General features: G+C 62.5%; 105 protein-coding genes and 2 pseudogenes (1 of these 107 only partly in view). 54 read left to right on the forward strand and 53 right to left on the reverse strand.

Annotated elements, in window-relative coordinates; all coding sequences use genetic code 11:
- Positions 1-2,383 carry the 5' portion of an NAD(P)-dependent oxidoreductase gene (locus BA011_RS40115; protein WP_065284881.1) on the reverse strand. It extends 593 nt beyond the left edge of the window, so the window shows 2,383 of its 2,976 coding nt (coding positions 1-2,383); its start codon is at positions 2,381-2,383; its stop codon lies beyond the left edge, outside the window.
- Positions 2,384-2,749: 366 nt separating this feature from the next.
- Here BA011_RS40115 and BA011_RS40120 point away from each other — a divergent pair, with 366 nt between their 5' ends.
- On the forward strand, positions 2,750-3,661 hold the full coding sequence (locus tag BA011_RS40120; RefSeq protein WP_065284882.1) for an acetamidase/formamidase family protein: 912 nt from the start codon (positions 2,750-2,752) through the stop codon (positions 3,659-3,661).
- Between the two features lie 12 nt (positions 3,662-3,673).
- On the opposite strand, the gene BA011_RS40125 is transcribed toward BA011_RS40120, so the two are convergent.
- Entirely contained in the window at positions 3,674-4,576 is a 903-nt protein-coding gene (locus tag BA011_RS40125) for a proline iminopeptidase-family hydrolase (protein ID WP_065284883.1), read from the reverse strand.
- Between the two features lie 175 nt (positions 4,577-4,751).
- Positions 4,752-5,564 (reverse strand): helix-turn-helix transcriptional regulator, encoded by an 813-nt coding sequence (locus BA011_RS40130; RefSeq protein ID WP_186806660.1) that lies wholly within the window; start codon positions 5,562-5,564, stop codon positions 4,752-4,754.
- Between the two features lie 130 nt (positions 5,565-5,694).
- Here BA011_RS40130 and BA011_RS40135 point away from each other — a divergent pair, with 130 nt between their 5' ends.
- From BA011_RS40135 to BA011_RS40155, 5 genes are read left to right on the forward strand one after another with little or no spacing between them, the layout of a single operon-like run.
- Positions 5,695-6,585 carry a proline iminopeptidase-family hydrolase gene (locus BA011_RS40135; RefSeq protein WP_065284884.1) on the forward strand — a complete coding sequence of 297 codons (891 nt, stop codon included), beginning with the start codon at positions 5,695-5,697 and terminating at the stop codon, positions 6,583-6,585.
- Between the two features lie 51 nt (positions 6,586-6,636).
- Positions 6,637-7,575, forward strand: coding sequence for an ABC transporter permease (locus BA011_RS40140; RefSeq protein WP_003549356.1), 939 nt, complete (start codon positions 6,637-6,639; stop codon positions 7,573-7,575).
- On the forward strand, positions 7,572-8,423 hold the full coding sequence (locus BA011_RS40145) for an ABC transporter permease (protein ID WP_065284885.1): 852 nt from the start codon (positions 7,572-7,574) through the stop codon (positions 8,421-8,423). The genes BA011_RS40140 and BA011_RS40145 overlap by 4 nt, the downstream gene beginning before the upstream one ends.
- Positions 8,420-10,129 (forward strand): dipeptide ABC transporter ATP-binding protein, encoded by a 1,710-nt coding sequence (locus BA011_RS40150; protein ID WP_065284886.1) that lies wholly within the window; start codon positions 8,420-8,422, stop codon positions 10,127-10,129. The genes BA011_RS40145 and BA011_RS40150 overlap by 4 nt, the downstream gene beginning before the upstream one ends.
- Positions 10,130-10,148: 19 nt before the next feature.
- Positions 10,149-11,663: an ABC transporter substrate-binding protein gene (locus BA011_RS40155; RefSeq protein WP_065284887.1), complete on the forward strand. Its 1,515-nt coding sequence runs from the start codon at positions 10,149-10,151 to the stop codon at positions 11,661-11,663.
- 84 nt (positions 11,664-11,747) lie between these two features.
- Here the strand turns inward: BA011_RS40155 and yghU are convergent, their stop codons facing one another.
- From yghU to BA011_RS40195, 8 genes are all read right to left on the reverse strand, one after another.
- Positions 11,748-12,623, reverse strand: coding sequence for a glutathione-dependent disulfide-bond oxidoreductase (gene yghU / locus BA011_RS40160; protein WP_065284888.1), 876 nt, complete (start codon positions 12,621-12,623; stop codon positions 11,748-11,750).
- A 155-nt stretch (positions 12,624-12,778) separates the two neighbouring features.
- The gene (locus BA011_RS40165) at positions 12,779-13,861 is read right to left on the reverse strand and encodes an ABC transporter ATP-binding protein (protein WP_065285007.1); all 1,083 of its coding nucleotides are present in this window, start codon (positions 13,859-13,861) and stop codon (positions 12,779-12,781) included.
- A 28-nt stretch (positions 13,862-13,889) separates the two neighbouring features.
- On the reverse strand, positions 13,890-14,270 hold the full coding sequence (locus tag BA011_RS40170; protein ID WP_065284889.1) for a cupin domain-containing protein: 381 nt from the start codon (positions 14,268-14,270) through the stop codon (positions 13,890-13,892).
- Positions 14,271-14,286: 16 nt separating this feature from the next.
- Positions 14,287-15,378 carry a Gfo/Idh/MocA family protein gene (locus BA011_RS40175; RefSeq protein WP_065284890.1) on the reverse strand — a complete coding sequence of 364 codons (1,092 nt, stop codon included), beginning with the start codon at positions 15,376-15,378 and terminating at the stop codon, positions 14,287-14,289.
- 2 nt (positions 15,379-15,380) lie between these two features.
- On the reverse strand, positions 15,381-16,208 hold the full coding sequence (locus tag BA011_RS40180) for a carbohydrate ABC transporter permease (RefSeq protein WP_065284891.1): 828 nt from the start codon (positions 16,206-16,208) through the stop codon (positions 15,381-15,383).
- Positions 16,205-17,152 (reverse strand): carbohydrate ABC transporter permease, encoded by a 948-nt coding sequence (locus tag BA011_RS40185; protein WP_065285008.1) that lies wholly within the window; start codon positions 17,150-17,152, stop codon positions 16,205-16,207. Before BA011_RS40185 ends, BA011_RS40180 begins: the two co-directional genes overlap by 4 nt.
- A gap of 59 nt (positions 17,153-17,211) precedes the next feature.
- On the reverse strand, positions 17,212-18,465 hold the full coding sequence (locus tag BA011_RS40190; RefSeq protein ID WP_065284892.1) for an ABC transporter substrate-binding protein: 1,254 nt from the start codon (positions 18,463-18,465) through the stop codon (positions 17,212-17,214).
- 94 nt (positions 18,466-18,559) lie between these two features.
- Positions 18,560-19,225, reverse strand: coding sequence for a GntR family transcriptional regulator (locus BA011_RS40195; protein ID WP_065284893.1), 666 nt, complete (start codon positions 19,223-19,225; stop codon positions 18,560-18,562).
- Positions 19,226-19,356: 131 nt separating this feature from the next.
- Here BA011_RS40195 and BA011_RS40200 point away from each other — a divergent pair, with 131 nt between their 5' ends.
- Both BA011_RS40200 and BA011_RS40205 read left to right on the forward strand, forming a co-directional pair.
- Positions 19,357-20,553, forward strand: coding sequence for a Tm-1-like ATP-binding domain-containing protein (locus tag BA011_RS40200; RefSeq protein WP_065284894.1), 1,197 nt, complete (start codon positions 19,357-19,359; stop codon positions 20,551-20,553).
- Positions 20,546-21,388, forward strand: a complete 843-nt coding sequence (locus tag BA011_RS40205) for a phosphoenolpyruvate hydrolase family protein (RefSeq protein ID WP_065284895.1) — start codon at positions 20,546-20,548, stop codon at positions 21,386-21,388. The genes BA011_RS40200 and BA011_RS40205 overlap by 8 nt, the downstream gene beginning before the upstream one ends.
- 87 nt (positions 21,389-21,475) lie before the next feature.
- On the opposite strand, the gene BA011_RS40210 is transcribed toward BA011_RS40205, so the two are convergent.
- Positions 21,476-22,378 (reverse strand): NAD(P)-dependent oxidoreductase, encoded by a 903-nt coding sequence (locus BA011_RS40210; protein ID WP_065284896.1) that lies wholly within the window; start codon positions 22,376-22,378, stop codon positions 21,476-21,478.
- Positions 22,379-22,661: 283 nt separating this feature from the next.
- On the opposite strand from BA011_RS40210, the pseudogene BA011_RS40215 reads away from it, so the two are divergent.
- Together BA011_RS40215 and BA011_RS40220 are read left to right on the forward strand one after the other, a co-directional pair.
- Positions 22,662-23,575 (forward strand): annotated as a pseudogene (locus BA011_RS40215) (DnaJ C-terminal domain-containing protein).
- Between the two features lie 2 nt (positions 23,576-23,577).
- Positions 23,578-23,901, forward strand: coding sequence for a chaperone modulator CbpM (locus BA011_RS40220; RefSeq protein ID WP_065284897.1), 324 nt, complete (start codon positions 23,578-23,580; stop codon positions 23,899-23,901).
- A gap of 13 nt (positions 23,902-23,914) precedes the next feature.
- Here BA011_RS40220 and BA011_RS40225 read toward each other — a convergent pair whose 3' ends face one another.
- The 3 genes from BA011_RS40225 to BA011_RS40235 are packed head-to-tail and all read right to left on the reverse strand — an operon-like array spanning position 23,915 to position 26,087.
- Positions 23,915-24,844 (reverse strand): phosphatidate cytidylyltransferase, encoded by a 930-nt coding sequence (locus BA011_RS40225; protein WP_062943156.1) that lies wholly within the window; start codon positions 24,842-24,844, stop codon positions 23,915-23,917.
- Positions 24,841-25,461 (reverse strand): lysophospholipid acyltransferase family protein, encoded by a 621-nt coding sequence (locus tag BA011_RS40230; RefSeq protein WP_065284898.1) that lies wholly within the window; start codon positions 25,459-25,461, stop codon positions 24,841-24,843. Before BA011_RS40230 ends, BA011_RS40225 begins: the two co-directional genes overlap by 4 nt.
- On the reverse strand, positions 25,458-26,087 hold the full coding sequence (locus tag BA011_RS40235) for a CDP-alcohol phosphatidyltransferase family protein (RefSeq protein WP_065284899.1): 630 nt from the start codon (positions 26,085-26,087) through the stop codon (positions 25,458-25,460). Before BA011_RS40235 ends, BA011_RS40230 begins: the two co-directional genes overlap by 4 nt.
- A 210-nt stretch (positions 26,088-26,297) precedes the next feature.
- On the opposite strand from BA011_RS40235, the gene BA011_RS40240 reads away from it, so the two are divergent.
- From BA011_RS40240 to BA011_RS40265, 6 genes are read left to right on the forward strand one after another with little or no spacing between them, the layout of a single operon-like run.
- Positions 26,298-27,284, forward strand: a complete 987-nt coding sequence (locus BA011_RS40240; RefSeq protein ID WP_065284900.1) for a BMP family protein — start codon at positions 26,298-26,300, stop codon at positions 27,282-27,284.
- Between the two features lie 8 nt (positions 27,285-27,292).
- Positions 27,293-28,705 (forward strand): amidase, encoded by a 1,413-nt coding sequence (locus BA011_RS40245; protein ID WP_065284901.1) that lies wholly within the window; start codon positions 27,293-27,295, stop codon positions 28,703-28,705.
- Entirely contained in the window at positions 28,702-30,234 is a 1,533-nt protein-coding gene (locus BA011_RS40250; RefSeq protein ID WP_065284902.1) for an ABC transporter ATP-binding protein, read from the forward strand. Before BA011_RS40245 ends, BA011_RS40250 begins: the two co-directional genes overlap by 4 nt.
- Entirely contained in the window at positions 30,224-31,273 is a 1,050-nt protein-coding gene (locus BA011_RS40255) for an ABC transporter permease (RefSeq protein WP_065284903.1), read from the forward strand. The genes BA011_RS40250 and BA011_RS40255 overlap by 11 nt, the downstream gene beginning before the upstream one ends.
- Positions 31,270-32,214, forward strand: a complete 945-nt coding sequence (locus tag BA011_RS40260) for an ABC transporter permease (RefSeq protein WP_065284904.1) — start codon at positions 31,270-31,272, stop codon at positions 32,212-32,214. Before BA011_RS40255 ends, BA011_RS40260 begins: the two co-directional genes overlap by 4 nt.
- Positions 32,215-32,240: 26 nt before the next feature.
- Complete coding sequence (locus BA011_RS40265; RefSeq protein ID WP_065284905.1) at positions 32,241-33,530, forward strand: amidohydrolase family protein; 1,290 nt, start codon at positions 32,241-32,243, stop codon at positions 33,528-33,530.
- 61 nt (positions 33,531-33,591) lie between these two features.
- Here the strand turns inward: BA011_RS40265 and BA011_RS40270 are convergent, their stop codons facing one another.
- Both BA011_RS40270 and BA011_RS40275 read right to left on the reverse strand, forming a co-directional pair.
- Positions 33,592-34,290, reverse strand: a complete 699-nt coding sequence (locus BA011_RS40270) for a ribonuclease activity regulator RraA (protein ID WP_017957496.1) — start codon at positions 34,288-34,290, stop codon at positions 33,592-33,594.
- A gap of 27 nt (positions 34,291-34,317) precedes the next feature.
- Entirely contained in the window at positions 34,318-35,103 is a 786-nt protein-coding gene (locus BA011_RS40275; RefSeq protein ID WP_065284906.1) for an SDR family oxidoreductase, read from the reverse strand.
- 97 nt (positions 35,104-35,200) lie between these two features.
- On the opposite strand from BA011_RS40275, the gene BA011_RS40280 reads away from it, so the two are divergent.
- Positions 35,201-36,073, forward strand: a complete 873-nt coding sequence (locus tag BA011_RS40280) for a LysR family transcriptional regulator (protein ID WP_065284907.1) — start codon at positions 35,201-35,203, stop codon at positions 36,071-36,073.
- Between the two features lie 6 nt (positions 36,074-36,079).
- On the opposite strand, the gene msrA is transcribed toward BA011_RS40280, so the two are convergent.
- Positions 36,080-36,589 (reverse strand): peptide-methionine (S)-S-oxide reductase MsrA, encoded by a 510-nt coding sequence (msrA, locus tag BA011_RS40285; protein WP_012760071.1) that lies wholly within the window; start codon positions 36,587-36,589, stop codon positions 36,080-36,082.
- 186 nt (positions 36,590-36,775) lie between these two features.
- Here msrA and BA011_RS40290 point away from each other — a divergent pair, with 186 nt between their 5' ends.
- The 4 genes from BA011_RS40290 to BA011_RS40305 are packed head-to-tail and all read left to right on the forward strand — an operon-like array spanning position 36,776 to position 40,740.
- Positions 36,776-37,921, forward strand: a complete 1,146-nt coding sequence (locus BA011_RS40290; RefSeq protein ID WP_065284908.1) for an extracellular solute-binding protein — start codon at positions 36,776-36,778, stop codon at positions 37,919-37,921.
- Positions 37,921-38,811, forward strand: a complete 891-nt coding sequence (locus BA011_RS40295; protein WP_065284909.1) for an ABC transporter permease — start codon at positions 37,921-37,923, stop codon at positions 38,809-38,811. Before BA011_RS40290 ends, BA011_RS40295 begins: the two co-directional genes overlap by 1 nt.
- A complete protein-coding gene (locus tag BA011_RS40300) occupies positions 38,808-39,635 on the forward strand; it encodes an ABC transporter permease (protein ID WP_065284910.1) in 828 nt (275 codons plus the stop codon). The genes BA011_RS40295 and BA011_RS40300 overlap by 4 nt, the downstream gene beginning before the upstream one ends.
- Positions 39,636-39,660: 25 nt before the next feature.
- Positions 39,661-40,740 carry an ABC transporter ATP-binding protein gene (locus tag BA011_RS40305; RefSeq protein WP_065284911.1) on the forward strand — a complete coding sequence of 360 codons (1,080 nt, stop codon included), beginning with the start codon at positions 39,661-39,663 and terminating at the stop codon, positions 40,738-40,740.
- Positions 40,741-40,759: 19 nt separating this feature from the next.
- Here BA011_RS40305 and BA011_RS40310 read toward each other — a convergent pair whose 3' ends face one another.
- The 16 genes and pseudogenes from BA011_RS40310 to pehA form a co-directional block, all read right to left on the reverse strand.
- The gene (locus BA011_RS40310) at positions 40,760-41,593 is read right to left on the reverse strand and encodes an inositol monophosphatase family protein (RefSeq protein WP_065284912.1); all 834 of its coding nucleotides are present in this window, start codon (positions 41,591-41,593) and stop codon (positions 40,760-40,762) included.
- A gap of 102 nt (positions 41,594-41,695) precedes the next feature.
- Positions 41,696-42,589 carry a ribokinase gene (locus BA011_RS40315; RefSeq protein WP_065284913.1) on the reverse strand — a complete coding sequence of 298 codons (894 nt, stop codon included), beginning with the start codon at positions 42,587-42,589 and terminating at the stop codon, positions 41,696-41,698.
- A gap of 24 nt (positions 42,590-42,613) precedes the next feature.
- On the reverse strand, positions 42,614-43,261 hold the full coding sequence (locus BA011_RS40320; RefSeq protein WP_065284914.1) for a TenA family protein: 648 nt from the start codon (positions 43,259-43,261) through the stop codon (positions 42,614-42,616).
- Between the two features lie 2 nt (positions 43,262-43,263).
- Complete coding sequence (locus tag BA011_RS40325) at positions 43,264-44,106, reverse strand: BtpA/SgcQ family protein (protein ID WP_065285009.1); 843 nt, start codon at positions 44,104-44,106, stop codon at positions 43,264-43,266.
- Positions 44,107-44,141: 35 nt separating this feature from the next.
- On the reverse strand, positions 44,142-44,915 hold the full coding sequence (locus BA011_RS40330) for a glutamine amidotransferase (protein ID WP_065284915.1): 774 nt from the start codon (positions 44,913-44,915) through the stop codon (positions 44,142-44,144).
- 37 nt (positions 44,916-44,952) lie between these two features.
- Positions 44,953-46,032 carry a phosphotriesterase family protein gene (locus BA011_RS40335; protein WP_065284916.1) on the reverse strand — a complete coding sequence of 360 codons (1,080 nt, stop codon included), beginning with the start codon at positions 46,030-46,032 and terminating at the stop codon, positions 44,953-44,955.
- A 4-nt stretch (positions 46,033-46,036) separates the two neighbouring features.
- Positions 46,037-47,041 (reverse strand): ABC transporter permease, encoded by a 1,005-nt coding sequence (locus BA011_RS40340; protein ID WP_065284917.1) that lies wholly within the window; start codon positions 47,039-47,041, stop codon positions 46,037-46,039.
- On the reverse strand, positions 47,038-47,859 hold the full coding sequence (locus BA011_RS40345) for an ATP-binding cassette domain-containing protein (RefSeq protein WP_065284918.1): 822 nt from the start codon (positions 47,857-47,859) through the stop codon (positions 47,038-47,040). Before BA011_RS40345 ends, BA011_RS40340 begins: the two co-directional genes overlap by 4 nt.
- Entirely contained in the window at positions 47,856-48,809 is a 954-nt protein-coding gene (locus tag BA011_RS40350) for a substrate-binding domain-containing protein (protein ID WP_065284919.1), read from the reverse strand. The genes BA011_RS40345 and BA011_RS40350 overlap by 4 nt, the downstream gene beginning before the upstream one ends.
- Positions 48,810-48,846: 37 nt before the next feature.
- Entirely contained in the window at positions 48,847-49,869 is a 1,023-nt protein-coding gene (locus BA011_RS40355) for a LacI family DNA-binding transcriptional regulator (protein WP_065284920.1), read from the reverse strand.
- Positions 49,870-50,002: 133 nt separating this feature from the next.
- The gene (locus tag BA011_RS40360; protein ID WP_065284921.1) at positions 50,003-50,872 is read right to left on the reverse strand and encodes an ABC transporter permease; all 870 of its coding nucleotides are present in this window, start codon (positions 50,870-50,872) and stop codon (positions 50,003-50,005) included.
- 11 nt (positions 50,873-50,883) lie between these two features.
- Complete coding sequence (locus tag BA011_RS40365) at positions 50,884-51,813, reverse strand: ABC transporter permease (RefSeq protein ID WP_065284922.1); 930 nt, start codon at positions 51,811-51,813, stop codon at positions 50,884-50,886.
- 3 nt (positions 51,814-51,816) lie between these two features.
- Positions 51,817-52,818 carry an ABC transporter ATP-binding protein gene (locus BA011_RS40370; RefSeq protein ID WP_065284923.1) on the reverse strand — a complete coding sequence of 334 codons (1,002 nt, stop codon included), beginning with the start codon at positions 52,816-52,818 and terminating at the stop codon, positions 51,817-51,819.
- Positions 52,809-53,816, reverse strand: a complete 1,008-nt coding sequence (locus tag BA011_RS40375) for an ABC transporter ATP-binding protein (RefSeq protein ID WP_065284924.1) — start codon at positions 53,814-53,816, stop codon at positions 52,809-52,811. The genes BA011_RS40370 and BA011_RS40375 overlap by 10 nt, the downstream gene beginning before the upstream one ends.
- A 190-nt stretch (positions 53,817-54,006) precedes the next feature.
- Positions 54,007-55,641, reverse strand: a complete 1,635-nt coding sequence (locus BA011_RS40380; protein ID WP_065284925.1) for an ABC transporter substrate-binding protein — start codon at positions 55,639-55,641, stop codon at positions 54,007-54,009.
- Positions 55,642-55,675: 34 nt separating this feature from the next.
- A pseudogene (gene pehA / locus BA011_RS40385) lies at positions 55,676-57,219 on the reverse strand (phosphoric/sulfuric ester hydrolase PehA).
- Positions 57,220-57,508: 289 nt separating this feature from the next.
- Between pehA and BA011_RS40390 the strand changes: the two are divergent.
- From BA011_RS40390 to BA011_RS40405, 4 genes are all read left to right on the forward strand, one after another.
- Positions 57,509-58,294 (forward strand): AraC family transcriptional regulator, encoded by a 786-nt coding sequence (locus BA011_RS40390; RefSeq protein WP_237352889.1) that lies wholly within the window; start codon positions 57,509-57,511, stop codon positions 58,292-58,294.
- Positions 58,295-58,421: 127 nt separating this feature from the next.
- Positions 58,422-59,384, forward strand: a complete 963-nt coding sequence (locus BA011_RS40395) for an alpha/beta hydrolase (RefSeq protein ID WP_065284927.1) — start codon at positions 58,422-58,424, stop codon at positions 59,382-59,384.
- A gap of 20 nt (positions 59,385-59,404) precedes the next feature.
- Positions 59,405-59,929: a nuclear transport factor 2 family protein gene (locus BA011_RS40400; RefSeq protein WP_065284928.1), complete on the forward strand. Its 525-nt coding sequence runs from the start codon at positions 59,405-59,407 to the stop codon at positions 59,927-59,929.
- Between the two features lie 35 nt (positions 59,930-59,964).
- Entirely contained in the window at positions 59,965-60,465 is a 501-nt protein-coding gene (locus BA011_RS40405; RefSeq protein WP_065284929.1) for a nuclear transport factor 2 family protein, read from the forward strand.
- A 2-nt stretch (positions 60,466-60,467) separates the two neighbouring features.
- On the opposite strand, the gene BA011_RS40410 is transcribed toward BA011_RS40405, so the two are convergent.
- The 6 genes from BA011_RS40410 to BA011_RS40435 form a co-directional block, all read right to left on the reverse strand.
- Complete coding sequence (locus BA011_RS40410) at positions 60,468-61,538, reverse strand: ABC transporter ATP-binding protein (RefSeq protein ID WP_065284930.1); 1,071 nt, start codon at positions 61,536-61,538, stop codon at positions 60,468-60,470.
- On the reverse strand, positions 61,535-62,362 hold the full coding sequence (locus tag BA011_RS40415) for a carbohydrate ABC transporter permease (protein WP_017957468.1): 828 nt from the start codon (positions 62,360-62,362) through the stop codon (positions 61,535-61,537). Before BA011_RS40415 ends, BA011_RS40410 begins: the two co-directional genes overlap by 4 nt.
- Positions 62,359-63,261 carry a carbohydrate ABC transporter permease gene (locus BA011_RS40420; protein ID WP_028743425.1) on the reverse strand — a complete coding sequence of 301 codons (903 nt, stop codon included), beginning with the start codon at positions 63,259-63,261 and terminating at the stop codon, positions 62,359-62,361. The genes BA011_RS40415 and BA011_RS40420 overlap by 4 nt, the downstream gene beginning before the upstream one ends.
- A 280-nt stretch (positions 63,262-63,541) precedes the next feature.
- Positions 63,542-64,774: an ABC transporter substrate-binding protein gene (locus BA011_RS40425; RefSeq protein ID WP_065284931.1), complete on the reverse strand. Its 1,233-nt coding sequence runs from the start codon at positions 64,772-64,774 to the stop codon at positions 63,542-63,544.
- Between the two features lie 62 nt (positions 64,775-64,836).
- Positions 64,837-65,739 carry a sugar phosphate isomerase/epimerase family protein gene (locus BA011_RS40430; RefSeq protein ID WP_017957465.1) on the reverse strand — a complete coding sequence of 301 codons (903 nt, stop codon included), beginning with the start codon at positions 65,737-65,739 and terminating at the stop codon, positions 64,837-64,839.
- 11 nt (positions 65,740-65,750) lie between these two features.
- A complete protein-coding gene (locus BA011_RS40435; RefSeq protein WP_065284932.1) occupies positions 65,751-66,785 on the reverse strand; it encodes a Gfo/Idh/MocA family protein in 1,035 nt (344 codons plus the stop codon).
- A 216-nt stretch (positions 66,786-67,001) separates the two neighbouring features.
- On the opposite strand from BA011_RS40435, the gene BA011_RS40440 reads away from it, so the two are divergent.
- Both BA011_RS40440 and BA011_RS40445 read left to right on the forward strand, forming a co-directional pair.
- Entirely contained in the window at positions 67,002-68,045 is a 1,044-nt protein-coding gene (locus BA011_RS40440) for a substrate-binding domain-containing protein (protein ID WP_065285010.1), read from the forward strand.
- A 49-nt stretch (positions 68,046-68,094) separates the two neighbouring features.
- The gene (locus BA011_RS40445) at positions 68,095-68,343 is read left to right on the forward strand and encodes a type II toxin-antitoxin system Phd/YefM family antitoxin (protein ID WP_237352890.1); all 249 of its coding nucleotides are present in this window, start codon (positions 68,095-68,097) and stop codon (positions 68,341-68,343) included.
- Between the two features lie 44 nt (positions 68,344-68,387).
- On the opposite strand, the gene BA011_RS40450 is transcribed toward BA011_RS40445, so the two are convergent.
- Positions 68,388-69,722 carry an LLM class flavin-dependent oxidoreductase gene (locus tag BA011_RS40450; protein ID WP_065284934.1) on the reverse strand — a complete coding sequence of 445 codons (1,335 nt, stop codon included), beginning with the start codon at positions 69,720-69,722 and terminating at the stop codon, positions 68,388-68,390.
- Between the two features lie 321 nt (positions 69,723-70,043).
- On the opposite strand from BA011_RS40450, the gene BA011_RS40455 reads away from it, so the two are divergent.
- Positions 70,044-71,261 carry an SfnB family sulfur acquisition oxidoreductase gene (locus tag BA011_RS40455; protein WP_065284935.1) on the forward strand — a complete coding sequence of 406 codons (1,218 nt, stop codon included), beginning with the start codon at positions 70,044-70,046 and terminating at the stop codon, positions 71,259-71,261.
- 79 nt (positions 71,262-71,340) lie between these two features.
- Here BA011_RS40455 and BA011_RS40460 read toward each other — a convergent pair whose 3' ends face one another.
- Entirely contained in the window at positions 71,341-72,549 is a 1,209-nt protein-coding gene (locus tag BA011_RS40460) for an acyl-CoA dehydrogenase family protein (protein ID WP_065284936.1), read from the reverse strand.
- A 78-nt stretch (positions 72,550-72,627) separates the two neighbouring features.
- A complete protein-coding gene (locus BA011_RS40465) occupies positions 72,628-73,674 on the reverse strand; it encodes a substrate-binding domain-containing protein (RefSeq protein ID WP_065284937.1) in 1,047 nt (348 codons plus the stop codon).
- Between the two features lie 235 nt (positions 73,675-73,909).
- Here BA011_RS40465 and BA011_RS40470 point away from each other — a divergent pair, with 235 nt between their 5' ends.
- The 9 genes from BA011_RS40470 to BA011_RS40510 all read left to right on the forward strand — a co-directional run bounded on the left by BA011_RS40470 (position 73,910) and on the right by BA011_RS40510 (position 84,138).
- Positions 73,910-75,394, forward strand: coding sequence for a sugar ABC transporter ATP-binding protein (locus BA011_RS40470; RefSeq protein ID WP_065284938.1), 1,485 nt, complete (start codon positions 73,910-73,912; stop codon positions 75,392-75,394).
- Positions 75,391-76,452, forward strand: a complete 1,062-nt coding sequence (locus BA011_RS40475) for an ABC transporter permease (protein WP_065284939.1) — start codon at positions 75,391-75,393, stop codon at positions 76,450-76,452. The genes BA011_RS40470 and BA011_RS40475 overlap by 4 nt, the downstream gene beginning before the upstream one ends.
- A gap of 17 nt (positions 76,453-76,469) precedes the next feature.
- On the forward strand, positions 76,470-77,867 hold the full coding sequence (locus tag BA011_RS40480; protein WP_065284940.1) for an LLM class flavin-dependent oxidoreductase: 1,398 nt from the start codon (positions 76,470-76,472) through the stop codon (positions 77,865-77,867).
- Between the two features lie 124 nt (positions 77,868-77,991).
- Positions 77,992-79,602: an ABC transporter substrate-binding protein gene (locus tag BA011_RS40485; protein ID WP_065284941.1), complete on the forward strand. Its 1,611-nt coding sequence runs from the start codon at positions 77,992-77,994 to the stop codon at positions 79,600-79,602.
- 40 nt (positions 79,603-79,642) lie between these two features.
- Positions 79,643-80,632 carry an ABC transporter permease gene (locus tag BA011_RS40490; RefSeq protein WP_065284942.1) on the forward strand — a complete coding sequence of 330 codons (990 nt, stop codon included), beginning with the start codon at positions 79,643-79,645 and terminating at the stop codon, positions 80,630-80,632.
- The gene (locus BA011_RS40495) at positions 80,629-81,462 is read left to right on the forward strand and encodes an ABC transporter permease (protein ID WP_065284943.1); all 834 of its coding nucleotides are present in this window, start codon (positions 80,629-80,631) and stop codon (positions 81,460-81,462) included. Before BA011_RS40490 ends, BA011_RS40495 begins: the two co-directional genes overlap by 4 nt.
- Positions 81,459-82,253, forward strand: a complete 795-nt coding sequence (locus tag BA011_RS40500) for an ABC transporter ATP-binding protein (protein ID WP_065284944.1) — start codon at positions 81,459-81,461, stop codon at positions 82,251-82,253. Before BA011_RS40495 ends, BA011_RS40500 begins: the two co-directional genes overlap by 4 nt.
- Positions 82,250-83,032, forward strand: coding sequence for an ABC transporter ATP-binding protein (locus tag BA011_RS40505; protein WP_065284945.1), 783 nt, complete (start codon positions 82,250-82,252; stop codon positions 83,030-83,032). The genes BA011_RS40500 and BA011_RS40505 overlap by 4 nt, the downstream gene beginning before the upstream one ends.
- Before the next feature lie 11 nt (positions 83,033-83,043).
- The gene (locus BA011_RS40510) at positions 83,044-84,138 is read left to right on the forward strand and encodes a pyridoxal-phosphate-dependent aminotransferase family protein (protein WP_065284946.1); all 1,095 of its coding nucleotides are present in this window, start codon (positions 83,044-83,046) and stop codon (positions 84,136-84,138) included.
- 105 nt (positions 84,139-84,243) lie between these two features.
- Here the strand turns inward: BA011_RS40510 and ligM are convergent, their stop codons facing one another.
- Both ligM and BA011_RS40520 read right to left on the reverse strand, forming a co-directional pair.
- Positions 84,244-85,647, reverse strand: coding sequence for a vanillate/3-O-methylgallate O-demethylase (gene ligM / locus BA011_RS40515; protein WP_065284947.1), 1,404 nt, complete (start codon positions 85,645-85,647; stop codon positions 84,244-84,246).
- 52 nt (positions 85,648-85,699) lie between these two features.
- Positions 85,700-86,575 (reverse strand): methylenetetrahydrofolate reductase, encoded by an 876-nt coding sequence (locus tag BA011_RS40520; RefSeq protein WP_065284948.1) that lies wholly within the window; start codon positions 86,573-86,575, stop codon positions 85,700-85,702.
- Between the two features lie 300 nt (positions 86,576-86,875).
- On the opposite strand from BA011_RS40520, the gene BA011_RS40525 reads away from it, so the two are divergent.
- The 8 genes from BA011_RS40525 (at position 86,876) to BA011_RS40560 (ending at position 95,259) form a co-directional block, all read left to right on the forward strand.
- Entirely contained in the window at positions 86,876-87,628 is a 753-nt protein-coding gene (locus BA011_RS40525; protein WP_065284949.1) for a GntR family transcriptional regulator, read from the forward strand.
- Between the two features lie 112 nt (positions 87,629-87,740).
- Positions 87,741-88,919, forward strand: a complete 1,179-nt coding sequence (locus tag BA011_RS40530) for an ABC transporter substrate-binding protein (protein ID WP_003549244.1) — start codon at positions 87,741-87,743, stop codon at positions 88,917-88,919.
- Positions 88,920-88,983: 64 nt separating this feature from the next.
- Positions 88,984-89,844: a branched-chain amino acid ABC transporter permease gene (locus tag BA011_RS40535; RefSeq protein WP_065284950.1), complete on the forward strand. Its 861-nt coding sequence runs from the start codon at positions 88,984-88,986 to the stop codon at positions 89,842-89,844.
- On the forward strand, positions 89,841-90,887 hold the full coding sequence (locus BA011_RS40540) for a branched-chain amino acid ABC transporter permease (RefSeq protein WP_065284951.1): 1,047 nt from the start codon (positions 89,841-89,843) through the stop codon (positions 90,885-90,887). The genes BA011_RS40535 and BA011_RS40540 overlap by 4 nt, the downstream gene beginning before the upstream one ends.
- Positions 90,884-91,633, forward strand: coding sequence for an ABC transporter ATP-binding protein (locus tag BA011_RS40545; RefSeq protein WP_065284952.1), 750 nt, complete (start codon positions 90,884-90,886; stop codon positions 91,631-91,633). Before BA011_RS40540 ends, BA011_RS40545 begins: the two co-directional genes overlap by 4 nt.
- Positions 91,630-92,355, forward strand: coding sequence for an ABC transporter ATP-binding protein (locus BA011_RS40550; RefSeq protein WP_065284953.1), 726 nt, complete (start codon positions 91,630-91,632; stop codon positions 92,353-92,355). Before BA011_RS40545 ends, BA011_RS40550 begins: the two co-directional genes overlap by 4 nt.
- A gap of 202 nt (positions 92,356-92,557) precedes the next feature.
- Complete coding sequence (locus tag BA011_RS40555) at positions 92,558-93,421, forward strand: glycerophosphodiester phosphodiesterase (protein ID WP_186806657.1); 864 nt, start codon at positions 92,558-92,560, stop codon at positions 93,419-93,421.
- Between the two features lie 182 nt (positions 93,422-93,603).
- Positions 93,604-95,259, forward strand: a complete 1,656-nt coding sequence (locus BA011_RS40560) for a sensor domain-containing diguanylate cyclase (RefSeq protein WP_065284955.1) — start codon at positions 93,604-93,606, stop codon at positions 95,257-95,259.
- Positions 95,260-95,333: 74 nt separating this feature from the next.
- On the opposite strand, the gene BA011_RS40565 is transcribed toward BA011_RS40560, so the two are convergent.
- The 7 genes from BA011_RS40565 to BA011_RS40595 form a co-directional block, all read right to left on the reverse strand.
- On the reverse strand, positions 95,334-96,143 hold the full coding sequence (locus tag BA011_RS40565; protein ID WP_065284956.1) for an inositol monophosphatase family protein: 810 nt from the start codon (positions 96,141-96,143) through the stop codon (positions 95,334-95,336).
- A complete protein-coding gene (locus BA011_RS40570; protein WP_065284957.1) occupies positions 96,143-97,147 on the reverse strand; it encodes a LacI family DNA-binding transcriptional regulator in 1,005 nt (334 codons plus the stop codon). The genes BA011_RS40565 and BA011_RS40570 overlap by 1 nt, the downstream gene beginning before the upstream one ends.
- Positions 97,131-97,910, reverse strand: coding sequence for a glycerophosphodiester phosphodiesterase (locus BA011_RS40575; protein ID WP_065284958.1), 780 nt, complete (start codon positions 97,908-97,910; stop codon positions 97,131-97,133). Before BA011_RS40575 ends, BA011_RS40570 begins: the two co-directional genes overlap by 17 nt.
- Entirely contained in the window at positions 97,910-98,965 is a 1,056-nt protein-coding gene (locus BA011_RS40580) for an ABC transporter ATP-binding protein (RefSeq protein ID WP_065284959.1), read from the reverse strand. The genes BA011_RS40575 and BA011_RS40580 overlap by 1 nt, the downstream gene beginning before the upstream one ends.
- The gene (locus tag BA011_RS40585; RefSeq protein WP_027667108.1) at positions 98,965-99,807 is read right to left on the reverse strand and encodes a carbohydrate ABC transporter permease; all 843 of its coding nucleotides are present in this window, start codon (positions 99,805-99,807) and stop codon (positions 98,965-98,967) included. Before BA011_RS40585 ends, BA011_RS40580 begins: the two co-directional genes overlap by 1 nt.
- A 2-nt stretch (positions 99,808-99,809) precedes the next feature.
- Complete coding sequence (locus BA011_RS40590; protein WP_065284960.1) at positions 99,810-101,111, reverse strand: carbohydrate ABC transporter permease; 1,302 nt, start codon at positions 101,109-101,111, stop codon at positions 99,810-99,812.
- A 173-nt stretch (positions 101,112-101,284) separates the two neighbouring features.
- Positions 101,285-102,631 carry an extracellular solute-binding protein gene (locus BA011_RS40595; RefSeq protein ID WP_065284961.1) on the reverse strand — a complete coding sequence of 449 codons (1,347 nt, stop codon included), beginning with the start codon at positions 102,629-102,631 and terminating at the stop codon, positions 101,285-101,287.
- A gap of 247 nt (positions 102,632-102,878) precedes the next feature.
- Between BA011_RS40595 and BA011_RS40600 the strand changes: the two genes are divergently transcribed.
- Entirely contained in the window at positions 102,879-103,337 is a 459-nt protein-coding gene (locus BA011_RS40600; protein WP_065284962.1) for a YbaK/EbsC family protein, read from the forward strand.
- Between the two features lie 84 nt (positions 103,338-103,421).
- Complete coding sequence (locus tag BA011_RS40605) at positions 103,422-104,432, forward strand: Tim44 domain-containing protein (RefSeq protein ID WP_065284963.1); 1,011 nt, start codon at positions 103,422-103,424, stop codon at positions 104,430-104,432.
- 27 nt (positions 104,433-104,459) lie between these two features.
- Here BA011_RS40605 and BA011_RS40610 read toward each other — a convergent pair whose 3' ends face one another.
- Positions 104,460-105,491: a hydroxyacid dehydrogenase gene (locus BA011_RS40610; protein WP_065284964.1), complete on the reverse strand. Its 1,032-nt coding sequence runs from the start codon at positions 105,489-105,491 to the stop codon at positions 104,460-104,462.
- A 278-nt stretch (positions 105,492-105,769) separates the two neighbouring features.
- Between BA011_RS40610 and BA011_RS40615 the strand changes: the two genes are divergently transcribed.
- From BA011_RS40615 to cydX, 7 genes are all read left to right on the forward strand, one after another.
- On the forward strand, positions 105,770-106,369 hold the full coding sequence (locus BA011_RS40615; RefSeq protein ID WP_065284965.1) for a HupE/UreJ family protein: 600 nt from the start codon (positions 105,770-105,772) through the stop codon (positions 106,367-106,369).
- Positions 106,370-106,664: 295 nt separating this feature from the next.
- Positions 106,665-107,243 (forward strand): GbsR/MarR family transcriptional regulator, encoded by a 579-nt coding sequence (locus BA011_RS40620; protein WP_024320112.1) that lies wholly within the window; start codon positions 106,665-106,667, stop codon positions 107,241-107,243.
- A gap of 4 nt (positions 107,244-107,247) precedes the next feature.
- A complete protein-coding gene (gene cydD, locus BA011_RS40625) occupies positions 107,248-108,993 on the forward strand; it encodes a thiol reductant ABC exporter subunit CydD (RefSeq protein ID WP_065284966.1) in 1,746 nt (581 codons plus the stop codon).
- A complete protein-coding gene (locus BA011_RS40630) occupies positions 108,990-110,681 on the forward strand; it encodes an amino acid ABC transporter ATP-binding/permease protein (RefSeq protein WP_065284967.1) in 1,692 nt (563 codons plus the stop codon). Before cydD ends, BA011_RS40630 begins: the two co-directional genes overlap by 4 nt.
- 76 nt (positions 110,682-110,757) lie before the next feature.
- Complete coding sequence (locus tag BA011_RS40635; protein ID WP_065284968.1) at positions 110,758-112,338, forward strand: cytochrome ubiquinol oxidase subunit I; 1,581 nt, start codon at positions 110,758-110,760, stop codon at positions 112,336-112,338.
- 6 nt (positions 112,339-112,344) lie between these two features.
- Positions 112,345-113,499 carry a cytochrome d ubiquinol oxidase subunit II gene (cydB, locus tag BA011_RS40640; RefSeq protein WP_065284969.1) on the forward strand — a complete coding sequence of 385 codons (1,155 nt, stop codon included), beginning with the start codon at positions 112,345-112,347 and terminating at the stop codon, positions 113,497-113,499.
- Positions 113,500-113,619: 120 nt separating this feature from the next.
- Positions 113,620-113,742, forward strand: coding sequence for a cytochrome bd-I oxidase subunit CydX (gene cydX, locus BA011_RS40645; protein WP_017957645.1), 123 nt, complete (start codon positions 113,620-113,622; stop codon positions 113,740-113,742).
- The last annotated feature ends 7 nt before the right edge of the window (positions 113,743-113,749 follow it).

The raw sequence follows: 113,749 nt of genomic DNA on the forward strand, positions 1-113,749 counted from the left end.
CATCGTTCATCGCGCCGAGAACCCGCGTGTCGACCACCCCTGCGTTGGAGTAACCGCCCGTCGCAGCATCCAGCCGGCCGAGACCGATATGGACCGAGAGCACGTCGGCGCCGGTCGCCGCTTCAACCGGACTTGCGGCGTAATCGAAGCCTTCCGACTCGATCCAGCCTTGGTGATGTTGGCGTGCGTAGATCGCCACCTTCATGCCGAAAGCCTTGGCAAGCTTGGCGACTTCGCGGCCGATATTGCCGTAGCCGAGAATGGCGATTTTCCGACCCTCCAGCTTGGCGGTCGGGAAATCCTTGAGCTGGCGCCCGGTATCAAAGTCGCCGTTGGCGACCATCTGGTGCAGCCTGTCGACGGGCAGGTCGGGAACAACCTTGAGGATTGCCTTCATCGCCATCTGGGCAGTCGCCCGGCTGTTGATGCCGGGCGTGTTCATCAAAGGCGCCTCGCCGCCCTCGCCGTTGCCGCCGCCCCAGGAGGCCGAGCCCATATTGCCGGTCCCCGCGCCGATGCGCACGCCGCCGAACGGGAAGACGGAAGCCTTCGAGATGAAGGTCGCCGCCGCGATCAGCGCGTCATACTGGCCCTTGTCCGTCTGCGGCAGGATTTCGGCCTCGGTGCTGAGATTTGGCTGGTAGAAGAAATGGATGCGGCCCTTTTCCAGCGCCGCCCTGTCGCCGATCGGGCCGGCATGGAAGACGCCGCCCTTTTCCTCGACATAGGTCCTGATCTCGCTGTCGTCGGGCTCCCCATCGGCGCCGAGGCGCAGGCCGACCAGATCGGCGATCAGCACCGTATAGGCGTGTTCGGGATCGTCCTTGCGGACCATCGCGCCGGCTTTCACGGGTGCTGCGAACGTGACCCCCTGCTTTGCCAGTTCCTCCTCGAACACGACGACCTTGGCGCGCAGATAGGCATATTGCAGGTTCTCCAGCAGCGCAACGATATCGGCCGGCTCGCGGATGCCGCCGACCCAGGCGCGGTAGTCGCCGGGCGTTCCCGGGAATGCGTTGACGTAACGCGCCGCGTCGAGGCCGGGCTCAAACGCGCCGTTCGGATGGGTAAAGCCTTCATAGCCGAGCAGTTGCTTCGAACGAGCGATAATGCGGGCATGGATCGCAGGATCGGTGATGCCCGCATCCTCCACCTTTAGCAGCGTCACCGCCGCGCCGCGCCGCTCGGCATCGGTGACGGTCAGCGAAAAAAGCGGGTGCGAATCGACCCAGCCGTCGATCACCGCCCGATTGGCCGCAGACCGCTTGTTGAGCTCGACCAGCGAGCCGACCCGCGCCTCGGACTGCAGGAGGCCGAAGGTGGTTTCGGCAAAGGCAAGCGCGCTGTAGGTGTTGATGACGCCGCCGAGCATACGGTCTTCCGCGGCATCGTAAAACGGCCCGGCATCCACGGATCGCTTGGCGGAAAGCGGCCGCCGCGCATCGATCGGCGGCGCGATCTTGAGCTGGCGCGGGATCGCCCAGGACGGATCCTGCTGGTTCTTCTCCACGAGCGCCAGGGCATGCGGCGTGAAGGAGGCGACGAAATACCCCGATACCCCGCCGATCGCCTTTTGAAACGGCATGAACAAGCAGCATTTCGCCATCACGGCGTCGACCCACTCGGGCTCCCAAGGCATGGCACCCAGCATCGACGTCGCGTCGAACACTGCATGGCGGTTTGCCGGATCGCCATCGATCCAGTTCAGCAGCTCGTGGATCTCGCGGCTGGTATAAGCATTGGCGCCGGTCGTCTCGTGGCCGACGCCGACGAAGATCGACACACCAAGAGCGGACAGCTCGGCGGCCGTCGGGATCACACCCTCGGAGGCGGCAAAATGAATGCGGCTCTCGCAGCCTTTTTCGGCGAAGCGCTGCATCTCGATCAGCTGCGTGGCCCAGGACTGACGGAAGAAGCCTGCCGTGCGGGCCGGATCGCTTTCCGGGCGCGGCGTATCGACGTAGACGCGCTGCGAGGCGTCGTTGGCGTTCGTCAGGTGCTGGACGCAGACGGTATAGCCGCTGTGACCGCCGCCGAGTCCCACAGCCATCCGGTTCGTCTTCGGGAAGTGGAAATAGCGGTGGATCGCCCGCATCATGTCGGTCAGAATTTTATCCGCCGGGTAGCCGCGATGCATGCTGCGGGAAATTTCGGCGGTGGTGAAGCCGCCGATATCGTTGCCCCTGTCGTCGAACTTGCGATAGGTCTTCTCGATCCATCTATCGAAAGCGATGCGCCGCAGGCGGCTATCCACTTCGTCGGTGGTCGCATCGGTGATCGGACCGACGCCGAAAAACGGATTGGACGGCAGCTTCGGTGCTCCCGACTTCGTCAGTCGGAGCGCTTCAAGTCGCTGTTCCTGCATCTGCTCGATATTTTTCATGATCTGCCTATCGGTTTGAAAGGAAGGTGGTCGAGGCGGCCAAGGTCGTGGTTATGGTATCGCGTTTCGACCATTGCCTGAATGATCTTTCCTGTGCAAAACGCGTGGCCGAAACCCCTTCGAGGGCTGCGGCAAGAGTCGACTCCACCAGGGTGGATATGAGTGATGCATTCCCCTATGCGGTTGCCGCGATCACAAAGACGCCCCTCGTGCCACCCTTTCGACAACCCGCCATCGGCTGCCGGTTTCGCGTGGTGCCGCGCGGATATTGGCATTGCAGGCAATCTCTGATCTAGTCTGCAACTCTCTCGGCCCGGCGCTCCAGCCGCAGGCTCCTACATTCAAAACGAGCGAGAGCTGTATTTCATGACCACTCACCGCTTCATTCCGACGAGCTTTCACAATGTTATCGGCTCTCTTTCGCCGGCCCTGCATATCGCCGACGGCGATACCGTCGCCACCGAGACGCTCGACGCTGCCGGGCATGATAAAGACGGCGTCAAGCAGGCATCCGGCCCCAATCCGATGAACGGCCCGATCTTCGTGGAAGGTGCCGAGCCCGGGGATGCGCTGAAGGTCGAGATCATCAGCATGATCCCGACCAGGGACACGGGTTTTACCCGCAGCGTCGTCGCCGCCAATGTGGTCGATCCTGAAGCGGTTCGCGACCTGCCGCCGCGCGATATCGCCATCTGGGCGATCGACCGCGAATCCCTGACAGTCCGGCTTTCCGAAACGGTTGCAGGTCTTGAAAATTTCGTTCTGCCTCTCGCCCCGATGATCGGCTGTTTCGGCGTGGCGCCTAGCCTCGGCCAGGCGATATCGACCGCAACCAGTGGCGAATATGGCGGCAACATGGACTATCGGCTGTTCGGCCCCGGCACCACGGTCCGCTTGCCCGTAGCGGCCCCCGGCGCCTTGTTCTTTCTCGGCGACTGCCATGCCGTGCAAGGGGATGGCGAGATCGTCGGAACCGGCGTCGAGACGACGTTCGAGGTCACGGTGCGGCTGACGGTGGAAAAGAAGGCCGGACTGGTCTGGCCGCGCGGGGAAACGGCCGAAGACATCTTCACCATCGGCAACGCCCGGCCCCTCGATCAGGCGCTCCAGCACGCGACCAGCGAGATGCTGAACTGGCTGGCGTCGGATTACGGCCTGGACAGGACGGCGGCCAGCCATCTGCTCGGCCAGGTGGTGCGCTATGATGTCGGCAACGTCTTCGACCCGGCCTATACGATCGCCTGCCGTGTCGCCAAGAAATGGCTGCTTCGCCGGTAGGCGACCCCTTCCTCAATCGTGCCGGGACAGGAAACCGGAAACGGTCGCCAGGCAAAGCTGCTTTTCCTCGACATGCGGCATATGGCTGGAGTTTTCGAAGAGAACCCATTCGCAGCCGGGAACGCGTTCGAGATAAGGCCTTACCACCAGGGGCGTCGCCTCGTCGTATTTTCCCGAGATCAGCAGCGTCGGGGCTTCGATGCGGTCGAGCCTGTTCTCGATCGTCCAGTCCTTCATCGTACCGATGACGTGAAATTCGGTCGGGCCGTTCATGTTGCGGTAGACGGTGTTGTCTTCGTCCATGATCGCAAAGGTCCGCGCCACTTCAGGCGGCCACGGCACCACGCGGCAGACATGGCGGTCATAGAAGACGCGTGAGGCGGCGATATAGTCCGGATCGGTAAGGCGTCCCGCCAGCTCATGCTTCAGCAGCGTGTCCTGCACCTCTTTCGGCAGTTCCTGCCTCAGCCGGTTCGCCTCCGAAACCCAGGTATGCATGTTGGCCGGCGAGTTGGCGATGACAAGGGCTTTCAGGCCTTGCGGCCGGCGCACCGCATGTTCGGCGCCGAGCATGCCGCCCCAGGACTGGCCGAGGAAGGCATAGTGCTGCTGGATGCCGAGATGGGAAAGCAGTGCGTCCAACTCCTCGAGGAACAGGCCGACGGTCCAGAAATCCGGGCCCTTTTCCGGAAGTCGGGTGGAATTGCCATTGCCGAGCTGGTCGTAATGGATGACCGGTCGGCCGTCGAGGGCGGCGATATCCTTGAAGGAATCGACATAATCATGGGTGCAGCCAGGCCCGCCATGGGCGACGACGAGAGGCAGCTTGCTGCTCTCCAGCGAGCCGGTGACCCGATACCAGGTGCGATAATCGCGAAAAGGCAGGTAAGCTTCTTTGGTCGTGACTTCGCCCACCGGTGTCTCCATCTCCTAGAACAGGATGACTTTGGGCCCCTTCGGCCAAAATCTGAATCCTGTTCTAAATTAAATAGTTAGAGCACGATGTCGTCCGAAAACCGCTCACACTTTTCGGCATCATGCTCTGGCAATGATGAAAACCATAACGCGGCGGCGACGGTGAAGGCAGCTATCACAAGTTATAGGGCGGCCAATTATGGGTCGGCCGGTCTTCGAGCAGGCGGTAGTGGGTGGCGCGCACCACGGCCTGGGTTCGGTTACGGGCGCCGAGTTTCTTTGTCGCGGCGTTCAAATGCATCACGACAGTCGGTATGGAACGATCGATGATGCGGGAAATTTCCTTGGCGGAGTAGCCTTCCGCCGAATGGCGCAGGCATTCCCGTTCCCGCTCGGTCAGGCGGATGGTGCCGACGCTCTTTGCCCGCGTGTCGAACAGCGAATAGGCGGTCTCATGGAAAACATGGGCAAGCAGGTTGAAGTCGGCGATATAGCGCAGAGCGTGCCGTTCGAAATCTTTGTTCCGGCCGAAGCGGATACCGGTGACGGTTGCATAGTCGCCGCGTGGCATATGAACCGGAACGGTGACGCCGGTCGACATATCGCGTTCGCTCAAATAGCGCGTCACCGGCGCGGTGTCGTCGTTCATGAAACGGTTGATCAGCGTGTCAGCGTCCGGATCGTAGTTCCAGAAGAAAGGTGCGGAGGTGCGTAGCGCCACCTGCTGCACCGGATCGATACGGAAATAGCCGCGATTGAACCAGTAGTCGTGCATGTCGTCTGAGATATTCCGCAGCTTCAGCAGTGATGGTATCATGATCGCGCCGTCGAGATCGTAGGGAACGGGTGTATAGTCGTAGATCAACGCCTCGAAGCCGATCTGCTTCATCGCCTCGAAGGCCTGGTCGATCCGGCCGTCCAGAGTTTCGTGCGCTGTAAACTGCCGTCTGATCGTTCCGATGTCGTCAAGAATGGGGTCGTCAAGCATGGGCTGCTCCCGGGGTTCGGCATTGCGGCCCACCCTATCACTTCTTATAGCTGGCACTGAATGCGGATTAAGGTAAAAATTTAGCCGTGCCCAAATATTGAGCAAGCGAAATCTTCTGCCGGAGCGATCAATGTGGCGTGAAATACGGCCGGACGAGCGATTCGAGATCGATGTCGATGGCTATCGCGTCGTTGCCTATAGTTTCGGGACCGGCAGCGAGACGGTTTTTTGCCTGAACGGCGGGCCGGGCCTGCCCTGTGATTACTTGCGCGAGACGCATTCCTGTCTCGTCGACAAGGGCTATCGCGTCGTCGCCTTCGATCAACTCGGCACCGGCGCCTCCGACCGGCCGGACGATCTCACGCTCTGGACGATCGGCCGTTATGTCGAGGAGACGGAGACGGTGCGCAAGGCGCTGGGGCTCGGCAAGGTCCACATGCTCGGCCATTCCTGGGGCGGCTGGCTGGCGATCGAATATGCGCTGACCTATCCAGAAAACCTCAAGACGCTGATCCTCGAAGATACCGTCGCCGACATGCCGCATCTGATCTCGGAACTGGAACGGCTGCGCGCAGCGCTCGGTCCCGAAACCGTCTCGATGATGCAGAAGCACGAGGCGCAGGGCACTTATAATCATCCGGAGTATCTCGCTGCCGTCACCATCCTCAACTACCGCCATGTCTGCCGTCTGCCGGAATGGCCGGCACCGGTGCGCCGCTCGCTCGACGATTGGAACATGGCGCCCTACGAGACGATGCAGGGACCGAACGAGTTTCTCTATATCGGCAATCTCAAGGACTGGAACCGCATCCCCGACCTGCCGCGGCTGACGCTGCCGGTGCTCATCACGACGGGAGAGCATGACGAGTTGACGCCGGCCTGTGCGCTCAGGATGAAGCTTGCGCTGCCGGATGCCGAGCTGAAGGTATTTGCCAATGCCAGCCACATGCCGTTCTATGAGAACCCGCAGGATTATTATCCGGCGCTTCTCGATTTTCTCGCCCGGCACGAGGCAGGCTGATGCAACAGGAAGCGGACCGAACCAGACGAAGACAAAGGGGCGATCGCCGTCATGCATCGCTATAAATTCGTTCTGACGCGACCGCTGCAGTTCCTGCCCGTGATCTTCGGCATCAGCGTCATCACCTTCATTCTGGTCCGGTTGATCCCCGGTGATCCCGCACGCAACATCCTCGGCACGCGCGCGACGCCGGCGGCTCTCGCCAGCATCCGCGCCCAATACGGCCTCGATCAGCCGATGTGGCTGCAATATGTCTATTTCCTCAAGAACCTCGCCAATGGCGAGATGGGCAAGTCGATCCTCTACAAGATCGACGTGCTGAAGCTGATCGTCACCCGTATCGAGCCGACGCTTGCGCTCGTCGTCTCCAGCGTCGTGCTTTCGGTCCTGATCGCGGTGCCGATGTCGGCGATCGCCGCGCGCAATGCCGGCCGGGCGCCGGATCATGCGGTGCGCATCGTCTCGACCTTCGGCATCGGTTTTCCGCCCTTCTGGCTGGGGTTGATGCTGATCATCCTGTTCAGCGTTGAACTCGGTGTGCTGCCGGTTTCGGGCTATGGTGCAACGATCGGCGAAAAGCTGTCGCATCTCGTACTGCCGAGCCTGACGGTCGCGCTGTCACTCTCGACCGTGCTGACGCGCAGCCTGCGGGCAGCGATGATCGAGCAACTGAAATCGGATGTCGCGACGGCGGCGCGCGCCCGCGGCATGCCGGAGGGGATCGTCTTCTGGCGGCATGTCCTGCCGAATTCGCTGGTGCCGACCATCAACCTGCTTGCCGTCAATATTGGCTGGCTGATCGGCGGCACGGTGGTGGTCGAGAGCGTCTTTGCGCTGCCCGGCATGGGACAGCTGCTCGTCAGGGCGATCTTCTCACGCGACTATATGGTGGTTCAAGGCGTCGCCATGGTCTTTGCCTGCGCCACCGTGCTTATCAACTTCATTGCCGACATCGTCACTGTCGCCGTCGATCCGAGGGTGAAGCTATGAGCATCGAGGCGATCGCCCCCGCCTCCCCCGGCTGGCGCAGGTTCTTCGGCCGGCGGCCGATGCTTGTGCTCAGTGCCGGCCTGCTGCTGTTCTTCGTCCTGCTGGCAATCGGCGCGCCCATCGTCGCGCCTTACGACCCGATCATGCAGAATGCCGAGGTGCGCCTGCATGCGCCTTCGCTGTTGCATCCCTTCGGCACCGACAATTTCGGCCGCGATATCCTCTCCCGCGTCATCTGGGGCGCGCGCCTCGACCTGCAGATGGCACTGATCGGCGTCATCTTCCCCTTCCTGATCGGCACGACGGTCGGCACGATCGCCGGCTTCTTCGGCGGGATCGTCGATGCGCTGTTCATGCGTCTCGTCGATATCATCCTCGCCTTCCCCTTCCTGGTGCTGATGCTGTCGATCATCGCGATCCTCGGCCCCGGCCTCGGCAGCTTCTACATCGCCATGGCGCTGGTCGGCTGGGTCTCCTATGCGCGGCTGATCCGGGCGCAGATGCTGGTGCTGAAAGGCAGCGACTACGCCGTTGCCGCCGTCAGCCTCGGCTTCAGCCGCCCGCGCATCATGTTCCGCCACCTGCTTCCGAACGCGATTGCCGGCTCGATCGTCTTTTCGATGTCCGATGCGACGCTGGTGCTGCTCAGCGGCGCTGCCGTCAGCTATCTCGGCCTCGGCGTCCAGCCGCCGATTGCCGAATGGGGTGTCATGGTCGCGGAAGGCCAGAGCTTCATCACGACTGCATGGTGGATCACGCTGTTTCCCGGTCTCTCCATCGTCTGCCTCGCCTTCGGCTTCAGCATGCTGGGCGACGCGCTCGGCGAACTGCTGGGGGTGCACGAATGAGCGGCTCCGTGCTGTCCGTCCGTGATCTCACCGTCAGGGCGCATGTCGATTCCGGCCCGCGCACGCTGCTCGATGCGGTCTCGCTCGACCTCGGCAAGGGCGAGATTCTCGGTCTCGTCGGCGAGAGCGGCTCGGGCAAGAGCCTGTTCTGCCGTTCCCTGGTGCGCTTGCTGCCCTCCTCGCTGCTGAAGATCGAAAGCGGTAGCGTGCTGCTCGAAGGGCGGGACCTCATGCGGATCGACGACGCCGAGATGCTGAAAGTGCGCGGCGGCGAGATCGGCATGATCTTCCAGAACCCGACCAGCCATCTCGACCCGGTGATGCGGATCGGAGATCAGATCGCCGAGGGCATCCGCTATCACCAGGGCCTCGGCGCCCGCGAGGCCCGCGCCGCGGCGACGGAAATCCTGGCGCAGGTCGGCTTCCCCGATCCGAAGCGCCAGTACGATAGCTATCCGCACGAATTTTCCGGGGGCATGCGGCAGCGGGCGATGATCGGCGTGGCGTTGTCCTGCAATCCGAAGATCCTGATCGCCGACGAGCCGACGACGGCGCTCGACGTGACTATCCAGGCGCAAATCCTGCGGCTGTTGATTGACATTCGCGATCGGCGCGGCCTGTCGATCATTCTGATCACCCACGATCTCGGTATAGTCGCCCAGACTTGCGACCGCATCGCCGTGCTGCGCGGCGGCAAGCTCATCGAAGAGGGGCCGAAGCGGACGATCCTGGCGCGGCCGCAGCATCCCTATACGATCAATCTGATCAACAGCCACCCTTCCATACCGGGCGCGATATCAGCGCCGCTGCTCGAGATTGTCGAGGCCAGCCAACCGGCGAGGCCATTGCTCGAAATCGATGATCTCCATGTGCGCTTCAGAGCCGGCGGCGCCCTGTTCAGGGGCGGTGCCAAGACAGTCAGCGCCGTTGCCGGCGTCAGCCTGCAGATCATGCCGGGCGAGACGGTCGGCATCGTCGGCGAATCCGGCAGCGGCAAGAGCACGCTTGCCCGCGCCGTGCTCGGCCTCACACCGCTTTCCTCGGGTCACGTCACCTTCGACGGCGTCGATCTGGCGCTGCAGAAAAGCGCTGGTCTGGCAAAGCTCAGGCGCGAGACGGCGATGGTCTTCCAGGACCCCTACAACGCGCTCAATCCGCGGCTGACGATCGGGCAAATGCTGGCCGAGGTGCTGAAGGTGCAGGGCAAGGTCGCCAAGGCCGATATTCCGGCGCGGATCGACGCGCTGCTCGATCTCGTCGGCCTCGAACGCGAATTCGCCGGCCGCAAACCGCGCAGCATGAGCGGCGGCCAGTGCCAGCGCGCCGGCATTGCTCGAGCCCTCGCCGTCGATCCGAAGCTGATCATCGCCGACGAATGCGTGGCGGCCCTCGACGTCACCATCCAGGCGCAGATCATCGAGCTCTTCCGCGAGCTCACGGCGAAGATGAACCTCACGCTGATCTTCATCGCCCATGACCTCGCAATCGTCCGCAATCTCTGCGAACGCGTCGTCGTGATGTATCGCGGCGAGATCGTCGAGGAAGGTCGCTCCGAAGAAGTCTTCGCGCGGCCGAAACATCCCTATACGGCGGCGCTGATCGCCGCCATTCCCGACATCGATCCTGACAAGCGGCTGCTGCAAGGCGCCGACGGCAAGGACGATCCGCATTCGATGCCGATTCAATCAATCAAACGCATGCCATAACAACGAAGGGAACGAACACATGACAAACAGGTGGAAATCAATCGGGCTTGCAGCCTTGCTCGCCGGTCTGACGCTCAGCGCAAGCTATGCCGAGGCCGCCGGTGTACTCACCATCGGCCGCCGCGAGGATTCGACGACATTCGATCCGATCAAGACCGCGCAGAACATCGACAACTGGGTGTTCTCCAACGTCTACGACGTGCTGATCCGCGTCGACAAGACGGGCACGAAACTGGAGCCGGGTCTTGCCGAAAGCTGGACCACCTCGGATGACGGGCTGACCTACACGTTCAAGATCCGCGACGCAAAATTCTCGGACGGTTCGCCGCTGACGGCGGAAGACGCGGCCTACAGCCTGCTGCGCATTCGCGATGACGCAGCCTCGCTCTGGAGCGATTCCTACAAAGTGATCGACACGGCCCTGGCGGCCGACGCGCACACGCTGACGATCAAGCTCAAGAACCAGTCCGCGCCGTTCCTTTCGACGCTGGCGCTACCGAATGCCTCCGTTATCTCCAAAAAGGGCATGGAATCGCTGGGCGCCGATGCCTATGGAGAAAAGCCGATCGCATCCGGTGCCTTCGTGGTCGAGGAATGGCGTCGCGGCGACCGTGTCATTCTCAAGAAGAACCCGAATTTCTGGCAGGCCGACCGCGTCAAGCTCGACGGCGTCGAGTGGATCTCGGTGCCTGACGACAACACCCGCATGCTGAACGTTCAGGCCGGCGAGCTGGATACGGCGATCTTCGTGCCGTTCTCTCGCGTCGAGGAGTTGAAGAAGGACCCGAACCTCAATGTCGACATCGACGCCTCGACCCGCGAGGATCATCTCCTGATCAACCATGCGCATGGCGATCTCGGCAAGAAGGAAGTGCGCCAGGCGCTCGATATGGCGATCGACAAGAAGGCGATCGTCGATACCGTCACCTTTGGCCAGGGCACGGTCGCCAACTCTTATATTCCGAAGGGTGCGCTCTACCATTACGCCGAGAACCTGCAGCGCCCCTACGATCCTGAGAAGGCCAAGAAGATGCTGGCGGATGCCGGTGTCTCCAACTTGACGCTGAACTATCTCATCCGCGCCGGCGACGAAGTGGACGAGCAGACGGCAGTGCTTGTGCAGCAACAGCTTGCCAAGGCCGGCATCGTGGCGAACCTGCAGAAGGTCGATCCAAGCCAGGAATGGGATATGACGGTTGCCGGTGATTACGACATCTCGGTCAACTACTGGACGAACGACATTCTCGATCCGGACCAGAAGACAACCTTCGTTCTCGGCCACGATTCCAATAACAACTATCTGACCAACTACAAAAACGAGGCGGTGAAGGAACTGGTCGCCAAGGCCCGTCTCGAGCTCGACCCGAAGAAGCGCGAACAGATGTATGTCGATCTGCAGAAGATGGCAAAGGACGACGTCAACTGGATCGACCTCTATTACAGCCCCTATATCAACGTCTCGCGCAAGAATATCGAGAACTTCTATCAGAACCCGCTTGGCCGCTTCTTCCTGGAAGACACGGTCAAGAACTGAGTTTGGGCAGCATGCAGAAGCTCCGTCGCCGTAAAGGCGGCGGAGCTTCATTTATTGCTGCGACATTTGGCTGGGGCCGCTTGCTTACTCGGCGGCCGCGAGCTTGTCCTGCGTCCTGGTGTCGAAGTCGCTGGCGTCGTGGCGCTCGTGCAACTGGCTAGAGGGCTCGCCGGAGAGGCGGTTGACCATCCGGCCGCGTTGTACGGCCGGCCTGCTATGGATGGCGTCGGCCCAGCGCAGCACGTTCTTATAGTCCTCGACCTGCAGAAACTCGGCCGCGCCGTAGGTCCAGCCCTTCACCAACCCGCCATACCACGGCCAGACGGCAATATCGGCGATCGTATATTGGCTGCCTGCCAGATACTCGCTTTCGGCAAGGCGACGATCCAGCACGTCGAGCTGACGCTTCACTTCCATGGCGAAGCGGTCGATCGCATATTCGATCTTCGTCGGCGCATAGGCGTAGAAATGGCCGAAGCCGCCGCCAAGATAAGGCGCGCTTCCCATCTGCCAGAACAGCCATGACAGGCATTCGGCCCGCGCGCTCGGCTCGGTCGGCAGGAAGGCGCCGAATTTTTCGGCGAGGTAGGTCAGGATCGCACCGGATTCGAAGACACGAATCGGCTTTGGCCCGCTGCGGTCCATCAGCGCCGGTATCTTGGAATTGGGATTGACTGCGACGAAGCCGCTTCCGAACTGATCGCCATCGCCGATCTTGATCAGCCATGCATCATATTCGGCACCGCTATGGCCAAGCGCCAGCAGTTCCTCGAGCATGATTGTGACCTTCTGGCCGTTCGGCGTTCCGAGCGAATAGAGCTGCAACGGATGGCGGCCGATCGGAAGCTCCTTGTCATGCGTCGGTCCCGCGATCGGGCGATTGATGCTGGCGAACTGGCCGCCATTCGCCTTGTTCCAGGTCCAGACCTTCGGGGGTGTATAATCGGGAGAACCGCTCATCTTTCAAACTCCTGGCATTGATAGGACAGAGCGCGACGCCAGTTGGGCTGCCGCATTTTTCCTGACATAGCAGAGGCGACGAGGTTTTGTCACAGGTGTCGGCGCGGTTTCACGCAATCGTCAGAGCCTTGGCAAAGCTGAAGAAAACGGCCGCTTCAGACATCCGCCTCGGGAAGACGCCTGCCCGTCGCGGCTGAAAACAGATGTTCGCTGGCAGCCCGCAAGGCAAAGCGGATCGTGTCGCCGGGCTTTACGGCAATGCGCTCGCGAAACAGCATGTTGACGTTTTCGCCCTCGATCCGGGCGATGACCTGCGTCTCCGAGCCTGTTGGCTCGACGACGATGACCTTTGCCGGCGTTCCGCCTTCGTCGGCGATGACGAACTGTTCCGGTCTGATGCCGTAGATGAGTTCATCGCCGGGATCTGCGGACCCAGGACGCAGCGATAGCGGCATGGCGACGCCGCTGTCGGTGCGGAAGATCGAAGGGGCGTCGGCCTGGATGCGGCCCTTGAGCAGGTTCATCGCCGGCATGCCGATGAAACCGGCGACGAAGGTGGTTGAGGGCCGATCATAGATCTCCAACGGCGTTCCGATCTGCTCGACGATGCCGTCATGCATGACGACGATGCGGTCGGCCATGGTCATCGCCTCGGTCTGGTCATGGGTGACATAAACGGTGGTGATCTTTAGTCGCTGGTGAAGCTCCTTGATCTCGGCGCGCATCGCTACGCGCAGCTTGGCGTCGAGATTGGAAAGCGGTTCGTCGAAGAGGAACACCTTCGGATCGCGTACGATCGCGCGGCCCATGGCGACGCGCTGACGCTGGCCGCCTGAGAGATGGCGCGGGTGGCGGTCGAGATAAGGCTCCAGCGCCAGGATTTTTGCAGCTGACTGCACCCGGCGGCCGATCTCGTCTCTGGCCGTACCGCGCAGCTTCAGGGAAAAGCCCATATTCTCGGCCACCGTCAGATGCGGATAGAGCGCATAGCTCTGGAACACCATGGCAATGTCGCGCTCCTTCGACGCCAGGTCGTTGACCATGCGACCGCCAATCGAAAGCCGGCCGCCCGAGATCGTCTCCAGGCCGGCGATCATGCGCAACAGCGTGGACTTGCCGCAGCCGGACGGTCCGACGAGCACGATGAATTCGCCATCCTCGATATCGATATCGACGCCGTGGATGACCGGCAGGTTGCCGTAGGACTTGCCGATGTTGTGAAGCGCAATCGACGCCATGATATTCCCCCCCGAGAACAGGATGATTTCAGGCCGCGCCCTCGCCTTCATGATTGACCGCCGTCCTGGTGCCGGAGGAGAACATGATCAGCGCGAAGAGCGGTTCGGTGCCGAGCGCGCGCGCCCAGTGACGGACATTGCGGGGAATCCGGATCGCGTCGCCGGCTTCGAGCCGATAGAGCGCATCGCCGAGCTTGTGCTCGCAATTGCCGGAAACGACGTAGAGGATTTCCTCGCAATCGGGATGCGAATGCAGCTGGTTGCGCTCGCCGGGATTGATGCGGCAGGTGCCGAATGTCATCTCGGCGCCGGGCGTGCCGTCGCCGGTGATCTTCCAGTTGAGTTCGCCCCAGGTGGTCGGCATGAATTCGCCGTCGGCTTTCCTGAAAATGACATCGCTATCGCTCAAGGCTGTCCCTCCCCTGTCAGAGATTGGTGGTGACGCCGGCATCCGTGCGTCTGTAAAATTCGAAGAGTTTCATGATCTCGCGGGCGATTTCGAGCGTACCCCTTGATATCGGCGTGCCGGAGAGGATCGCATCCGTCAGATGCAGGATTTCGGGCACATAGCCGAGATAGAAGAGGTTGTTGTTGTAGAGCTGGCCGAGCGAATGCTCCGGCTCGTAGAACAGCGCCGCATTCTCGTCCGGCTGGATGAAGCTCGCGGCGCGGCCATAGGACGGCAGGTCGGCCTTGCGGAAGTAGGTAAGCCGGCTGCCGTTTTCGACGATGGCGTTGGCGCCTTCGCCGATGATTTCGACCCGCTCGAAGATGCTGCTGCCGGACTGTCCGGCGGCAAGGTGCAGCGTGCCGATCGCGCCGGAGCGGAAGCGCAGGCTGGTAACGGTCGCGCCCGTCAGCGCTTCCCATTCATAACCAGCGCGTTCGATCTCTCCGCCGAGGAAGTTCAGGATCGCTCCCGGATGGTAGATGTGGTCGAGGAAGCTCTGCATCTTGACGAGATCGGCGCGGTCTTCCTGGCCCGGCAGGCTTTGCGGATAGCGGACATTGATCGAGGTGAGCCGGCCGAAACCGGGCGAGCCGATCAGATCCCTCAGTTTCTCGATGGTCGGGAAGAAGGTCTTCTTGAGACCGGTCATCACCATGCGGCCGGCCGCTGCACTTGCCGCCTGCAGTCTTTCGATATCCTCAAGGCTTGCCGCCGTCGGCTTCTCCATCCAGACGTGCGCGCCCGATGCAAGTGCGTCGAGTGCCAGATCGGTCGCCTGCACCCGGCCGTCCGGATGATAGGCGGTGACGATAAAGATCAGTTCCGGCTTTTCCTGCTCCAGCATCTCGCGATGATCGGTATAGGCTTTGCCCGCGCCGAAGAGCTTGGCGAATTTTTCAGCACGGCCGATATCGAGATCGCAGATGCCGGCGAGTTCGACCGGTGCATAACGCAGCGCCGGATAGACATTCCGATAGGCATGGCCGCCGGCGCCGATGAAGCAGGCCTTGATGCGGTGGTCGAATTCGAAGTTGTAGCGGATTTCCCGCTGGACATGATGCGACATGGTCAGCCCTTGATTGCTCCCTGGGTCAGCCCCTCGGTGAAGCGGCGCTGCATCAGGATATAGAGAAGAATGATCGGCAGGAATGAAATGACGGTCCCGGAAAAGACCAGGCGGTAATCAGACGCATAGGTGCTGGCGAAACGAACGAGCCCGAGCGGCAGCGTCTGCACCTCTGGGCTGATCAACACGATCAGCGGCAGAAAGAAGTCGTTCCAGGTGGAGAGGGCGCTGATGATGACGAGCGCCTGCACCGCCGGCGTGGAGATCGGCAGGAAGACCTTGGTGAGGATCTGGAAATGCGAGGCGCCGTCGATCTTGGCGGCCTCGATCAGTTCATCAGGCACGCCGACGAAGAAACTCCGCATCAGGAATATGCCGAAGGGAATGCCGTTGCTCACCTGCACCAGCACGATGCCGGTCAGCGTGTTGACGAGATTGAGCCCGAAGAGCACCTGGTAGAGCGGAATGACGATCGCTTGGACCGGCACGGTCAAGCCGAGAATGAAGGCGTAGAACAGCCATTCCCGGCCGGGAAAACGGATCTTGGCGAGCGCATAGCCGGCCGGCGCACAGGTGATCAGCGAAAGAACGACGACGCCGATGAGATTGATGAGGCTGTTGCCGACAAGATCTCCGAACCCGCCGATCTGCCATGCGTCGAGATAGTTCCGCCACATCAGGTCGGCGGGCCAGGTGAAGGGGTCGGCCTGGCCAATCTCGGCCTCGGTCTTGAAACTCGAGATCACCAGCCAGACGAAGGGGGCAAGGATCAGGATCAGCGCCGGGGTCAGCGCCAGCGCCATCGGCCATTCGCGGTTGCGGACGCTCATTGGGAAATCCTCGCGCGCCAGCGGTTGAAGACGATGGTGATGGTGATCGCAAGCAGGCTGAGCAGGATGCAGAGCACTGCCGCAAGCCCGTGATCCTGGGACTGGAAGGCAAGTCGATAGATGTAGGTGGTGATCAGTTCGCTCTGGTAGAACGGCCCGCCATTGGTCATGACGTAGACCGTGGCGAAGCCCTTCAGCCCGTTGATCATCGCCAGCGAGACGACGAAGGTCGTGACCTCGCGAAGCCCCGGCAGCGTCACGTAGATCAGCTTCTGGAAGGCGTCGGCGCCGTCCACTTCCGCTGCGTCATAGAGCGAGCGGTCGATATTCTGCAGGCCGGCGATGAAGAGCAGCATGTAAAGGCCGAAACCCTGCCAAGAGCTTGCGACATTGACGGAAAGGAGCACCAAGGCGGGATCGGAAAGCCAGCCTTGCGTAAAGGCGCCGAGCCCGACCTGCGTCAGGGCGGTATTCAGCAGGCCGAAGAACGGATCGTAGATATTGGCCCAGATGACGCCCACCACTGCCAGCGACACCAGATGCGGCAGGAAGAAGGCGGTGCGGAAGAAGACCTGGGTGATCCGCAGCCTGCTGACGGCAAGCGCCAACAGCAGGCCGAGCCCGCCTGCCATCACCACATGATAGGCCAGCCAGAGGAAGGTATGGACGAGGCTCTTCCAGACGATCGGATCGTATACGGCCTTGGCATAGTTGTCGAAGCCGACGAAGCTAGCGGAAGTATTGAAGCCGGCGGAGCTGTTGAAGCTCAGCCAGAAGGTGGCGGCGATCGGCAGCAGGGTGAAGACGGCATAAAGGGCAAGCGCCGGCGCCATCAGCCACAATGCGGTGCCGGCATCGCCATCGGATGAGCCATCAGATGAGGCAGCCCTGGCCGTCCGGCGTTCGGACATACGGGCTGATAGGCCGCCCGTATGTCCCGCCACGGCAGACGCATCCCTGAGAGGAGCCACGACCTTGCTTCCGGGCGTTTCGCGAATAACCACTATTTCGCCTCTGCCATCTTCGCCTGGATCTGCTTCATGCCGTCCTCGCCGCCGATCTGGCCGGAGATCAGGCCCTGGATGACCTGGAAGTAGGTGTCGAGCACGGTGCCGGGCAGATAGACGCTCGGATTGTAGCCGACGCCGCCGGCGGCAGCGGCGAAGATATCCTTCAGCACAGGGGTTGGCGGCTCGACGCCCGGGATTTCGCGCGGATAGATCATCGTGCTTGCCGGATCCTGCGCGCGTTTCTTCATCACCGCATCCGACAGCATGAAGTCGATCCACTTCACTGCGAGTTCCGGCTGCCTGGAATTGACCGGCACCAGCCAGCTCCAGCCGACACCGCCGGTCGGCATCGCCGCACCCTTGATGTCGGAAGGCATGGGCGCGTAACCGGCGTTAGTGAGGTCATAGCCTGCCTTGCGGGCATTGGCGGTGAACCACGGGCCGGCAACGAACATGGCCGCGCGCTTGTTGAACCAGAGGCGCGAAGCGCCATCGAGATCGAGGCCCGCCATTTCCTTCTTGATGTAACCTGCCTCGACCAACTTCTGCAGCCGGATGGCGCCGGCGGCGACCGAGGGATCGTCCCAGGCGATCTCACGGCGCAGCGCCTTGCCGATCACCTCCTTGCCGCTCGCAGATTGCAGCAGATTGCCGAAGAGGTGGCCGGCGCTGCCCGTCGTGCGAGGACCGATGGCGATCGGCTGCAGGCCGGTCTCATGGATCGATTTCATCAGCGCTTCGAATTCGGTCCAGGTCGCTGGGATCGTCCAGCCGGCCTTTTCGAAAATATCCTTGTGATACCAGATGCCAAGCGCATCGAGACCGTCGGGAACTTCGTAGATCTCGCCGCCGAACTGGCCCTTCAGCTCGGTGTAGAGCCAGGGATAGATCTCATCCTTCCAGCCGCGCTTTTCATATTGCTCGGTGAGCGGCATGACCTGCTTGGCATTCCTGACGACGCTGATGCGGCCGATGCCGGAATTGGTGAGGATCACGTCAGGGCCGGCATCCGACTGGATTGCCGCCTGCACCGCGCCGTTGCTGATCGTCCCTGTCGGCGGCATGAACTCGACAGTCACGCCGGGGTTGGCCTTTTCGAAATCGGCCTTGATGCCGTTCCACAGCTGCGCGACCAGCGGTTCGGTGATCTGCTCGGGACCCCACATCTTCAGGGTTTCGGCATGCGCCGGCGAACTTATGGCGATCATCGCCACTAGCGCCGTGCTGCGGGCAAGAAATTTCAGCATTGCTCCCTCCTCCCGGGCCGCTCCGCGGCCACGTTTTTCCGTTGTTGAAAAAGGAGACCTCCCTCTCCTTCATTCTATCTGGCATTCTGGCCCGCTAGCGCGCCGGATTCTCCTTCTGAAACCGTGCCATGACGGCTTGCTGGACATCGCTGATATGCGCGTGCATCAGGGCCTTGGCGCGCGCGATGTCGCGCGCCCTGAAAGCCTGCAGGATCTGATCGCGCTCCTCGGCTGCCCTCTCGGCCAGATCGCGGCTCTCATTGGCGATCGAGCGGCAGATCTGGATCTGCAGCGCGAGCCGCGCCAGCGTTTCGATCAGCGGCGCGCTTCCCGAAAGCTCGGCGATGGTCTCGTGAAATTCCTTGTCGCGAATGCCGTATGTCTCCATGTCGCCGCGGCGGAGTGCTGCCACCGCCTCATCCAGGATGCGCTCGAAGCCGGCGATATGCCGATCGCTCATCTGCGGAACGGCGAGTTCGACGGCGAAGCATTCGAGCGTCTTGCGCAGATCGTAGAGGTCGTCGATCTCCTTCGGCGTGAAGCTGCGCACGAAGAAGCCGCGATAAGGCTTGATTTCGATCAGGCCCTCCTTGGCGAGCGTGCCGATCGCTTCGCGAAACGGCGTGCGGCTCACCTGCAGGCGTTCCGTCAGTTCTTTCTCGTCGATCGAGACGCCGCTCGGCAGCTCGCCGGAGACGATCAGGCGAACGATTTCCTCGTAGATCCGCTCGCGAAGGGTGAGGTGGCGCGGTGCGTTCATGATCTCCATTTCCGTCTGGCATTCGTGGACTAAGTATGCAATATACGAAAGAATATACAATATGGAAAATACAAAACTCGGGATTTTTTCGGAAGAGAATCGAAGATCGATCAGAAAGGGGAGGAAAACCAATGGGAAAGGTCTATATCGTCGGCACCTGCGACACCAAAGGCGCTGAACTGAACTATGCCAAACAGGTGGTTCTGTCGGCCGGAGCCGATGCCGTGCTGGTCGATGTCGGCACGGTTGGGGAAGGCGCCGGCGCCGATATCCAGGCGCGCGAAGTCGCCGAATTTCATCCCGAGGGTACTGCGGCCGTGCTCGGGCAGACCGATCGGGGAACGGCGGTTTCGGCCATGGCCAAGGCGCTGACGGCCTTCCTGAAATCGCGCAACGACATCGGTGCCGTCCTTGGCCTTGGCGGAACCGGCAATACCGCGCTGGTGACAGAGGCGATGCGGGCACTTCCCATCGGTGTGCCGAAACTGATGGTCTCAACGGTCGCCTCGGGCAATGTGGCGCCCTATGTCGGACCGAATGATCTCACCATGATGTATTCGGTCGTCGACGTCGCCGGCTTGAACGCGATCTCGCGCAGGGTGATCGGCAATGCCGGAAATGCGGCAGCCGGCATGGCCCGCAACACCATCCCCGCCTCTAGGGATGATCGCCCGGGCATCGGCATGACCATGTTCGGCGTCACCACCTCCTGCGTCACCCAGATCCGCGAGATGCTTGGCAAGACGCATGAAATCTACGTCTTCCATGCGACTGGGGTCGGTGGCCAGTCGATGGAGAAACTTGTCGATTCCGGCCTGCTGCAGGGTGTAATCGACGTGACGACGACTGAGGTTCCCGACCTTCTCATCGGCGGCGTCTTTCCGGCGACCGAAGATCGCTTCGGCGCCATCATCCGCACCGGTCTGCCCTATATCGGCTCGGTCGGCGCCGTGGATATGGTAAATTTCGGCGCGCACGAAACCGTGCCGGCGCCTTTCCGCGACCGTAAGCTTCACGTCCACAATGCGCAGGTGACCCTGATGCGCACCACCCCGAAGGAAAATCGCAGGATCGGTGCCTTCATCGTCGAACGGCTCAACCGGATGCAGGGTTCGGTTCGCTTCCTGCTGCCGCTTCAGGGCGTTTCGGCAATCGATGCTGCCGGTCAGCCATTCCATGACCCCGAAGCCGACGAGGCGCTGTTTTCCGCCATTCGCGCCGGCTGGCGCGATGCGCCAAACAGGCGCCTCGTCGAGATAGACGCCCATATCAACAGCGCGGAATTTGCCGCGGCACTCGTTGCCAGCTTCCATGAGATCCATGCCTGAGGAGAGAGTTTTGACCCGCATCAACCGAGACGACATTCTGAGCAAGCTTCGCCGCAAAATCGCCGATGGCCGGCCGATCATCGGCGGAGGCGCCGGCACCGGTCTTTCTGCCACGAGCGAGGAAGCCGGTGGCATCGACCTGATCGTCATCTACAATTCCGGCCGTTACCGCATGGCCGGGCGCGGCTCGCTTGCCGGCCTGCTCGCCTATGGCAATGCCAACGAGATCGTCAAAGAAATGGGCCGCGAGGTCCTGCCGGTCGTGCGCCACACGCCGGTGCTCGCCGGTGTCAACGGCACCGATCCCTTCATGCTGCCCGATCACTTCCTCGACGAGCTGAAGGCAATGGGTTTTGCCGGCATCCAGAACTTTCCGACCGTCGGGCTGATCGACGGAACGTTCCGCGCCAATCTCGAAGAGACCGGCATGGGCTTCGATCTGGAAATCGATATCATCGCCCGCGCCAACGCCAAGGATATGCTGACGACGCCCTATGTCTTCAGCAGCAAGGACGCCATTGCCATGACCAGAGCCGGCGCGGACATCGTGGTCTGCCATCTCGGTCTGACCACGGGCGGTGCGATCGGTGCCGAAACGGCGCTGACACTCGACGGATGCGTGGAGAAGATTAACGAATGGTCGGATGCCGCAAGGTCGGTACGCGGGGATGTCATCGTGCTCTGCCATGGCGGTCCGATCGCCATGCCTGCTGATGCGGCCTATGTGCTCGCCCGCTGCAAGGGTTCCCACGGCTTTTACGGCGCGAGTTCAATGGAGCGATTGCCGACCGAGGTTGCGATCCGGGCGCAGGTCGAACAATTCGCGACGATATAGGCATGGCCTGGATTGGGCACGAAGCCTGCTGGCGGCTCCACCGATGTGGCGCGCCGGTAGCAGCGAGCAAGGGCTCGACCATCGCGGTCAGTTGTCTATTCCGGAGTGCGCGATGATCTCATCCAGCTGCTCGACGAGCACGCGGCTGCCCTTCACGTCGGTCGCCATCCTGGAAAAGACGTCCGCCATGCCGCGGAAGATGGTCGCGGCCGGATCATCTTCGCCAAGGAAATCGGCAATCTCCTGCATTTCGGCAACCCACCGATAGGCTTTCGGATACATGTCGGGTATGGATCCCGACAGCCTGCGATCGATGTCGGGAAGGCTTTCGGAAAGCTCGGCTTTCAGGCTTTCGGCCGCACCGGAACGCGATGCGGCAAGCAGCATGGCGGTGCCAAGGCCGACAAATCCCTTGTTGATGCCGGCATAACACATCTTCAGTGCCGAGGCGGCGCCGAGCGGTCCGTCGAGCCGGCGGATCCGCAGGCCGCAATCCTCGAGCGGCCTGCTTCGCTCCGCGATATCGCCGCTGATATAGATGGTCGGACCTGATTTGCCGGGGACCGGCGGCCCGCCGATGATCGCACCGTCAAGCACCTCGACGCTGCTGCCTTCGAACCGTGCCGCCAAAGCCTGCATGGTTTTCGGCGCAATCGCGTTGAGGTCGATGAAGGGCGGCGGCGCCGGCATCCCAGACGATATGTCCGCGACGAGTTCGGCGACCTTGATCGCCTCCGCCGGTGGAACGATCGACAGGATCAGCTCGGCCTTCGTCAGCTCCTGGCGGCCGACCGGCACCATGCCGGCTGCCTTTGCCCGCGCTATCGTCTGCTCGCTCCTGCCCTCGAGGTCAGTCAGCACCGTGGCGCCGTGGTCGATCAGCCGTTTGGCGACGGCACTTCCCATCGCGCCCGATCCGATAATCGCAAAATTCGGCATGTGAACCTCAATCAATGACATCATCAGATTAGAACTGTTGCCGGGGGCCATATCGTCAACTGCGACGATTCAGCCGGAACCCCTTCCGAAGAGCCGGCCGCTTCATGCGCGCTGCCGTTGCGGCACTTTTTCTTGATATTCGTCCGGAAAGCTCGGCGTCCCCAGCGGAAGACGCGGCGTTGTTCTAAGTAAGTTCTGGCGAGCTTGCGCGACAGCGGGCGCTTTATCGGATTGACGTCGACCAGCGGCCGGCCTCCCCTCCCCGCCGGCGGCCCGACAACCTATATCATTGCCAAGCCAACCAGCAGTATTCGCTGCCCGACCGGAGACATGTATGAGCCAGGATCCCTACGAGCTTCTGGGCGTGAAACGCGATGCGACGCAAAAGGATATTCAAAGCGCGTTCCGCAAGCTCGCCAAGAAACTTCACCCCGACCTTAACCCCGGCGACAAAAAGCTGAGGAACGGTTCAAGCAAATTTCAACGGCCTACGAGATCTTGAGTGACGAGCAAAAACGCGGACGCTTTGACCGCGGCGAGATCGATATAACGGGCGCCGAGCGGGCGCAGCGCAATTATTACCGCGACTACGCGTCGAAGAGCGGGCCTGGCGATCCCTACCACAACAGCGCCGGCTTTGCCGATTTCAGCGATGCCGACGATATCTTCGCCAGCTTCTTTTCACGTCGTACCGGCGGCGGCCAGACCCGCGGTCGTGGCCGTGACCGGCAATTTTCCATGGAGGTCGACTTTCTCGAGGCCGTCAACGGCACCAGGACGGAGGTCAAGATGCCGAATGGTCCGGCGCTCGACGTGCAGATCCCGCCGGGGACGCGCGACGGCCAGACCTTGCGGTTGCGCGGCAAGGGCGAGCCGGGCATCGGCGGCGGGCCGGTGGGCGATGCCCTGATCGAAATCCGTGTGCGCCCGCACCGCTTCTTTACGCGAGACGGCGACGATATCCGCCTGGAACTGCCGATCTCCCTCAGTGAGGCTGTGCTTGGCGGCAAGGTTCGCGTGCCGACGCCGTCGGGACCGGTCAATCTGACGCTGCCGCCCCATTCGAACACGGGCAAGGTCCTGCGTCTCAAGAGCAAAGGTGTTTCAAAACGCGGCGGCGGACACGGCGACGTCTACATCTCGCTGAAGATCGTGCTACCCGACGCCCCGGATGAGCGGCTGACGGCCTTGATGAAGGAATGGGCGACGGCAAACTCCTACGATCCGAGAAAGAACATGGAGGCTTGATCATGGATGATCTCGAATTCCGTCTTTACTTGAAAATCGACATCGTCCAGCTCGACCTCTGGATCGAACAGGGTTGGCTGATCCCGGAGACATCAGGCGGCCAGAGGCAATTTCGCGACGCCGACGTCGCACGCGCCCGGCTGATCCTGGACCTCATGGGAAACATGGGTGTCAACGAAGCCGGCGTCGATATCGTCATGGAGCTGATCGACGAGTTGCACGGCCTGCGGGGAACGATGGGCAAGCTGATGACCGCCATCGGCAAGCAGGAGCGGGATGTTCAGCGCCGGCTGTTCGAGAGCCTCGAGGAGATCGACCGGTTTTAGCCAGAACCAGCTTCTACGTGGTGAACCAATAGCGGACGATGTGGAAGAACAGCGGTGCGGCGAAGGTGATGGAGTCCAGGCGGTCAAGCACGCCGCCATGGCCCTCGATCACATAGCCCCAGTCCTTGGCATTGAGATCGCGCTTGATGGCCGAGAGCACGAAGCCGCCGAAGAAACCGGCGACGACGATGACCGTACTGATGGCTGCGGCCTGCAGCGGCGAAAACGGCGTCAGGCGATATAGCAGTGTTCCGACGAGAATGGCCGAAGCGCCGCCTCCGACCAGCCCTTCGATCGTCTTCGACGGGCTGATATTCGGCGAGAAACGGTGCTTTCCGAGGAGCTTGCCCCAGACATACTGGAAGACGTCGCTGAGCTGCACGACCACGACCAGATAGACGAGGAGGAGCGCCGACGGCGTGCCGGTCTCGAGCATGAGCAGGGCGGGAGCGTGGCTGATCGAATAGACCGTCAGCATCAATCCCCATTGCACCCTGGCGCTGCGGGCGAGGAATTCGTTGACGTCACCCGTCAAGGTCGCCACCGCCGGCAGGATCAGGAAGGCATAGACCGGGATGAAGATCGCAAACAGGCCGTACCATTCCGTTCCGAGCAGCACGTAATGCAGCGGCAGCACAACGAAGAAGGACAGGAAAAGCGCCAGGTGATCGCCGCGCCGCGATGGTGTCAGGGTCCAGAATTCGCGAAGCGCCATAAAGGATAGGAATGCGAACAGGATGACCGTGGCCGTGTCGCCGAGCAGGATTGCCCCGCCGAACACTGCGACCATGATCCACCAGGAGCGGATACGGGCGTTGAGATTTTGGACGGTGGCGACGGAGCCGGGCTCGGTCGCACGCCGCTGAAGGATGAAACCGATGGCCGAGGCGACGGCAAGCAGGCCGAGGATCGCGGCCAGCACGATGGAGAACAGACTGGTCATGCGGTATGCCCCCCATCTGCGAGTTCAATGACCGCGGCGCGCGCGCGAGCCAGGAAGCTGTCCTTTTCCTCGCCCGGTTCGACGCGGAGCGGTTTGCCGAAGCGCGCCGTGCAGGTGATCGGGACGATCAGCATGCTTCCCTTCGGCAGGATGCGCTGAAGGTTGTCGAGATGGATCGGTACGAGATCGACATCCGGAAAACGGCAGGCGAGGCGATAGATGCCGCTGCGGAACGGGGCGATCTCATCGGTGGCGCTTCTCGTTCCCTCAGGAAAAATCAGGATCGAACGGCCTTCCTCGAGCAGGCGCTCGAGAGGCTCCAGCGGGTTGCTGTCCGGCGCAGGCTTGCGGTCTATCAGGACGGCGCGCAGGCATTTCTCCGCGATGAAGCGGCGAAGTGCGCTCGTTCCCCAATAGTCTCGTGCGGCGACCGGATGGGTCAGCCGGCGCACCGGCCACGGCAGGGCGGCCATGACGGCGACAGTATCGATATGGCTGTTGTGATTGGCGAAATAGATGCGGCGGCTGGGATCGGGGGCGCAGCCCCGCCACTCGCTTCGGGCGCCGACCAGGATACGGACGAACAGCACGAGAAGGCGACGGATGAGCGCGATCATAGTCTCTCCAGCGAACGGGCAAGCGTTATCGTGCGTGTGATGCAGGTGACAAGGCTGCCGGCCGCGATGACCGCGCATGCCAGGATCAGCGACCAGTGGCCGCCTGATATCAGCGTCTCGACGCTCTGGGCGAGGAGGCCCGCCGTCAGCACCGCCATGCGGCGCTGCTTGGCCATGACGCCGCTGAAGTCCTGGGGAAGACCGACCGATCCTCCGAAGACCCTGATATAGGCGGTGAGTGCGGCGAGCAGCGCAGCCAGCCAGCCGAGCCAGCCAAAGCCGCAGGCATAGCCAGCCGCGACGAGAAACAGGCTGTCGGCGACCCGGTCGGGAAATTCATTATAGAGCGGCCCGCTCATGGTTTTCTTGCCGCCTTCGATCGCGACCATTCCGTCCAGCAGATTGCAGACGAGCCGCAGTTGCACCGAGATCGCGGCGCAGACCATGGCAATCGGATGTGTTGTAAAAACGATGAGTGCTACGCCTATACCCGCGAATACGATCGATAAAAGCGAAATGCCGTTCGGTGTCGCGCCGCTCCGCGCCAGCCATGCGCTAAGGCCGATGGCCCAGGACGACGACCGGCTCGCGATCGGTCGCCGCGAGGCGCCCTCTTCATCCCCCATTTCATGTCCCCCAACCCCGATGATCCTTGCATATCCTGCCGACGTCGTCACGCCAAGATGTAACACCTTGTAAATCCAGCCCATCGCGCTTCGGCGAGCCGGCGGCGAGCATGGGTCGAACAGCCTGATTTTCAAGCCTGTTTGCTGCTTGACACATTTTTGAGCGCTACTATGATTTTTGAACCAAATGGTAAAAAAGGGGAACAATCAATGACCAAAGGTATCCTGATTTCACGCCGGGCAGTGATCGCGTCGAGCATTGCGCTTGGGGTCAGCGGCTTTGCCCCGCTGGCAAGGGCGGCTGCGCCGCTGAAGGTTGCCGGCATTCATGCGTCGCCGGTCGAAAATGCCTGGAACTCCTGTCTGCACAAGGCCCTGCAGGACGCGGCCAAGGAAGGCGTCATCGAATATGTCTTCTCCGAAGGCGTCTCCGGCACCGATTATCCGCGCGCCATGCGCGAATATGCCGAACAGGGCAACAAGCTGATCATCGGCGAGGCCTATGCGGTGGAGAAAGAGGCCCGGCAGGTCGCGGCCGACTATCCCGACACCGCTTTCGTGCTGGGTTCGAGCGGTGAGCAGGCCGGCGACAATTTCGGCGTCTTCGGCACCTGGAACCATGACGGCGCCTATCTTGCCGGCATGCTGGCGGGCAAGATGACCAAGTCGAATGTCGTCGGTTCGGTCGGCGCCATTCCGATCCCCGAGGTCAACATGCTGATCAATGCGTTCGCGGCGGGCGTCAAGGCTGTCAATCCAGAAGCAAAACACCTCGTCTCGTTCATCGGCACCTTCTTCGATCCGCCGAAGGCCCGCGAAGCCGGTCTTGCCCAGATCGACGCCGGCGCCGACATTCTGTTCGGCGAGCGTATCGGCACGGCCGATGCCGCCAAGGAGCGCGGCATCAAGTCGGTCGGCTCGCTGATCGACTATACGCCGCGTTATCCCGATACGGTGTTTGCCAACGCCATGTGGTATTTCCGGCCGATCCTGGACGCTGCGATCGCCGATGTCGCTGCCGGAAAACCGGTCGGCAGAAACTACACGTCCTACGGCCTGATGAAGGAAGGCGGCAGCGACATCGTCTTCGTGAAGGGCGTGGCGCCTGCTGAAGCCGAGGCTGCGATGGAGGCCAAGCGAGCGGAGATCAAGGCCGGCACCTTCGAAGTTCCGAAGATGATGGACGAGCCGAAGTAATTCGGCTGATGCGTGGCGATGCGACGGATCTGGCGGCAGCGATCAGGTATGGCAAGCTGAGCGCTGCGGAGGCGATGCAGGCTTCTCTTGAGTCCGCTGCGCGGCAGCAACCGCTCGGCGCCATCGCCTATCTCGATGCTGCCATGGGCTTCGCTTCGGCCGACGATCGCGACAGCGAGCGCCGGAGCGCGCCCGATCGCTTTGCCGCCAGGCCCTTTGCCGGCGTGCCGACCTTGGCGAAGGATCTTGGTGGCCCCTTTGCCGGGCTGCCGGTCACGGCCGGTTCCCGTCTCTTCGCAAGAAAAGGCGGCGAAGCGGACTCCGATCTGGCTGCCCGTTTCCGCGACGCCGGCTTTTGCCTCTTCGGCCTGACGACGAGTCCGGAATTTGGCCTGTCGCTCGCCAGCGAACCGGCGATCGGGCCGATCTGTCGCAATCCACTCGATCCGGCACGAACCGCGGGCGGCTCCTCCGGCGGGGCGGCGGCAGCGGTCGCCGCCGGGATCGTCGCGATTGCGCATGCCACCGATGCCGGCGGTTCGATCCGTGTGCCCGCCGCCTGCTGTGGCCTTGTTGGAATGAAGCCGACACGCGGCGCCATCCCGGGCGGGCCATCTTTCGGCAACCACCTTGCCGGCATTGCGAGTGAACTCGCGGTCTGCCGTTCGGCGCGGGATACGGCGCGGATTTTCGACAGGCTGAGCGGCAAATCACGAGGACCTTTTCCCGACCCCTCCCTTGTCGATAGCGACAACGGCCGACTGCGGATCGGCCTGCTGGCCGATACCGGGTCGGACTACCCGACGGAGGGCGATCGGCTCGCAGCAGTGGAAGCTGCGGCCCGTGCGCTGGAGAGCGACGGACACGAAATCGTTCCACTGGCCTGGGCCGAATTCGAATGGAGCGTCGCTGCCAGTGGCCGCGCCTTCGCCGATATCGTCTCCGTCAACCTTGCAGCGCTCATCGAGGCTGCGGCGCTTGATGAAAGCAGGGCTGAGCCACTGACGCAGGCCTTTGCGGCGCGCGGACGGGCGCTTCCGGCGACATCGCTCTGGAACGCGCTGAACGAGGCCGTCCTGGTGAGCCGTAAGCTCTGGGTGCTATTCGACAGGGTCGATTGCATCCTGATGCCGATGCTGTCTTCCGCGCCTCTTGTGATCGGCTCCTTTCCGTCCGATCATGCCGATACGGATCTGCATCTCGAGCGGATGACGGCATTTGCGCCGCTTGCCTGCCTCGCCAATATTTCGGGTTTTCCTGCTTTGACACTGCCTTTCGGACAGGACGAACACGCCATGCCGCTGCCGGTGCAGATCATGGCGGCGATGGGTCACGAGCCGCGTCTGCTGTCGCTTGCCGCCCGCCTGGAGGCCGAGAGGCGGTGGCAGCATCGTTTTCCCGTTGCAGGACTGCCGTCATGACCGGGCCGGTGCTGGAGATTATCGGCGTCAGCAAGCGTTTCGGCGCCAATCTTGCCAATGACGATATTTCCATGACCCTTGCCAAGGGTGAGGTCGTCGCCCTGCTCGGCGAGAATGGTGCGGGCAAGACCACGCTGATGAGCGTCCTTTTCGGCCACTACATGCCGGATGCCGGCCGCATTCTGATCGAAGGCACGGAGGTACCGCAGGGCAAGCCTCGTGCAGCGATCCGCGCCGGCGTCGGCATGGTGCATCAGCATTTCTCGCTCGCGCCCAATCTGACCGTTCTCGAAAATGTCATGACCGGCACGGAAAAATTGTGGTCCTGGCGCTCCGGAACGTCGGCGGCGCGCAAGAAGCTGCTCACAATTTCCGAGCGCTTCGGCCTCAAGGTCGATCCGGATGCCCGCCTTGGCGACCTGTCGGTCGGCGAACAGCAGCGCGTCGAGATCCTCAAGGCGCTCTATAACGATGCCCGCATCCTGATCCTCGACGAGCCGACGGCGGTGCTGACCAATATCGAGGCCGAACGGCTGTTCACGACGCTGAGGGAAATGGCCCGCCAGGGCCTGTCGCTGATCTTCATCTCGCACAAGCTCGACGAGGTGATGGCAGCGGCCGACCGCATCGTGGTCTTACGCGGCGGCAAGATGGTCGCCGAACGCAAGGCGTCGGAAACCAGCAAGGCGGAACTCGCCGAACTGATGGTCGGACGCCGTGTGACGCGGCCCGTGCGCGAGCCGTCGACACCCGGCGCCGTTGCCCTCGAAGCGGCCGATGTGACGGTGCGCACAGGCGGCATCGATCGGCTGAAGTCGATCAGCTTCCGGCTGCAGCAGGGAGAGATCCTCGGCATCATCGGCGTTTCCGGCAATGGCCAGGCGGCACTGGCGCATCTTCTCTCCGGTCTGCTGGCGCGGAGTGCCGGCGACATTATGCTGTTCGGCGAAGCCGTCGGCAATCTTGGTGTTACCGATGTCGTCGACGCCGGCATCGGCCGCATTCCCGAGGACCGCAACGAGGAGGGCGTGATCGGCGAAATGGCGATCTGGGAAAACACCGTGCTGGAGCGCATCGCTTCGCCGGCCTTTTCGCGCCTCGGTCTCGTCAACCGCAAGGCGGGCATGGCCTTCGCCAGGGAGATCATCGACGGATTCGATGTCCGCGGAGGCGGGCCAGCGATCCGCACCCGGCTGCTCTCAGGCGGCAATATGCAGAAGCTCATTCTCGGCCGCAACCTGCATCGGCGGCCGCGCATCCTGATTGCCGCGCAGCCGGCGCGTGGCCTCGATGAAGGGGCCGTTGCGGCAGTGCACGCACGCCTGCTCGAAGCCCGCCGGCAGGGTACTGCCGTGCTGCTGATCTCGGAAGACCTCGACGAGGTGATCGCGCTTGCCGATCGCATACAGGCGATCGTCGGCGGGCGCCTGTCCCCTCCCGTCGAGGCCGAAAGCGCCGATGCCCGCAGGCTGGGGCTGATGATGGCCGGTGAATGGCAGGAAAACCCAGAGGCCGGCCATGCGATTTGAGCGCCGCGAGCACCGTCCGCTTTACCTGCTGATCGTCACCCCTGTGATCGCGGTCATCGCAGCGCTGGCGCTGGCCGGCATCCTGATATCAATCGCCGGCGCGCCGGTGCTCGATGCCTATTGGCGCATCCTGACCGGTGCTTTCGGCTCGCGGCTGTCGGCGACGGAGACGCTGACGCGGGCAACGCCGCTGATGCTGACGGGGCTTGCCGCCGCCGTCGCTTTCCGGGCGCGGCTCTGGAATATCGGCGCTGAGGGTCAGTTCTATCTCGGCGCCATCGCCGTTGCAGCGGCAAGCTCGAAACTGCTTGGCAATCTTCCCGCACCTATCCTCATTCCGCTGCTGCTGCTGGTCGGCGCCATTGCCGGCATGGTGCTGATCCTGATCCCGCTCTGGCTCAGGCTGCGCTTCTCCGTCGATGAAGTCGTCACCAGCCTGCTCTTGAATTTCATCGCCGTGCTCTTCGTCTCGATGCTGATCGACGGCGTTCTCAAGGATCCGCTGGCCTTCGGCTGGCCGCAGTCGCAATCCGTCAGCGATCACGCCATGCTGCCGAAGCTGATCGCCCGCTCGCGCCTGCATATCGGCTTTGCGATCGCGATCGCGCTGGCCGTCGTCGTCCATTTCGTCCAGTCCCGCACCGTGTTCGGCATGCAGTCGCGCGCTGCCGGCCTCAATCCCGGCGGGGCCGTCTTTGCTGGCGTCCCACTCGGCAGAACGCTGGTGAAGGTCGCCTGCCTCTCGGGCGGGCTTGCAGGGTTGGCGGGAGCGATCGAGGTCATGGGCGTCAAGGGTTATGTGACGACCGACCTGTCGCCGGGTTTCGGCTACGCCGGCATCGTTGTCGCCATGCTCGCCAACCTCAATCCACTCGGTGTCGTCTTCGCCGCCATTTTCACGGCCACCATGTTCGTGGGCGCGGACGGCATGAGCCGTGGCCTAGGCATCCCAACCTATATCGCCGATGTCACGGTGGCCCTGTCGCTGCTGACGATGCTGATTGCCTTGTTCTTCACCCAATACAGGATCCGGCGATGATGCAGCTCTTCGACATCATCGCTTCCGCCGGGCTCTGGGCGGCAATCCTGCGGATCGCCACGCCGCTGATTTTCGGCACGCTCGGCGCTTTGCTTTGCGAACGGGCCGGTGTGCTCAATCTCGGCATCGAAGGCATCATGACCTTCGGCGCAATGATCGGCTGGCTTTCCGTCTATCACGGCGCCGATCTCTGGACCGGCCTGCTGATTGCGGCGGTGGCCGGCGGCGTCTTCGGCCTGCTGCATGCGTCGCTGACGGTGACGCTCGGCCTGTCCCAGCATGTTTCCGGTCTCGGCGTCACGCTGTTTGCCTCCAGCTTCAGCTATTATGTCTTCCGGCTGATCGTGCCGCTTGCCAATACCCCACCCACCATCGTGCCGTTCCAGCCGATCGCCATTCCGGGTCTCTCGACATTGCCGTTCATCGGGCCAGCCTTTTTCACCCAGACGGCGCCGACCTATCTCGCGATCATGATCGCCCTGCTGATGGCCTACATCATCTTCCGCACGCCCGTCGGCCTTGCAATCCGCATGACCGGAGAGAATCCGCATGCGGCGGAAGCCCAGGGCGTCAATCCGATGAAGGTGCGTTATGGCGCGGTCATCATGGGAAGCGCGCTGATGGGAATGGGCGGCGCCTTCCTGACATTGTCGGCGTTCAACAGCTTTTTCCCGACCATGGTGCAGGGGCGCGGCTGGATCTGCATCGCGCTCGTCGTCTTCGCCTCCTGGCGGCCGGGCCGCGCGCTTTTCGGCGCCCTGCTCTTTGCCTTCTTTGATGCCTTCCAGCTTCGGCTGCAAACCGCGCTGAGCGGGCTCGTGCCCTATCAGCTCTTTCTGATGACGCCCTATATCCTTTCCATTGCCGCCCTTGCCGTCATGGCCCGTCGCGCCCGCGTTCCGCAGGCGCTGATGCAGCCCTATCGCCGCGGCGAACGCTGAAACCGCCCACACTCAATGAGGCTCCGATGTTCGATCTGATCGTCAGAAATGCAAATCTCCCTGATGGCCGAAAGGGGGTCGATATCGGCATCCAGGGCGGCAAGATCATCGCTGTCGAGCCCACTCTCCAGGCGCAGGCGGGGGAAGAAATCGACGCAACCGGCCGGCTCGTCAGTCCGCCCTTTGTCGATCCGCATTTTCACATGGACGCCACCCTGTCGCTCGGCCTGCCGCGCATGAACGTCTCCGGCACCCTGCTCGAAGGCATCGCGCTCTGGGGAGAGTTGCGCCCGATCGTGACGAAAGAGGAACTGGTCGATCGTGCGCTGCGCTATTGCGATCTGGCGGTCACCCAGGGGTTGCTCTTCATTCGCAGTCATGTCGACACCAGCGATCCCAGACTGGTGACCGTCGAGGCGATGATCGAGGTGCGCGAAAAGGTCGCGCCCTATATCGATCTGCAGCTGGTCGCCTTTCCCCAGGACGGTTATTACCGCTCGCCGGGCGCGATCGATGCGCTCAACCGCGCCCTCGACATGGGCGTCGATATCGTCGGCGGCATTCCGCATTTCGAGCGGACGATGGGCGAAGGGACGGCCTCGGTCGAGGCGCTCTGCCGCATCGCCGCCGATCGCGGCCTGCCGGTCGATATCCATTGCGACGAAACCGACGATCCGCTCTCGCGCCATATCGAGACGCTGGCCGCGGAAACCATCCGCTTCGGTCTGCAGGGGCGTGTCGCCGGCTCGCATCTGACCTCGATGCACTCGATGGATAATTATTATGTTTCCAAGCTCATCCCGCTGATGGCGGAGGCCGAGATCAACGTCATCCCCAATCCGCTGATCAACATCATGCTGCAAGGCCGGCACGACACCTATCCGAAACGCCGCGGCATGACTCGCGTGCGCGAATTGATGGATGCCGGGCTCAACGTTTCCTTCGGGCACGACTGCGTCATGGACCCGTGGTATTCGATGGGATCGGGCGACATGCTGGAGGTCGGTCATATGGCGATCCATGTCGCGCAGATGGCCGGCATCGACGACAAAAAGAGGATCTTCGACGCGCTGACCGTCAATTCGGCAAAGACGATGGGGCTTGAGGGCTACGGCCTGGAAAAGGGATGCAATGCCGATCTCGTCATCCTCCAGGCCAGCGACACGCTGGAAGCGCTGCGGCTGAAACCGAGCCGGCTGACGGTCATCCGCCGCGGCAAAGTCATCGGCCGCTCGGCGCCGCGCATCGGCGAGCTTTTCCTCGACGGACGCCCGGCACGGATCGACGGCGGGTTGGATTATACACCTCGGTATTGAGGTGCGGTGAAAGCAAAAGGGCCGCGAAGCCGCGACCTCCTCAATCCGCTTGGCCTGGAGCCTACTTCTTCGAGGCCTCGTAGAGCGCCTTTGTTTCCGCGTTCATCGGGTAGAGGCCGGGCAGCGGTACGCCCTCATCGATCCTGGTCATGATCCAGGCTTCCATGCGCTCCTGTTCCGGCGCTTCGGCCAGCACCACCTCGAGCAGATCGGCTGGGATCAGCACCGCGCCGTCCTGGTCGACGACGATAATGTCGTCAGGGAAAACAGCCACGCCGCCGCAGCCGATCGGCTGCTGCCAGGCGACGAAGGTGAGGCCGGCGACCGACGGCGGTGCTGCGACGCCACGGCACCAGACCGGCAGGTTGGTGTCAAGCACGCCGGCAAGGTCGCGTACGACGCCGTCGGTGACGAGGGCGGCAACGCCTCTCTTCTGCATGCGGGCGCAGAGGATATCGCCGAAGATGCCGGCATCGGTAACGCCCATCGCGTCGACGACGGCGACACAGCCTTCCGGCATCGCTTCGATCGCGGCGCGCGTTGAGATCGGCGAGGCCCAGGATGCCGGCGTCGCCAGATCTTCGCGAGCCGGAACGAAGCGCAGGGTGAAGGCCGGGCCGACGATGCGCGGCTGGCCGGGCTTCAGGGGAACGGCGCCGCGGATCCAGACGTTCCGCAGGCCCTTCTTCAGAAGAACGGTCGTCAGGGTCGCCGTCGAGACGGTCTTGAGAATTGCTATCGCTTCAGCGCTGAGGGCCATCGGTGTTCGGTTCCAATTCGGTTTCTGTCAGATGCTCTGGATCATGCCGCCATCGACGCGGATCACCGATCCGGTCAGATAGGAGGCAGGCTCGCTCGCCAGGAAGGTGACGACATTGCCATATTCTTCCGGCCGGCCATAGCGGCCGAGCGGAATGCTGCCGGTGCTCTCAGTGACGACGTCATCGATGGAGCGGTTTTCGCGTTTGGCCTTCTGCTCGTCGAGGAAGGTGATGCGGCCGGTGGCGATCCGGCCGGGCAGGACGATGTTGACCGTGATGCCGTCGCGCCCGACCTCGCGCGCCAGCGTTTTCGACCAGCCGACCAATGACAGACGCAGCGCGTTGGAGATGCCGAGATTGGGGATCGGCGCGACCACGCCCGACGAGGTCGAGGTTACGATGCGTCCCCATTTGCGCGCCCGCATCTGAGGCAGCACGCGATCGGTAATCGCGATGACAGAAAGCACCATGCTCTGGAAATACTGGTTCCAGATCGTCGGATCCTGACCGGAGACTGTGGTCGGTGGTGGGCCGCCGGTATTGTTGACAAGGATGTCGACCGGTCCGAACAGCCGTTCGATTGCAGCGACATGCGCATCGATTGAACCGAGATCGGAAAGATCCCATTGTAGTGCCAGCGCCTTGCCGCCTTCGGATTGGACCGCAGCCGCGGTCTTCTCAGCGGCGGCGAAATCGATATCCGCCGCGGCAATTCTGGCGCCTTCGCGCGCAAGCTTGGCGGCTATCGCGCTGCCCAGTCCGCCGCCGGCGCCAAGCACCAGGGCCGTCTTGTCCTTCAGGCCGAAATCCATTTCATCCATCTCCTTATAGGGTGGGGCCATCTTTCGGAGCAATGGATCGTAAATAAAATATGGCTTCTGCTTCGTTCAAGAGATAGAAAAACTATCGATGGACACACGTTTTCTCGAAACTTTCATTGTCGTTGCCGAGCGGCACTCGCTGGCGGAGGCGGCCCAGCGGCTGAACCTTACGCCTGCGGCTGTCGCCCAGCGCATCCGCGCATTGGAGGCCGAGCTCGGAGTGCGACTGCTGGTGCGCTCCGGCCGCGTGATGCGGCCGACGGAGGCGGGTTTTGCCATTCTCGAACGTTGCAGGGATCTGGTGCGCGATACACGCGACCTGAAGGCGATGGCCGGTACCGCGACGATTTCGGGCGAGATGCGGATCGGGGCGATCAATACGGCACTGACCGGTCTCGTTCCCGACATTCTCCACCGTCTCGCCCAGGACTATCCGCTGATCGAGATCTTCCTCAAGCCGGGCGCTTCGATGGACCTCTATGCCGAGGTTCTGAACGGCACGCTGGATGCGGCCTTCATCATCGAACCACGATTTCCGATGCAGAAGACGATGACCTTCAACAAGCTGCGCCAAGAACCCCTGGTGCTGATCGCTCCGCGGGACTGCGAGGGGGCAGATCCGCTCGAACTGCTGCAGACCCTGCCCTTCATCCGCTACGACCGCAACCAGTGGGGTGGTCATATTGCCGATGAATATTTGCGCGAGCTCGGCATCCGCCCGGTCGAGCGTTATGAGCTCGACGCGCTGGAGGCGATCGCGGTGATGGTAGACCGCGGTCTCGGGATCTCGATCGTGCCGGATTGGGCGCCGCCCTGGCCAGAGGGATTAGATATCGTCAAGCTGCCCCTGCCCCGCTCGTCCGCTATGCGCACCGTCGGCATCGTCGTGACGCGATCCTCGCCACGGGCAAATCTCGTCGCCGCGCTTCTGGAAACCAGCCGCGCGGCGATGGGGCTCTGATTAATTTCAGGCGATCTTCTGGCGGACCGGCAGTTTCCAGCCGGGCCGGACGAAATGGCAGGTATAGCCATTCGGAATCCGCTCCAGATAATCCTGGTGCTCGGGTTCTGCCTCCCAGAAATCGCTGACCGGCACGACTTCGGTGACGACCTTGCCGGGCCACAGGCCTGATGCATCGACATCGGCGATCGTATCCCTGGCGACGCGCTCCTGCTCAGGGGTGACGTAGAAGATTGCCGAGCGGTAGCTCAAGCCGACGTCGTTGCCCTGGCGGTTGCGCGTGCTCGGATCGTGGATCTGGAAGAAGAATTCGAGGATTTCCCGATAGCTGATCCTTGCGGGGTCGAAGATGATCTCGATCGCTTCGGCATGGGTTCCGTGGTTGCGGTAGGTGGCATTCGGCACATCGCCGCCGGTATAGCCGACGCGGGTCGAAATCACGCCCTTGTATCGGCGGATGAGGTCCTGCATGCCCCAGAAGCAACCACCAGCGAGGACTGCACGTTCTTCGGTCATTGGATATCTCCTTTTCCGCAAGAGATAGTATCTCCTGCCGCCGATTTCCATACGGCGCCATCAGCACAGCTGTGCAATTTCCCTGCCGAGACGCCCGATCCTGTCATGTCGATGTTACGCGCCGGCGCTAGCAAGGCCTTGGACAATCCTGCGGAGGCTGAGCCTCGACACCTGATGGAGACGGTTATGAATAGACGCGAATTTCTGATCACATCGTCGGCTGCAGCCGGTCTGCTGGCTTTTCCGCGTTTCGTATCGGCTGCGGCCGGCACGATCGATCTCTACAGCGGTTCGGATGCCAACATCGTCGACCTCTGGAACAACACCATCCGGCCGGCCTTCGAAAAGGCGCATCCGGGTGTCGCCCTGAAGGTGACCGACGCCGGCGACAATAATGGCTTGCGCGCCATCGCCGACCGTGCGCTCGCCGCGCTGAAGACGACGACCGATCCGCAGGCCGACCTTTTCGAGCAATTCGATCCGCGCCTGCCATCCGGCGGCATCGATGCCGGCCTCTGGGTGAAGTTCTCCGCCGAGAACATCGAGGGCTACGACCATATCAACCCGCTTGCCTTCGATACCCCCTACTCCCTTCCCTATCGTGGTTCGCAGGTGCTTCTCGCCTACGACACGACCAAGCTCGATCCGAAGGATGCGCCGAAGAGCTGGGATCAGCTCACCGCGTGGATCAAGGCCAATCCGGGCCAGTTCATCTACAACAGACCCGACAAGGGCGGTTCGGGCGGCAACTTCGTCCGCCGCGCGATCCATGAGGCGAACGGCCGCGATCCGAAGAAGTTCAAGGTCGACAATTTCACCGCCGACTTCGCCACCGAGGCGCTGACGCCGGCCTGGAAGATCCTCAACGACATCGCCCCGGCGCTCTACGACAAGGGCGCCTATACATCAGGCAACACCCAGTCGATCCAGCTGCTCGCCCAGGGCGTCGTCACCATGGTGCCGGTCTGGTCGGACCAGGTGCTGCAGGCGATCTCCCAGGGTGTGTTGCCTGATACGACCGGCCTCGTGCAGCTTGCCGATCTTGCCCTTTGCGGCGGTTTCTCCAGCATCACCGTGTTCTCGAACGGCGCCAACAAGGATGCGGCGTTGAAGCTGGCCGCATTCATGCTGACGAAGGAAATGCAGGAAGCGATCATCACCAATATCGGCGGCTTCCCTGCCGTCTCCTGGGATTACATCTCCGACGATCTCCGCAAGAAATATGCCGACGTCATTCCATCGACCATCCCGACCTTCCCGGGCGGCGATTGGGAAAAGGCGATCGCCGACGGCTGGTACCGCAACGTCGCGCCAAGCATCAGCCGCACCTGATGTCCACCGACACTGCGCCGGCGGTTCTGCGCCGTCCCCGGTCCATCAACAGGGGGAGTTCCATCGGGCTCCTCCTCGTTGCCCTGCCGGTCCTCCTGCTCGCATGGCTGATCGTCTTTCCGATCTTTTCGGCGGTCGTCGACACGATCTTCGTTCGAGGCCCTGACGGCGCGACGGAATTCTCGCTTGCCTCCTATCGCTTCTTCTTCACCGATGGCTACAGCCTCGGCAATTTGTGGCTGACGCTCTGGACCACCGCCGTCTGCGGCATTCTGCTTCTGGCGATCGGCCTTCCGATCGCGCTTTACCTCCGGTTCTCGCAAGGACGCCTTGCCGCCTATGTGCAGGCTCTTGCGATCTTCCCGATGTTCGTGCCGTCGATCATCCTTGCCTATGCGCTGATCAGGACGATCGGGCCGAACGGCACCGTCGACCTGTTGCTGAATGCCGTCAGCCTGCCGAAGCTGCGCACGCCCTATCTGACGCCGTGGGGACCGGTCATCGGCCTCGTCTGGGACAATCTTCCCCTGACGGTGCTGATGCTGACGGCGGGGCTTTCCTCCGTTTCGAACAGCGCTATCGAGGCCGCCCGCGATGTCGGCGCAGGCCCGCTCCGGGTGTTCATCTCGATCATCCTGCCGCGCATGGGCAATTCCCTGCTGGTCACCGCGTCCTTCGCCGTGCTCGGCATCTTCTCCGCCTTCACCCTGCCCTATGTGCTCGGCTCGGCATCGCCTGAAATGATGGGGCCGTTCATGCAGCGCACTTTCGCCGACATGAACGATCCGCTGAACGCCATGACCCAGGCCGTCATCACCTTCGGCTTCTGCCTGGTCTTCGGTATCTTCTATATCAGGTCGATCGCCCGCAACCGCGAGGCCCAGCCATGAGTGCCGGTAGATCGGGCTCGGATCTTCGCTTCGACTGGATCGGCATGCTCTTCGCCTGCCTCCTGACGCTGTTCATCGCGCTGCCGCTGATCGTCGTCGGAACCTGGGCCTTCACCGAAGTCTGGCGTTATCCATCGGTGATCCCGCAGCAATTCGGCCTGCGTTTCTGGGGCCAGACGCTGGCGCGTCCGGATGTCTGGGACGCGCTCTTTCTCAGCCTGCGGCTGACGACGACGGTGACCATTCTTTCCGCCGTCATCTGCCTTCCCGCAGCTTACGCCTTTGCCCGCATGCGCTTTCCCGGCAGGAACATCCTGTTCCTGTCGTTCCTCGCATCGCATGCCTTCCCGAAATTCGGCCTGCTCGTCGCCATTGCCGGCATCTTCCTGCAGCTCGGTCTGATCAGCACCTTCTGGGGCGTCGTGCTGATCCAGCTGGTCGGCACGCTGATGCTGATGATATGGATCCCGGTCGCAGCCTTCCAGAATGTCGACCGGCGCATGGAAGAGGCGGCGCGCGATGCGGGTGCCACGCCGCTGCGCGTCTTCTGGTCGATCACCCTGCCGCAGGCCGGACCCACGATCGCAGCCGCACTGCTTTTGACCTTCGTCGGGACCTTCTACGAGACCGAAGGCGCCTGGCTGATCGGCGCGCCTCAGGTTCGCACCATGCCGGTGCTCATGATCAGCTTCATTAACAATCAGATCGTCGTGCAATACGGCGCCGTACTGTCAGTCATGCTGTGGGTGCCGTCCTTCATCGCATTGATGTTCGCACGCCGCGTGATCGGCACCGGCGCATTCGCACGAGGCTTCGGCGCGTGAGGTTAATTCAGGGAAGGGTTTGAAAATGGCACATCTTTCGATCGAAGGCGTTTCGAAGCTGTTCGGGACCACCTTTGCCGTTCGCGACTTCTCGCTCGAAGTGGGAGACGGCGAACTCGTCTGCCTGCTCGGCCCTTCCGGTTCCGGCAAGTCGACGCTTCTCCGGATGATCGGCGGCTTCGAGCGCCCGAGCGGCGGAACCATCCGCATCGACGCGAAGGATGTGACGACGCTGCCGCCCGAGCGGCGCCCGACCGGCATGGTGTTCCAGAGCCATGCGCTCTGGACGCATATGGACGTCTTCAACAATATCGCCTTCGGCCTGAAGCTCCGCCGGCTGCCGAAAGCGGAAATCCGGCAACGCGTCGAGGATGCCTTGGCCCTGGTCGGCCTCGCCGATTACGGTCGCCGGATGACGACGCAACTCTCCGGCGGCCAGCAACAGCGTGTCGCCCTTGCCCGCTCGCTGGTGCTCGAGCCGAAGATCCTTTTGCTCGACGAGCCATTCGCCAGCCTCGACCAGCATCTGCGGGAAAGGTTGCGGGAGGAGGTGCGCGATATCCAGCAGCGCCTCGGCATCACCACGCTCTTCGTCACGCACGGTCAGGACGAGGCCTTGGCGCTTGCCGACCGCATCGTCGTCATGCGCGACGGACGCACCGAACAGATCGCGCCGCCAAGCACCATCTACCGGCAGCCGCAGACGGCCTTCGTCGCCGGCTTCATCGGCTCGATGAATTTTGTCCAGAGCGGCATCGGAAACGGTGTCTGCGAGCATCCGCTCTTTCCGCTGGCTGTTCCCATCGAGGACGGACCGGTGACGCTGGCCGCCCGCCCGGAAGCGCTGACGATCCATCCCTCGGGCCGGGTCGATGCCGCGACAGTCCATCGCACCGTCGATTTCGGCACCCACAAGATGGTCGATGTCGATCTTGCCGACGGCACCCGCCTGAAGGCGATGGTGGCGCCGGACGATCGGATCCGGGCCGGGATGAAGGTCGAGCCGAGCTTCGCCAGCTTTTTCGTCTTCCGCGACAACGAGCTCGTCCATCAGTCGATGCCGGCAAAGGGCGACGTTCAGATCGAAGAGCTGCTGCGAGTCTAAACGGTCGGAATGCGCCCGTTCACGCCTTGCCTTGGAAGCCTTCCAGCAGCCAGGGATGCAGCGCCTTGCTGGCGGCCAGGATATCGCCCCGCCCGTTGACTTCAGCTCCGGAAAAACGCGTGACGATGCCGCCCGCCTCTTCGACCATCAGCGCTGAGGCGCCGAAATCATGGATCGCGAGTCCGTCCTCGAAGAATCCGTCCAGCCGGCCGCAGGCGACATAGGCAATCGACAGTGCCGCCGAGCCGAGGCGGCGCACACCCGCCGTATTGGCCATCAGGCGTTTGATTGCCTCGAAATAGGTTTCTTCCGCAACCGCCTTGACCTGGCCGGGGATCGGCAGACCGGCGCCGACGAGTACGTTCTCGATATCGCCGACATCGGTGCAGCGGATGCGTTCGCCGTTCAGATAGGCGCCGCCGCCGATTTCGGCGCTGAAGAGTTCGTCCTGCATGGCGTCATAGACGACGCCCATGACGAGGCTGCCGCTTTCGACGATCGAGATCGTCATGCCGAAATGCGGAATGCCCCAGGCGTAATTGGTCGTGCCGTCGATCGGGTCGATGTAGATAACAGGCGTTTCCGGACCCGCGATGCGGTTGCCGACGGCTTCCTCGCCCTGGATGGCATAGTCCGGGAAGGCCTTCGTCATCTCGTCGACGATAATCCGCTCGACGGCGACATCGATTTCGGTCTGATAGTCGCGTGGCGCCTTGGCGAGCATTTCCTGGGATGTGCGCCGCCGCAGGGAGCCGCGGGCAGTTTCGCCCGCCTTCAATACCGCTTCGGCAAGCACGACGAGGCGGGACGAGGCGGTCGGGGAAAGACGCGCGGAAATCGGGGAGGATGTCATGAGAAAGTCCGGATGTTGCTGATATACGGAGTGAATCGCGAGGAGCCCATCCCTTCGCAGAGGCCGATGATGATTTTATGAAGCGCGTCCATGCCGAGCGGATTATCTCAGGATCGCTTCAAGCTCGGAAATGGTCGGAAATGCCTTTCTTGTTCCATGTCTTGAGACGGTGATGGCTGCGGCTGCAACTGCGTGTTCGATGGCTAGCCTGTCCAGCCGCTGCCCGCGCAGCGCGCAGGATGCCAGTGCTGCGGCCATGAACGTATCGCCTGCGCCCGTTGTATCCACAACATCACAGACCTGGGCGGGCACTTCGATGCTATCGTGACGGTACACGAGCGTCGCGCCGTCGCCGCCCAGCGTCAGGACGATTTCGCGCGGGCCCCGGCTCAGCAGATATTCGGCTGCATCCCTGCCTGTCGTTCCCGTCAGGGCCTGCGCCTCGCCCTTGTTGAGGAAGGCGATGTCGATCAACCCCCAGAGATCGGAGAAATAGGCGCGCACCGGCGAGGGATTGAAGGCGGTAACCATGCCGATCGCTCTTGCATGTTCGAGGACGTCGCGGGTCGTCTGGTCGGACAGATTGCCCTGCAGCATCATGAGATCGCCGCGAGCGGCTGTCGACAGGGTCTGCCTGACATCGGAAAGGGACAGGCTCTGCGCCGCTTCCGTCGTCGTGACGATGGCATTTTCGCCGCCCGGCAGCCGGAAGATGATCGAGACGTCGCTCGATGCATCTTCCATTTCGATCAGTTCGCTCCGAAGCGGCTCATCCGCGAGGTAATGACGTATCGTATCAGCCCTTGCATCCCTGCCGACGGGCGCCACCAGCGTTGTTGGAACGCCGCAGCGGGCCATGACGACCGCCTGATTCGTGCCCTTGCCGCCGAGATCGCTGCCCTCGGCATTGCCCAGGATGGAGGCGCCGATGACGGGAAGTTCGGGGACGGCGACGGTTTCGTCGATGGCGACGTTACCGATTATGTAGGCGCGCATGCATCCGCTTTCGCAAAGTGGGGCTTAAAGGTAAGGCGCATCGTGAAAATCGATCTCGAGCTGCATCGCCCGGTCGAAGATCGCGCTGAGCCGCGCTTTTTCATCCTCTTCCAGCGTTTCTCCTGCCACGTCGAGTTCATTCTTCAGCCATTGCGCCTGGGCGGCGAAATTCGGATCGACATGCATGTCGACCCATTCCTTCAAGAGGGGATCGCTGATCGGGCGGCTGGCTGCTTGCCTACACCAGGTCCAATACATCCACTCGGCCGCAAACATCGCCGCGACCGTATCGAGGAAGCCGCCCTGGCGGGCGATCTCCAACATGCCGGCGCGAAAGGTCTCGACCTCGGCGATGCCGGTATCGAAGGACGAGGGATCGATGCCGCGACTGGCGAAGGTGCGCTCGAAATAGGCGATCTGCTCGTTGGCGAGCGCATCGAGAACCGCGATCAGCCAGCGCTTCTGCGGCATCGTGTTGGCGGTCGCCGCCGCATAGGCAAAGATCGAGATGGCACTGTCGACGAAGGCGCCTTCATAGACGAGATAACGCTGGAAAGCCTCTTTGCTCAGCCTGTCGTTCTTGACGTCCTCGACGAAGCGATGGCTGAGCATCGCGCCGAGGACGGCGTCGTTCTCGCGCAGGATGCGGTCTGAAAGGCTTTCTGCCGCCATGCTCAACCCTCCAGCCCTGGTTCGGCGGCAGCCCGGAAGGCGCGCACCCGCTCGATATCGACCGGGTTCCACCAGACGCCGCCATGTTTCAGCGAGGAGGCGACGATCACGCCATTGGTGCGGCCCAGAATATCGACGATATTGTCCTTGTTGACGCCGGAGCCGACGAGCAGCGGCAGGTGCGTCGCCGCGCCGATCTCCTCGATTTCCTCCATCGTCGCCGAATTGCCGGTCCGCTGGCCGGTGGCGATGACGCCGTCGGCATCGAAGAAGGCGAGATCGCGCGTCAGCTCCTGGATCGAGCGGTCGGCGACGATGGCGTGGCTGCCATGCTTGACGTGGCTGTCGGCAAAGACCTTGATGTGCTCGGCTCTCAGCAGCGAGCGGTAGCGCATGGCTTCGGCGGCTCTGCCCTCCATGAAGCCTTCATTGGCGACATAGGCATTGGCCCATTGATTGACGCGGATGAATTTGGCGCCACCGGCCATGGCGATGGCGAAAGCCGGGATCGGCGCGTTGGCAAGGACGTTGACGCCGAGCGGAATGCCGGCGGCGCGCGCGATCCGGTCGGTGACGACAGACATGAAGCCCGTCGTCTCCGGGCCGATATCCTCGGGCTTGGAGAACGGCACGTCGCCGTGATTTTCGATGATCAGCCCATGCAGGCCGCCCTCCATGCAGGCTTCGGCGTCGCGCATGCACGCATCGTAGATCGCATCCATCGCAGCCCCCCGGTAGCGCGGCGCGCCCGGAAAGGCCGGGCAATGGATCATGCCGATCAGAACCTTATCCCTGCCGAAGATGTCTCTGATGGCGTTCGACGGCCTGTCCGAAATTTCCTGCATGTCATTCCCTTTCCAATTCCCGCCGCGTGCTGAAATCATGCCTGCTTTTCAGTGAGCCAGCCGAGGATGTTCTTCCAGAGCCGGCCGTAGCCTTCCCATTCGCAGAAAGCAGGCGACAGCCAGTGCGGGCCGATATCCGACGTCCAGGCCGCCGTCCGCCCAGTGCCATGCGTGCCGACGACGAGCAGCGGATGGCCGCCCTGATCCTGAGGCAGGCGTGCGACGACCTCGACATCGGCGCGGTCGCGCACTTCGACCTCGTTGACGCCGAGAAGCACCGGCCAGGCGCCCTCGAGACCCCGCATCGTCGGATGCTCCGGCTTCATCACCTCGGCAACGGTTCCCTCGGGAATTTCGACGCGGTCGTCATAAGGCAGGCACATGACGGGCAGCGTGTCTTCGACGGGGGTGCGCCGCCAGCGCGCCTTGCCGTCGATGCCCTGGAAGGAGAAGTATCCGCCGACCATCAGCAGGCCGCCGCCCTTCTCCACCCATGCCTTCAGAAGCTTCAGCCGGTTCGGCACCGTGCGCGAATGCAGCCACACATCCGGCGGCAGCAGCAGCGAATTGGCGCCGATATCGGAGAGAATGATGGCGTCGTACGCGTCGAGCCCCGCCATATCGAAGGGGAACTTCTCCACCGCCTCATGCGCCGGCATATAGGTGAGCTCGAAGGCGCTGCCGGCGAGTGCTTTCACCAGCGGTTCGGCGCCGAGATGGAAGGTGACGCTGCCGAACTGATCGAAGCCTTTGTAATGGGTAGCGGAGCTAACCCAGCTCTCGCCGACAAGGAGGATTTTCTTGGTCATGGTCTGCGTTTACCTGTGATCGATTGAATGGATGGGGCTAGGCTTCGGCATGAAAGACGCGGCGCGGATTGCTGCGCATCATCTCGTCGAGAACCGTCCTGTCGAGGCCGTGGCGCTGAAGACGGGGAAGGAAGTGGCGGAGGATATAGGCGTAGCCGTTGCCGCCGTAGTGCGTCAGCATCATCTTCAGAAACACGTCGTGCGAGAGAAGAATCCGGTCGAGATAACCGGCCTCGACGAGACGCACGATCGCGCGCGCCGCCTCCTCGTCGCTCGGGCACTGCACCTGCTGGTCGGCATAGAAGAAATCCATACCGATCATGTCGTATTCGATGAAGGCGCCGCGCTCCGCCAGCTCGCTCTGATAGGCGATGTCGTCATGCGACGGATTCATGTGGCAAAGCACGGTGTGGCGGAGATCCGCCCCCTCCTCCGCCACCACGTCAAGCACGCGGTGGCCGAGACGGAACCAGCCCGGCAGATGCACCATCAGCGGAAGTCCGGTCAGCACCTGCGCCCGGGCAGTGCCGCGCAGCGATTTTTCTTCCTCGGAGGTGAAATCCGAGGAGACGCCGATCTCGCCGATCAGGCCGATCCTGACGCCGGTGCCATCGACGCCTTCTCTTGCCTCGCGGACGATTTCCCGTGCGATGTCATCGACGCTCATTGCCGCGACGCCTTCCGGATGTGAGGAGCCGAGGTAATAACCCGCCCCCATCACGATGTTGAGACCGGATGCTTTCGAGATGCGTTGGAGCGCCAGGGGATCACGGCCGATGCCCTTGCAGGTCGGCTCCACCACCGTACGGCCGCCTTCTGCTGCGAAATCCTTGAGCTCGGCGATTGCCAGCTGTTCGTCGTCGAGCGTGATATTGTGCTTGTTGACGAAGGGATCCTGCCGGAGTTCGCCGAGGATCTCCATGCAGACGAAGCTTTCCGCCAGATATTGCCGTTCCGGCGTCTTCGGCGCGTGCCACCAGCAGCGGCAGTCGTTGAGGATATGCTCGTGCATCAGCGTCACGCCGAGCGCATCCGCCGAAATCGGACCGGTGACGGTCATCACCTTGCCGGATCGGACATGCGCTTCGGACAGGCTTTCTGCTGTCTGCTCGCTCATCGCTTCATCCTTTCCTGCCCAGCCGGAAATGGAAATTGGCCGTGAAGATGCGCGTGTTCAGCCAGATGGCGACGAGGATGATGGCGCCGGTGACGATCTGGGTGAAGAACGGCGATATGTGCATCAGGATCAGGCCGTTGCCGATGACGGCAATAGTCAGCGTGCCGAGTACGGTGCCGAGGATGGTGCCCCGTCCGCCCATCAGCGACGTTCCGCCGAGCACGACGGCAGCGATCACCTGCAGCTCGAAACCGACGGCGGCATTGGACGAGCCGGAACCGAGGCGAGCGGCGATCAGCAGCCCGGCGACCGCGCAGGCGACGCCGGAGATGATATAGACCGAGGCAATGATCCATTTGGCGGGCATGCCGACACGCCGCGCCGCCTCCGCATTGGAGCCGACCGCCACGACCTGCCGGCCATATTTGGTCGCGGTGATGACGACATAACCGAGAATGGCGATGATGACGGCGATGATCGCCGGGATCGGGAAGCTGAGGATTTCGCCCCGGCCGAGCGCGAAGAAGCCCGGTGCATCCTTGATAGGGATGGAATAGCCCTGGGTCAGATAGAGCGCCAGGCCGCGCAGGATCGACAGGCCGGCAAGCGTGACGATGAAGGCCGGAATACCCTGATAGGCGGTAAACCAGCCCTGGACCAAGCCCATAAAGGCGCCGAGCACGAGCATGCCGATGACCACCGACGGCCAGGGAACACCCATCGCCATAACGATCGCCGCGACCGCATTGACGAGGGCGACCTGCGAGCCGACCGACAGATCGATGCCGCCGGTGATGATGACGAAGGTCATGGCGATGGCGACAATCAGGATGGGAGCAGCCTGGCGCACGATGTTCAGGATATTGCCGAGCGTGAAGAAGGTTTCGCTGCCGATCGAGAAGAAGATCATGCAGGCCAGAAAGAAGATGGCGATCGACAGGACCTGTGCGTGTTCGCCGAAGAAATCGGCGACGCGCGAGCCATGACCGCGTTCGGTATAAGCCGTCATTGTCTGGCTCCTTCACCAACGATCAGCCTGACGAGATCTTCGAGGTTGGTGCTGCCGATCTGCCGTTCGGCCACCTTCGTGCCCTCGTACATCACCGCGATACGGTCACAGACCCGAAAGAGATCCTGCAGCCGGTGGGTGATGAGGATCACCGAAACCCCATTTGCCTTGACGCGGTTGATCAGGGCTAGAACCGCCTCGACCTCGGCGACGGCAAGTGCAGACGTCGGCTCGTCCATGATCAGCACCTTCGGCTTGAACGAGGCGGCGCGTGCAATGGCGATCGCCTGACGCTGCCCGCCGGAGAGCTGGGCGACTTTGCCGGTCAGCCTGGGTATTCGGATCTCAAGCGAATCCAGCATCTTGCGTGCTTCGGCCAACATCGTCCTGGTGTCGAGAAACGGTCCGCGGCTGAGTTCGCGGCCGAGGAAGAGATTGCCGACGACATCGATATGATCGCAGAGGCTGAGATCCTGGAAGACCATTTCGATGTTACGCCCACGCGCATCCGCGGGGCCGGAGAAGCGAACTTCTTCGCCTTCCATAGTGATGGTGCCGGCATCGGGAATGTAGGTTCCCGAGATGATCTTCGTCAGAGTCGATTTGCCGGCGGCGTTATCGCCGACAAGGCCCAGGCATTCGCCGGGGAAGATGTCGAGATCGACGCCGCGCAGGGCCTGGTGCGAGCCGAACGACTTGCGGATACCGCGCAGCGAGATGCGCGGGTCGGATCGGGTGCCGCCGGATGTTCCGGTTCCGGAGGATGCGACCCCTCCGGAACCGGCGGCAGCGATGTCACGCTGTCCGCTTTCGATCATTTGAAGACGGCCCGATACGGCTCGACATTCTCCTTGGTCACGATGGTGATCGGCACCGAGATCGTCTTGGTGACGGCCTCGCCGGCCGAGGCCTTGACGAGCGCGTCGACGGCGGCACCGCCCATTGCGGCCGGATCCTGCTGGACGACGGCGACGACGAAGCCGGCATCGATGCCGGCAATGGCTTCGGCGGTCAGATCCCAGCCGAACACCTTGATCTTATCCTGCTTGCCCTGGCTCTGGACGGCGGCGATCGCCCCCATCAGGGCCGGTTCGCCGGTGGCGTAGATCGCCGTCAGGTCAGGATTGGCGGTGATCAGGTTTTCAGCCGCCGCAAGGGCGTTGTCCTGGATGTTCTGCCCATCGACGACGCCGGCCATTTCAATGCCGTCGACGCCTTTCAGGGTCTTCTCGAAGCCCTCCTGGCGGATGTTCTGGATGAACGAGTTCAGCGCGCCGACAACGCCGAGCTTGGCCTTGCCACCCATGTTCGCCTTGACGTAGTCGAGGAAGTATTTGCCCATGTCGGCGCCGGCCGCGGCATTGTCCACGCCGATCTGCGCCTTCTGCGGACCATCAGGCAGGATGGCGTCGATGGCGACGACCGGAATGCCGGCATCGGCCGCCTGCTTGACGGCCGGCATGATGCCGTTAACGTCGATCGCCACGACGGCAAGGCCGGAGACCTTTTCCTGCACGTAGGTTTCGATCGCGCTGTTTTGCGCGGTCGTCTCGTTGTTGGCGTTGAAGATCACCAGCTTGACGCCGGCGGCATCGGCCGCCTTCTGGGCGCCCTCATTCATCTGATTGAAGAAAAGCGCCTGCTGGTTGATCTGCACCAGCGCGATGGTCTTCTTTTCCTGGGCCGCGGCGCCGGACAGGCCGATGAAGGTCAATGCCGTGAAGCCGGCGGCTGCGATCATCGTTCGTCTTGTCAAATTCAGTGTCATGTTCTCATCCTCTTTTGGTTTTTGACGTTGCTGATTATTATTTCGCAGGCGGCGCAACGGAGTTCCGCACCACGATTTCGACAGGCAAGAGTTCTTCCGAGGCGGATGGTTTCCACTCGTGCCAATTGGTTTCCAGAAGCAGTTCCAGCGACCGTCTTCCGATCTCACGCACCGGCTGACGGATGGCGGTGAGCGGTGGCGCAAAGAGATGAAGCGGACCGACATCGTCGAAGCCGATGACTGAGATGTCGCCTGGGATCGAGACGCCTCGGCTTCTGAAGACCTCGACCAGTCCGATGGCGATCTCGTCGGAGCTGGCAAAGATCGCCGTCGCTTTTCGGTCCCCGGAGAGATAGTCGAGCGCCGCCGCACGGCCGTATTCGATCGTATATTCGCCGGCATATCGATCGGCCCGGGCCTCGTCGCCATGCCGTTCCCTCAGCGCTTTCAACAGGCCGTCATAACGCCTGCGGGCGCTGATCATGCGTTCGTCGCCGCCGATGAAGAGGACATGGCGATGGCCTTGCTCGGCCAGATGCTGGCCGGCGAGATAACCACCCTGCTCATTGTCGCAGAACAGCTTCGGCGCCTTCGAATCGGGAATGTCCTCGTCGACGATGATGACCTTGCCGCTGCCGTTGATCAGCGCGGCAAGCGCGCCATCATCGGGGTGGTTGGTGACGAAGATCAGGCCGTCGACGTGATTGCGTTCGATCAGCTGCAGATATTCGATCTCGCGCCCCGGCCGGTTGAGCGTCGCGTGCAACGAGACCGCGAGCTTCTTTTCATCGGCCGCCTGCTCGACGGCGGCGACGAGAGTCGCGAAGAAAGGGTTGGCGATATCGGGCACGACGAGGCCGATCGTGTCCGAGCGCCCCCTGCTTAGCCGGCGCGCATGCGGGTTCGGCCGGTAGTTCAGGGTCTTGATCGCATCCTCGATGCGCTTCTTGGTCTGAAAGGGAAGATCGAGGCTTCCGTTGACGAAACGCGACACGGTGGTGACCGACACGTTGGCCGCGGCCGCAACATCCTTCAGGCTCGGTGTCGTTCCCTTGGCCATTGACTGAACCCATTGTAAAGCGGTTTACTAAACCGCTTTACAAGAAAATATCGATTGCTCGCCGTTGTCAACAGCAATGAATGTGCAGGGTCTGTTTTTGTTGCCAGCCGATCGAAGCTCGACCGGCAGGCGGTCAGCCGATCGTCGGGTCGAGCTTGTCGCGCAGCCAGTCGCCGGTGATGCTGATCGACAACGTCGTCAGCATGATGACGAAGGACGGCGCCAGCATGATCCAGGGCGCACGGGTCAGATATTCGCGCCCGTAACCGACCATGTTGCCGAGGCTGGTCATCGGCGGCTGAACGCCGAGGCCGAGGAAGGAAAGGCTGCTTTCCATTAGGATGATCTCAGGAAAGGTCAGCGTCATCGAGACGATCAGCGTCGAGGCGATGTTCGGCAGGATATGCTTGAGATAGACATGCGCCGGCTTGGCGCCGAGCTGTGTAACAGCGGCGGCATAGCCCTGGCCGCTGGCAGCGATGGCAAGGCCGCGCGCAATCCGTGCATAGCGTTCCCAACCGTAGAAGCCCATCAGGCAAATAAGCAGCGGCAGCGAACTGCCGAAGAAAGCAAGTACGGCAAGCGCCATGATCAGGAACGGCATGGCCGCCTGGAAATCGGCAAGCATGACGACGAGCTGCTCGACGACGCCACGGAAATAAGCGGCGAGAAAGCCGAGCGTCGTGCCCACGAAGGCCGAGATCAGCGTTGCGCCGAAGGCGATCAGCAGCGAGATGCGGATCGACACGATGAGGCGGGAGAGAACATCGCGGCCGAGTTCGTCGGTTCCGAGCCAATGCGCGGCATTGCCGGGCAGTGACAGGCGGTTCTTCAGGTCGAAGGCGGTGATATTGTAGGGCCGGATCCAGTCGGCCGTAAGCGCGATCAGGATCACGACGGCGATCCAGGCAAAACCGATCATCACGAAAACGGGCACGCCGCGCTTCTTCTTCTCGCGCACTTCGTGGATGACGGTTGCCGGTTGCGCAGAGATATTTGTCATGATTCCGCTCCCTAATGCCTTGCCTGGTTGCTGCGCAGACGCGGGTCGAGATAGCCGTAAAGGATGTCAACGACGAAATTCGAAAACACCATGGTTGCTGCCACCAGCAGCAGGATGCACTGGACGACGGCGAGATCGCGGTTGGAGACGGCGACGACGAGAAGCCGGCCGACGCCCGGCCAGGAGAACAGCGATTCCACCACGACGGCGCCGGCGATCAACGTGCCGACCATGAAGCCGGCGATCGTCACGATCGGGATCGCCGCATTCGGCAGCGCATGGCCCCAGACGACGTTTCGCCAAGCAGTGCCTTTGGCGCTAGCCGTACGGATATAGGGCTGGCCAAGCACCTCGATCATCGCGCTTCGGGCAAAGCGGGCAAGAATGCCGGCACCGCCGATACTCATGGTGATGATCGGCAAAATGGCATGCATCCAGCTGTCCTGGCCGCCCGACGGCAGCAGGCCGAGCGTGACGGAGAAGATCAGCACCAGCACGAGGCCGAGCACGAAGCTCGGCATGGTGAAGCCGACCACCGCGCTCGTCATGACGGCGCGATCGGTCGAACTGTCGCGATGGAGGGCGGCGTAGACGCCGGCCGGAATGCCGATCACCAGCTTAAGGATGAGGGCCGGGATCGTCAGCTCTAGCGTTGCTGGAATGCGGTCGAGCACGAGCTGGATGGCCGATTGGCCGTCGCGCATCGAAATGCCGAGATCACCGCGGGCGATCGCGCCGAAATAGCGCAGATACTGCACCCAGATCGGCTGATCGAGTCCCCAGGCGGCACGGAAGGCGCGGATCGCTTCCGGCGGCGCTTCCGGACCTATGATCGTCAGGGCCGGGTCGCCGGAAAGGCGCAGAACGACGAAGGCAAAAGTCACCACCAGCACGATGGTCATCAGCGCGCGGAACGCCCTTATCAGGAAGAAACGGATCATGGCTCAGCTCTCCATGAGCGTTGACGCGGATGCGGGCGTGACGAGGTGGCAAGCAGCTTTTCGACCCGCCTCGATGGTGACGAGTTCAGGCGTCTCGATGCGGCAGCGCTCGACCGCATGACCACAGCGGGGATGAAAGGCGCAGCCCGCAGGCCGGGCAGCGGGGTTCGGCGGTTCGCCCTGCAGGATGATACGGTCGCGCAGCGCCGTGCCGGGGACCGGAACGCTGGAGACCAGTGCCTGCGTATAGGGATGCAACGGGCTGCGGAAAAAATCCTCCGAAGCTGCTTCCTCGACGATCCGGCCGAGATACATCACCGCGACGCGATCGGCGATGTTGCGCACGACCTTCAGGTCATGGCTGATGAAGGCCATGGCGATGCCCCGCTTTTCCTGCAGGTCGCGCAACAGGTTGATCACCTGCGCCTGGATCGAGACGTCGAGAGCCGAGACCGGCTCGTCGCAGACCAGAAGCTCCGGATTGGTGGCGATGGCGCGTGCAATGACGACGCGCTGGCGCTGGCCGCCCGAAAGCTCGTGCGGATAACGCTCCGCCTGATCGCGGCGAAGGCCGACGGCGATGAGCAGTTCATCGACACGTTCGCGCCGCCCCTCCTCGCTTCCGACGGCATGGATGGCAAGCGGTTCGCCGATCTGAGCGCCGATCGAGATGCGCCGGTCAAGGGCTGCCAGCGGATCCTGGAAGACGAGCTGCATGCGCGCCCTCAGGCTACGCCAACGCGGCGTTCTCAGTGCCGGCATCGCCTCCCCGTCGAAGCGAACGCTGCCTTCGGTCGGAGCTTCGAGCCCGAGCAGCAGCCGGCCCATCGTTGATTTTCCTGAGCCGGATTCACCGACGATGCCGAGCGTCGTCTTCGGCGCGACCGACAGCGAAACGCCGTCGACCGCCCGGACATGGCTCGGCTTTCCGAAGACGCCGCGGCGCATCGTATAGGTCTTGACGAGGTCGTTCGCTTCGATCAGCTGAGGTTCGCTCATGCCCATGCCACTCCCTGCTGGACCTGCATGAGGTTCGGCTTCGATGCGGTGGCGCCGTCGCCGAGTGGATGGAAACAGGCGGTCGCACGGTCGTCGTCAAGTGCGACGAGCGGCGGCACCTTGTTATGACAGAGTTCCGAGGCATGGCCGCAACGCGGCGCAAAGGCGCAGCCGCCGGGCATCCGGCCGGGCTGCGGCACGGTGCCGGGGATCGGTACCAGCCGGTCGCGGCCGGCATCGATACGCGGAATGGCATCAAATAGCCCGCGCGTATAGGGATGGCGCGGCGACCGGAACAACGATTCCGTCGGGCATTTCTCGACGATGTTGCCGGCATACATGACGCAGACGCGTTCGCAGATCTGCGACACCGCGCCGAGATCATGACTGATGAAGACGATCGCCATGCCGGTTTCCTCGCGGATCGAAATCAGGAGATCGAGGATCTGCGCCTGGATCGTCGCGTCCAGCGCCGTCGTCGGCTCATCGGCGATCAGCAGATCAGGATTGCCGGCGAGCGCCATGGCGATCATCAACCGCTGGTTCTGGCCACCGGAAAATTCATGCGGAAAATTGTCGAAACGGCGCACGGCGTCGGGAATGCCGACCATTTCCATTAGGCGGACGGCCTCGTTGCGGGCGGCCCTGCCGGTCAGCCGGCGGTGCAGTTCGACGGCTTCGGCGATCTGTCGCCCGGCACGGATGACGGGGTTGAGCGAGCTTGACGGATCCTGGAAGATCATGGCGATGCGGCCGCCGCGAATGCTTTCGAGCTTCGTGCGCGACGCGCCGATCAGCTGATCGCTGCCGAGACGCACGCTGCCTGAGACGGAAGCCTTTCCAGGCAGGAGCCCGAGTGCCGCCAGCCAGGTGACCGACTTGCCGCAGCCGGATTCGCCGACGAGACCCACCGCCTCGCCCTTCTCGATCGCCAAATCGACGCCGTGCAGGACTTTGATACCGCTGAAAGCGACCTTCAAATTGGAAATTTCGACCAATGGCATTTCAGCCTCTCCTTCTTGCATTCCCGCTGGCCGCCAGATCCGAATGAGAGCATGATGTCGTTCGAAAACCGCTCACACTTTTCGGCATCATGCTCGTGCTTGTCGGGCTTGCCTGGTTTCCGGGTAGCCGGTGCACCAAATGGCAGCGAGCCGGAGTTTCCCCCGGCTCGCTGATGTCGTCAGGTGTTGATCAGGACCAGTTGCCCTGGCGGAAGTCCATGGCGAAGGCCGATGCGGCCTTCCAATTGATCGACTTCGACTTGGCGGTGAAGACGGCGTTCTGGTGGAGAACGGTATAGGCGGGGTCTTCGCGCTCGCAGATCTGCAGCATGCGGGCGAAAGCGTCATGACGCTTGGCGCGATCGGTGCTGGTCTCGAGGAAGGTCGACAGCGTGTTCATCTCGGCGTTGGTCCATTCGCCGACCTGTTGCTGCTGGCCGTTCGGACCGTGCTGGGCGACGATCGAGGAAACCGGATCGGCGAAGCTTGCGGAGTTCGACCAGTCGCGGACGGCGCGCGTCGGCGTCTTTTCGAGGATCTGCTGCCAGTTTTCCTTCATCTCGATCTGCACGTTGAGGCCGACCTGCGCCCACATTTCGACGAGGATCTGCGCCGTCGGGGTCTGGTTGGTATAGTAGTTGTTCAGCAGCCGATACGGGATCGGATCGCCCTTGTAGTTGGCTTCCTTGAGGAGCTGGCGGGCGAGATCAGGATTGTATTCCGGCACGGTCCAATCCTTGACCAGCATGTCGCCATAGAAGTCCCACTGCAGGCCGGCCGGAACGCGCGTGCGGCCTGCCCAGAGCGAGTCGACGATCGCCTGGCGGTCGATGGCATGCGTGAAGGCGCGGCGAACCAGCGGGTTGCCGAGCTGGGCATGGGTCTTGTCGAACACGGTCAGGCGGTGGTTGGTGATGATGCCGCCCTGGACTTCGAAGGCAGCGTTCTTTTCGATTCCTTCGATCTGGTCCGGCGGGATGTCGCTGGCGAGATGATATTCGCCGGACAGCAGGCCATTGACGCGCGAGGCGACTTCCGGAACTTCGACGAAGCGGATCTGCTTCACCGGAGGACGGCCGCCCCAATATTCGTCATGCGCTTCGTAGATCAGGTAGGTGTCCGGCTTGAACTCGGCGACGCGGTAGGGACCGGTGGTGATCGGTGCGCGGGCCCAGTCGAGATAGCTCTTTGCCTCATCCCAGCTGCGGCGGTTGGCGATGGCACTGGCGGCAACGGAGATGCGGCCTTCCATCGTCACGTCAGGCGAACCGTTGACGAAGCGGACGGTGTATTTGTCGACGATTTCGATGCCGAGCAGGGCCGGCCAGATGCGGCGGGCGACGGCCGGAATTTCGACCGGCAGTTCCTTGCTTTCGCGGCCGAGCGGGTTCTTTTCGGTGACGAAGATCGTCTTGCCGGTGCTCGGCTGCGTATCGCCGAACATGCGTTCCTTGCTGAAGGAGAAGGCGACGTCTTCGGCCGTCATCTCGTCGCCATTGTGGAATTTGACGCCCTGGCGCAGTTTCAGCTCGACGGTCTTGTCGTCGATACGGCGCCATTCGGTGGCGAGCGACGGAACGGCCGAGAGGTTGCCGAGCCAGTCGAGGCCGACCAGGCTTTCCCAGAGCGACGAATTGAAGATGCGCTGGCCGACATTCGACTGTTCGCGCAACGTATCCAGTGTGTTCGAGTTCGAGATCTTCTGGACGGCGATGGTGATCGAAGGACGGTTGTCGGCCTGGGCGATGGAAAAGCGCGGCAGGATCAGCGAGCTGGCGACGCCGGTGGCAAGGCCGAGAGCACCGCGACGGGTGAAGGTGACCATGGGAATATCTCCTTGGGTTCTCTGGTAAGTCGGATCAATGGCTGCGTTCGATCAGGCCTTCGGGACCGGAGCGATAATGGGTCAGGGTTCTGTCGGCATGTTTCAGGCGCCAGGAGAGCGCCTTCCGCGCATAGTCCCGCACGAGCGCGGCATAGGCCGGATCGTCGGCGAGATTGGTGAATTCGTTCGGATCGTGCTGCAGATCGAAGAACAGCGGCGGCAGCGCTGCGAAATGAACGTATTTGTATCGCTCGTCCTGGATGACGCAGAGGCTGCAATCATTCATGCCGAGGCCGAGAAAACTTTGCGGCTCGGAATAATAGACGTCGCGGAAGTCGTATTCGTAGTGCAGCTCAGTGCGCCAATCCTGCGGCCGGCCCTCGCTGAGGAAGGGCAGCAGCGACAGGCCGTCACAGGCGTGTGGGATCTTGCCGCCGAGCCAGTCGAGTAGGTCGGCATGACGTCGATGCTCTCGGCGAAGCCGCTTTCGATCGCGCCGGCGCGAGCATTTTCGCCGGCGTCCTTGATGACAAGCGGAATGCGGAAGCTCGGATCGTTGTAGCCGATCTTGCCGAGTAGGTGATGATCGCCGAGCTGCTCGCCGTGGTCGCTAGTGAAGATGATCAGCGTATCTTCCCACTGTCCGGTCTCGTCGAGATAGTTAAAGACCCGGCCAAGGCAATCGCCGACCTCGGTGATCAGGCCGCAATAGGTCGCGCGCATCTGGCGCAGTTCCGCTTCGTCGAGCGTTGCGCCTGACCCTTCGGCGCCCTGGAAGAAGGAGCCGCGGCGGATGCTGTCGACATAGAATTTCATCAGCGGATGTTGTGCAGCCTCGATATCCGGGCTGGCCGCGCGGATCGGCGCCGGCATGTCTTCCGGCCGGTACATGGCGTGATAGGGAGCGGAGGCGACGAAGGGCGGATGCGGCCGGTAATAACCGAGATGCAGGAAGAAGGGCTTGCCGTCGCGACCCTTGAGATAGGTCAGCGCCCGCTCGGTGAAGAAGGTCGAGTCCGAAAATTCCTTCGGAATGCGTGACGGACGGTCGGTGGCGCCGGCAACGGCGTCCTCGCCCTCGGGCAGCCAGATATCAGGACGATGCTCCGGCAGCTCGAAGCCGTTCTGTGCCACCCAGCCGAAATAACCCTCCATGTTGGGTTCGAAGGCGCCGACCGGATGGAAGCCGTCCATCATGTCGCCGAGCACCTTGAAGCGCGGATCGTTCGGCGAAGTGGTGCGCGGATCCGGCACCGTCGTCGTATAGCCGATCAGCGCCGGGTCGTAGCCGACGCCGCGCAACGCCTTGCCGAGGTTGAGGTGGCGCTGGTCGAGCGGCACCGTGTTCTGCACGGCGCGATGGTTCATCAGATAGAGGCCGGTGAGCAGGCTCGCACGGGCCGGGCCGCAGGGAACGCAGGTCGTCACATGGTTCCTGAAGGTCACGCCCTCACGGCAGAGCCGGTCGAGATTAGGCGTCTTCAGGAAATCGTTTTTCCCGTCGTCACGCAGAACGTGCGGAACGAAATCGGCTCGCCATTGGTCAACGACGATGAGGAGAACGTTTTTCTTTCGCATGGAGCCCCCACTTGTGCGGGGCTGTTTGAACCGCGATTATTTCAGCGCGATGACCACTTTTTCAAAGTTCCATGACATTAAACGGATCGTGGGTTTCTTCGCTTTTATTCCATGAGCGTCATAAAATTGTAATACTTGTGACACAACAGCCGTTCACCGCGCGAGGCGGCTCCCCGGCTCTCGCTATCGGGCTTTCTTCGTCTTCCGGCTAATAACAATTGCTTTCCGACGCCAAGACAGCCGAAATCTGCATGGTTGAATTCCCGGCGTGACAAATTAGATTTGTCCCATGAGCGGACCGCGAGGAGTTTCGAGCGGAGACTGGTTGACGGCGGGCAGGCTGGATCTGCCTGCTGGCGGTGGTGCGTTCGCGATTCCCCGGCTGGCCATCGGCTTATTTCTGGTTGATCAGGACCGGCACCGCATCGCCGTCGGTTCCGATCGTAAGCGGGTCGTGCCGCTGCGTGCCGGCGACGGCTGGATTCTGCCGGCCGGTTCGTCGGGCACCTGCGAATATGACGATGAGCTCTCGTTTCTGAGAGTGGATCTGTCGGATGCCTTGCTCAAGGATGTCGGTTTCGACAGGGCCGTCTTCAATCCCGTCGTTGGCAGCCTCGATCCGCTGCTGGTTCAATTCGTCCGTCACGCGGCCTCTCTTCGGGATGCACCGCAATCCCTCTATCGCGATACGATGAACCTTGCGGTTGCAGCACATTTGGCCCAGCTGCTCTCGCCTGCCCCGCTGTCATCCATTGGGGTCGAGGACCGGCGGCTGCGCCGTGCACTGGCATATATCCACGACAATCTCGCCGAGGATCTTTCCCTTGACGACATGGCTTCCGAGGCGGCAATGAGCCGGTTCCATTTCGTGCGCATCTTCACCGCTGCGCTCGGCACGTCGCCGCTACAATATGTCATCCGTGAGCGAATGGAACGGGCCAAGGTGCTGCTCAGGACCACGGGCGTTCCGGTTGCCGCCGTCGCCATCCGCGTGGGTTATGACGACGTGTCCCGCTTCGGTCGGCATTTCAGGCGCAGTACAGGGCTCACGCCGGCAGCGTTTCGCAGACGATAGCGCTCCGACCGAGAATGACAATAAACACATAACAAATGCCAACTATCGCTCCGGCGCCTGCGCGCCGATGCTGCGAAACTCCTCCTCGTACCTGATTAAACCGGCGATGACGGCGAGGAAATCTTCGATGAGACTATCGACCCTTTCTGCAATTGGAGCAGCCCTGCTGCATTCGACGGCCTTTGCGGCTGGCATCGAGACGCGTCCCGTCTCCTTCCAGAACGAGGGAGTGACGCTTGCCGGCACGCTCTATCTCCCGGCCGACTACAAGCCGGGCGAAAAGCGCCCCGGCGTTCTGGTAACTGGCGCCTGGACCTCGATCAAGGAGCAGATGTCCGGCCTTTACGCGGAGGAGATGGCCGAGCGCGGCTTCATTGCCCTCGCCTTCGATTTCCGCGGCTGGGGCCAGTCCGGCGGCAATATCCGTTTCAAGGAGGATCCGGCGGCCAAGACCGATGATATCGTGGCGGCGGCCGACTTCATGGCAACCTTGCCGGAAATCGATGCCGGCAAGATCGCCGGTCTCGGCATCTGCGCCTCCGCCGGCTATATGGCGGCGGCGGCTTCGGGCAATCCCGATTTCACCGCCATATCGTTGGTGGCGCCGTGGCTGCATGACAAGGCGATCGTCGAGCGGATCTATGGCGGTGCGGACGGCGTCTCCAGGCTGATCGCCACATCCCGCGAGGCTGAGGAAGCCGAGCGCAACGGCCAGCCCCGGATGATCGTTGCCGCAAGCGCCAATGACAGCACGGCGCTGATGTACCAGATCCCCTATTATACCGAGCCCACTCGCGGCCTCATCCCGCAATATGACAACAAGTTCAATCTCGCCTCCTGGGAGCCATGGCTGACCTATGACTCGGTTGCCACCGGTGACCGCCTCGACAAACCGACGCTGATCGTCCACTCGGAAGCGGCCGCCGTTCCGCAAGGCACACATGCCTTTTTGGCGCGCCTTCATGGTGATGCGTCCGAGATCTGGCTCGACGGCGTCACCCAGTTCGATTTCTACGACAATCCCCAGCATGTCACGCCGGCGGCCGATGCCGTGGCGGCGCATTTCGAACGGATCAACAGAGGCTCCTGATAGCTGACAAGGAGATGACTATGAAAACCCTCGTTCTCACCGCGGCAGCCGGCGTGTTGCTGGCGTCGTTTACCGCCAGGGCCGAATCGATCGGTGCTGACGACCGGGCGGCCATCATCGACACCATTACCGACATTGCCGCTGGCGCCGACCGCCACCAGTGGGACCGCGTGCGCGGCGCCTTCGCCGACACGGTGACGCTGGATTACACCGGCCTCTGGGGCGGCGAGCCGACCACCCAGCCGGCCGAAGCCGTCATCCGGCAATGGTCTGCTTTTCTCCCGGGCTTCGATCGCACGCTGCATCTCGTCAGCAACCACGCCATCGTCGAAAGCGCTGGCCTCACTGCGGTGGCCGAGGCCGATTTCCAGGCCGTCCACCGGATCGGCTCAGAGAGCTGGGTACTGATGGGACATTATCGATATGACCTCACCAAGATCGATGGCGCCTGGAAAGTCTCCCGACTGGTGATGACGCCCAACCATGAGACCGGCAACCGGGCCCTGGTCAACAGGGCCGCGGAACGCGCCCGGCAGCCGGGCTGATCCGGCCTGCTACTCTCAGTTTCAAGGAGACCCACATGCGCAGATCATCGCTCGTTCGCGCCCTCTTCGTTTCAGTTGCACTCTTTTCCGGAGGAGGCGTCATGGCGGCAAGCCCGGAAGAAAACCGCAAGGTCATCACCGACTACTACGCCGCCTACGGCAGCGGCGATATGAGCCGCGTCACGGCGTTCTTCGCCGACGATATCGAATGGCACATTCCCGGCCATCATCCGCTGGCCGGCGTCAAGCGCGGCAAGGAAGAGGTGGCGGCATTCTTCCAGCAGCTGGGCAAGGCCGGTTTCCGTGCCGAGCTGATCGCGCTGATGGCCGACGAGAACTGGGTGATCGACATGCATCGCGGCTGGTCGGGACGCGACGGCCTGGCCAATGTCGATACGATCTGGGTGCTCGCCTTCCGCATCGAGAACGGCAAGATCAGGGAAGCACGCAACTTCTCCTATGACCAGGCGGCGGCCGATACCTTCTTCTGGCAGGCCTATCCGCTGAAACCCCTGCCCGACCGATTGCTCGAATGAGCTTATACCAGGTGATCCGTCGACGCGTCGAAGAGATGGATCTGGCCCGGATCGATCGAAAGTCCGATCATGTCTCCCGCTTTGACCCTGTCGCGCCGCGTCTCGACGATCGTCAGCTCCGGCTCTGTCGCCGCGACGATGAAGGTTGACGAGCCGGTCGATTCGACGAAGGCGATCGGTACATCGAAGCTGCCATGCCCGGGCTCGACGACGCCGATATGCTCCGGCCGGATGCCCGCGACGAGCTTACGTCCGGGCTCGACGGCGCGGGTGATTGCAAGCGTCTGCTTCACTGCGCCGAAATCCAGGATGAGGCTCTTGCCGCCTTCCGCGGCAATCGCGGGAATGAAATTCATGGCCGGCGAACCAATGAAACCGGCGACGAACCGGTTCGCCGGCCGGTCGTAGAGATCAAGCGGCGCGCCCTGCTGTTCAATGATGCCGTCGCGCATCACCACCACATGGTCGGCCATCGTCATCGCTTCGACCTGATCGTGCGTGACGTAGACGAAGGTTGCGTGCAGTCGGTCGTGCAGCGACCGGATTTCCTTGCGCATGTGGACGCGCAGCGCAGCATCGAGGTTGGACAGCGGCTCGTCGAACAGAAAGGCCTTGGGGTGGCGGATAATGGCGCGGCTCATGGCGACGCGCTGGCGCTGGCCGCCGGAAAGCTCGCGCGGATAGCGCTTCAGGAGATGCGAAAGACCTGTCGTCGCCGCCACGTCCTCGGCGGCCTTCTTGGCCTCGGCCTTGGCGATGCCGCGGATGCGCAGGCTGTAGGTCAGGTTCTCCTCGACCGTCATATGTGGATAGAGCGCATAGGACTGGAACACCATGGCGACGTCACGCTTGCGCGGCGGTACGCCGTTCATCAGCTCGCCGGCAATCCTGAGATCGCCCGACGAAATGCTTTCGAGGCCGGCCAGCGAACGCAGTAGCGTGGACTTGCCGCAGCCGGACGGGCCGACGAGCGCAACGAAAGTGCCCTTGGCGATCGAAAGGTCGATATTCTTCAGGGCGTGGAAGGCGCCGTAATATTTGTTGACGCCTCTGAGCTCGATCTGTGTGGTCATTTGAGGGCTCCAGAGGTGAGGCCGGATACGATGCGGCGCTGCAAGAGAACGAAGATGGCGAGGATCGGTGTCACATACATCGTGGCGTAGGCCATGATGTTGTTCCATTCGTTGGTGTTCGGCCCCATGAAGGAATTGAGGCCGACGCTTGCCGGCTGAAGCTCGGCCGCCTGGATCATCGACTTCGAATAGACGAATTCGCCGAAGGCCTGCATGAAGATCAGGATGGCGCTGACCAGGATGCCGTTTCGAGCGAGCGGCAGCACGATATTGAAAAAGGCGCCGACGCGCGAATTGCCGTCGACGAGTGCTGCCTCCTCCAGTTCCTGGGGAACGCTCATGAAGGTGGCGCGCACCAGGATGACGAAAAAGGGCATGCTCTTTGCCGCGACCGCAATGATGACGGCAAGGCGCGGAGTGGAAAGCAGGCCGATCTGCGAGAAGCCGACGAAGATCGGCGTGATCATCAGCGAGGCCGGCAGGACCTGCAGCATCAGGATCAGGAACAGGCCGATATCCACCCAGACGTTGCGGTATCTGGCGAGCACATAGGCGCAGCCGACGCCGAGCACGGTGATCAGCGCCATGGAACCCAGAGCGATGACCAGTGAGTTCCAGAGGTAGCGGCCCATGTCGCGGCTTTCCCAGACATAGGTATAGGTGCCCCATTGGGGTGCTGCCGGCCAGAAGCTCGGCGGCGTCGCGAACATCTCCGAGCCGCTTTTCAGCGCGGTGATGTACATCCAGTAGAGCGGGAAGAGATAGATCGCCGCCATGACGATCGATATTGCGAGCATCAGCCGGTCGCGGTTCGTCGTATTCATCCGCGCACCTCGTGGCGTGTGGACCGGACATAGACGACGGATGCGAACATGACGAAGACGATCATGATGACGGAGATCGTTGCGCCCTTGGCGAAGTCGTATTGGCGGAAGGACAGATCCCAGGCCCAATATTGCGTGACATTCGACGAATTGTTGGGCCCGCCCGACGTGATCGCGGCGAAAAGATCGAACTGCTGCAAGGTGAAGATCAGGCCGAGCGCGATGATGGCGCCGATGGTCGAGCGCATCATCGGCAGCGTGATTGTCCAGAAGCGCTGCCAGACGTTGGCGCCGTCGAGTTCGGCCGCCTCAAAGAGGTCGGCCGGAATGCCTGCAAGACCAACGGAAAGCAGGATCATGTTGAACGAGGTGCCGAGCCAGACATTGGCGATGATAACGGCATAGAGCGAATAATGCGGGTCCGAGCGCCAGAAGATGTTGCCGGAGATGATGCCGCTTTCCTTTAGAATGAAATTCAACACGCCGAAATCGCCCGACAGAATCCAGTTCCAGATGGCGCCAACGACGAGGCCGGGCATCACCCAGGAGACCAGGAACAGGCCGCGCATCCATGAGGCGCCGGGAAAATTGACCCAGAAGAACAGCGCCAGGCCGAAGCCGATCAGGAACTGGCCGGCGATGGAGCCAACGACGAAGATGACGGTGTTATAGAGGATCGGCAGCGTTTCCGGCTGCGCGAAGAGGTCGGTATAATTCTTGAAGCCGACGAAGGGACGCGAGAAGGTCCCGAGGCTGAACATGTCGACCTCCTGGAAGCTCATCACGACATTGTAGATCAGCGGCAGCCCCGCCATCAGGAACAGAAAACCGAGCGGGAAAGCGACCAGCACGATATCGAAACCGCGGCCGTCCCTGACGCTCATCAGGATCCTCTTCATGGGTCCTCCGATACTCCGAACGGGGCCGCCTGGCGCATGATGCGGAAGACGGCCCCCGCCGGGAGGAAATGGTTGGATGGCTGTTGAGCCATCGGTGGATCCCCTTCTCCCCAGCGGGGAGAAGGTGGCGGCAGCCGGATGAGGGGCAGCGAACTCGGCGTCTGCTGTTCTTCACTTGCGTTCAGAACATTCATCGCTGTCGCTCCTCACCCCTCATCTGCCCTTTGGGCATCTTCTCCCCGCTGGGGAGAAGAGGAGCAAGAGGCTGGCTCGACGCCAACTAGCCTAATACAGCCTTGATCTTGTCGGCTGCCTGGTCGAGCGCGTCTTTCGGGCTCATCTGGCCGGTGAGTGCTGCCTGAATAGCGTCCTGGATCGCCTTGGAGATCTTCGGCCATTGCGGATGCGGGCCGCGCGGCTTGGCGTATTTCAGCTGTTCGAGGAAGACCTTGAGGGCGGCATCCTTCAGCGGCTGACCGGTTTCCGGGATCGAAATGTCGGAGCGAGCCGGAAGCTGGCCGAAATTCTTGAACATCTTGTCGTCATGCGAGGCGAAATATTCGAGCGCCTTGAAGGCTTCGACCGGATGTTTGCTGGTGGAGAAGATCGCCCAGTTGAAGTCACCCATGGCCGACGAGCGTTCAGCGCCTTCCTTCGGAACCGGAAGCAATGTGACGCCCCAGTCGAACTTCGCTTCCTGGCTCATGCGGTCGAGCTCCCAGGGACCCGAGATCGCCATTGCCGCATTGCCTGAGTTGAAGGTGCCGGTCGAATCCCACTGGCCGCGCGTCAGCGTGTCGGGGGAAGCAAGCTTCTCGTCCATGATCGTCTTCCAGACCTCAAGCGCCTTCACCGCGCCCTCGGCATTGATATTTTCATAACTGCCGCCACCCATCTGAGCCCAGGGAAGGAACTGGAAGGTGCCTTCTTCATTGGCCTTGGCCGAGAAGGCGAGACCGTAGACGTTCTTGGCGGGGTCGGTCAGCTTGCGCGCATCTTCGACGAGCTCGTCCCAGGTCTGCGGTGGCTTGTTCGGATCGAGGCCCTTCGCCTTGAACATGTCCTTGTTGTAGTAGAGCGCGATCGTGTTCGTCGCCTTCGGCACGCCAAAATACTTGCCGTCCCACTCCACGGATTTCAGCGGTCCGGGGAAATAGTTTGCCGGCTTGATGACCGTCGACTTGGAGATCATGTCGGTGAGGTCGAGGAAGGCGCCGCGCGACGAGAACAGCGCATGCTCCGGATTGTCGACGGCGATGATGTCGGGCGCCTGGCCGGTTGCATAGGCGCGCATGGCCTCGGTGACGACGTCGTCGAACTGGATCAGCCGGTATTCGATCTTGATGCCGTTGTTCTGGGCGTTGAACTCCTTGACGAGGTTCGGCGCCGGCTGGATGTCCCTGTCCAGCGACCAGAGCGTCAGCGTGACGTCTTCGGCCCTGGCCGAAAGGCCGGTGAGCGAGATGCCTGCAAGCGCCAGAGCGCCCAGAATTGCATATTTGCGGATAGCCATGGTTCTCCTCCTTTGTGGTTATCCCCGTTTCCGGCAATTCCTCTTTGCCGGCCACGATATCATCAGACCGGATCGACGACGAATTCGCCGCCCCGGGCATGCTTGAGGTGGTTGAGCGCATAGACCTGGCCGGTCATTTCAAGCGCGTCGCGATAGACCGGGTCGTGCCAGCCTTCGATATCGATGGAGCCCGACCAGCCGGCAAGGCGCAGCTCGGAAATGATGTCGGTCCAGTTGCTGTCGCCGAAGCCCGGCGTGCGCATGAAGACGAACTTCTCCTTGCCGAAGATGCCGTGTTCCTTGATGACCTCCCAGCGGATGGTCGCGTCCTTGCCGTGGACGTGGAAGAACTTGTGCGCCCATTTGCGGATCTGCGGCAAAGGGTCGATCAGATAGACCATCTGATGGCACGGCTCCCACTCCAGCCCGATATTATCGTCAGGCGTCTCGTTGAACATCAGTTCCCAGGCGTCGGGATTATGGGCGATATTCCAGTCGCCGGTCGCCCAGTTGCCGTCCATGGCGCAATTCTCGAAGGCGATCTTGATGCCCTTGTCGGCGGCGCGCTTGGCAAGCTCGCTCCAGATCTGCTTGTAGCGAGGCAGGCTGTCGGTCAGCGGCTTGCCGCGGATGCGGCCGGTGAAGCCGGCAACGCAGGTGGCGCCGAAGTGATGGGCATTGTCGATGCAGTCCTTCCAGCCCTGCAGCGTCTCGAGGTCGATCGCGGTCTCTTCCAGCGGATTGCCGAACATGCCGAGCGTCGAGATGGTGATGTCGCGGTCGCCGATCGCATCGAGGCAGCGCTTGCCGAGTTCGGCAAGGTCCTGGCCCTTGGTCGTCTGCCAGAAGAAGGGTTCGAAGCTTTCGAAGCCCATGCCGGCGATCTCGCCGATGCGGGTTGCGGCATCGCCCTTGTTGCCGCTGACCATGGTGCCGATACGAATGGATTTTGCAGGGTTGCTCACGTCACGTCATCCTATGCTGAAATTTCGACGCGCCTGCCCGTCTTGGCGCTTTCGATCGCGCCGAAGACCATGGCAAGGCTTCGGATATTGTCGGAATTGACCGTCTCGGGCCGTTTGCCGGTGCCGATCGCCGCGATGAAGTCGGCGATGACGCTGGCGTGACCATGGGTCTCCTCGTCATGCTCCGGACCGGGAACGTTTACGGCAGCGTGCCCACGCAAAAGGCCGGGCTCTTCACCGGCGATGGTCGCCTTGAAACTCTCTTCCCCATTCCAGGTGAGCATTCCCTTCGAGCCGACGAGGCGCCACTGGCTTTCCCAGCTGGTGCGCTCGCCCTCGGCGCACCAGGAGCCGCGATAGGTGAAGACGATGTCGTCGGAAAATTCGAAGATGGCATTGGCCGAGGCGCCGTGCCGGTACCACGAACCCTTCGGATTGCGCTCGACGCAATAGACGGCAAGCGGCTTCCTGTCGGCGACGTAGCGGGCCGCATCGAAAGTGTGGATCGCCATGTCGAGAAGCAGGACGTTGTCCATCTCTTCGCGGAAGCCGCCGAAATGCGGGGCCAGGAAGAAGTCGCAATGGATGCCGGTGAGTTCGCCGATCGCGCCGCTTTCGACGAAGCGGCGAAGGCGCCTGACGCCTGATATGAAGCGGCGGTTCTGGATGACGGCGTGGATGCGGCCGGTCTCGGCGGCAAGATCGATCAGCGCGGCGCCCTCGGCAAGCGAGGCCGCCATCGGCTTTTCGCTGAGCACATGGCAGCCGGCCTTGAGTGCGGTGGAAACGACGTCGTAGCGCGCGGCTGGAATGACGATGTCGAAGACCAGGTCGGCCTTTGTGGCCGCGATGACGTCGGACAAGTCCGAACCGATGACGGCGCCTTCAAGGCCGAACTCCGCGGCCAGCTTTTCCGCCGTCTCCCGGTTCAGGTCGACTAGGCCGACGATGATGATGGAGTCGGCCAGCAGAGGGTTGGAAGCGATGGCGCGCAACCAACCTTTGGACATAGCTCCGCACCCGCACAGAATGGCATTGAATTTCACGACTTCCTCCAGGGGAACGGTGTCAACTCTCCTCGTGACACGCACTCCGTAAACGTTTACGACTGTAGGCGAAAACATTTTGCGGTGTCAATAGACGCCAAATGGGAAATTACGGCCCCCAGATCCGGACGGATCTGAACTAAAGAAATGGAGCATGATGTCGTCCGAAAACCGCGCACACTTTTCGGCATCATGCTCCGGGGAAAATCGTCAGCGATGAAAGGGATTCGCCAGCTTGCCGAACACTTGAATATCTCGATCGGCACGGTCTCCCGCGCGCTGAATGGCAAGCCTGATGTCAATCAGGAAACCCGCCGGCGGGTGTTGGCGGCGGCCGAGGAACTCGGCTATGTCGCCAACCAGTCTGGGCGGAGCCTGAGGCAGGGGGAGACGAAGGTCATCGGGTTGATGATCGAATCCAGCAAGGAGACGGTCGAGAACGCCGACAACTTCTTCCTCGGCGTCACCAGCGGCCTGCAGAGCGTCTTTTCCCGCCACAAGCTAGACCTCATCATGTTGCCCTGTCCGAGCGACGAGGACCCGCACGAATATCTGAAGCGGATGGTGGCGCGGCGCATCGTCGATGCGATGATCATCTCGGACACGCAGCGCGTCGACCGACGCATCGACTTTCTATCGCGGGCGAAGATCCCCTTCGTCGCGCTCGGCCGCAGCCTTTCGGCCAGCAATTTCCCCTGGATCGATCTCGATTTCGAGGGCGTGGCCGACCATGCCGTCGAGCGGCTGATCGCGCTGGGCCACCGCCGGATCGCGATCACCGCGCCGTCGAGCGAGGCCAACCTCGGCTATCTCTTTGTCGAAAGCTATCGCCGGGCGCTCGAGCGGCACGACATTGCCTTCGACCCGTCACTCGTCATCCGCGTCAGGTCGAGCGAACAGGGCGGCTATCAGGCGGCCCATGAGCTGCTGCTGCACGAAGAGCGGCCGACGGCGGTGATCCTGATCTACGAGCTGATGGCGATCGGCCTTTACCGCCGCCTGACGGAATCGGGCGTCATGCCCGGCCGCGACCTTGCGGTGATCGGCTTCCGCGACGCTCCGCGCGCACGGTTCCTGCAGCCGTCGCTGAGCTGCTTCCGCATCTCGCTCTACGATCTCGGTGTCGCGCTCGGCCGGATGCTTCTCGCCACCATGCCGGCCTATCGAGATTTCTATCCGGGAGGCGAGCGCAACATCATCTGGCCCCTCGAACTGATGCCGGGCGAAAGCGATGCATTCGATGTGGGGGCCATGGTCTGAGACCGGCAGGTTGGGTATATTCCCTCTTGATGTAGAGTGGATGGTTTTGATGAAAATGTCCTTCATGACCGGCGCAGCCTTCAACCGGAATCCGAGCAAGGCGAAGAAGGAAGCGAGCGAGCGGCCGCTGGTGATCACTGATCGCGGCGAAGCGGCCTATGTGCTTGTCAGCTATGCTGAATTTCAGGTGAACTGGACGCCGAAGACGCTGTTTGAGGCATTGCGCGATCCCTCCGCTGATGAAAGGGAATTCGCACCCGCGCGGCTGGGCTTTGACAACAGGACCGTCGAATTCTGACGATTACGCCGTCGTATTGCCGCGCGGGGATTGCCCGTAGCGTCTTACGCACTGGCGGCGAAAAACCGGTTCTCCGGCCGCGGCAATCCGAGATGTTCGCGTAGCGTCGTGCCCTGGTATTCGCTGCGGAACAGGCCGCGGCGCTGCAGCTCGGGAACCAGCCGTTCGGTGACGTCGGTGAGACCCTGCGGCAGATAGGGGAAGACGATGTTGAAGCCGTCCGAACCCTCCTCGTCAAGCCAGCGCTCCATCTCGTCGGCGATGCCGGCCGGCGTGCCGACGAAGGCGAGGCCTGCATAACCGCCATAACGCTGCGCCAATTGGCGGACCGTCAGATTTTCCTCGGCCGCAAGCTTCAGCACCTGGGCGCGGCCGGTCTTGCTGGCATTGGTGTCGGGAATATCGGCCGGCAGCGGCGCGTCGGGATCGAAGCCCGAAGCGTCATGGCCGAGCGCAATCGAAAGCGAGGCGATGGCGCTGTCGTAATGCACCAGACTGTCGAGTGTGGCGCGTTTGGCGCGTGCCTCGTCGATGCTGTCGCCGACGATGACGAAGGCGGCGGGCAGGATCTTCAGATGGTCGCGGTTGCGGCCGATGGCTTCCATGCGACCCTTGATATCGGCATAAAGCGCCCTGCCCGCGGCAAGATCGCGCGGCGAACAGAAGACCATCTCGGCGGTCTCAGCGGCAAGCTGGCGGCCAGGGTCCGACTGGCCGGCCTGGACGATGACAGGCCAGCCCTGCGGCGGCCGGGCGATATTGAGCGGCCCGCGCACGCTCAGTTCCTCGCCCTTGTGGCCGAGCACATGCATCTTTTCCGGATCGAAGAACAGGCCGCTTTCCCGGTCGCGGATGAAGGCATCGTCGGCGAAGCTGTCCCAGAGCCCGGTCACGACATCATAGAATTCCCGGGCGCGATGATAACGCTCGCCATGCTCCACATGTTCGTCAAGGCCGAAATTGAGGGCGGCGTCGGGGTTGGACGTTGTGACGATGTTCCAGCCGGCGCGGCCGCCGCTGATATGGTCGAGCGAGGCGAAACGACGGGCGATGTGATAGGGCTCGTCGAATGTGGTGGACGCGGTCGCGACGAGGCCGATACGATCCGTCACCGCCGCCAGCGCCGACAGCAGCGTGAAGGGCTCGAAGGAGGTCACGGTGTGGCTGCGCCTGAGCGCCTCGACCGGCATGTTGAGCACGGCAAGGTGATCGGCCATGAAGAAGGCGTCGAATTTCGCCCGCTCCAACGCCTGCGCGAAGGACTTCAGATAGGCGAAATTGAAGTTGGCGTCGGGATAGGAACCGGGATAGCGCCAGGCGCCGGTATGCAGGCTGACGGGACGCATGAAGGCGCCGAGGCGCAACTGCCGTGGGGTCATGATTTTTCCTCATGGATCGGGCAAGGCGGCCGCCTGCCCCGCATTGGGCGTTCTCTCTGCAATCGCTGCGGCGACGCATCTGACATCGGTTACGTAGGAGGTCGCCGCAGTCAAAACGAGACCGGAGCGCCAGTTCTGGGCAGGAATTTTGTCGCTTCCCAGGCGACCGCGTCGCACGAGTGCCGGCCCGCGACACTAATCGCGGCGGTCGGAGCCTGATAAGCAAACACTTTTTATTTTCTATCACATCTATAGAATTTGTACTCTTATCTCGGCGTTCGATTTCTTCCACCGATAGGCTCGTCAGAATTGGAGACATCGATGAACACCGTGCTGAGGCAAGCAGACCAGATCCGGCCCGTGGCCGACCGTATCGGCAGCGATGATGAGGCGATCGCCACCGCCCGCAGACTGGCGGCCCAATTTGCCGCACGCGCAGCCGAGCGCGACGCCGACCGGATCCTGCCGTTTAGCGAACTGGATCTTCTCGCACAGTCCGGACTTCTGGCGATCACCGTGCCGGCGCAATATGGCGGCCTCGACGTCTCCAACGCCGTGCTTGCCGAGATCACCGCGATCCTGTCGGAGGCGGACGGCTCGATCGGCCAGATCCCGCAGAACCATTTCTATATTCTCGAGGCGCTCAGAACCGACGGTGGGGAGGAGCAGCAGCGCTATTTCTTCGGCCGCGTGCTGGCCGGCGATCGTTTCGGCAATGCGCTTTCCGAGCGCGGCACCAAGACGGTCGGCCACTACAATACGCGCATCACCCGCGACGGTCCGGGTTACCGGATCAACGGCCGCAAATTCTATTCGACCGGCGTCCTCTTCGCCGACTGGATCACCATCTTCGCGCTCGATCCGGAGGATCGGTTGACCATGGCCTTCGTGCCGAAGGGCACCGAAGGCGTCGAGATCGTCGACGACTGGGACGGTTTTGGCCAGCGCACCACCGGCAGCGGCACGACCATCCTCGCCAATGTCTATGTCAGCGCCGATTCCGTGGTCTTCCACCACAAGGGCTTCGAGCGGCCGACGACGATAGGCTCCGTCGGCCAGATCATCCATGCTGGCATCGATCTCGGTATCGCACGGGCGGCCTTTGCCGAAACGCTGGAGTTCGTCAGGACGAAATCGCGCCCCTGGATGGATAGCGGCCTTGAGCGTGCCTCAGACGATCCGCTGACGATCGCCAAGGTTGGCCAGATCGCCATCCGGCTGGAAGCCGCAACGGCTCTGGTGGAGCGCGCCGGCCACAAGGTCGATGCCGCGCAGGTCGAGACGACGGAGGAAAAGGTGATCGCGGCCACGCTGGCCGTCGCTGCGGCGAAGGTGCTGACGACCGAAGTGGCGCTCGAGGCCTCGAACACGCTTTTCGAGCTTGCCGGAACCTCGTCGGTGCAAACAGGCCTCAATCTCGACCGCCACTGGCGCAATGCCCGCACCCATACGCTCCACGATCCCGTGCGTTGGAAATATCACGTCGTCGGCAACTACCATTTGAACGGCGTAGCGCCGCCGAAGAACGGCGCGCTCTGAAATTTCCCGCTCTTCCAGATGAAAACCCCATTGCCGGCGCCGGCAATGGGGTTTTTGCTTTCGATGAAAGGTGGCCGCCTCAGCTATAGAGGCTGACCTCCGGTATCTTGTCGTTCAGCACGAATTCGCCGACTTCCTTCGCCTTGTAGAAGACAGGATCGTGCAGCGTGTGGGTGCGGACATTGCGCCAGAACCGGTCGAAACGGTACTTGTCGGCCGTCGAGCGCGCGCCCGTCAGCTCGAAGACGCGCGAGGTGATGTCGAGCGAGACATGGGTGGCGTGGACCTTGGCGGCATAGGCTTCCGCCGCCGCCTCGCCGCGCTCACGCGCGGTGACGTCGCGGCCGCGGGCAAGACCCGCCTGCACGGCAGCTGCGGCGTTGTCGGCAAGGGCCGTCGAAGCCTTCAGCGCGGCGGTGAATTCGCCGACGCGTTCGAGGATATAGGGATCATCCGCCGCCCGCTCGACACCGGAGGTGATCCACGGCCGGGTCGTGTCGCGGACGTAATCGACGGCTGCCTGCAGCGCGCCTTCCGCTGTGCCGAGATAAAAATTGACGAAGACCAGCTGGATGAACGGCGTATTGAAGGTCGACAATACTGGCGGCGCCACGTCGGGTGCAGCCGGCGCGCCAACGAAATCCTCCTCGTAAACGGGGAAATCATGAAATTCGACGCTACCGCTGTCCGACAGGCGCTGGCCGATATTGTCCCAGTCGTCATTGGCGACGTAACCTTGACGATTGGTCGGCACGGCGAAACCGGCTATCTTGTCGTCGAGCGTCGCATTGGCATTGATATAGTCGGACACCCGAGCCGCCGTGGAAAAGGACTTGCGTCCGTTCAGCACATAGCCGTTGCCGCGACGGGTGAGCACCAGCCCGGGATCGCGCGGATTGACGGCCGCCCCCCAATAGAGGTTCCTGGCGACCGTATCGCTGCCCAGCGCATGAGCGCGCGCCGCATCGAGGGCCCAATAGATGTACTGGCTGTTGACGTAGTGGTAGCCGAGCAGCTGGCCGATCGAGCTCTCGCCACGGGCGAGAATGCGCACCAGCCTAAGCCCGTCGACCCAATCGAGGCCACCGCCACCGATTTGCGTGGGATGCAGCGCATTGAGCAGCCCGGCATTCTTCAATTTGACGATCTCAGCGAGCGGCGGACGGCCTTCGCGGTCGAGGTCTGCGCCGCGCCGCGACAGGTCGGCAGAGATCTCCTCGGCACGGGCAAAGAGGTCTTCGCGCGTCGGATTTCGGCTGGCCGCGAAGATGACATTGGATTGGCTCATGGGCGGAACTCCAATTCTCCAAAAAGATGATCCGGCGGGAGCCGCACGCTTCCGCCGGAAGGATCGAAGCGCGAGCTCTCAGAACAGCTTGTCCGGGATCCAGCTGGCTGTTGCCGCATCGCTCGTGCTGAAGGCCGGGATCTTTTCGGCCAGTTCCTCGATCGTCTTGACGCCGGCTGCACGCAGGCTTTCCTGCGTCAGAAGCGTCGGCTTCACGGTGATTTGGTGGGGAACCGTCTGCCCGGCGATTTCGAGTGCTGCGGCGCGAATGGAGACGGCGCCGACGACGGCGGGATTGGTCGCGACGGTCGCGACCCACGGGCTGCCCTCCTCGGTGATTTCCTGGATATCGGCCGTCGAGACGTCGGCCGAATAGATCTTGAGCTTGCTTGCTATGCCGAGATCATTGGCGGCGAGCTTCACGCCGCGGGCGAATTCGTCATAGGGGGCGAAGACGACCGATATATCGGGATTGGCGGTTAGCACGGCCTTCGCCTGATCGGCAGTCGAAGTCGCCGTCGTGTCGCTGACATTGCCGAAACGGGCCTTTTCGACCACGCCTTTATTGTCCGACTTGAACTTATCCCAGACTTCGTTGCGGCGGTCGAGCGGCGCAAAGCCGGCGACATAGACATAACCGGCGTTGAAGCTGTTGCCGTTGTCCTTCACCACCTGTTCGAGCGCCAGTGACGCGAGTTCGTGATCGCTCTGCTCCACCTGCGGAATCTTGGGATTGTTGAGGTTGACGTCGAAGGCCACGACCTTGATGCCCTTGTCGAGCGCCTGTTGCGCGACGTCGCCGAGCGATTCCGGCAGGCCATGATCGATGACGATGCCGGAGACGCCGAGATTGATCGCCTGCAGGATCTGTTCGCGCTGCTCGGCGGCATCCTGCCGGCCGGGGAAAATGCGCAGGTCGATATCCAGCGCCTTGGCCTGGGCTTCAGCCCCTGCCTGGTAGGCCTGGAAGAAATCGCCGGCCGAGATGTAGCTGATCAGCGCTACTTTGACGCCGCCCTTGTCGAAAGGGGCAGGAGCGCCGGACAGACCGTCGGCTTTTGCGCCTTGAATGAAAATGAACGGAATGACGGCGGCAGACAGTGCGAGCCGTGCGAGGGATTTCATCGTCGCGTTCCTTTTAGCAATCGGGAGCGTCGTCTGACAGGTCTGGCAGCCCTCGCGACGCGTCGGATTATTAGATATAATCTCTATGTTTTTAGTAGAGTAAATGATCCGATTTTACGGGCTGTGGGAGATTCTTTGTTTCCCGAGGGCAGTTCGCCGGGGAAAGCCGTGCCTGGAGTTCGACCGCCCGGACAGGGCACACTCCGGCTTCGATTGCAGTCCCGGACCTTTATCGATGCCGCTTCTTCACATTGAAAATATCACCCGCAGTTTTGGGTCGACGCGGGCGCTTGCCGGCGCTGATTTTTCTATGGAACGCGGCGAGATCGTGGCGCTGATGGGCGCAAACGGCGCGGGCAAATCGACGCTGGTCAAGATCCTTTCCGGCGTGCTTCCGGCCGATGGCGGCATGGTCAGTCTCGATGGCCGCGCCTTCGCGCCGCGTAGCCCGGCTGAAGCAGCAAGGGCCGGTGTCGTCACGGTGCATCAGTCGACGGATCTCGTCGGCGCGGCCGGCCTGACCGTTGCCGATGCCCTGCTGCTCAACCGGTTTGCCGATCGCAGCACACCCTTCTTCGTCTCGCGCGCCGGCATCCGCCGCGCCGCGCAGTCCATGCTCGATGCCGCGGGCTTCACCCTGCCGCTGGACCGTGATTTCGGTGACCTCGCCAGCGCCGATCGGCAACTGGTGGCGATCGCCCGGGCGCTTGCCAACCGCGCCGATCTCCTCATCCTCGACGAGCCGACGGCAAGCCTTTCCGGAGAGGAAAGCCGCCGCCTCTTCGATATTCTGCTGAGGCTTCGCAAGCGCGGACTGGCGATCCTCTATATCTCGCACCGTACCGCCGATCTCGAAGCCATCGCCGACCGCGCGCTTGTCATGCGCGGCGGCCGCGTCGTCGGCACCTTCGCGCGGCCGATCGATTTTTCGAGGGCCATCGAGACGATGATCGGCCGCAGACTGGATGCGGCTCGGCCGGATGCGCGGCCTGCGACCGGGCCAGTGATTTTCGAGATGCGCGATATCAGACTGCTCTCTGGGGCCGCCTCCTTCGATCTGTCATTGCATGAGGGTGAGGTGGTGGCGGTGACCGGGGTGCTCGGCGCCGGCAAGAGCCGGCTGCTGTCGGCGATCTTCGGGGTGACGGCGCTTGCCGGCGGCGCGATGTTCCTCGGGGGCCGGCCCTATCGGCCGAACAACCCCGCTGAAGCGATCGCCGCAGGTGTGGCGATGGCGGCCGAAGATCGTCATCGCTCCTCGCTGATGCCGCCGGCATGGCCGGGCCATTCGCTGTCGGCGACCATCAGCCTGCCGCATCTTGGCAAATGGTATCCGCGCGGTTTCCTTGTCGGCGGCCGCGAGCGACGCGAAGCCGAACAGGCAATCGCCCGTCTCGGCATCAAGGCCGCGGGTCCGCTCGCCTCGGTCTGGTCGCTGTCCGGAGGCAACCAGCAGAAGGCGGTGATTGCCCGGTGGGAAGCGGAACCGAGCTGGCTGCTGCTGCTCGACGAACCCTTCCAAGGTGTCGACGTCGGCGCCCGGCACGACATCATCCGGGCAATCCGCGCCCGCACCGACCGGGCGACGCTGATTGCGACCTCCGACCCGGAGGAGGCCTATGAGGTGGCCGACCGCATCCTCGTCATCGACCGCCACGTGTTGAAGCCCGCTGCAGGCGGAATTGCCACTCCTTCCGCCATTCAGGGAATATCCGCATGACGACGATCGATGACGACACTCTTCCGCAGGCAAGCGTCCGGCCGAAGGCATCGCCGCAAGCCGATAACGGCCGTCTCGCAGCCCTCGGGGCGTTCCTGCGGGCGGGCGCGGTGTTCATCCTGCTGGCGCTGCTCATCGTCGGCTTCACCATTGCCCAACCCGCCTTCATCAATATCGCCAATCTGATGAGCATCCTGCAGGCGGTGTCCGTCGTCGCCATTCTCGGCGCCGGCGTCACCGTCACACTGGCCGTCGGCGGTTTCGATCTGTCGATCGGCGCGGTCGCCGCATCGAGCGTGATGGCGGCCAGCTATGCGATGATCGTCTGGGGCCTTGATGCCTATGCGACGGTGCCGCTGGTGCTCGCCTTCGGTGCCTTGGTCGGTCTCGTCAACGCCTTCCTCATCGTGCGCCTGAAGGTGCCGGATCTCTTGGCGACGCTGGCGATGATGTTCCTGCTTTCCGGCCTGCAGCTGATCCCGACCGCTGGCCGGTCGATTTCGGCCGGCCTCACCCTGCCCGACGGCTCGAAGGCGACCGGCGCCTACGATCCGGCCTTTTTGCTGATCGGCCGCTACAGCATCCTCGGCACCCTGCCCGTTTCGGTGGTGCTGATGGCAGCGGTCGCCATCGCACTCTTCATTCTCACCGAACGCACCCGCATCGGCCGGCTACTGTTTGCGACCGGCGGCAACGAGGTCGCGACCCGGCTTGCCGGCGCCTCGACGGTGCGGCTGAAGACGCTCGCCTATGTCCTATCGGGCACGCTGGCATCGCTCGGTGGCGTCGTCATCGCCGCTCGCGTCGGGCGTGGCGACATTTCCTCCGGCGGTTCGCTGCTGATGGATTCGGTCGCCGCCGCGCTGATCGGCTTTGCCGTCTTCAATCTGCGGCGTCCGAACGTGCTCGGCACCATTGCCGGCGCCGTCTTCGTCGGCGTGCTGCTCAATGGTCTCACCATGCTGAACGCCCCTTATTACACCCAGGATTTCGTCAAGGGCGCCGTGCTCGTCGGAGCCTTAGCGCTGACCTACGGCCTCGGCCGCAGCAATCCCTAATTCCAAGGAAGAAAAACATGACTCGCGAAATCAGGCTGAACGCCTTCGATATGAATTGCGTCGGACACCAGTCGCCGGGGCTCTGGCGCCATCCGCGCGACAAGTCCTGGACCTACAAGGATCTCGACTACTGGGTGCATCTGGCAAAGACGCTGGAGCGCGGCAGGTTCGACGGGCTGTTCATCGCCGACGTGCTCGGCGTCTACGATGTGCTGAACGGCAATGTCGATGCCGCACTGCGCCATTCGGCGCAGGTGCCGGTCAACGATCCGCTGCAACTGATCCCGACCATGTCCTATGAGACCGAGCACCTCGGCTTCGGCCTGACGGCGTCGCTTTCCTTCGAGCATCCCTACACCTTCGCCCGCCGCATATCGACACTCGACCATCTGACCAAAGGGCGTGTCGGCTGGAATATCGTCACCTCCTACCTGAACAGCGGCGCGCTCAATATCGGCCAGCCGGCGCAGACGAAGCATGATGACCGATACGACCTCGCCGAGGAATATCTCGAGGTCTGCTACAAGCTCTGGGAGGGAAGCTGGGAGGACGGCGCGGTCGTCCGCGACCGGGAAACCGGCATCTTCACCCATCCGGAAAAAGTCCATCCGATCCGCCATTCCGGCAAGCATTTCAACGTGCCCGGCATTCACTTGAGCGAACCCTCGCCGCAGCGCACGCCGGTGCTCTACCAGGCCGGCGCTTCCAGCCGCGGCAAGGATTTCGCCGGCGCCCATGCCGAGTGCATCTTCGTCGCGTCGCCATCGAAGGCCGTGCTGAAGCGCTACGTCGCCAATGTTCGCGAGGCGGCCGAACGCGTCGGCCGCAACCCGCGCGAAATCCTTGCCTTCAATCTGCAGACCGTGATCCTCGGCGAGACCGACGCGGAGGCGCAGCGGAAGTTCAACGAATACCGCAAATACGCCTCCTTCGAAGGAGCGCTGACGCTGATCTCCGGCTGGACCGGCATCGATTTCGGCCAGTTCGGGCCGGACGAGGCGCTGCGGCACCGCCATACCAATGCGGTGCAATCGGCCGTCGAGACCTTCACGACCATCGATCCCACCAAGGAATGGACGGTGCGTGAAATGGCCGAGTGGGTCGGCATCGGCGGTTTCGGCCCGGTTTTCGTCGGCTCGCCGCAAACGGTCGCCGATCTGATGCAGGAATGGATCGAGGATACCGATGTCGACGGCTTCAACCTTGCCTATGCCGTGACGCCCGAGAGTTTCGAGGATGCCGTCGACCTGCTGGTGCCGGAACTGCAAAAGCGCGGCGTCTACAAGACCGACTACGCCAAGGGAACGCTGCGGGAAAAACTCGGGGGAGCGGGGCCGCGGCTCATCGCGCCGCATCCGGGGGCGGCCTATCGCAATCTTTTCGCCGAGCCCAGGCGCCAAGCCGCCAGCGGTTGAGGAAATAATGGCTGGGTGACAAAAAAGTGTCTCGCCCAGTCTGGCCATTCGAATTTAATTTCTATGATAATCGGCATTTCACCCTGAATATGGGCATTCGAATTTTCGGCGATCAGGAGGGGTCATGACCGTATCATCTATCTCGCGGCGCACGCTGATGAAGGGCACTGCCCTGCTGCTTGCCTCGACGGCGCTCGCCCGGCAGGCGCTCGCGCAGACCGCGTCCGGCGGCGGCCGGCTGATCGTTGCGGCCGATTCCGAGCCGAAGAACCTCAACCCTGCCATCGTCGCCTCGAACGGCGTCTTCTTCGTCGCAAGCAAGGTGATCGAGCCGCTCGCCGAAGCGTCGTTCGACGGCAAGGACGGGCTTTCACCGCGCCTCGCCACCTCCTGGGAGGGCTCGGATGACGGCCTCTCGGTCACCTTCAAGCTGCGCGACGGCGTCACCTGGCACGATGGCAAGCCGTTCACCTCGGTCGATGTCGCCTTCTCCGCGCTCAACATCTGGAAACCGCTGCAGAATCTCGGCCGCCTGGTCTTCGCCAATCTCGAAGCCGTCGATACGCCCGATGATTACACCGCGATCTTCCGTTTCTCCAAGCCGACCCCGTTCCAGTTGATCCGCAACGCACTGCCTGTTGTCACCAGCGTCGTCGCCAAGCACATTTTCGACGGCACCGACATCGCGACCAACCCGGCCAACAACACGCTGATCGGCACCGGTCCGTTCAAGTTCGCCGAGCACAAGCCAGGCGAATATTACCGGCTGACGCGCAACGAGAATTACTGGGACAAAGACCAACCGAAACTCGACGAGATCATCTTCCGGGTGCTGCCCGATCGCGAGTCGGCGGGTGCAGCACTCGAAGCTGACGAGATCCAGCTTGCCGCCTTCTCGGCGGTGCCGCTCGCCGATCTCGGCCGCATCTCCAAGGTCGAAGGCATCAAGGTGATTTCGAAGGGCTATGAGGCCCTGACCTATCAGCTCGTCGTCGAGATCAATCATCGCCGCAAGGAATTGGCCGACCTCAGGGTGCGCCAAGCAATCGCCCAGGCGATCGACAAGAAATTCGTGGTCGACACGATCTTCCTCGGTTATGCCGCCGCCTCGACCGGCCCGGTGCCGAAGAATGCGCCGGAGTTCTATACATCCGATGTCGCGACCTATGCGTTCGACCCTGCGGCCGCCAACGATATCCTCGACAAGGCAGGATACAAGCAAGGACCGGATGGCAACCGCTTTACGCTGAAGCTTCGCCCCGCGCCCTATTTCAACGAGACCCGGCAGTTCGGCGATTACCTTCGCCAGGCGCTCGCCGTCATCGGCATCAACGCGGAGATCGTCAATGCCGATGCGGCCGCGCACCAAAAGGCTGTTTATACCGACCACGACTTCGACCTTGCCGTCGGTCCGCCGGTCTTCCGTGGCGATCCGGCGATCTCCACCACCATTCTCGTCCAGTCCGGCACGCCAGCCGGCGTGCCCTTCTCCAACCAGGGCGGCTACGTCAATCCGGAGCTCGACAAAATCATCAAGCAGGCCTCCGAGACCGTTGACACAGCGGCGCGCACCGATCTCTACCGCAAGTTCCAGCAGCTCGTCGCAGCCGATCTGCCGCTGATCAACGTCGCGGAATGGGGTTTCATCACCGTCGCGCGCGACAGCGTGCTCAACGTCGCGGACAATCCGCGCTGGGCCGTCTCGAACTGGGGCGATACGGCGCTGCAATCGTGATAGGATCGACGGCAATTCTCTTCCAGAGGCCCTGTCCGGCGTGAGACGTGCAATCATCCTCCTGAGGCGCAGGGCGATCAGCAGCATTCCGGTGCTGTTGATCGTGGTGATCTTCACCTTTTTCCTGCTTGAATCCGCCTCGGGTGATGCTGTCGACGCCTATCTCGGCTCGATCGGCGGCGGCGATGCCGCACTTAGGCAGTCGCTACGCGAGAGCTACGGCCTCGACCAATCGATGTTCGCGCGCCTCTGGCTCTATCTTTCCTCACTCGCACGTTTCGATCTCGGCTGGTCGGTCGCCTTCGGCCGGCCAGTCGGTGCGCTCATTGCCGAACGCCTGCCCAATACGCTGCTGCTGATGGGCAGCGCGACGGCGCTATCCTTCGGCCTCGGCTCAGCGCTCGGCATCCTTGCCGGAGCGCGGCCGGGCGGTCTGCGTGACCGGCTGCTGTCGATCGGCTCGCTGATCGTCTATGCCATTCCGAGCTTCTGGCTCGGCCTGGTGCTGAGCATCGCCTTTTCGGTGAAGCTGCGCTGGTTTCCGATCGCCGGCGTCGAGACAATCGCTTCCGGCAAGACAGGATTTTCGCGCGCGCTCGATATCGCCGATCATCTGGTTCTGCCGGTCGGCGCATTGGCACTGATCTATCTCGCCTTGTTCCTGCGGGTGATGCGCAGCGGCATGGCCGAGGCCTGGAAGCTCGATTTCGTGCTCTTCGCCCGGGCCAAGGGTCTGTCGCAGAGCCGGATCGTGCTGCGCCATGTCGCGCGCAACGCGCTGCTGCCGCTCGTCACCATGCTCGGGCTGCAATCGGCGGCCATGCTCGGCGGCAGCGTGGTGATCGAGAGCATTTTTGCAATCCCGGGCTTCGGGCGGCTGGCGCAGGAGGCGGTCAACGGCCGTGACGCGCCGTTGTTGATGGGCATCATCGTCACCAGCGCCGTCCTGGTCATCTCGGTCAATTTCCTCGTCGATCTCGTCTATGCCGCACTCGACCCGCGCATCGGCGCATCGGAGGGCGGCGCATGAGCTGGCTGCGGCGACTGCTGCGCACGCCGGAAGGGGCGGCCGGATTTGCGATCCTTCTCGTCCTGCTTGTGGCCGGGCTGCTCGCTCCCGTTATTTCGCCGGGCGATCCGCTGAAAATTGCCGGCCGCGCCCTGCTGGCGCCGTTCGCCGATCCGGCTTTCCCGCTCGGCACCGACCGTCTCGGCCGCGACGTGTTGGCGGGCCTGCTCTATGGTGCCAGGACCTCGCTTGCCGTTGGCCTGGCGGCGGCGTTTGCGGCCATGGTGCTTGGGCTCTGCGTCGGCCTTGCGGCCGGTTTTGCCGGCGGGCTCGTCGACGAGGCGCTGATGCGGGTGGTCGACGCCTTCCAGATCGTACCGGCTTTCCTGCTCGCTCTCGCACTCGTCAGCACTATCGGCGTGTCGACGCCCATTGTCGTCCTTGCCATCGCACTCGGCACCTGGGCCGATCCGGCGCGGTTGACGAGAGCGCAGGTGCTTGCGATCCGCGAGCAGGATTATGTCGCCTCGGCAAGGGTGATCGGCATGCATCCCGCCGAAATCGCTTTCCGGGAAATCCTGCCGAACGCGTTGCCGCCGGTGCTGGCGCTTTCGGCCACCATCGTCGCCGGTGCGATCCTTACCGAGGCAGCGCTTTCCTTCCTGGGTCTCGGCAATCCCAATATCGCCACCTGGGGTTCGATGATCGCAGAGGGCCGCAGCGTGTTGCGTTCGGCATCCTATCTCTCGGTCATACCGGGTGCGGCACTCGCCGTGACCGTGCTCGGCGTCCATCTTTTCAGCGAAGGTCTGGGCAAGGCGCTTGGCGACAATGGCGTGAGGGCGGCATGAGCGGCATTTTCTGCAGCGTGCGACAGCTTTCGGTCGCTTATGGGCGCGATAGGAACGGCGCGGCCGCGCTCGACCATATCGATCTTGATATAGTCGCCGGCGAAAGGCTGGCGATCATCGGCGAAAGTGGTTCCGGCAAGAGCACGCTTGCCCGCGCGCTTGCCGGTCTGCTGCCGGAGGGAACGAAGGTCGGCGGCGAGATACTTTGGCCCGGCCTTGGCCATCCGCCTCGCCCAGGCCGCGATTTCGGCTTCGTCTTTCAGGATCCGGGCTCCAGCCTCAATCCCGTTTTGACGATCGGCGAACAGATCGCCGAGGGCGCCAGGCGCCATCTCGGCCTCAGCTGGAAACAGGCCTATGCCAGGGCCGAGGAATTGCTTGAGCGGGTACGGATACCGCAGCCTGATAAGGCGATGCGGGCCTTTCCGCATCAGCTCTCCGGCGGCCAGCGCCAGCGCGTGGCGATTGCCGCGGCCATCGCCGCGAAACCGGCGCTGCTGATCGCCGACGAGGCGACCAGCGCGCTCGATGTCGTCGTCCAGGCCGAGATCGTCCGCCTGCTCGACGGATTGGTGCGCGAGGACGGCATGACGCTGCTCTTCATCACCCACGACATCGCGCTGGCCTCCGGCTTTGTCGATCGAATCGCCGTTTTCCGCAATGCGAGGCTGGTCGAGGCAGGTCCCGTCCGTTCGGTGCTTTCGGCGCCTGAGAGCGACTATACCGCCGCCCTCATCGCCAGCCATCGCGATCTCGCGACGCCGCCGCTGATCGCGGAGGTACCGTCATGAACGACAGGCTGCTTTCCATCGAAAACCTGTCGAAAGGTTTTTCGTCTGCGGGACGCCGGATTGCTGCTCTCGATAATGTGTCGCTCACCATCGCGGCCGGGGAAACGCTCGGTCTCGTCGGCGCCTCAGGCAGTGGAAAATCGACGCTATCGCGCATCCTGCTGCGGCTTGTTGCTGCCGATGCCGGCTCGATCCGTTTCGAGGGAGAGGATTGGCTCGCGCTGAACGGTGCGCCTTTGCGGCGCCGGCGGGCGCGTATGCAGATGGTGTTTCAGGATCCGCTCGCCGCCTTCAATCCGCTGGCGAGCGTCGGTGCAGTGCTCGACGATCCGCTTCGCATCCACGGCATCGCCGGCAAGGATCGGCGCCCCGGCGAGATCATCATGCTACTCGAGCGTGTCGGCCTCACCGCAGATCATGCCGCCCGTCCGGTGCGGGCACTCTCCGGCGGTCAGCGGCAGCGTGTGGCGATCGCGCGGGCGATTGCGACGCGGCCCTCGCTGCTGGTGCTCGATGAAGCGGTCTCGGCGCTTGATGTGACCGTGCGCGGCAGGATCCTGGAGCTTCTGGTCGATCTGCAGAAAGAACAGGGCATTGCCTGTCTGTTCATTTCGCACGATCTTGCCGTGGTCCGCGCCGTATCCCACCGCATCGCCGTTATGGATGGCGGACGGATCGTCGAGACCGGACCGGCAGCGGCGGTCGTTGCCGCGCCGCAATCCGAGGCCGCCCGCGCACTCGTTGCCGCCGTCCCCCGTCTCGTGACCGATCCTTGCTGAAGGAAGTATCCATGTCCGATCTTGGTTGGAATCCACTGCATGGCGTGCCCTCCTATCCCGCGGAGCGCTACGCCGTCCTTGCCGACAGGATCGGTGGTATCTTGCGCAGCCGCAACGACATATTGCTGGTGCAGGCCGAGGCGGTGGTGGCGCTGGAGGCGGCGGCGGTCAGCCTTGCGCGCCCCGGCCTTTCAGCGCTCAACATTATCACCAGCCCCTTTGGCGGCTGGTTCGGGCAATGGCTGCGGCGGGGTGGCGCGACGGTTGAGGATGTCGTCGCCGAGCCGGGCCTGCCGATCGAGATCGAATGCGTTGCAAAAGCGCTCGATGCTGGTCCTCACATCGATGTCCTGGCGCTGGTTCATGCCGAATCCGCAAGCGCCATTCTCAACCCCCTGCCGGAGATACTGGCGCTTGCCCGGGCTCGCGGCATCGTCACCGTCGTCGATGCGGTCGCTTCGGTCGGCGGCCATCAGCTCGAGGTCGACGATCTCGGCATCGACATCGCGGTGATCGGGCCACAGAAGGCGCTCGGCGGCCCGGCCGGCGTGTCCGCAATTTCGGTCAGCGGCCGCGCCTGGGATCTGATCCTCAGAGACGGCGCACCGCGCGCGTCGATCTTGTCTTTGGCCGATCTGAAGGGCTGGATCGACGGTGGCCGGCGCGGCCTGCCGGGAACACCGGCGCCGCTGGAATTTTTCGTGCTGGAGGTGGCGCTCGACCGCATCGAGGCTGAAGGCCTGGAGAATGTCGTCGCTCGCCACGCGCTTGCGGCATCGGCGACACGGGCGGGGCTTGCCGCACTCGGAGCCCCGACATGGGTACCTGCAGCAAGGGCTTCGAACCTGGTGACGTCGGTGCCGGTGCCGGAGGCGCTGGCGCCTGCCGCGCTGATCGCAACCGCCGGGCAACTCGGAGTCGAGCTGAGCGAAGGCGTCGGAACCGCGCAGGCCCGTCTCGTGCGGCTGAACCATACTGGGCCGCGCGCCGCATTCCAGACGGTGCTCTCGAATGTCGTGGCGTATGGCGCCGCCCTCAGGCAGGCCGGCCATCCCTCGGACATAGCAGCCGCTTCGGAGGCGATATCCGCAGCCTACTGCTCCTGAGAGGATGCTCTCAGGAGCGGGAAAGCGGCATCGGCTAACCACCCGCCTTCAGGGCGTGTGGTCGCTGCCCGATTGCTGCGGAACTGACCATGCGGTCCGCCCTGCTTACGCCGTCTGCCGGGTGCGCCAGCTGTCGGCATAGGCTTCGCGCGCATCGCGCGCATAAGGAACCGGCGCGACCTTGACGCGGATCTCAAGCTGCCGGTGACGTTCGACGGTGGTCTTCCGAGTTCCGCCATCCGGCTCGCCCCAGACGAGGGTCAGCACGTCACCGACTTCGACGTCAGGCTCGACCGTACCGAGCGAGAGCATCGTGCGTTCGTTGTGGCTGTAGCCTGAGAACATCGACAAGCCGATCGTCCTGCCGTTCTTCAGCACCTTGTCGTAGTTGGAGGAAGCATAGTTCGACAGCGGCAGGTCGATATACTTGTAGTTATCGGCGGAGGGGTCGACCAACGACTGGAAGACTTTGGCGACATCGTCCTGGTTCCAGGCAAATGTCACCTTCCTGCGATGAGGCTTGTCGGCAATCTTTTCGAGTGCCGCGCGGCCGATGAAGTCGTGATCGAACTTGACGAACGGGCCATAGCCGAGTTCGTACGGCGTCAGGTAATAGTCCTCGATATTGTCGGAGACGAAGCTGCCGCCGATCGAACCGGTCGCTTCATAGCTGTCGGAGCCCAGCCATTCGCGGAAGAGTTTCATGCGCTCGTCGGTGTACACTGCCGGCAGCGGCGACGGAATCCAGCCGGATTCCAGCGTGTTGGTCGCATAGGCGCGGGCACCCACCTGGCGCAGGCCGAATTCTTCGCCTGCTTCCAGGATGACGTTGCGGATCTCGTCACCTTCTTCATAGGGTCCGAAAATCTCGAGGCCGGGCGCACCTGACATGCCGTGGCGCAGCGTGCGCACGCGGCGCCCGCCGATGTTCATCGTATCCATATTGAAGAACTTGACGTCGGCGAGCGGGCCGCCGTTGACCTTTTCGAGAATCTGCCAGGCGTTCGGTCCCTGGATCTGGTAGCGGTACCGCCGGCGCACGACCGGTTTGCCGCCGGGGCGCGATGGTGACCGATCGTCGCGGTCGAGCGTCACGTCGTAACCGCCGGTCTGCCCGTGGAACTCTACCCAGTTGATCGTCGGTGCGCGGCCGACGATGAGATACTGGCTTTCTGCAAGATGGAAAAGAATGACATCGCCGATGACGTGGCCGCTATGGCTGACCGGCACGAACTGCTTGGCGCGATTGACCGGGAAATTGGCAAAGCTGTTGATGCCGAGATGCGAGATGAGCTTCAGCGCATCCGGCCCCTCGATCATCAGTTCGGCCATATGGTGCGACTGGTCGAAGAGCACGGCGGTTTCGCGCCAGGCGCGCTGCTCGTCGCGCCAGTTGCTGAATTCTGGCGGTACGACAGGATAGATATAGGCGCCGATCTGCGAATTGCGGAGCATATCCACCGTGTTGCCGGCGGCATTCAGCTTCTGCTCGAGGCTCTGTTTCGTCATGATATTCCTCCCATTGAAAAGATGCTTGTCGAGGCCTTGCAGCCGTTTTCAGTCAGCGATCCACCTGCTGCTCTGCCCAGCGGATGGATTGGGCCGGATCGCCGAAGGTGAAGAAATGCACGCCGCTGATGCCGAGATCCGGTTCGGTGGCCTGTGCTGCGGCAATCTCCATCAGCAACTCTTCCGGCGTTTCGCCCGAAAGTACGTTGCGGGCGATCTCGCTTCTTTCGCGCAGCGCCCGCAAGGATGCGCCGACGCCGCAGCGAAGCGCGTATTTGAGAAGCTTTGTGCGGCTGGCCGGCCCGGCGATGCCGACGCTCAGCGGCGCCGTCACGCCCCGTTCGCGAAGCCGCCTTGCAAAGTTCAGGAGCGGTTTCGGATCGAACAGGAACTGGCTCACCAATAACACATCGAGCCCCGCACGTGCAGCTGCATCGATCTTTGCCGTCAGTGCCGCATCGAGGATGGCGCCGGGGATCCGGGGATGCCCTTCCGGGTAACAGGCGATGGCGATCCGGTCGATGCCATATGCCTGGAAGAGCCCTGTCTCGATCAGGTCCAGGCTGGAGCCGAAGGCTCCGGCGGCATCGTCCCGATCACCGCCGAGGACGAGCGCATGGCGGACACCAGCCTCCTCAGAAAGCCGGGCAAGCATGGTGTCGAGTTCCAGGCGGTTTCGGATGTTGCGGGCGACGATGTGGGGAATCGGCACGAAACCGGCATCTCTCAGCCCCGCCGAGGCCCTTACCAGAAGGCCGATGTCTTCCTTCGGAAGATGGGCGATGAAGACCTCGCAGCCCTGCGGCAGGGTCGCCGTCATGCTCTCTAGCGACTGGAGGTCACGTGACGTCACCTCGATGGAATAATGCGAGAGGAGATCGGCAAGCGGCGATTTCTCCCGGCTCTCGCTTTGCGGCGCAATCATCATAAGCCTCTCTCCTCATCATGCGGAAATATTATGTGTCCATGCTGTATACAATGATAGGCCGAAAATTATGCCGCCAGCAAGTGACATAACGAATGCCGCGGGAAAATACCAAAATTTAGCCTTATACATAACCGTTTATATATGAAATTATATGGCATTGATCATGCAATAATCACTTGACAGGCGTTGGTATACACGTCGTACTCTTTCTGAAAAGGAATGGGGAATGTCGTCCGCGACACGTGAAGGCCCAAGCGCCCGAATAGGCCGCGGACCGCAAATTTCGGGATGGAACGGGAGATGGTTGCGGAAAAGAGAACCGTGGATCGCAAGCGCGACAGCCAGGCCTTGAAAGGCCTTCTTGGCGTGCGTGATCTCGTGCTCGGCGGCGGGGTCTCGCCGGGCGAACGCCTTTCGGAAGTCTGGCTCGCCGAAAAGCTCGGCATTTCGCGCACACCGCTGCGCGCTGCGCTTGCGCGTCTCGAACAGGAAGGCCTGCTCGAGCAGATCCCCTCCGGCGGTTACGCCGTGCGCGGTTTCACCACCGCGGATGTTTTCGACGCCATCGAGCTGCGTGGTGTGCTTGAAGGCACGGCGGCGCGTCTCGCCGCCGAACGCGGTGTCACGCCAGCCAAGCTCAAGGCGATCAAGGGTCTGATCCTCGAGCTCGACAAATGCTTTCGCGATCGGCCGGAGGACATGCTGTTTGCCCAGTATGTCGAGCTCAATGCGGAATTCCATTCCATGCTCGCTGGCCTTGCCGGAAGCGAGATGATGCGGCGTGAGGTGGAACGGGCGACGCAACTGCCCTTTGCCTCGCCGAGCGCGTTTCTGGAAAAGCAGGAAGACGTGCTCGCCTTCCGCCTGTCGCTGGTGCATGCGCAGCGTCAGCACCGCGACATCGTTTCGGCGATCGAGATGCGCGAAGGCACCCGCGCCGAGGCGCTGGCGCGGGAACATGCGCGCCTTGCGCGGCACAATCTGGAATTCGTCATGGAAGAGGATCGCAGTCTGATCACCCGCGTTCCGGGATTGACGCTGATATCGACGTGAGACGCGGCCGGCGATCGAGGGCGAGGAGGCCCCGGCTGACCGACGAGCATGCCGATGGAGAAAGAGGAGGCCGGCGGATCGCGCAGATCGCCGGTAAAAGGAGGAGAAAGCCGTGATTGCCAGAAGAAGTCTGATCGCCCTCTCTGCGGGGCTTGTCATGTCGGCCGGCCTTGGTCTGCCGTCCTATGCCGAAGATACATTCAAGGTAGGTCTCATCCTGCCGATGACCGGCCCCTTCGCATCGACCGGCCGCCAGGTGGAGGCCGGCGCCAAAGCCTATATCGCTGCGCATGGCGACACCGTCGCCGGCAAGAAGATCGAACTCGTGGTGCGCGACGATGCCGGTACCGCCGACCAGACCCGCCGTATCGCCCAGGAACTGATCGTCAACGACAAGGTCAATACGCTTGCCGGCTTCGGACTGACGCCGCTGGCGCTTTCCGTCGCGCCCGTGATTACGCAGGCCAAGGTGCCTGCCGTCGTCATGGCCGCCGCCACCTCGTCGATCACGCAGGCATCGGAATATTTCATCCGCACCAGCGGCACCCTGCCGCAATATTCGGTGCCGGTCGCGCGCTGGGCGCATGAAAACAATATCAAGAAGGTCGTAACCCTCGTGACCGATTACGGCCCGGGCATCGATGCGGAAACCTGGTTCACCAAGGAGTTCAAGGCAAAGGGCGGTGAGGTCGTCGAGGCCGTGCGCATTCCGCTGCAGAACCCGGATTTCGCGCCCTTCCTGCAGCGTGTGCGCGACGCCAAGCCGGATGCGGTCTTCGTGTTCCTGCCATCCGGCGTCGGCTCGCTGTTCATGAAGCAGTTCGTCGACCGCGGCCTTGCCGAAGCCGGCATCAAGCTGATCGGGACCGGCGACATTACCGATGACGATATCCTGAACGGCATGGGCAAGCCTGCGCTCGGCACCATCACCGCGCATTTCTATGCGGCTGCGCACGACAGCCCCGAGAACGCCGAATTCGTCAAGGCCTTCAAGGCCGCCAACAACAATATGCGCCCGAACTTCATGGCGATGGGCGGTTATGACGGCATGCATGCCATCTATGCCGCGCTCGAAGCCACCAAGGGAGATGCGGACGGAGCGGCGCTGATCAAGGCGATGAAGGGCCTTGCCTGGACGAGCCCGCGCGGCCCGATCTCCATTGATCCGCAGACCCGCGATATCATCCAGAATATCTATATGCGCGAAGTCAAGGACGTGAACGGCGAACTGCAGAACGTCGAGTTCGCGACCTACAAGGACGTGAAGGATCCGGTCAAGGCCGGCCAGTAAGGCTTTGTGATAAGATGCGGCGGAGGCAGCTCCGCCGCTTTGCTCCTGGAAAGTCGGGTTTGTCATGCTGACTATTCTGTTCGACGGCATCGCCTATGGAATGTTGCTGTTCATTCTCGCCTGCGGATTGACCATCACGCTTGGATTGATGAATTTCATCAACCTCGCCCATGGCGCTTTCGCCATGGCTGGCGGCTACATCACCGTCGTCCTGATGAACAGCTATGGCGTTTCCTTCTATTGGTGTTTGCCGATCGCCTTCCTCGCAGTCGCGCTTGCCGGCCTTGTTCTGGAGCGCCTGCTCTACCGGCACCTCTATTCCAAGCCGCATCTCGACCAGGTGCTGTTTTCCGTCGGCCTGGTCTTCATGTCGATCGCCGGCGCCCATTATTTCATGGGCGGCCAGCAGCAGATGATCCAGCTGCCACAGGAGCTCTCCGGCCGCTGGGATCTCTACGGCGTCGGCATCGGCCGCTACCGGCTCTTCATCATCCTTGTCTGCATCCTTCTGACGATCACGCTGCAGCTCCTGCTGACGAAAACCCGTTTTGGCGGCCAGCTGCGTGCCGCTGTCGATGACGGACGGGTTGCCCGCGGGCTCGGCATCAATGTCTCGGCGGTCTTCGCGCTGACCTTCGCCGTCGGCTCGGGCCTTGCCGGCCTCGGCGGCGCGATGGGCACCGAGATTCTCGGGCTCGATCCGAATTTTCCGCTGAAATTCATGATCTACTTCCTGATCGTGGTGACCGTCGGCGGTACCTCCTCGATAACTGGGCCATTTCTCGCCGCCCTCCTGCTCGGCGTCGCCGATGTCGCCGGCAAATATTACGTGCCTGAGATCGGCGCCTTCGTCATCTACGGCGTCATGGTCGCCGTACTTCTCCTGCGTCCGCATGGGCTGTTCTCGCGGGAGGGTGGCCGATGAGCGACGCACGCAGCGAGGCGAGAAAACGCGCCATCGAACAGCTTCGCCGCGGCAACGCCTGGCGGCTCTATGAGATCGTCCTCTGGATCGCGGCGATCGCTGCCATCTTCGTGCTGCCTTCGAAGATGCTGCTGCTCACCGAAATCGCCATCACCGCGCTGTTTGCCTTATCCCTCGATCTGGTGCTCGGTTATGCCGGCATCGTTTCGCTCGGTCATGCCGCCTTCTTCGGCCTCGGCGCCTATGCTGCAGGTCTCTTTGCCAAATATGCCATCGCCGAACCCGTCACCGGCCTCTTTGCTGCAGCCGCGGTCTCCGGCCTTGCCGGCTTCGGAGCGAGCTTCCTCGTCCTTCGCGGCTCGGATCTCACGCGGCTGATGACGACGCTCGGCATCGCCTTGATGCTCGCCGAACTCGCCAACCAGATGGCATGGGTGACGGGCGGCGCCGATGGCCTCAGCGGTGTCACCGTCGGGCCGATCCTCGGCGTTTTCGAGTTCGACCTCTGGGGCCGCACCGGCTACGTCTACAGCCTCGCTGCACTCTTCGTCCTGACATTTGTCGCCCGGCATCTGATGAATTCCTCCTTCGGCCTGTCGCTGAGGGCGATCAAGGCCAATCCGATGCGCGCCGCGATGGTCGCCATTCCGGCGAGGAACCGGATCATCGTCATCTATACGATCGCCGCCGCTTATGCCGGCATTGCCGGCGCACTGCTGACGCATACGACGAGTTTCGTTTCGCCCGATGTCCTCGCCTTCCATCGCTCGGCGGATGTGCTTCTGGTCCTGGTCATCGGCGGCGTCGGTTATCTCTATGGCGGCATCATCGGCGCGGTCATCTTCACCATTCTGCGCGACTGGCTCTCTGTCTCCACGCCGCAATACTGGATGTTCTGGATCGGCCTGATCCTGATCGCCATCGTGCTCGTTGGCCGCGAGCGCATCGCCCGCTGGCACACATTTCTGCCGGCCTCGCTGCAGGCCGGCATCAAGCGGCTGGCGACATGGCGGCCTGGCGTGAAGCTGAAAGAAAGCCGATGACCGTCGCGCTTGAAACCCGCAACCTCGTCAAGCGTTTCGGCGGCTTCACTGCCACCAACGATGTCTCGCTGACGATCGAAAGCGGCGCGCGCCATGCGCTGATCGGCCCGAACGGCGCCGGCAAGACCACACTGATCAATCTGCTGACCGGGGTATTGAAGCCGACCTCCGGACAGGTGATCGTCGACGGTGAGGATATCACCGGCCTTTCCTCGCACAGGCGCGTGCGGCGCGGTATCGCGCGCACGTTCCAGATCAACCAGCTCTTTTCGGGCTTTACGCCGCTGGAATCGGTCCTGCTGGCGATCAATGAGCGGGACGGTTTTGGCCGCTCCGCATGGCGCCCGCTGGCAGCCCATCTGGATGCAACCGATGAGGCGGTGGACCTGCTGGAGCGTTTCGGCCTTTCCGGCGTCATGGGCGAGAAGACCGGCCGGATTGCCTATGGCAAGCAGCGGCTTCTTGAAATCGCGCTTGCCTTTGCGAGCCGGCCGCGGGTGCTGCTGCTCGACGAGCCGGCGGCCGGCGTCGCCGAAGAAGAGCGCAGCGAGGTGCTCGCCATCGTCCGCAGCCTGCCCGCCGAGGTGACGGTGGTGCTGATCGAACATGACATGGATCTCGTCTTTTCCTTTGCCGACCGCATTTCGGTTCTGGTTGCAGGCGCGGTGATGGTCGAGGGAACGGTCGGCGAGATCGCCGCCGATCCGCGCGTCAAGGCGGTCTATCTCGGGGAGGACGCGACATGACGGCGCTCTTGCGGATCGACAGGCTCGTTTCCGGCTATGGTGAGGCCCGGGTTCTCGGCGGTGTGAGTTTCGAGCTCGATGAAGGTCGGTCCCTGTCGCTGCTCGGCCGCAATGGTGCGGGCAAGACGACGCTGGTCGATACGATCGTCGGCGTCACCACCCATCATTCCGGGACGATCAGCTTTGCCGGCGCCGATCTGACGCGCATGCGGCCGGAACGACGGGCCGTCGCCGGCATCGGCTGGGTGCCGCAGGAGCGCAACATCTTCAGGTCGCTCACCGTCGAGGAGAACCTGACGGCGATTGCCCGCCCCGGTCCATGGTCGGTCGAGCGCGTCTATTCGATGTTCCCGCGGTTGAAGGAGAGGCGCTTCAATCGCGGCAACCAGCTTTCCGGCGGCGAGCAGCAGATGCTGGCGCTCGGACGGGCGTTGATGCTCAATCCGCGGCTGCTGCTGCTCGACGAGCCGCTCGAAGGACTGGCGCCGATCATCGTCGACGAATTGCTGGCGGCGCTCCGGAAGATCATCGACGGCGAAGGCATGTCGGCGATCATCATCGAGCAGAAGGCGCGCAAGATCCTGCCGCTGACCGATCGCACCGTGGTTCTAGAGCGTGGCCTTGTCAGCTACGCCGGCGAGAGCGCGATCTTGCTGGCCGACAGCGAAATGTTCGACAGGTATCTGGCACTCGGCGACCATAAGGCCGCCGCTCCCGCATAATATCTTAAATCGGAATCGATTTTAGGATAAAATTATGCAGCAATTCAAAGTGTTACAGCATCCTTTGCGCGTATGAAAAGACGCGCGGCGCTGTAGCCCGGCCTGACGAAAACTCTCCGGCACCCCGATGAAAGCCGTATCCGGCCCTTGATAATCAAGGCTCGTCAAGGCAGGAAAGTGGTATCGCGGAGACTTGGTGCAAATGACGAGATTGCTGGATGCGCAGGGGCTGGAGATTTCGCATGAAGGGCATCGCACCCGCCTGAAATGGCACCGCTTGCGCAAGCGGTTTTCCGACCCGCTGTTTTCCGCCGAAGTGATGGCGGAGGGCTTTGCGGCGGGCGCCTCAATGGAGCTCGATCTGCGCGTCCGCGCCGACGGCGGTTTCGTCGTGCTGCACGACAAGGAACTCGAAGGCGAGACGACAGGACGTGGACCGGTCGCCGAAAAGGGCGTCAGTGACCTCAGCGATATCAGGATGCAAGAGGGCGACCGGCCGCTGATCCTCAGCGAGGATCTCGCTGCCATGATGCAATCGACGCATCCAGCCGCATTGCTGCAATTCGACATGAAGGACGACTACGAAGCGATCAGCGCCAGGGGCGTCGCGCATTTGGCCACGCATTTCCGCGATATCGCCGCCTCGGTGATCGTCAGTGGCGACAGTCTCGACCTCATCGTCGCGGTCAAGGAGAAGCTTCCCCATCTCCTGCGCGGCATCGATCCGACCAACAAGCTCTACGATATCAGGATGGCCAACGGCTGGAAGGCGGTCGAGACGGAACTGCGCGCTGACCTGCGCGGCCCGACCGAACCGGACACGATCTATCTGCACTGGCCGCTGATCCTTAATGCCGCCAATGCGGGGCTGGATATGATCGCGCTCTGCCAGGACGAAGGCAAACATGTCGATGCCTGGACCTTCACCCTGAAGGATCCGGAGGCCGGTTTCAGCGAAGAGGAATGGCGAGGCTTTTCGGCGCTGATGGCCCTGAAACCGGATCAGATCACCACCGACGAGGCGCCAGCGACAGAACGCGCCTGGCGCCGGCGGATGACGGCTTAACCGGCGGGTTTTGCGGCGCCGCGCGTCTCTTCGAGACGCGCAAAGGACGCCGCAGCATTTTGAATTGCTGCATCATGCCGAAGGTGTGGGAGATTTTCGATAGCGTATTTCCGGGCTTGTCGCCTGCTTTTTGCAATTTGCATCATTTTAAACTTCTGATGCTATCCATAGCCAGCAGACAAATGTTGGTGTCCGATATGCAAGTTGTTGATGCCGAAACAAATACTCGACAAGCAAATTCCAGCTTACAGGAAGCGTGGCATCTTGGATGTACAGGCCGTTCGGTCGAGGCACTCACACTGGCCGGCGAAATTCTTGTTAATGCTAAGGCGCGGGGCGACGACCGGCTCGCCGCGCAATGCGACACCGATATTGCCTGGTACTGTTTTCAAATCGGCAAGGCCGAACTTGGGCTGACGCATGTCCGGCGGGCGATAGACTTCTGGAAATTGCACGGGGAGCGTAAAGAGGAAGCCTTTGCCCGGGCCTATTTCGGATGGTTGCTCTTGGAACTGGGCTTGCCGGAGGAAGCGATCGAACAAGCGACCCGCGCGTTGGATCTGGCCGACAAGGCCGCGGACCCGAAAGCGCAAAGCCTGGCCACCAACGTCATAGGAATTATCTTCTGGTGCAACAAACAGCCCGACCGGGCCATCTTGATGAGCGAGAGATCTGTCGAACTCGCCAGATCGATTGGCAATAAGAACTATGAATGCTGGTGGCTCATCAATCTCGGCGGCGCTCATTCGGAAGGCGGATATATCGCGCGGGCGCTTGGCCAGCCGGAGGAAGAACACCAGATGCTGGTCAGAGCGCTGGAACTGACCGAACAGGCGCTCGACATCGCAATCGAGATCGGCGACAGCTGGGCCGCTCGCCTCTGTCTCGGCAACCAAGCCGAGTTCTACAGCCACTTGGGCGAGCATGAGAAGGCGCTCCAGTGCATGGCCCGCTATCTGCTGTTTCAAGAGAACAGCTATGTCAGGGACAGGCAGCAATATCTCTACACTTTGGGCCAGATCTACAACAATTCCGGAAAATTCACCGAAGCCCTGTCGCCGCTGCTCGAGGCGGTGGAGCTGATCGACGCCGGCGGCAGTTTCGATTCCTATGTCCAGATCTATCTTTACCTGTCGCAGGCCTATGAGGGGCTGGGGCAGTTCGATCCGGCACTGGAGGCACATAAGAAATACCACCAAGCCTATCTGCGCAATAGTGCCGAGAGTACGCAGCGACGCGCACGTCTCGCTGAAATCTACTATGAAACCAAACGGTTCAAGGAAGTTGCCGAAACGGAGTCGAAGCGCGCAGAAACGCTGGAGGCCTCCTATCAGAAACTGCAGGAGCAAACCGATATCCTTGCCAATGCCGTCTATCTGGACGCACTGACCGGGCTCTATAACCGAAAATATCTCGACAGCCGCTTTAAGGAACTGACGTCTGAGAAGCGTCCATATTCCATCGCGATGCTGGATGTCGATCACTTCAAATCGATCAACGACGACTTCTCTCACATGATCGGTGACCGGGTCCTGAGTGCCATTGGAACCATACTGCGCAGCCAGCTGCGCATTACCGATCAGGCAATTCGGTTTGGCGGCGAGGAATTCGTCGTCCTGTTCGCCGGCGCTCCCCGAGGGGCCGCAGATCTCTGCGAGAGGCTGCGTTCAGCCATTGAACGATGGGATTGGTCTGAGATCTGCAACGGGCTGCACGTCACGATCAGCATAGGTGTCGCCGGTACCCTGTCTGCCAAGTCTCCGAACGAGATTCTGGCGATCGCCGATCAGAATCTCTATGCGGCGAAAAAGACCGGTCGCAATCGCGTGGTTGCGTAACGGGCGTTCCGTAACTTTCGGGCAAGTTCGCAGTCTCAGAAGTCGGGCGGATCCCGTCTCCGGGAGTGGTCTATCTATAGCCCCTCAATGTCGAGGATGAAGGCGAATTCGCCGGCAAGCCCCGGCGAATGGGCGATGACGGGTCCGCCCTGCGCAAGCAGCCTGTCAACCGGCGGCATCGCCACCATCGCGCCCGCCTCTTCGGCGATCAGCGCGCCGGCGAGCATGTCCCAGGCATTGAGGTGGCGTTCGTAGTAGAGATCGGCGGCACCCTCGGCGACGCGAACGAGGTCGATGGCGGCCGCGCCCATGCGGCGATAGTCCATGCCGCGTTCATGAAGCCGCTTGGAGAGCGCGAGATGGTCGTCGAAGCTCGTCTTGCGGGAATGGCCGAGAATGACAAGCGCATTGGCCGGATCGGCGGTCGCAGCCGCATGCACCGGAAACCCGTCCTTGAAGGCGCCGCCGCCGCGGACGGCGTGAAAGACCTTGTCTTCGGCCGCGTCGTAAACCACGCCGATCTCAACCTTGCCGTCGGCGACGAAGGCGATCGAGATGCCCCAATGCCGGAAGCCTCTGATATAGTTGGTCGTGCCGTCGATCGGATCGACGACCCAGGTGCCGGCCTTGCCCGATCGCCCGCCGCTTTCCTCGCCCATGAACATATCGTCCGGAAAGCGCGAGAGCAGGCCGTCGCGGATCGCCTGCTCGGCCCTTCTGTCGGCGATGGTGACGAAATCCTGCAATCCCTTGTTCTCGACGGCAAGCGAGCCGGGGGCAGAGTCGCGCCGAAACCGGGCCGTTTCCCGCCCGACCTCGAGGGCAACGGTGATCGCGGCCCCCGCCCGTGCGCGGATGGCGGCGGCATCGAGTGCGGAATTCATCAGGCGGTCCTTCTTCTGATCAGTGTCACCGGCGTGAATTCCACACGCGCCGTCAGGTCCGGCTCGACGATGCGGCTCATCAGCAGGTCGACCGTCTTTTCAGCCTGAAGGTCGCAGGGTTGACGGATGGTCGTGAGATCGTAAGCGGTCCAGCTCGCCTGGGGAATGTCGTCATGGCCGATGATGAAGAGCGGCGGCGCATCATCGCGGCCGCGGCCCTGCATGACGCGGTCGATGACGCCGCAGGCCATGTAGTCGTTGGCGCAAAACACTCCGTCTATGCCGGATGCGGAAAGTTCGGCGGCCGCATCATAGCCGCTTCGGTAGTCGTTTATTTTGAGATGCAGAAATTCCGGCTCGACGCCGAGCTGCTTGCAGCGTGCCACGAACGCCTCGCTGCGCCGCCGCGCCGTGTAAGATATGGTGGGTGCGGCCATGACGGCGGGCTTTCGCACGCCGCTGTCGATCAGGTGGCTGGCGGCGAGATGGCCGGCCATGCGGTCGTCGGAAATGATGCGGTCGACGAAGGGAATGTCGTTGCCCTTGTTGATCAGCACGATCGGCACGCCCTCGGCCGCGCATTGCTCGCAGATCCCGGTCGGCGGCGCGTCCGATGTGACGATGACGCCTGAAACGGCGTAATGCAGCAATTGGCCGATGACTGTCGAGGTATCCGCTTCCGGCGAGGTCGGGAGCAGGATGGGGCGGAAATTGCGGGCGAGCAGCACTCTTGCCAGATTCTCGATCTGCAGCGTGCGGAACGGATTGTCGAGGCCGGCGGCGACGAGGCCGACAAGATCGGAGCGTTTGTTGGTGAGGCTCCGGGCAAGATAATTCACCCGATAGCCGAGTTCCTTGGCGGCCTGATAGACCTTCTCGCGCGTTTTCGGCGAGACACTGGCATCCGGCGTGAAGGCGCGCGACACGGCGGCGCGCGAGACGCCGGCCACACGCGCCACGTCGAAGGAGGTTACTTTGCGCGGTCCCTTATCCTTGTCTGCCAACTGCTTTTTCCTTGACCGCCGATGGCCGCATCAGATCGGGCAGATCCGTGCAAATGCCGAGAACCGGAAGCTTCATGAGGTCATCGAGAACAGCCGGCCGTTCCTCGTGCCAGAGCACGATCTCGCGGCCCGCATCGAAGGCGCGGCGCATCAGCGCGTCGGTCACCAGATCCTGCGGACGTTCGCCTGCCCTCTCCCAGCAGAGATGCAGGATATCGGCGCCGGCCTCGTCGCCGAGCGCATGCGGATCGTGGCCGACCCGGATCAACACCGAAAGCGGAAAATCGCAGGCCGCATCGCGGAGTTCGCGCACCTGCGCCGTATCGAAGGAGCCGAGACAGGCGAAACGCTGGTTCATCTCGGCAAGATGCCGCCAGCAGCGCATGCCGGTCCCAGGCGCCTTCAGCTCGACATAGAGGCCGGTTCCGGTCTCGCGGCCGAGTTCGGCGACTTCGGAAAAACTCGGAATGTCGACACCCTCGAGTGCGCCGAGTTCCGCCGCCGTCATTTCGGAAATGCGACGGTCAATGCCGAAGACGCGCTCGAGATGGTCGTCATGCGAGACGACGACCACGCCATCCTTGGTCAGCTGCGTGTCGAGCTCCCACATTTCCGCGCCGAGTTCGGCGGCTCGGCGGAAAGCAGTGATCGTGTTCTCGCGTTCATGGCCGCTGGCGCCGCGATGGCCGATGCAAAAGGGAAGCCGGCCCTTGCCTGACGGCCAGCCGTAATGCTCGAAAAATGCCGAGAAATCGCGGGTCATCAGAGCCTCCTGCCATTTTCGTCGAAGATGAACACGCCGCGGCTGTCGATCGCCCAGCGGACGTCGTCGCCCACATGGATATCGCTGCGCACCGGCTGGATCGAGCGCAGCAGCGGTCCGCCGGCGAGAGCCACGTCGTAGAGGTTCTCGCGACCCTGTGTTTCGGCAAAGGTGACCTTGCCCGGCACGGCGATGTCGCCTGCCGGCGTAAAATGCTCCGGCCGGACGCCGAGCATCAGCTTCGTGCCCTCGGCGGCGCCGACAGAATCCGGCAGCGGCACGCGGATCTCGCTTTGCGGGATGATGAAGGCGCCCTTGTCCACGACGCCGCGCAGGAAGGTGATCGGCGGATTGCCGAGAAAGCCGGCGACGAAGGCGGTCTTCGGATCATTGTACATTTCGGCCGGCGTGGCGATCTGGACGATCTCGCCTTCCTTCATGATGGCGATGCGGTCGCACATGCTCATCGCCTCCACCTGGTCATGGGTGACGAGGATCGCGGTGATGCCGGTCTCGCGTTGCAGGCGGCGGATTTCCGATCGCATTTCGAGGCGCAGCTTGGCGTCGAGGTTGGCGAGCGGCTCGTCGAGCAACAGCACATCCGGCTTGCGGATCAGCGCGCGTGCCAAGGCCACGCGCTGCTGCTGGCCGCCGGAAAGCTCGGCCGGCCTGCGGCCCATCAGGTTGCCGATCTGAACGAGGGCCGCGATGCGGTCGACTTCCTTGCGGATCTCGGCAACAGGCATGCCCTTCACCTTCAGCGGAAACCCTATGTTCTCGGTAACCGTCATGTGCGGATAGAGCGCATAGGACTGGAAAACGACGCCGACATTGCGGGCCTGGCTCGGCAGGTCCGTGACGTCGCGATCGCCGAAGAGGATGCGTCCGCCGGTCGGCCGGTGGATACCGCAGACCGCAAACAACGTCGTCGACTTGCCGCAGCCGGAAGGACCGAGCAGCGCCAGCATCTCGCCGTTGCGGACTTCGAGCCGCATGTTCTCGATGACCTTGGTGGAGCCGAAGCTCTTCGAAAAATTGTCGAGGAGGATGCGCATCAGCCTTTGCTCCCGCCGCCGTAGATGTTCATGAGGTATTTATTGAAGAGCGCGTAAACGAGCAGCACCGGAACGAGGTAGAAGACGCCGACCGCTTTGAACATGTTGAAGTCATAATTGTTGTCGTCGGCGAGGAAGCCGGCCAGATAGACCGAGAGTACCTGCACCTGGTTACCAGGCGCCAGCACCTGCGGCAGGATGAATTCGCCCCAGCCGGAAAGGAAAGAGAACAGGCCGAGCGCCATGATGCCGGGCTTGACCTGTGGCAGCACGAGGCTGCGCCAGACCCGGAAACGCGAGGCGCCGTCGACGACGCCGGCCATTTCGATTTCCCAAGGCACGGTGTCGTAGAAGCCCTTCATCAGCCAGATGCCGAGCGGCAGGTCGATCGCCGCCTTCACCAGGATGACGCCGATCAGCGAATTGTAGAGGCCGATCATCTGCAGTACGATGAAGATGGCGATGATCAGCGTCACCGACGGGAAAGCATGCAACACCATGACGCCGGCAAGGAAGAAGCCACGCGCCGGCACGTTCAGTCGTGACAGCACGTAGCCCGCCATCGACGAGACGATGAGCACGAGGCTGGTGGTGCAGGCGGCAAAGAGCAGCGTATTCACAGTCACCTGCCAGATGTTTGCCTTGCCCTCTGTCGTCTGCCACAGGAAGCGCCAGTGATTGAGCGTCAAGCCGGAGGGCAACAGCGCGTCCGCCTGCTTCACGGTCACGGTGTCGAGGAAGAGATAGACATACATCAGCAGCAGTGGCAGGCTGACGATAGTCAGCGCCGTTATGACAGGCCAGCTGCGGTAATTTGCCGAGGGCTGCGATCGTTCGGCCATGGTCAATCCTCGATCAAGGGCTTGGCGACAAGCGTGCCGTAGCTGAAGACGCGCAGATAGAGGAGCGACATCGCCACGCCGATGACGACGAGCACCAAGGCCATGGCGGCACCCAAGCCGTATTCGAGGTTGCCGGCATAGTTCCTCAGCGCAGTGTGATAGGCCGACAGCGCCCAGACCTCGGTCGCATTGCCCGGTCCGCCATTGGTCGCAAGCAGGATTTCATTGAAGGAGGCAAGCAGCGACAGCGTCTGATAGCAGGTGACGAAGAGGATCGGCCAGCGCATCTGCGGCAGGATGATGTAGCGGATCTGCTGCCAGCGGGAGGCGCCGTCGACCTCGCTCGCATAGAACTGGCTTTTCGGAATGGCCTTCATCGCCGAGGAGAAGACCAGCATGCCCATCGAGGCGCCGATGAAGCCGTTGATCAACACGACGAAGAACCAGGCGTTGTAAGCGTTGTCGAGAAGATAGTTCTTCGGCGGATAGCCGAATTTTCCCATCAGGATAGAGATGAATCCGCTGTCCCAGGCGAGCCACTTCCACAACATGACGTAGATGACGACGGGCGTAATGCGCGGCAGGAGCCAGATGCCGCGGAAGATCGAGGCAGGCGTCGGCGGCATGTAGTGCGTCAGGATGGCGAGCAGCAGCGCATAACCGACATTGAACAGCATCAGCACCAGCGCAACGTAGAGCACTGTATTGAAAAGCACACGTGCCATGTCGGGCGAGGTGGCCATGCGTGAGAAATTGTCGGTCGTCCAGGTCCAGCCGGTATAGGTGACCCTCGCGACGGTTTCCTTCTGTTCCGGGGTGAGCTTGAATCCCAGACTGTCCAGTGCCGAAAAGAGCTGCTCCTTGCTGTCGAAACGGGTGTTGAGGACGGAGCGGTTGAACTGTTCGGAGATCTGCTTGACCTCGCGTGTCGAAGGTCGCTCGGCAAGATCCTTGATCATGCGCTCGACGTCGCGGCGTGTCGGGAAGACCTCACCTGTATGCTTGGCGCGCAATTCCGCGGCAATTCCCGGCGCAAGCCCGAGGCCCTCGACGGCCTTTAGGCCTGCATCGTCGATCGTGTAGCGCGGTTCAGCCATCTCGGCTGCGATGTCTGGCATCGCCGACTTTAGCGCGATCAAAGAATTGGGCGCGATCTGGTAGACACCGCCTGATATGCCGGTCGCCGTCGTCATGCTGGTCATCGAAAAGACCGCCGTCAGAACGACCGGCATCAGGAAGAAAAGAACGATCATGATCGCCGCAGGCGCGATCATCACCAGTCCGAGCGTCCTGGACGATTTCATGGAAGCCTCCTCGCGGACCGACCGGGCAGCGTTGCCGCCGCCCGGAAGAGTGCTTCGATCCTAGAGCATGATGCCGAAAAGTGTGAGCGGTTTTCGGACGACATCATGCTCTAACCCTTTAATTTAGAACAGGATTCAGATTTCAGGCCGAGCCGGCCTGAAATCTTCCTGTTCTAGCGGATGACGATCTTGTCGCCGAGCGTGCTCTTCAGCTCGCTTTCGGCGTCACCGATCGCGGCATCGACGGTCTTGGCGCCAGTCCAGGATGCTTCGAGGTTCTTCCACATGATGTTCCAATATTTGCCGAAATCGGAATTGTTCGGCATCGCATTGGCATGCGGCAGCAGGCGCTCGGTGGCTTCGCGGGTCCAGCGGTCGGCCGAGTAGAAGTCCACGGTGGCTTCCGACTTGGAGATGCCGAGATGGGCCGATTTGACCGCATGCAGCGCGTTGGTGCGCGGCTCGGAAGCGATCTTGACCAGCTGGGCGGCGATCTCGGTGTCTTCCTGGTTGTGACCTGCGGTCAGCAGGTAGACGAGCGGATGGGTCAGCGTGTTGGCCTTGCCGCCTTCACCGGCGGGGATCAGCGTGAAGATCACGTTGCCGAAGAAGTCCTTCAGGCCTTCCTGGTTGACGAGGCGGGCATAGTGCCAGGTGCCGCCGTCCCAGATGCCGGCCTTGCCGGTAGCGACTTCCTTCCACCACTGGTCGCCCGGCATGCCGATGTGGTTCTTCTTGGTAACACCGGTCTTCACGGCATCGGCGAAGAACTGATAGGTGCGGGTCATCGCGCCCTTGTCGAAAACGAGCTTGCCGCCTTCTTCCATCGTGCCGCCGAAGCTGGTGTAGAACTGCCAGTAATCAGGGCCGTTGCTGGGGCGCGGATAGAAACCGTAGCCGGCCTGGACGAGGCCCTTGTCCTGCATCTTCTTGGCGTCTTCGAGCAGGTTCTTCATGGTGTACTTGCCGTCCTGGACGCTCTGCGGCAACGCATCCAGATCGGCGTCGCTGTAACCGATCGCCTTCATGTAAGGCTTCCAGAAGAACATCGGACGGGATTCGGAGTCCTGCGGGATGCCGTAGACGGTGCCGTTATAGGACGCGATCTGCAACAGGTTTTCATAGATGTCGCTGAGCGGCCAGGAGTCGAGATCGACATAATCCTCGATCGGAACGATCAGCCCGGCCTGCGACCAGGGTGCGATGTCTTCATGGCCGCTGACGACGATATTCGGAGCGGTCTTGGCTTCGGCGGCAAGGGTCAGCGCCTGCTTGAAGTCCTCCCAGGCCGAATAGGGCTTCTTCTCGACGGTGATCTTCAGCTCTTCGCCCTTCAGGGCGGCTTCACGCTGCAGCTGCTGGGCTGCGATCTCGATGGCGTCGAGGCGATAGACGTCGTTCGGGCCGGTACCGCCGGCCCAGACGCTGATGTGAACGTCCTTGGCGAGTGCAATTGCGGAGGTCGAAGCCAGGATCGCGGCTGCGACGGCAAGGGATTTCAGTGTCGGCAAAATGGTCATCTTCTTCGTCTCCCTAGAAGAGCAGTGTGAGGCCTCTTGACGGGTCAGCACTGCTGATGATGACCGCTCCGAAACCCCACGAAAACGTGGCGTATCCCGCTCTAGGGGTTGAACGTAACGGCCGAATGACAAAATTGAGCACGTGTGCAAAATTATTATGACAATGTCCGCACGACTTGCAAGCGGCGGTTTTTGACAGGCGTCTTTTACGCTTCAAATTGCGTATTTCCTGGGCTAGCATCGCGTCATGAGCCTTGAATCTGTCCGCACCTTCCTGCGCGCCCACGCACCCGATATCGAAATCATCGAAACCGCCGAGAACTCCTCGACGGTGGCGCTTGCCGCCGAAGCCCATGGCGTCGAGCCGGCCCAGATCGCGAAGACGATCTGCCTGCGTGTCGGCGAGCAGATGATGCTGGTCGTTGCCGGCGGCACGGCGCGGCTCGACAATCGCAAGTTCAAGGACACCTTCGGAGCCAAGGGGCGAATGCTCGATGCCGAAGAGGTTGTGGCCGTGACCAGCCATCCGGTTGGCGGCGTCTGCCCCTTCGGCCTGCCCTCGCCGTTGCCCATCTATTGCGATATCTCGCTGAAACGCTTCGATGAAGTCGTGCCGGCCGCCGGCTCGACAAACTCGGCCGTGCGCATCGAAACCGAACGGCTGGCGGAGCTGACCGGCGCCAGCTGGGTCGACGTCTGCCAGTAATGGCGCCGAAGAGCTTCACACTTGGGAAAGAGTCCCTATATTACATCTCGACATGCCGTGATTGCGCATGACAGGAGATCAGGAATGCCGAGTGCCGTTTCGCGTTTTGCCAAGATCGCGGCCATTGCCGCTCTGACGAGCGCTACTGTTTTTGCTTCCCTTGACGATGCCGAGGCGCGACGCGCCGGCAGCGGCGGTTTCGGAAGCCGCGGCACGCGCACCTTCCAGGCACCGCCTGTCACCAGCACCGCGCCTGGGACCGCAGCACCGATCGAGCGATCGATGACGCCGCGTTCGCAGACCACCGCACCTGCTACCGCGCAGCAGCCTCTCGGCGCCCAGCGCCCCGGTTTCTTCGGCGGCTTCGGCCGTTCGATGATCGGCGGCCTGATTGCCGGCGGTCTTCTCGGCATGCTGCTCGGCCACGGTTTCGGCGGTGGCTTCGGCTTGCTCGGTATGTTGCTGCAGATCGCGCTGATCGGCGGCGCCGTTATGCTCGCCATGCGTTATTTCGCCAACCGCCGCCAGCCTTCCTACGGCGTCGGCGGCGGCCAGAGCCGATCCTATCCGCAGTCTTATGGCATGTCGCCCGCCAGCAACTCGTCCTTCCAGATCCCGGCGATCGGGTCGGGCGGCGGTTTCGGCGGGCAGCCGCGCGGCAATCGGCCGAGTGACGAGATCGGGCTGGCGCAGGCCGATCTCGATCAGTTCGAGGAATTGCTGACCCAAGTGCAGACCGCTTACGGTGCCGAGGATTACGGCACGTTGCGCCGGCTGACGACGCCCGAGGCGATGTCCTATCTCGCCGAGGAGCTTGGCGAAAACGCCACCAACGGCGTGCGCAACAGCGTCTCCGACGTCAAGCTGCTGCAGGGCGATATTGCTGAGGCTTGGCGCGAGGACGGCCAGGAATATGCGACACTCGCCATGCGTTATTCCTCGATCGACGCGATGGTCGAACGCGACAGCGGCCGCCTGGTTTCTGGCGACGACCAGCGTCCGAGCGAAAGCACCGAGGTTTGGACCTTCGTGCGCAAGTCTGGCGCCGATTGGAAGCTTGCGGCGATCCAGGGTGCCGAGCAGCGCGCCGCTTGATGCGGCGCTCAAAACCAATGCTCTGTTTTAATTCACCGCGACCGGTTTGGAACGCATGCGGGAGACCGTCTCGCGTTCCGCCCGTTTGCAACGCATCGGCGGCAGTCCGCGATCCATCAGGTCCATGTCTTCCAGCACCATGTCGCCCATCTTCTTGAAGGCGCTGTCGAGGGCGCCAGCCCTATGCGCCGAGCGGATGAAACCTCTCAGGCTCCGCACCGGATGATCGGGCGGCAGCGGTTCTTCAGGGTAGACGTCGCTCGCCGCGACGATGTGGCCTGAGGAGACGGCCGCCATCAGCGCATCGAAATCGACGACATCGGCGCGGCTGAGCAGGATGAAGGCCGCGCCCCTGCGCATGCTGGCGAAAGCCTCGGCGCCGAGAAATCGCCTGTTCTCGCTGGTGACGGCGGCGGCGACGAAGACGAAATCACTCTTCGTCAGGACGTCCTCCATGCTTGCCGGCTCGACACCGTTTTCCTCAAGGATCGATTGCGGCAGCCAGGGGTCGAATACGCGGATGCGCGCCCTGAAGCCGGAAAGCACCCGGCGCAGCGCCTTGCCGAGATCGCCGAAGCCAACGATGCCGATCTCGGAACCGGCGAGCAGCCGCGCACTTGCATTTCCCTCCCCTCCCCAGAGTTCGTTGCCCTGGCGAAAAGCGACATCCGCGTCGACGATGCCGCGCGCCAAGGCCAGGGCGAAACCGAGACCGATTTCGGCGACCGGTTCGGCAAAGACCTGCCCTGTCGTGACGACATGGATACCGCGCTGGAAGAGCACCTCATAAGGCATGTTGTTGAGCAGATTGCTTTCGACATTGAGGATCGAGCGCAAGGCCGGCATACGTCCCAGCGTGTCCGCCGAAAGCGGCGGCTGGCCGATGATATAGCGCGCCTTGCCGAGGATTTCGTCGCCGAGCCCGGCGATGTTCTCGGGATCGGCCTCGACGATCTCGTATTTCGCATGCAGTTCGGCGCGCGCTTTGTCGCTGAAAATCAGATCGAGCGTGCGCGGCTCGGGAGCGCTGATCGCCAGCGGTAGTTCGGTATTCGTCATGGGCGTCTCCTCCATCGCGGCGGTTCGCGCCGCCTCTGCCGGACGATTGATAGCCTCTGTGCGGAGTTGTTTCCAGTTCGATCTTGAGGCGTGGCGCGCCGGGATAAGCTATCGAAAGTGGCATCTGCCTATCAGATAAGCAGTTGAATTGGCTGGGTATTTCATGGCATTTTCGTTGACGGCGCGAATTCTTTGAACTAGCGTGATGCGCGCGACTTGAAACCATGCCTGTGTTCGGCGACCGCGGGATATTCGAAAACTCACGAGGGGAATGAGCAATGAAATCAGCAATCAAGAGCGGCCTGCTTGCCTTGGCTGCCGCAGCGCTTCCAGCCGTCGCCTCGGCCCATCCCGCTATCGGCGAAGCTGCCGGCTTCAGCCATGGCTTTGCCCATCCGATGTCTGGCCTCGATCATGTCCTTGCCATGGTGATGGTCGGTGTTTTCGCATTTCAGCTCGGCGGCCGCGCCACCTGGCTCGTGCCGACGACCTTCGTTCTGGTGATGGCACTCGGTGGTGCTCTCGGCGTTGCCGGCATCAATGTTCCCTTCGTTGAAATTGGCATCGCGCTTTCCGTCGTCGTCCTCGGCGCCATCGTTGCGCTCCACGTCAAGGCGCCGCTGGCTGCAGCACTCGGCATCATCGGTCTCTTCGCCGTCTTCCACGGTCACGCACATGGCGCCGAAATGCCGGAAAATGCCGCTGCTGCCGGCTATGCTGCCGGTTTCATGGTCGCGACCGCACTGCTGCATGTCGCCGGTCTCGCCCTTGGTTATCTCATCGGCCGCGCTGGCGAACGTCAGGGCCTCTTCGTGACGCGCACGGCCGGCGGCATTGCGACGATTGCCGGCGTCGGCATCCTGACCGGCTTGATCTAAGCCGGGCCGCATTCCTGAAACCTGGGCGGCAGCGATTGCAGGCCTAACATCTCAATCCGACAGAACGCCCGGCATGCGTAACGCATCGCCGGGCGTTTCTGCGTCATCGCTGCAAACCGCTACGGACTTGACCCAGGTCAAATCCAGCGACGTCGCACCCGGCTATATCTAGCCAACGATCAACGAATGGACATCCAAATTGACGCAGGGCTGCCTTGCCGATTGCCGGCGAGACGCGAAAGTCATTATAGTGATTTCAGAAATTTCTGAAATTACAGACGCAACGGAAACGACCATGAACCTTCCGCCTCTCGTTCAGTCCTTCGTTCTCCACTTCGGTGAAATGGGGTCCCGCTGGGGAATCAACCGCACGGTCGGCCAGATCTATGCCCTGCTCTTCGTCTCGCCCGCGCCGGTCTGCGCCGAGGAAATCGCCGAGTCGCTCGGCATCTCGCGCTCCAATGTGTCGATGAGCCTGCGCGAACTGCAGGCCTGGAACCTCGTCATCCTGAAACACAAGCCGGACGACCGCCGCGATTTCTTCACCACGCCTGATGATGTCTGGCACATATTGAGGACGCTTGCCGAGGAGCGAAAGAAGCGCGAAGTCGATCCGACGCTGTCGGTTCTGCGTGAGATCCTGATGCAGCGGCCGGCGAGCGATGCCGAGCGGCATGCGCAGCAACGGATGAGCGAGATGCACACGCTGATCGAGCAGCTGACGCATTGGTATGAAGACGTAAAACAACTTGAAACAGAAAGACTCGCAACGCTACTCTCGCTGGGCGCGAAAGTGACCAAGCTTCTGGAGGCCAAGGACCGGGTCGTTTCGCTCGGCCGCAGCCGCCGGCCAAATCCAGCGAACAAGAGTTAGCGCCATGGGCACTGCATTCTTCGACGCGAAGGACAGACGGGGCGCCGAGCCGGTGCCGGACGGCGATACAGTCTCGTCTGTCACCGGCCCCGATGATGCGAAAGGTGCGCTGCGCAGAGCGGCAATGCTGCAGGCGCTGGCTGCTGCCGTCTGGATCCCGCAGGCCGCATTGCTGGCCGTCTCGGTCGGCCGCATCGCCGATGGCGGCGGATTGCATGACGTTCTCTGGCCCGCCCTCGGTATCCTCGCCCTCGGATTTGCAAGAAGCTGTGTCGATGCGGCTGGCGGCCGCCTGGCTTTTCAAGCCGCCCGCGCCGAACTCAGCCGCCTACGGCAGATCGCCGCCGCGGCACTTTCCATGTCGTCGCCGGTCGATCGCGGCCGGCCTGCCTCCGGCAAAGCCGCAAGTGTCATTGGCGAACAGGCCGAACTGATCGTGCCTTATCTCGCCCGTTTCCAGCCGGCACGGATGAAGGCGAGCCTCGTGCCGCTCATTATCCTTGCCTTCATCCTTCCGGTCTCCTGGATCGCTGCGCTGGTTCTGCTGTTCGCCGCGCCGCTGATCCCGATCTTCATGGCGTTGATCGGCTGGCGCGCCCAGGCGGCCAGCGAAAGACAACTCGTGGCGACCGGTGGCCTCAACGGCTTCCTGCTCGATCGGCTGCGCGGACTGGCGACCATCCGTGCGCTCGACGCTGTCGATGCAACGGCACTCCGCCTGCGGTCGGAGGCGGAGTCTCTGCGTGCGCGCACCATGGCGGTGCTGAAGATAGCCTTCCTGTCCTCGGCGGTGCTCGAGCTTTTCGCCGCGCTCGGCGTGGCGATGATTGCCGTCTATGTCGGCTTCAGCCTGCTCGGCGAGATCCGCTTCGGCACCTGGGTAGGCCGGCTCGACCTGACGGAGGGACTGTTCATCCTGCTGCTCGCACCGGCCTTCTTCGAGCCTCTGCGCGAGCTCTCGGCTGTCTGGCACGATCGGGCGGCCGGCGAAGCGGCGCTGAAGGCGCTGGGCACCCTCGCTGCCGGCGGCCTGTCCATCCGAGGAACAGCCGCGGTCGCGCCAGCGGCATCTGCCGTCGCCGAAACGCCGGCCCTCCGTCTTGAGAATGTCGATTTCCGCTACAACGCCGCCGAGCCGTTGATCCTTGACGGTTTCAACCTCGATATCGCGGCCGGCGAACATCTGGCGCTTCTTGGCGCCAGCGGTTCCGGCAAGTCGACGCTTCTTTCGCTGATTTCAGGACTGGCGCCCTGCACCGGCGGACGCGTCGTCATCAGCGGCATCGAACTCGCGGATGACAGCGCCCATGCCTTGCGCGCCAGCATGGCATGGATCGGCCAGAGACCGCATATTTTTGCGGGGACCATCGCCGGCAATATCGCGCTCGGCAGGCCCGGTATCCTGCGCGGCGACGTGGCGGATGCGCTCGACGCCGCCAGGCTCGGAAAAGTCGCCGCCGCCTATGGCAACCGGCCGCTCGGCGAAGGCGGGATCGGGCTTTCCGGCGGCGAGGCGCTGCGGCTGGCGATCGCGCGGGCGGCCTGCAATCCGCATCTCCGGATCATCCTGGCCGACGAGCCGACCGCACATCTCGACGCCGCCACCGCCGCCGAGGTGACCGAGAGCCTGCTTTCGCTCGCCAGGGGCCGCACTTTGATCGTTGCGACCCACGATCCGCTGCTTGCCGCCCGCATGCATCGCACCATGCGCGTCGATGCCGACATCGTTATGAGGGAGGCCGCCGAATGAGCGGATTTGCTGCGGACCTCAAGCCTATCCTGCGCCTGTTCGTTGCCGAGCGCCGGCGTGCGCTGCTGCTTGGCGCAGCACTTTCGGCGGCGACGGTGACCGCCGGCATCGCCCTGCTCGGCCTGTCCGGCTGGTTCATCACCGCCACCTCGCTCGCCGGCCTTTCGGCTGCTGCCGCCATAACCTTCGACGTCTTTGCGCCGTCAGCCGGCATCCGCCTGCTCGCCATCGTCCGTACGGCCGCGCGCTACGGCGAAAGGCTTGCGACCCATGACGCAACGCTCGACGTGCTCGCCGCCCTGCGCGAAAAGCTGTTTCGCGGCTTTGCCGAACCGGGTGCTGCCCTCGCCCTGCTCCATCGTCCCGCACGGCTGCTCTTCCGACTGACGGCCGATATCGATGCGCTCGATTCCCTCTACCTGCGCATCCTCGTGCCGGCCGCGGTGGCGATCGGTGCAGCACTGGCGGCAAGCCTCGTGCTGGGGCTGATGCATCCCCTGTTCGGCCTGTGTTTCGGCCTTTTTCTCGCCGGTGCCGGCCTCGGCCTGCCTGTCATCGCCGGGCGGGCGGCGCGCAAACATGCCCGCAGACGCGCCCATGGCATCGAGGCGCTACGGTCGCGGACGATCGATCTCGTCGCCGGCCAGACCGATCTGCTGATGGCCGGCCGGCTTGCCGCGCAGAGGGAGACGATTGCCGCGGCAGACCATTACTCCGCCCGGGCCGACGATCGGCTGAACCGCGTCGAAACCGCCCTGACATTCGGCTTCGGCCTCGTCTCGACCTTGCTGCTGACGGCTTCGCTGCTCGCCGTCGCAGCACTTGCGGAAACGAAGGCGATCACCGCCCCTGTCGCCGCACTCGGCCTGCTCGTCGCTTTTGCAGCAGTCGAACCCTTCGCAGCGCTGCGCCGCGGTGCCCTGGAACTTGGGCGGACGCTGCTCGCCGCAAGGCGCATCGCGCCGCGGCTTGCCGTCGCGGCGGCACCCGAACCATTGGCGGTGCCGTTGCCGGGACGCGCTTTTTCGCTGGCGAAGGTGTCAGCCTTCCATGAAAACTCCGCCGTGCCGGCGCTCGAGGATATCGACCTTGCACTTCAACAGGGCGAACGCCTCGCCGTCATCGGCGGCAGCGGCGCCGGCAAGTCGAGCCTGCTTGCTCTCCTTTCCGGCGAATTGCCGGCAATGACGGGAAATGTCGCCGCGATGACAGCGACGCTGCTGACGCAACGGACAGAACTTTTCGAGGACAGCCTGCGCGGCAACCTGCTCCTTGCAAACCCGGATGCGAACGAGGCCCGTCTTCTCGAAGCGCTCGCCGCCGCCGGCCTGCTTGCCGATATCGAGGCCATGCCGGGTGGGATCGATACCCGCCTCGGCGAAGGCGGGCTCGGTCTTTCCGGTGGCCAGTCGCGCCGGCTGGCGCTTGCCCGGCTCTTCCTGCGCGACACGCCGCTCTGGCTGCTCGATGAGCCGACCGAAGGCCTTGACGGCGCCACCGCCCGAGACGTGCTCAGCCGTCTGTCGGCCATGGCGGCGGGCCGCTCGCTGGTGATCGCCACGCATATCCGCCGGGAGGCTGCGATCGCAGACCGCATCGCCGTCATCGATGGCGGTCGCATCACAGAAATTTGGCGCCGCGGAGAGGCGGCGTTCGAAAAGGCGCTCGACCGGCTTCGGCCGGACTGAGCGAGACCGCATGCCCTCACGCGCCGGCCGGCGCTGAGGAACGCCCTGTACCCCGTGGGACCGTGGGAGAAAGACAATGGAACTAGATATCGTCGCGTTATCGCGCTTCCAATTCGCGCTGACGGCGCTTTACCACTTCCTGTTCGTGCCTCTGACGCTCGGCTTGTCCGTGGTGCTGGCGATCATGGAAACTGTCTATGTCATGACCGGCCGCCAGATCTGGCGGCAGATGACAAAATTCTGGGGCGGGCTGTTCGGCATCAATTTCGTGCTCGGCGTCGCCACCGGCATCGTCATGGAATTCCAGTTCGGCATGAACTGGAGCTATTACAGCTATTATGTCGGCGACATCTTCGGCGCGCCGCTGGCGATCGAAGGCCTGATGGCCTTCTTCCTCGAGGCGACCTTCGTCGGCCTGTTCTTCTTCGGCTGGGACAAGCTGTCGAAGGTCGGTCATCTGGTCGCCACCTGGGCGGTGGCGCTGGGGTCGAACTTTTCCGCACTCTGGATCCTGATCGCCAATGGCTGGATGCAGAATCCCGTGGGATCGGCGCTCAATCCGCAGACGATGCGCATGGAGATCACAAGCTTCTTCGACGTGGTCTTCAATCCTGTGGCCCAGGCGAAATTCGTCCATACGGTATCAGCAGGTTATGTCTGCGCCTCGATCTTCGTGCTCGGCGTCTCGGCTTGGTATATCCTCAAGGGCCGGCATATCGAGCTTGCCAAGCGCTCGATGACGGTCGCCGCCTCCTTCGGCCTTGCTTCGGCGCTTTCGGTCGTCGTGCTTGGCGATGAGAGTGGTTATCTCGCCACCGAAAACCAGAAGATGAAGCTCGCCGCCATCGAGGGCATGTGGAAGACCGAACCGGCCCCGGCCGCTTTCACCGCCTTTGGCTTCCCCGACCAGGAGGCGCGCGAGACGCATTTTGCCGTGCACATTCCCTGGGTCATGGGCCTGATCGGAACGCGGTCGCTGACCACAGAAATCCCCGGTATCGACAAGCTCGAACAACAGGCCGAAACCCGGATCCGCGACGGCATCAAGGCTTACGACGCGCTGATGCAGATCCGTGCAGTACCGGCACAGGACCAGGTTGCGCAGGAAGTGCGCACTTCCTTCGAGGATCTCGGCCATGATCTGGGCTACGCTCTTCTTCTGAAGCGCTACGTCGACGATCCGCGCCAGGCGACCGAGGAGCAGATCATTCAGGCTGCGCGTGATACGATCCCGCACGTGCCGACGCTCTTCTGGTCCTTCCGCATCATGGTTGGTCTCGGCATCTTCTTCATCCTGCTGACCGCCACCTTTTTCTGGCTGTCGGCGCGCCGCCATCTCGATAAGTATCCACTGCTTCTCAGAATTGCCGTGCTGGCGATCCCCCTGCCCTGGGTCGCCATCGAGCTCGGCTGGGTCGTCGCCGAGTTCGGCCGCCAGCCCTGGGTGATCGAAGGCGTGCTGCCGACGGCCGCCGCCGTCTCCAGCCTCGGCGCCGGCACCGTGCTTCTGACGATCATCGGTTTTGCGGCGCTCTACACGACGCTGATCGTCATCGAGATGGGCCTGATGATCAAGGCGATCAAGCAAGGACCGGAGCCGGACGACGAGCCGGAAGCGATTCTGATTTCCGAAACCCTCGTCCCGGCCGCGGAGTGACCTGCCATGATCCTTCACGAACTCTTCGACTATGAAACCCTGCGTCTCATCTGGTGGCTGCTGCTCGGCGTCCTGCTGATCGCTTTTGCGACGACCGGCGGCTTCGATCTCGGCGTCGGCACGCTTCTGCCTTTCGTTGCCCGGACCGATACGGAACGGCGCGTGGCGATCAACACCATCGGCGCCACCTGGGAGGGCAACCAAGTCTGGCTGATCCTCGGCGGCGGCGCTATCTTCGCCGCCTGGCCGCCGCTTTATGCGGTGTCCTTCTCCGGCTTCTATCTGGCGATGTTCGCGATCCTCTTCGCGCTCATCCTACGACCGGTCGGTTTCAAATACCGGTCGAAGCGGGAAAGCGCCAATTGGCGGAGCGGCTGGGATTGGGCTCTCTTTGTCGGCGGCTTCGTGCCGTCGCTGATCTTCGGCGTTGCCGTCGGCAATGTGCTGCAGGGCGTTCCCTTCCGCTTTGCCGACGATATGCGGATCTTCTACGAAGGCTCGTTCTTCGCCCTGCTCAACCCCTATGCGCTGCTCTGCGGCCTGCTTTCCCTAGCCATGCTGACGATGCATGGTGCGGCCTGGCTGGTGTTGAAGTCGAGTGGCCCGGTCGCCGAGCGCGCCAGAAGCTATGGCAGCATCGCTGCCCTTGCCGTCATCGTGCTTTTCGCACTCGGCGGTCTCTTCCTGTGGATCGGCGTCGGTGGCTATCGCATCACCAGCGATATCAGCCCGATCGGCCCCTCCAATCCGCTGCTGAAGACCGTGGCGCTGGAGAAAGGCGCGTGGCTTACCAATTACGCCGCCCATCCGTGGATGATCATCGCACCGGTCCTCGGCTTCGTCGGCGCGGCACTGGCCTTCATTGCCATGCGGGCCAGGCGCGAGGTCATGACGCTGCTCTTCAGCAAGGTGGCGATCTTTGGCATCATCTCGACGGTCGGCCTCTCGATGTTTCCGTTCATCCTGCCCTCCTCGCTCGATCCGCGATCGAGCCTGACGGTCTGGGATGCGTCCTCCAGCCACATGACGCTGTTCATCATGCTTGTGGTGACGGTGATCTTCCTGCCGATCATCTTCGCCTACACGGCCTGGGTCTACAAGGTTCTATGGGGCAAGGTCGATGAGAAGTCCATCGCCGATAAAAATAGCCACGCCTACTAGAGCGATTCAGTAGAACCGCTCTAACCTTTTGTTTTTGCGCAATTCCCGGCAAAAGCGTTTCGCGCTTTGCCTGGGAAAACCGCTTTGCACTTTTCTTGGTGCTCTCAGGGAGACGAAACAATGTGGTATTTTGCATGGATCCTCGGCCTGCCGCTGGCCGCCGCCTTCGCCGTCCTCAACGCCATGTGGTATGAGCTGATGGACGACGCGGCCAGGAAGAAAGCTTCCGAGCCGCGCAAGTAGAAAAAGC

This window comes from Rhizobium leguminosarum, assembly GCF_001679785.1.
Classification (GTDB): Bacteria; Pseudomonadota; Alphaproteobacteria; order Rhizobiales; family Rhizobiaceae; genus Rhizobium; species Rhizobium leguminosarum_R.

What these genes read in the sequence shown, in the direction of transcription:
- BA011_RS40120 (WP_065284882.1), top strand. Translation starts at nt 2,750, where the DNA reads ATGACCACTCACCGCTTCATTCCGACGAGCTTTCACAATGTTATCGGC.
- BA011_RS40130 (WP_186806660.1), bottom strand. Translation starts at nt 5,564, where the DNA reads ATGCTTGACGACCCCATTCTTGACGACATCGGAACGATCAGACGGCAG.
- BA011_RS40135 (WP_065284884.1), top strand. Translation starts at nt 5,695, where the DNA reads ATGTGGCGTGAAATACGGCCGGACGAGCGATTCGAGATCGATGTCGAT.
- BA011_RS40140 (WP_003549356.1), top strand. Translation starts at nt 6,637, where the DNA reads ATGCATCGCTATAAATTCGTTCTGACGCGACCGCTGCAGTTCCTGCCC.
- BA011_RS40145 (WP_065284885.1), top strand. Translation starts at nt 7,572, where the DNA reads ATGAGCATCGAGGCGATCGCCCCCGCCTCCCCCGGCTGGCGCAGGTTC.
- BA011_RS40150 (WP_065284886.1), top strand. Translation starts at nt 8,420, where the DNA reads ATGAGCGGCTCCGTGCTGTCCGTCCGTGATCTCACCGTCAGGGCGCAT.
- BA011_RS40155 (WP_065284887.1), top strand. Translation starts at nt 10,149, where the DNA reads ATGACAAACAGGTGGAAATCAATCGGGCTTGCAGCCTTGCTCGCCGGT.
- yghU (WP_065284888.1), bottom strand. Translation starts at nt 12,623, where the DNA reads ATGAGCGGTTCTCCCGATTATACACCCCCGAAGGTCTGGACCTGGAAC.
- BA011_RS40165 (WP_065285007.1), bottom strand. Translation starts at nt 13,861, where the DNA reads ATGGCGTCGATTGCGCTTCACAACATCGGCAAGTCCTACGGCAACCTG.
- BA011_RS40175 (WP_065284890.1), bottom strand. Translation starts at nt 15,378, where the DNA reads ATGTCGCATCATGTCCAGCGGGAAATCCGCTACAACTTCGAATTCGAC.
- BA011_RS40180 (WP_065284891.1), bottom strand. Translation starts at nt 16,208, where the DNA reads ATGAGCGTCCGCAACCGCGAATGGCCGATGGCGCTGGCGCTGACCCCG.
- BA011_RS40190 (WP_065284892.1), bottom strand. Translation starts at nt 18,465, where the DNA reads ATGCTGAAATTTCTTGCCCGCAGCACGGCGCTAGTGGCGATGATCGCC.
- BA011_RS40195 (WP_065284893.1), bottom strand. Translation starts at nt 19,225, where the DNA reads ATGAACGCACCGCGCCACCTCACCCTTCGCGAGCGGATCTACGAGGAA.
- BA011_RS40200 (WP_065284894.1), top strand. Translation starts at nt 19,357, where the DNA reads ATGGGAAAGGTCTATATCGTCGGCACCTGCGACACCAAAGGCGCTGAA.
- BA011_RS40205 (WP_065284895.1), top strand. Translation starts at nt 20,546, where the DNA reads ATGCCTGAGGAGAGAGTTTTGACCCGCATCAACCGAGACGACATTCTG.
- BA011_RS40210 (WP_065284896.1), bottom strand. Translation starts at nt 22,378, where the DNA reads ATGGCCCCCGGCAACAGTTCTAATCTGATGATGTCATTGATTGAGGTT.
- BA011_RS40220 (WP_065284897.1), top strand. Translation starts at nt 23,578, where the DNA reads ATGGATGATCTCGAATTCCGTCTTTACTTGAAAATCGACATCGTCCAG.
- BA011_RS40225 (WP_062943156.1), bottom strand. Translation starts at nt 24,844, where the DNA reads ATGACCAGTCTGTTCTCCATCGTGCTGGCCGCGATCCTCGGCCTGCTT.
- BA011_RS40230 (WP_065284898.1), bottom strand. Translation starts at nt 25,461, where the DNA reads ATGATCGCGCTCATCCGTCGCCTTCTCGTGCTGTTCGTCCGTATCCTG.
- BA011_RS40235 (WP_065284899.1), bottom strand. Translation starts at nt 26,087, where the DNA reads ATGGGGGATGAAGAGGGCGCCTCGCGGCGACCGATCGCGAGCCGGTCG.
- BA011_RS40240 (WP_065284900.1), top strand. Translation starts at nt 26,298, where the DNA reads ATGACCAAAGGTATCCTGATTTCACGCCGGGCAGTGATCGCGTCGAGC.
- BA011_RS40245 (WP_065284901.1), top strand. Translation starts at nt 27,293, where the DNA reads ATGCGTGGCGATGCGACGGATCTGGCGGCAGCGATCAGGTATGGCAAG.
- BA011_RS40250 (WP_065284902.1), top strand. Translation starts at nt 28,702, where the DNA reads ATGACCGGGCCGGTGCTGGAGATTATCGGCGTCAGCAAGCGTTTCGGC.
- BA011_RS40255 (WP_065284903.1), top strand. Translation starts at nt 30,224, where the DNA reads ATGCGATTTGAGCGCCGCGAGCACCGTCCGCTTTACCTGCTGATCGTC.
- BA011_RS40260 (WP_065284904.1), top strand. Translation starts at nt 31,270, where the DNA reads ATGATGCAGCTCTTCGACATCATCGCTTCCGCCGGGCTCTGGGCGGCA.
- BA011_RS40265 (WP_065284905.1), top strand. Translation starts at nt 32,241, where the DNA reads ATGTTCGATCTGATCGTCAGAAATGCAAATCTCCCTGATGGCCGAAAG.
- BA011_RS40270 (WP_017957496.1), bottom strand. Translation starts at nt 34,290, where the DNA reads ATGGCCCTCAGCGCTGAAGCGATAGCAATTCTCAAGACCGTCTCGACG.
- BA011_RS40275 (WP_065284906.1), bottom strand. Translation starts at nt 35,103, where the DNA reads ATGGATTTCGGCCTGAAGGACAAGACGGCCCTGGTGCTTGGCGCCGGC.
- BA011_RS40280 (WP_065284907.1), top strand. Translation starts at nt 35,201, where the DNA reads ATGGACACACGTTTTCTCGAAACTTTCATTGTCGTTGCCGAGCGGCAC.
- msrA (WP_012760071.1), bottom strand. Translation starts at nt 36,589, where the DNA reads ATGACCGAAGAACGTGCAGTCCTCGCTGGTGGTTGCTTCTGGGGCATG.
- BA011_RS40290 (WP_065284908.1), top strand. Translation starts at nt 36,776, where the DNA reads ATGAATAGACGCGAATTTCTGATCACATCGTCGGCTGCAGCCGGTCTG.
- BA011_RS40295 (WP_065284909.1), top strand. Translation starts at nt 37,921, where the DNA reads ATGTCCACCGACACTGCGCCGGCGGTTCTGCGCCGTCCCCGGTCCATC.
- BA011_RS40300 (WP_065284910.1), top strand. Translation starts at nt 38,808, where the DNA reads ATGAGTGCCGGTAGATCGGGCTCGGATCTTCGCTTCGACTGGATCGGC.
- BA011_RS40305 (WP_065284911.1), top strand. Translation starts at nt 39,661, where the DNA reads ATGGCACATCTTTCGATCGAAGGCGTTTCGAAGCTGTTCGGGACCACC.
- BA011_RS40310 (WP_065284912.1), bottom strand. Translation starts at nt 41,593, where the DNA reads ATGACATCCTCCCCGATTTCCGCGCGTCTTTCCCCGACCGCCTCGTCC.
- BA011_RS40315 (WP_065284913.1), bottom strand. Translation starts at nt 42,589, where the DNA reads ATGCGCGCCTACATAATCGGTAACGTCGCCATCGACGAAACCGTCGCC.
- BA011_RS40320 (WP_065284914.1), bottom strand. Translation starts at nt 43,261, where the DNA reads ATGGCGGCAGAAAGCCTTTCAGACCGCATCCTGCGCGAGAACGACGCC.
- BA011_RS40325 (WP_065285009.1), bottom strand. Translation starts at nt 44,106, where the DNA reads ATGCAGGAAATTTCGGACAGGCCGTCGAACGCCATCAGAGACATCTTC.
- BA011_RS40330 (WP_065284915.1), bottom strand. Translation starts at nt 44,915, where the DNA reads ATGACCAAGAAAATCCTCCTTGTCGGCGAGAGCTGGGTTAGCTCCGCT.
- BA011_RS40335 (WP_065284916.1), bottom strand. Translation starts at nt 46,032, where the DNA reads ATGAGCGAGCAGACAGCAGAAAGCCTGTCCGAAGCGCATGTCCGATCC.
- BA011_RS40340 (WP_065284917.1), bottom strand. Translation starts at nt 47,041, where the DNA reads ATGACGGCTTATACCGAACGCGGTCATGGCTCGCGCGTCGCCGATTTC.
- BA011_RS40345 (WP_065284918.1), bottom strand. Translation starts at nt 47,859, where the DNA reads ATGATCGAAAGCGGACAGCGTGACATCGCTGCCGCCGGTTCCGGAGGG.
- BA011_RS40350 (WP_065284919.1), bottom strand. Translation starts at nt 48,809, where the DNA reads ATGACACTGAATTTGACAAGACGAACGATGATCGCAGCCGCCGGCTTC.
- BA011_RS40355 (WP_065284920.1), bottom strand. Translation starts at nt 49,869, where the DNA reads ATGGCCAAGGGAACGACACCGAGCCTGAAGGATGTTGCGGCCGCGGCC.
- BA011_RS40360 (WP_065284921.1), bottom strand. Translation starts at nt 50,872, where the DNA reads ATGACAAATATCTCTGCGCAACCGGCAACCGTCATCCACGAAGTGCGC.
- BA011_RS40365 (WP_065284922.1), bottom strand. Translation starts at nt 51,813, where the DNA reads ATGATCCGTTTCTTCCTGATAAGGGCGTTCCGCGCGCTGATGACCATC.
- BA011_RS40370 (WP_065284923.1), bottom strand. Translation starts at nt 52,818, where the DNA reads ATGGGCATGAGCGAACCTCAGCTGATCGAAGCGAACGACCTCGTCAAG.
- BA011_RS40375 (WP_065284924.1), bottom strand. Translation starts at nt 53,816, where the DNA reads ATGCCATTGGTCGAAATTTCCAATTTGAAGGTCGCTTTCAGCGGTATC.
- BA011_RS40380 (WP_065284925.1), bottom strand. Translation starts at nt 55,641, where the DNA reads ATGGTCACCTTCACCCGTCGCGGTGCTCTCGGCCTTGCCACCGGCGTC.
- BA011_RS40390 (WP_237352889.1), top strand. Translation starts at nt 57,509, where the DNA reads ATGAGCGGACCGCGAGGAGTTTCGAGCGGAGACTGGTTGACGGCGGGC.
- BA011_RS40395 (WP_065284927.1), top strand. Translation starts at nt 58,422, where the DNA reads ATGAGACTATCGACCCTTTCTGCAATTGGAGCAGCCCTGCTGCATTCG.
- BA011_RS40400 (WP_065284928.1), top strand. Translation starts at nt 59,405, where the DNA reads ATGAAAACCCTCGTTCTCACCGCGGCAGCCGGCGTGTTGCTGGCGTCG.
- BA011_RS40405 (WP_065284929.1), top strand. Translation starts at nt 59,965, where the DNA reads ATGCGCAGATCATCGCTCGTTCGCGCCCTCTTCGTTTCAGTTGCACTC.
- BA011_RS40410 (WP_065284930.1), bottom strand. Translation starts at nt 61,538, where the DNA reads ATGACCACACAGATCGAGCTCAGAGGCGTCAACAAATATTACGGCGCC.
- BA011_RS40415 (WP_017957468.1), bottom strand. Translation starts at nt 62,362, where the DNA reads ATGAATACGACGAACCGCGACCGGCTGATGCTCGCAATATCGATCGTC.
- BA011_RS40420 (WP_028743425.1), bottom strand. Translation starts at nt 63,261, where the DNA reads ATGAAGAGGATCCTGATGAGCGTCAGGGACGGCCGCGGTTTCGATATC.
- BA011_RS40425 (WP_065284931.1), bottom strand. Translation starts at nt 64,774, where the DNA reads ATGGCTATCCGCAAATATGCAATTCTGGGCGCTCTGGCGCTTGCAGGC.
- BA011_RS40440 (WP_065285010.1), top strand. Translation starts at nt 67,002, where the DNA reads ATGAAAGGGATTCGCCAGCTTGCCGAACACTTGAATATCTCGATCGGC.
- BA011_RS40445 (WP_237352890.1), top strand. Translation starts at nt 68,095, where the DNA reads ATGAAAATGTCCTTCATGACCGGCGCAGCCTTCAACCGGAATCCGAGC.
- BA011_RS40450 (WP_065284934.1), bottom strand. Translation starts at nt 69,722, where the DNA reads ATGACCCCACGGCAGTTGCGCCTCGGCGCCTTCATGCGTCCCGTCAGC.
- BA011_RS40455 (WP_065284935.1), top strand. Translation starts at nt 70,044, where the DNA reads ATGAACACCGTGCTGAGGCAAGCAGACCAGATCCGGCCCGTGGCCGAC.
- BA011_RS40460 (WP_065284936.1), bottom strand. Translation starts at nt 72,549, where the DNA reads ATGAGCCAATCCAATGTCATCTTCGCGGCCAGCCGAAATCCGACGCGC.
- BA011_RS40465 (WP_065284937.1), bottom strand. Translation starts at nt 73,674, where the DNA reads ATGAAATCCCTCGCACGGCTCGCACTGTCTGCCGCCGTCATTCCGTTC.
- BA011_RS40470 (WP_065284938.1), top strand. Translation starts at nt 73,910, where the DNA reads ATGCCGCTTCTTCACATTGAAAATATCACCCGCAGTTTTGGGTCGACG.
- BA011_RS40475 (WP_065284939.1), top strand. Translation starts at nt 75,391, where the DNA reads ATGACGACGATCGATGACGACACTCTTCCGCAGGCAAGCGTCCGGCCG.
- BA011_RS40480 (WP_065284940.1), top strand. Translation starts at nt 76,470, where the DNA reads ATGACTCGCGAAATCAGGCTGAACGCCTTCGATATGAATTGCGTCGGA.
- BA011_RS40485 (WP_065284941.1), top strand. Translation starts at nt 77,992, where the DNA reads ATGACCGTATCATCTATCTCGCGGCGCACGCTGATGAAGGGCACTGCC.
- BA011_RS40495 (WP_065284943.1), top strand. Translation starts at nt 80,629, where the DNA reads ATGAGCTGGCTGCGGCGACTGCTGCGCACGCCGGAAGGGGCGGCCGGA.
- BA011_RS40500 (WP_065284944.1), top strand. Translation starts at nt 81,459, where the DNA reads ATGAGCGGCATTTTCTGCAGCGTGCGACAGCTTTCGGTCGCTTATGGG.
- BA011_RS40505 (WP_065284945.1), top strand. Translation starts at nt 82,250, where the DNA reads ATGAACGACAGGCTGCTTTCCATCGAAAACCTGTCGAAAGGTTTTTCG.
- BA011_RS40510 (WP_065284946.1), top strand. Translation starts at nt 83,044, where the DNA reads ATGTCCGATCTTGGTTGGAATCCACTGCATGGCGTGCCCTCCTATCCC.
- ligM (WP_065284947.1), bottom strand. Translation starts at nt 85,647, where the DNA reads ATGACGAAACAGAGCCTCGAGCAGAAGCTGAATGCCGCCGGCAACACG.
- BA011_RS40520 (WP_065284948.1), bottom strand. Translation starts at nt 86,575, where the DNA reads ATGATGATTGCGCCGCAAAGCGAGAGCCGGGAGAAATCGCCGCTTGCC.
- BA011_RS40525 (WP_065284949.1), top strand. Translation starts at nt 86,876, where the DNA reads ATGGTTGCGGAAAAGAGAACCGTGGATCGCAAGCGCGACAGCCAGGCC.
- BA011_RS40535 (WP_065284950.1), top strand. Translation starts at nt 88,984, where the DNA reads ATGCTGACTATTCTGTTCGACGGCATCGCCTATGGAATGTTGCTGTTC.
- BA011_RS40540 (WP_065284951.1), top strand. Translation starts at nt 89,841, where the DNA reads ATGAGCGACGCACGCAGCGAGGCGAGAAAACGCGCCATCGAACAGCTT.
- BA011_RS40545 (WP_065284952.1), top strand. Translation starts at nt 90,884, where the DNA reads ATGACCGTCGCGCTTGAAACCCGCAACCTCGTCAAGCGTTTCGGCGGC.
- BA011_RS40550 (WP_065284953.1), top strand. Translation starts at nt 91,630, where the DNA reads ATGACGGCGCTCTTGCGGATCGACAGGCTCGTTTCCGGCTATGGTGAG.
- BA011_RS40555 (WP_186806657.1), top strand. Translation starts at nt 92,558, where the DNA reads ATGACGAGATTGCTGGATGCGCAGGGGCTGGAGATTTCGCATGAAGGG.
- BA011_RS40560 (WP_065284955.1), top strand. Translation starts at nt 93,604, where the DNA reads ATGTTGGTGTCCGATATGCAAGTTGTTGATGCCGAAACAAATACTCGA.
- BA011_RS40565 (WP_065284956.1), bottom strand. Translation starts at nt 96,143, where the DNA reads ATGAATTCCGCACTCGATGCCGCCGCCATCCGCGCACGGGCGGGGGCC.
- BA011_RS40575 (WP_065284958.1), bottom strand. Translation starts at nt 97,910, where the DNA reads ATGACCCGCGATTTCTCGGCATTTTTCGAGCATTACGGCTGGCCGTCA.
- BA011_RS40580 (WP_065284959.1), bottom strand. Translation starts at nt 98,965, where the DNA reads ATGCGCATCCTCCTCGACAATTTTTCGAAGAGCTTCGGCTCCACCAAG.
- BA011_RS40585 (WP_027667108.1), bottom strand. Translation starts at nt 99,807, where the DNA reads ATGGCCGAACGATCGCAGCCCTCGGCAAATTACCGCAGCTGGCCTGTC.
- BA011_RS40590 (WP_065284960.1), bottom strand. Translation starts at nt 101,111, where the DNA reads ATGAAATCGTCCAGGACGCTCGGACTGGTGATGATCGCGCCTGCGGCG.
- BA011_RS40595 (WP_065284961.1), bottom strand. Translation starts at nt 102,631, where the DNA reads ATGACCATTTTGCCGACACTGAAATCCCTTGCCGTCGCAGCCGCGATC.
- BA011_RS40600 (WP_065284962.1), top strand. Translation starts at nt 102,879, where the DNA reads ATGAGCCTTGAATCTGTCCGCACCTTCCTGCGCGCCCACGCACCCGAT.
- BA011_RS40605 (WP_065284963.1), top strand. Translation starts at nt 103,422, where the DNA reads ATGCCGAGTGCCGTTTCGCGTTTTGCCAAGATCGCGGCCATTGCCGCT.
- BA011_RS40610 (WP_065284964.1), bottom strand. Translation starts at nt 105,491, where the DNA reads ATGACGAATACCGAACTACCGCTGGCGATCAGCGCTCCCGAGCCGCGC.
- BA011_RS40615 (WP_065284965.1), top strand. Translation starts at nt 105,770, where the DNA reads ATGAAATCAGCAATCAAGAGCGGCCTGCTTGCCTTGGCTGCCGCAGCG.
- BA011_RS40620 (WP_024320112.1), top strand. Translation starts at nt 106,665, where the DNA reads ATGAACCTTCCGCCTCTCGTTCAGTCCTTCGTTCTCCACTTCGGTGAA.
- cydD (WP_065284966.1), top strand. Translation starts at nt 107,248, where the DNA reads ATGGGCACTGCATTCTTCGACGCGAAGGACAGACGGGGCGCCGAGCCG.
- BA011_RS40630 (WP_065284967.1), top strand. Translation starts at nt 108,990, where the DNA reads ATGAGCGGATTTGCTGCGGACCTCAAGCCTATCCTGCGCCTGTTCGTT.
- BA011_RS40635 (WP_065284968.1), top strand. Translation starts at nt 110,758, where the DNA reads ATGGAACTAGATATCGTCGCGTTATCGCGCTTCCAATTCGCGCTGACG.
- cydB (WP_065284969.1), top strand. Translation starts at nt 112,345, where the DNA reads ATGATCCTTCACGAACTCTTCGACTATGAAACCCTGCGTCTCATCTGG.
- cydX (WP_017957645.1), top strand. Translation starts at nt 113,620, where the DNA reads ATGTGGTATTTTGCATGGATCCTCGGCCTGCCGCTGGCCGCCGCCTTC.